The sequence below is a fragment of the Pseudomonas sp. VMV1 genome (assembly GCF_056790235.1).
In genome coordinates, this window is sequence record NZ_JBXGSE010000002.1 from 333177 (window position 1) to 446392 (window position 113216).

105 protein-coding genes, 2 tRNA genes and 1 pseudogene (2 of these 108 cut by a window edge) are annotated in these 113216 nt (G+C 63.2%); 64 read left to right on the forward strand and 44 right to left on the reverse strand.

Features of this window, described 5'->3' with window-relative positions; all coding sequences use genetic code 11:
- Both ACUCV0_RS07065 and ACUCV0_RS07070 read right to left on the reverse strand, forming a co-directional pair.
- On the reverse strand, nucleotides 1-523 hold the 5' portion of the coding sequence (locus ACUCV0_RS07065) for an ABC transporter permease (RefSeq protein ID WP_059315654.1). The gene continues 344 nt to the left of window position 1, outside the view; only the first 523 of its 867 coding nucleotides appear in the window; the start codon lies at nucleotides 521-523; the stop codon falls past the left edge of the window.
- A complete protein-coding gene (locus ACUCV0_RS07070) occupies nucleotides 520-1539 on the reverse strand; it encodes an ABC transporter ATP-binding protein (RefSeq protein WP_482212368.1) in 1020 nt (339 codons plus the stop codon). The genes ACUCV0_RS07065 and ACUCV0_RS07070 overlap by 4 nt, the downstream gene beginning before the upstream one ends.
- A gap of 239 nt (nucleotides 1540-1778) precedes the next feature.
- On the opposite strand from ACUCV0_RS07070, the gene ACUCV0_RS07075 reads away from it, so the two are divergent.
- Nucleotides 1779-2609, forward strand: coding sequence for an IclR family transcriptional regulator (locus tag ACUCV0_RS07075; protein ID WP_482212369.1), 831 nt, complete (start codon nucleotides 1779-1781; stop codon nucleotides 2607-2609).
- Nucleotides 2610-2615: 6 nt separating this feature from the next.
- Here ACUCV0_RS07075 and ACUCV0_RS07080 read toward each other — a convergent pair whose 3' ends face one another.
- A complete protein-coding gene (locus tag ACUCV0_RS07080) occupies nucleotides 2616-3083 on the reverse strand; it encodes an RNA methyltransferase (protein WP_059226744.1) in 468 nt (155 codons plus the stop codon).
- Between the two features lie 98 nt (nucleotides 3084-3181).
- On the opposite strand from ACUCV0_RS07080, the gene ACUCV0_RS07085 reads away from it, so the two are divergent.
- Nucleotides 3182-3925: a class I SAM-dependent DNA methyltransferase gene (locus tag ACUCV0_RS07085; RefSeq protein ID WP_482212370.1), complete on the forward strand. Its 744-nt coding sequence runs from the start codon at nucleotides 3182-3184 to the stop codon at nucleotides 3923-3925.
- Nucleotides 3926-4064: 139 nt separating this feature from the next.
- On the opposite strand, the gene ACUCV0_RS07090 is transcribed toward ACUCV0_RS07085, so the two are convergent.
- Nucleotides 4065-4823, reverse strand: a complete 759-nt coding sequence (locus ACUCV0_RS07090; protein ID WP_482212371.1) for an SDR family NAD(P)-dependent oxidoreductase — start codon at nucleotides 4821-4823, stop codon at nucleotides 4065-4067.
- Nucleotides 4824-4999: 176 nt separating this feature from the next.
- On the opposite strand from ACUCV0_RS07090, the gene ACUCV0_RS07095 reads away from it, so the two are divergent.
- Nucleotides 5000-5875, forward strand: a complete 876-nt coding sequence (locus tag ACUCV0_RS07095) for a LysR family transcriptional regulator (protein WP_482212372.1) — start codon at nucleotides 5000-5002, stop codon at nucleotides 5873-5875.
- Between the two features lie 343 nt (nucleotides 5876-6218).
- On the opposite strand, the gene ACUCV0_RS07100 is transcribed toward ACUCV0_RS07095, so the two are convergent.
- From ACUCV0_RS07100 to ACUCV0_RS07125, 6 genes are all read right to left on the reverse strand, one after another.
- Nucleotides 6219-6701, reverse strand: coding sequence for a GNAT family N-acetyltransferase (locus tag ACUCV0_RS07100; protein WP_482212373.1), 483 nt, complete (start codon nucleotides 6699-6701; stop codon nucleotides 6219-6221).
- Between the two features lie 48 nt (nucleotides 6702-6749).
- Nucleotides 6750-7883, reverse strand: coding sequence for a GGDEF domain-containing protein (locus ACUCV0_RS07105; RefSeq protein ID WP_482212374.1), 1134 nt, complete (start codon nucleotides 7881-7883; stop codon nucleotides 6750-6752).
- Between the two features lie 191 nt (nucleotides 7884-8074).
- Nucleotides 8075-9121 (reverse strand): hypothetical protein, encoded by a 1047-nt coding sequence (locus tag ACUCV0_RS07110; protein WP_482212375.1) that lies wholly within the window; start codon nucleotides 9119-9121, stop codon nucleotides 8075-8077.
- Nucleotides 9122-9363: 242 nt separating this feature from the next.
- On the reverse strand, nucleotides 9364-10614 hold the full coding sequence (locus ACUCV0_RS07115) for a ribonucleotide-diphosphate reductase subunit beta (protein WP_093254700.1): 1251 nt from the start codon (nucleotides 10612-10614) through the stop codon (nucleotides 9364-9366).
- A gap of 176 nt (nucleotides 10615-10790) precedes the next feature.
- Nucleotides 10791-13706 carry a ribonucleoside-diphosphate reductase subunit alpha gene (locus ACUCV0_RS07120; RefSeq protein WP_482212376.1) on the reverse strand — a complete coding sequence of 972 codons (2916 nt, stop codon included), beginning with the start codon at nucleotides 13704-13706 and terminating at the stop codon, nucleotides 10791-10793.
- A gap of 613 nt (nucleotides 13707-14319) precedes the next feature.
- On the reverse strand, nucleotides 14320-15060 hold the full coding sequence (locus tag ACUCV0_RS07125) for a 4'-phosphopantetheinyl transferase family protein (RefSeq protein WP_482212377.1): 741 nt from the start codon (nucleotides 15058-15060) through the stop codon (nucleotides 14320-14322).
- A gap of 387 nt (nucleotides 15061-15447) precedes the next feature.
- Here ACUCV0_RS07125 and ACUCV0_RS07130 point away from each other — a divergent pair, with 387 nt between their 5' ends.
- Complete coding sequence (locus ACUCV0_RS07130) at nucleotides 15448-16794, forward strand: dicarboxylate/amino acid:cation symporter (protein ID WP_271655540.1); 1347 nt, start codon at nucleotides 15448-15450, stop codon at nucleotides 16792-16794.
- Nucleotides 16795-17197: 403 nt separating this feature from the next.
- Here the strand turns inward: ACUCV0_RS07130 and ACUCV0_RS07135 are convergent, their stop codons facing one another.
- The 3 genes from ACUCV0_RS07135 to fabA form a co-directional block, all read right to left on the reverse strand.
- Nucleotides 17198-18412, reverse strand: coding sequence for a sugar MFS transporter (locus ACUCV0_RS07135; RefSeq protein WP_271655539.1), 1215 nt, complete (start codon nucleotides 18410-18412; stop codon nucleotides 17198-17200).
- A gap of 254 nt (nucleotides 18413-18666) precedes the next feature.
- On the reverse strand, nucleotides 18667-19884 hold the full coding sequence (gene fabB / locus ACUCV0_RS07140) for a beta-ketoacyl-ACP synthase I (protein ID WP_059315640.1): 1218 nt from the start codon (nucleotides 19882-19884) through the stop codon (nucleotides 18667-18669).
- 11 nt (nucleotides 19885-19895) lie between these two features.
- Nucleotides 19896-20411: a 3-hydroxyacyl-[acyl-carrier-protein] dehydratase FabA gene (fabA, locus tag ACUCV0_RS07145; protein ID WP_007160484.1), complete on the reverse strand. Its 516-nt coding sequence runs from the start codon at nucleotides 20409-20411 to the stop codon at nucleotides 19896-19898.
- 376 nt (nucleotides 20412-20787) lie between these two features.
- Between fabA and ACUCV0_RS07150 the strand changes: the two genes are divergently transcribed.
- The 6 genes from ACUCV0_RS07150 to ACUCV0_RS07175 all read left to right on the forward strand — a co-directional run bounded on the left by ACUCV0_RS07150 (nucleotide 20788) and on the right by ACUCV0_RS07175 (nucleotide 24795).
- Nucleotides 20788-21822 (forward strand): NAD(P)H-dependent glycerol-3-phosphate dehydrogenase, encoded by a 1035-nt coding sequence (locus ACUCV0_RS07150; RefSeq protein WP_059315639.1) that lies wholly within the window; start codon nucleotides 20788-20790, stop codon nucleotides 21820-21822.
- A gap of 31 nt (nucleotides 21823-21853) precedes the next feature.
- Nucleotides 21854-22153, forward strand: a complete 300-nt coding sequence (locus ACUCV0_RS07155) for a DUF4389 domain-containing protein (RefSeq protein ID WP_482212378.1) — start codon at nucleotides 21854-21856, stop codon at nucleotides 22151-22153.
- Nucleotides 22150-22605, forward strand: coding sequence for a phosphohistidine phosphatase SixA (gene sixA, locus ACUCV0_RS07160; protein WP_482212379.1), 456 nt, complete (start codon nucleotides 22150-22152; stop codon nucleotides 22603-22605). The genes ACUCV0_RS07155 and sixA overlap by 4 nt, the downstream gene beginning before the upstream one ends.
- A 20-nt stretch (nucleotides 22606-22625) precedes the next feature.
- Nucleotides 22626-23069: a hotdog fold thioesterase gene (locus ACUCV0_RS07165; protein WP_482212380.1), complete on the forward strand. Its 444-nt coding sequence runs from the start codon at nucleotides 22626-22628 to the stop codon at nucleotides 23067-23069.
- Nucleotides 23070-23097: 28 nt separating this feature from the next.
- Nucleotides 23098-23979 carry an alpha/beta fold hydrolase gene (locus ACUCV0_RS07170; protein WP_482212381.1) on the forward strand — a complete coding sequence of 294 codons (882 nt, stop codon included), beginning with the start codon at nucleotides 23098-23100 and terminating at the stop codon, nucleotides 23977-23979.
- A gap of 120 nt (nucleotides 23980-24099) precedes the next feature.
- Nucleotides 24100-24795, forward strand: coding sequence for a DUF4892 domain-containing protein (locus ACUCV0_RS07175; protein WP_482212382.1), 696 nt, complete (start codon nucleotides 24100-24102; stop codon nucleotides 24793-24795).
- Here the strand turns inward: ACUCV0_RS07175 and ACUCV0_RS07180 are convergent.
- On the reverse strand, nucleotides 24792-25982 hold the full coding sequence (locus tag ACUCV0_RS07180) for a CynX/NimT family MFS transporter (protein WP_237140527.1): 1191 nt from the start codon (nucleotides 25980-25982) through the stop codon (nucleotides 24792-24794). The genes ACUCV0_RS07175 and ACUCV0_RS07180 overlap by 4 nt on opposite strands.
- Before the next feature lie 343 nt (nucleotides 25983-26325).
- On the opposite strand from ACUCV0_RS07180, the gene selD reads away from it, so the two are divergent.
- The 5 genes and pseudogenes from selD to ACUCV0_RS07205 all read left to right on the forward strand — a co-directional run bounded on the left by selD (nucleotide 26326) and on the right by ACUCV0_RS07205 (nucleotide 30930).
- On the forward strand, nucleotides 26326-27360 hold the full coding sequence (gene selD, locus ACUCV0_RS07185) for a selenide, water dikinase SelD (protein WP_482212383.1): 1035 nt from the start codon (nucleotides 26326-26328) through the stop codon (nucleotides 27358-27360).
- A gap of 5 nt (nucleotides 27361-27365) precedes the next feature.
- A complete protein-coding gene (gene mnmH, locus ACUCV0_RS07190; protein ID WP_482212585.1) occupies nucleotides 27366-28460 on the forward strand; it encodes a tRNA 2-selenouridine(34) synthase MnmH in 1095 nt (364 codons plus the stop codon).
- 78 nt (nucleotides 28461-28538) lie between these two features.
- On the forward strand, nucleotides 28539-28829 hold the full coding sequence (locus ACUCV0_RS07195) for a hypothetical protein (protein WP_007160474.1): 291 nt from the start codon (nucleotides 28539-28541) through the stop codon (nucleotides 28827-28829).
- A gap of 1027 nt (nucleotides 28830-29856) precedes the next feature.
- A pseudogene (locus ACUCV0_RS07200) lies at nucleotides 29857-30045 on the forward strand (HAMP domain-containing protein); the annotation flags it as partial.
- A gap of 42 nt (nucleotides 30046-30087) precedes the next feature.
- Nucleotides 30088-30930 (forward strand): methyl-accepting chemotaxis protein, encoded by an 843-nt coding sequence (locus ACUCV0_RS07205; protein ID WP_482212586.1) that lies wholly within the window; start codon nucleotides 30088-30090, stop codon nucleotides 30928-30930.
- A gap of 9 nt (nucleotides 30931-30939) precedes the next feature.
- Here ACUCV0_RS07205 and ACUCV0_RS07210 read toward each other — a convergent pair whose 3' ends face one another.
- From ACUCV0_RS07210 to ACUCV0_RS07225, 4 genes are read right to left on the reverse strand one after another with little or no spacing between them, the layout of a single operon-like run.
- The gene (locus ACUCV0_RS07210) at nucleotides 30940-31677 is read right to left on the reverse strand and encodes a YciK family oxidoreductase (RefSeq protein WP_059315631.1); all 738 of its coding nucleotides are present in this window, start codon (nucleotides 31675-31677) and stop codon (nucleotides 30940-30942) included.
- An 8-nt stretch (nucleotides 31678-31685) separates the two neighbouring features.
- Nucleotides 31686-32357, reverse strand: a complete 672-nt coding sequence (gene mupP / locus ACUCV0_RS07215) for an N-acetylmuramic acid 6-phosphate phosphatase MupP (RefSeq protein ID WP_160923419.1) — start codon at nucleotides 32355-32357, stop codon at nucleotides 31686-31688.
- A 3-nt stretch (nucleotides 32358-32360) separates the two neighbouring features.
- Nucleotides 32361-33059 carry a bifunctional 2-polyprenyl-6-hydroxyphenol methylase/3-demethylubiquinol 3-O-methyltransferase UbiG gene (gene ubiG / locus ACUCV0_RS07220; RefSeq protein ID WP_059315629.1) on the reverse strand — a complete coding sequence of 233 codons (699 nt, stop codon included), beginning with the start codon at nucleotides 33057-33059 and terminating at the stop codon, nucleotides 32361-32363.
- Between the two features lie 33 nt (nucleotides 33060-33092).
- Nucleotides 33093-34418, reverse strand: a complete 1326-nt coding sequence (locus tag ACUCV0_RS07225) for a TRZ/ATZ family hydrolase (protein ID WP_482212384.1) — start codon at nucleotides 34416-34418, stop codon at nucleotides 33093-33095.
- 118 nt (nucleotides 34419-34536) lie between these two features.
- On the opposite strand from ACUCV0_RS07225, the gene mtnA reads away from it, so the two are divergent.
- From mtnA to pheA, 4 genes are all read left to right on the forward strand, one after another.
- Entirely contained in the window at nucleotides 34537-35610 is a 1074-nt protein-coding gene (gene mtnA / locus ACUCV0_RS07230; RefSeq protein ID WP_313649442.1) for an S-methyl-5-thioribose-1-phosphate isomerase, read from the forward strand.
- A 233-nt stretch (nucleotides 35611-35843) separates the two neighbouring features.
- Nucleotides 35844-38675, forward strand: coding sequence for a DNA gyrase subunit A (gyrA, locus tag ACUCV0_RS07235; RefSeq protein ID WP_059315626.1), 2832 nt, complete (start codon nucleotides 35844-35846; stop codon nucleotides 38673-38675).
- A complete protein-coding gene (gene serC, locus ACUCV0_RS07240; RefSeq protein ID WP_313649441.1) occupies nucleotides 38675-39760 on the forward strand; it encodes a 3-phosphoserine/phosphohydroxythreonine transaminase in 1086 nt (361 codons plus the stop codon). The genes gyrA and serC overlap by 1 nt, the downstream gene beginning before the upstream one ends.
- Nucleotides 39761-39762: 2 nt before the next feature.
- On the forward strand, nucleotides 39763-40857 hold the full coding sequence (gene pheA / locus ACUCV0_RS07245; protein ID WP_482212385.1) for a prephenate dehydratase: 1095 nt from the start codon (nucleotides 39763-39765) through the stop codon (nucleotides 40855-40857).
- Nucleotides 40858-40881: 24 nt separating this feature from the next.
- On the opposite strand, the gene ACUCV0_RS07250 is transcribed toward pheA, so the two are convergent.
- Nucleotides 40882-41358, reverse strand: coding sequence for a DUF4124 domain-containing protein (locus tag ACUCV0_RS07250; RefSeq protein ID WP_313649440.1), 477 nt, complete (start codon nucleotides 41356-41358; stop codon nucleotides 40882-40884).
- 288 nt (nucleotides 41359-41646) lie between these two features.
- Here ACUCV0_RS07250 and mgtE point away from each other — a divergent pair, with 288 nt between their 5' ends.
- Complete coding sequence (mgtE, locus tag ACUCV0_RS07255; protein WP_423815048.1) at nucleotides 41647-43092, forward strand: magnesium transporter; 1446 nt, start codon at nucleotides 41647-41649, stop codon at nucleotides 43090-43092.
- Nucleotides 43093-43143: 51 nt separating this feature from the next.
- Here the strand turns inward: mgtE and ACUCV0_RS07260 are convergent, their stop codons facing one another.
- Nucleotides 43144-43458: an Arc family DNA-binding protein gene (locus ACUCV0_RS07260; protein ID WP_007160462.1), complete on the reverse strand. Its 315-nt coding sequence runs from the start codon at nucleotides 43456-43458 to the stop codon at nucleotides 43144-43146.
- A 261-nt stretch (nucleotides 43459-43719) separates the two neighbouring features.
- Between ACUCV0_RS07260 and ACUCV0_RS07265 the strand changes: the two genes are divergently transcribed.
- From ACUCV0_RS07265 to ACUCV0_RS07305, 9 genes are all read left to right on the forward strand, one after another.
- Nucleotides 43720-43796 (forward strand) — tRNA-Arg (locus ACUCV0_RS07265).
- 242 nt (nucleotides 43797-44038) lie between these two features.
- Entirely contained in the window at nucleotides 44039-45061 is a 1023-nt protein-coding gene (locus ACUCV0_RS07270) for a glycosyltransferase (RefSeq protein ID WP_482212386.1), read from the forward strand.
- 47 nt (nucleotides 45062-45108) lie between these two features.
- A complete protein-coding gene (locus tag ACUCV0_RS07275; protein ID WP_434774621.1) occupies nucleotides 45109-46173 on the forward strand; it encodes an FAD-dependent oxidoreductase in 1065 nt (354 codons plus the stop codon).
- Nucleotides 46154-47785 (forward strand): hypothetical protein, encoded by a 1632-nt coding sequence (locus ACUCV0_RS07280; protein WP_482212387.1) that lies wholly within the window; start codon nucleotides 46154-46156, stop codon nucleotides 47783-47785. Before ACUCV0_RS07275 ends, ACUCV0_RS07280 begins: the two co-directional genes overlap by 20 nt.
- 5 nt (nucleotides 47786-47790) lie before the next feature.
- Nucleotides 47791-48579 (forward strand): NAD-dependent epimerase/dehydratase family protein, encoded by a 789-nt coding sequence (locus tag ACUCV0_RS07285; RefSeq protein WP_059316919.1) that lies wholly within the window; start codon nucleotides 47791-47793, stop codon nucleotides 48577-48579.
- Nucleotides 48579-49412 carry a sugar phosphate isomerase/epimerase family protein gene (locus tag ACUCV0_RS07290; protein WP_482212388.1) on the forward strand — a complete coding sequence of 278 codons (834 nt, stop codon included), beginning with the start codon at nucleotides 48579-48581 and terminating at the stop codon, nucleotides 49410-49412. Before ACUCV0_RS07285 ends, ACUCV0_RS07290 begins: the two co-directional genes overlap by 1 nt.
- A complete protein-coding gene (locus ACUCV0_RS07295) occupies nucleotides 49409-49765 on the forward strand; it encodes an SMR family transporter (RefSeq protein ID WP_007160456.1) in 357 nt (118 codons plus the stop codon). Before ACUCV0_RS07290 ends, ACUCV0_RS07295 begins: the two co-directional genes overlap by 4 nt.
- Before the next feature lie 13 nt (nucleotides 49766-49778).
- Complete coding sequence (locus ACUCV0_RS07300; RefSeq protein WP_271655521.1) at nucleotides 49779-50627, forward strand: glycosyltransferase family 2 protein; 849 nt, start codon at nucleotides 49779-49781, stop codon at nucleotides 50625-50627.
- A gap of 44 nt (nucleotides 50628-50671) precedes the next feature.
- Nucleotides 50672-52027, forward strand: a complete 1356-nt coding sequence (locus ACUCV0_RS07305; RefSeq protein WP_482212389.1) for an MFS transporter — start codon at nucleotides 50672-50674, stop codon at nucleotides 52025-52027.
- A gap of 39 nt (nucleotides 52028-52066) precedes the next feature.
- Here the strand turns inward: ACUCV0_RS07305 and ACUCV0_RS07310 are convergent, their stop codons facing one another.
- From ACUCV0_RS07310 to flgA, 4 genes are all read right to left on the reverse strand, one after another.
- Nucleotides 52067-52801, reverse strand: a complete 735-nt coding sequence (locus ACUCV0_RS07310; RefSeq protein WP_482212390.1) for a flagellar brake protein — start codon at nucleotides 52799-52801, stop codon at nucleotides 52067-52069.
- 87 nt (nucleotides 52802-52888) lie between these two features.
- Nucleotides 52889-53359 (reverse strand): flagella synthesis protein FlgN, encoded by a 471-nt coding sequence (locus ACUCV0_RS07315; RefSeq protein ID WP_482212391.1) that lies wholly within the window; start codon nucleotides 53357-53359, stop codon nucleotides 52889-52891.
- A 60-nt stretch (nucleotides 53360-53419) separates the two neighbouring features.
- Nucleotides 53420-53728, reverse strand: coding sequence for a flagellar biosynthesis anti-sigma factor FlgM (gene flgM / locus ACUCV0_RS07320; RefSeq protein ID WP_482212392.1), 309 nt, complete (start codon nucleotides 53726-53728; stop codon nucleotides 53420-53422).
- Nucleotides 53729-53888: 160 nt separating this feature from the next.
- Entirely contained in the window at nucleotides 53889-54647 is a 759-nt protein-coding gene (gene flgA, locus ACUCV0_RS07325) for a flagellar basal body P-ring formation chaperone FlgA (RefSeq protein WP_482212393.1), read from the reverse strand.
- A 68-nt stretch (nucleotides 54648-54715) separates the two neighbouring features.
- On the opposite strand from flgA, the gene ACUCV0_RS07330 reads away from it, so the two are divergent.
- Nucleotides 54716-55648, forward strand: a complete 933-nt coding sequence (locus tag ACUCV0_RS07330) for a chemotaxis protein CheV (protein WP_482212394.1) — start codon at nucleotides 54716-54718, stop codon at nucleotides 55646-55648.
- Between the two features lie 42 nt (nucleotides 55649-55690).
- A complete protein-coding gene (gene cheR / locus ACUCV0_RS07335) occupies nucleotides 55691-56518 on the forward strand; it encodes a protein-glutamate O-methyltransferase CheR (RefSeq protein WP_026083954.1) in 828 nt (275 codons plus the stop codon).
- A 405-nt stretch (nucleotides 56519-56923) separates the two neighbouring features.
- On the opposite strand, the gene ACUCV0_RS07340 is transcribed toward cheR, so the two are convergent.
- Nucleotides 56924-57271 (reverse strand): helix-turn-helix domain-containing protein, encoded by a 348-nt coding sequence (locus ACUCV0_RS07340; protein WP_007159148.1) that lies wholly within the window; start codon nucleotides 57269-57271, stop codon nucleotides 56924-56926.
- 318 nt (nucleotides 57272-57589) lie between these two features.
- Here ACUCV0_RS07340 and ACUCV0_RS07345 point away from each other — a divergent pair, with 318 nt between their 5' ends.
- Nucleotides 57590-57865, forward strand: a complete 276-nt coding sequence (locus ACUCV0_RS07345) for a hypothetical protein (protein WP_482212395.1) — start codon at nucleotides 57590-57592, stop codon at nucleotides 57863-57865.
- Between the two features lie 47 nt (nucleotides 57866-57912).
- Here the strand turns inward: ACUCV0_RS07345 and ACUCV0_RS07350 are convergent, their stop codons facing one another.
- Nucleotides 57913-59025, reverse strand: coding sequence for an STY4528 family pathogenicity island replication protein (locus ACUCV0_RS07350; protein ID WP_482212396.1), 1113 nt, complete (start codon nucleotides 59023-59025; stop codon nucleotides 57913-57915).
- A gap of 506 nt (nucleotides 59026-59531) precedes the next feature.
- On the opposite strand from ACUCV0_RS07350, the gene ACUCV0_RS07355 reads away from it, so the two are divergent.
- The 19 genes from ACUCV0_RS07355 to ACUCV0_RS07445 all read left to right on the forward strand — a co-directional run bounded on the left by ACUCV0_RS07355 (nucleotide 59532) and on the right by ACUCV0_RS07445 (nucleotide 78538).
- On the forward strand, nucleotides 59532-59801 hold the full coding sequence (locus ACUCV0_RS07355; RefSeq protein WP_482212397.1) for a hypothetical protein: 270 nt from the start codon (nucleotides 59532-59534) through the stop codon (nucleotides 59799-59801).
- A gap of 720 nt (nucleotides 59802-60521) precedes the next feature.
- The gene (flgB, locus tag ACUCV0_RS07360; RefSeq protein ID WP_273807686.1) at nucleotides 60522-60944 is read left to right on the forward strand and encodes a flagellar basal body rod protein FlgB; all 423 of its coding nucleotides are present in this window, start codon (nucleotides 60522-60524) and stop codon (nucleotides 60942-60944) included.
- A gap of 2 nt (nucleotides 60945-60946) precedes the next feature.
- The gene (flgC, locus tag ACUCV0_RS07365) at nucleotides 60947-61384 is read left to right on the forward strand and encodes a flagellar basal body rod protein FlgC (RefSeq protein WP_145008909.1); all 438 of its coding nucleotides are present in this window, start codon (nucleotides 60947-60949) and stop codon (nucleotides 61382-61384) included.
- A gap of 16 nt (nucleotides 61385-61400) precedes the next feature.
- Entirely contained in the window at nucleotides 61401-62123 is a 723-nt protein-coding gene (locus tag ACUCV0_RS07370; protein WP_482212398.1) for a flagellar hook assembly protein FlgD, read from the forward strand.
- A 28-nt stretch (nucleotides 62124-62151) separates the two neighbouring features.
- Nucleotides 62152-63462 (forward strand): flagellar hook protein FlgE, encoded by a 1311-nt coding sequence (gene flgE, locus ACUCV0_RS07375; protein ID WP_482212399.1) that lies wholly within the window; start codon nucleotides 62152-62154, stop codon nucleotides 63460-63462.
- Between the two features lie 149 nt (nucleotides 63463-63611).
- On the forward strand, nucleotides 63612-64352 hold the full coding sequence (locus ACUCV0_RS07380; RefSeq protein ID WP_459476720.1) for a flagellar basal body rod protein FlgF: 741 nt from the start codon (nucleotides 63612-63614) through the stop codon (nucleotides 64350-64352).
- Between the two features lie 46 nt (nucleotides 64353-64398).
- Complete coding sequence (gene flgG / locus ACUCV0_RS07385; RefSeq protein WP_145008913.1) at nucleotides 64399-65184, forward strand: flagellar basal-body rod protein FlgG; 786 nt, start codon at nucleotides 64399-64401, stop codon at nucleotides 65182-65184.
- Nucleotides 65185-65210: 26 nt separating this feature from the next.
- Nucleotides 65211-65906 (forward strand): flagellar basal body L-ring protein FlgH, encoded by a 696-nt coding sequence (flgH, locus tag ACUCV0_RS07390; protein WP_482212400.1) that lies wholly within the window; start codon nucleotides 65211-65213, stop codon nucleotides 65904-65906.
- An 11-nt stretch (nucleotides 65907-65917) separates the two neighbouring features.
- Nucleotides 65918-67021, forward strand: a complete 1104-nt coding sequence (locus ACUCV0_RS07395; RefSeq protein ID WP_482212401.1) for a flagellar basal body P-ring protein FlgI — start codon at nucleotides 65918-65920, stop codon at nucleotides 67019-67021.
- Nucleotides 67022-67034: 13 nt separating this feature from the next.
- Entirely contained in the window at nucleotides 67035-68300 is a 1266-nt protein-coding gene (flgJ, locus tag ACUCV0_RS07400) for a flagellar assembly peptidoglycan hydrolase FlgJ (RefSeq protein ID WP_482212402.1), read from the forward strand.
- A gap of 9 nt (nucleotides 68301-68309) precedes the next feature.
- Nucleotides 68310-70319 (forward strand): flagellar hook-associated protein FlgK, encoded by a 2010-nt coding sequence (gene flgK / locus ACUCV0_RS07405; RefSeq protein ID WP_482212403.1) that lies wholly within the window; start codon nucleotides 68310-68312, stop codon nucleotides 70317-70319.
- A 12-nt stretch (nucleotides 70320-70331) separates the two neighbouring features.
- Nucleotides 70332-71921 (forward strand): flagellar hook-associated protein 3, encoded by a 1590-nt coding sequence (locus ACUCV0_RS07410; protein WP_482212404.1) that lies wholly within the window; start codon nucleotides 70332-70334, stop codon nucleotides 71919-71921.
- Between the two features lie 17 nt (nucleotides 71922-71938).
- Complete coding sequence (locus tag ACUCV0_RS07415; RefSeq protein WP_482212405.1) at nucleotides 71939-72589, forward strand: TIGR02466 family protein; 651 nt, start codon at nucleotides 71939-71941, stop codon at nucleotides 72587-72589.
- Nucleotides 72590-72990: 401 nt separating this feature from the next.
- The gene (locus tag ACUCV0_RS07420) at nucleotides 72991-74178 is read left to right on the forward strand and encodes a flagellin N-terminal helical domain-containing protein (protein ID WP_482212406.1); all 1188 of its coding nucleotides are present in this window, start codon (nucleotides 72991-72993) and stop codon (nucleotides 74176-74178) included.
- Between the two features lie 72 nt (nucleotides 74179-74250).
- Nucleotides 74251-74610: a flagellar protein FlaG gene (locus tag ACUCV0_RS07425; protein WP_482212407.1), complete on the forward strand. Its 360-nt coding sequence runs from the start codon at nucleotides 74251-74253 to the stop codon at nucleotides 74608-74610.
- Nucleotides 74611-74673: 63 nt separating this feature from the next.
- Nucleotides 74674-76110: a flagellar filament capping protein FliD gene (gene fliD / locus ACUCV0_RS07430; protein WP_482212408.1), complete on the forward strand. Its 1437-nt coding sequence runs from the start codon at nucleotides 74674-74676 to the stop codon at nucleotides 76108-76110.
- 85 nt (nucleotides 76111-76195) lie between these two features.
- Complete coding sequence (fliS, locus tag ACUCV0_RS07435; protein WP_482212409.1) at nucleotides 76196-76582, forward strand: flagellar export chaperone FliS; 387 nt, start codon at nucleotides 76196-76198, stop codon at nucleotides 76580-76582.
- Between the two features lie 17 nt (nucleotides 76583-76599).
- Nucleotides 76600-76896 carry a flagellar protein FliT gene (locus ACUCV0_RS07440; RefSeq protein WP_145008930.1) on the forward strand — a complete coding sequence of 99 codons (297 nt, stop codon included), beginning with the start codon at nucleotides 76600-76602 and terminating at the stop codon, nucleotides 76894-76896.
- Between the two features lie 163 nt (nucleotides 76897-77059).
- The gene (locus ACUCV0_RS07445; protein WP_482212410.1) at nucleotides 77060-78538 is read left to right on the forward strand and encodes a sigma-54 dependent transcriptional regulator; all 1479 of its coding nucleotides are present in this window, start codon (nucleotides 77060-77062) and stop codon (nucleotides 78536-78538) included.
- A 994-nt stretch (nucleotides 78539-79532) separates the two neighbouring features.
- On the opposite strand, the gene ACUCV0_RS07450 is transcribed toward ACUCV0_RS07445, so the two are convergent.
- Nucleotides 79533-80285, reverse strand: a complete 753-nt coding sequence (locus ACUCV0_RS07450; protein WP_482212411.1) for a YkgJ family cysteine cluster protein — start codon at nucleotides 80283-80285, stop codon at nucleotides 79533-79535.
- Between the two features lie 417 nt (nucleotides 80286-80702).
- Here ACUCV0_RS07450 and ACUCV0_RS07455 point away from each other — a divergent pair, with 417 nt between their 5' ends.
- The 7 genes from ACUCV0_RS07455 (at nucleotide 80703) to ACUCV0_RS07485 (ending at nucleotide 91861) form a co-directional block, all read left to right on the forward strand.
- Complete coding sequence (locus ACUCV0_RS07455; RefSeq protein ID WP_482212412.1) at nucleotides 80703-81902, forward strand: sensor histidine kinase; 1200 nt, start codon at nucleotides 80703-80705, stop codon at nucleotides 81900-81902.
- Nucleotides 81899-83281: a sigma-54-dependent transcriptional regulator gene (locus ACUCV0_RS07460; RefSeq protein WP_482212413.1), complete on the forward strand. Its 1383-nt coding sequence runs from the start codon at nucleotides 81899-81901 to the stop codon at nucleotides 83279-83281. The genes ACUCV0_RS07455 and ACUCV0_RS07460 overlap by 4 nt, the downstream gene beginning before the upstream one ends.
- Nucleotides 83282-83521: 240 nt before the next feature.
- On the forward strand, nucleotides 83522-85606 hold the full coding sequence (tkt, locus tag ACUCV0_RS07465; RefSeq protein ID WP_482212414.1) for a transketolase: 2085 nt from the start codon (nucleotides 83522-83524) through the stop codon (nucleotides 85604-85606).
- Nucleotides 85603-88422, forward strand: a complete 2820-nt coding sequence (locus ACUCV0_RS07470; protein ID WP_482212415.1) for a bifunctional transaldolase/phosoglucose isomerase — start codon at nucleotides 85603-85605, stop codon at nucleotides 88420-88422. Before tkt ends, ACUCV0_RS07470 begins: the two co-directional genes overlap by 4 nt.
- Nucleotides 88423-88440: 18 nt before the next feature.
- A complete protein-coding gene (gene gnd, locus ACUCV0_RS07475; protein ID WP_482212416.1) occupies nucleotides 88441-89418 on the forward strand; it encodes a phosphogluconate dehydrogenase (NAD(+)-dependent, decarboxylating) in 978 nt (325 codons plus the stop codon).
- A gap of 83 nt (nucleotides 89419-89501) precedes the next feature.
- The gene (gene zwf / locus ACUCV0_RS07480; protein WP_482212417.1) at nucleotides 89502-91058 is read left to right on the forward strand and encodes a glucose-6-phosphate dehydrogenase; all 1557 of its coding nucleotides are present in this window, start codon (nucleotides 89502-89504) and stop codon (nucleotides 91056-91058) included.
- A complete protein-coding gene (locus ACUCV0_RS07485; RefSeq protein ID WP_482212418.1) occupies nucleotides 91040-91861 on the forward strand; it encodes an HAD family hydrolase in 822 nt (273 codons plus the stop codon). Before zwf ends, ACUCV0_RS07485 begins: the two co-directional genes overlap by 19 nt.
- A 208-nt stretch (nucleotides 91862-92069) precedes the next feature.
- Here ACUCV0_RS07485 and ACUCV0_RS07490 read toward each other — a convergent pair whose 3' ends face one another.
- Entirely contained in the window at nucleotides 92070-92972 is a 903-nt protein-coding gene (locus ACUCV0_RS07490) for a LysR family transcriptional regulator (protein WP_482212419.1), read from the reverse strand.
- 164 nt (nucleotides 92973-93136) lie between these two features.
- Between ACUCV0_RS07490 and ACUCV0_RS07495 the strand changes: the two genes are divergently transcribed.
- Entirely contained in the window at nucleotides 93137-93865 is a 729-nt protein-coding gene (locus tag ACUCV0_RS07495; RefSeq protein WP_059315589.1) for an SDR family oxidoreductase, read from the forward strand.
- On the opposite strand, the gene ACUCV0_RS07500 is transcribed toward ACUCV0_RS07495, so the two are convergent.
- The 11 genes from ACUCV0_RS07500 to ACUCV0_RS07550 all read right to left on the reverse strand — a co-directional run bounded on the left by ACUCV0_RS07500 (nucleotide 93862) and on the right by ACUCV0_RS07550 (nucleotide 104938).
- Nucleotides 93862-94782, reverse strand: a complete 921-nt coding sequence (locus ACUCV0_RS07500) for a LysR family transcriptional regulator (protein WP_271655494.1) — start codon at nucleotides 94780-94782, stop codon at nucleotides 93862-93864. The genes ACUCV0_RS07495 and ACUCV0_RS07500 overlap by 4 nt on opposite strands.
- Nucleotides 94783-94844: 62 nt before the next feature.
- Complete coding sequence (locus tag ACUCV0_RS07505; RefSeq protein ID WP_059315587.1) at nucleotides 94845-95843, reverse strand: acyltransferase family protein; 999 nt, start codon at nucleotides 95841-95843, stop codon at nucleotides 94845-94847.
- Between the two features lie 360 nt (nucleotides 95844-96203).
- Nucleotides 96204-96911 carry a GntR family transcriptional regulator gene (locus tag ACUCV0_RS07510; protein WP_059315586.1) on the reverse strand — a complete coding sequence of 236 codons (708 nt, stop codon included), beginning with the start codon at nucleotides 96909-96911 and terminating at the stop codon, nucleotides 96204-96206.
- A 59-nt stretch (nucleotides 96912-96970) separates the two neighbouring features.
- Complete coding sequence (locus tag ACUCV0_RS07515) at nucleotides 96971-97996, reverse strand: proline racemase family protein (protein WP_482212420.1); 1026 nt, start codon at nucleotides 97994-97996, stop codon at nucleotides 96971-96973.
- A 10-nt stretch (nucleotides 97997-98006) separates the two neighbouring features.
- Nucleotides 98007-99488: an aldehyde dehydrogenase family protein gene (locus ACUCV0_RS07520; RefSeq protein WP_482212421.1), complete on the reverse strand. Its 1482-nt coding sequence runs from the start codon at nucleotides 99486-99488 to the stop codon at nucleotides 98007-98009.
- A gap of 13 nt (nucleotides 99489-99501) precedes the next feature.
- Entirely contained in the window at nucleotides 99502-100761 is a 1260-nt protein-coding gene (locus tag ACUCV0_RS07525) for an NAD(P)/FAD-dependent oxidoreductase (protein ID WP_482212422.1), read from the reverse strand.
- Between the two features lie 195 nt (nucleotides 100762-100956).
- Entirely contained in the window at nucleotides 100957-101835 is an 879-nt protein-coding gene (locus ACUCV0_RS07530) for a dihydrodipicolinate synthase family protein (protein ID WP_017642041.1), read from the reverse strand.
- A gap of 25 nt (nucleotides 101836-101860) precedes the next feature.
- A complete protein-coding gene (locus ACUCV0_RS07535; RefSeq protein ID WP_271655853.1) occupies nucleotides 101861-102526 on the reverse strand; it encodes an amino acid ABC transporter permease in 666 nt (221 codons plus the stop codon).
- 7 nt (nucleotides 102527-102533) lie between these two features.
- Nucleotides 102534-103205, reverse strand: a complete 672-nt coding sequence (locus tag ACUCV0_RS07540) for an amino acid ABC transporter permease (protein ID WP_017642043.1) — start codon at nucleotides 103203-103205, stop codon at nucleotides 102534-102536.
- A gap of 10 nt (nucleotides 103206-103215) precedes the next feature.
- Nucleotides 103216-104019, reverse strand: a complete 804-nt coding sequence (locus ACUCV0_RS07545) for an amino acid ABC transporter ATP-binding protein (RefSeq protein ID WP_482212587.1) — start codon at nucleotides 104017-104019, stop codon at nucleotides 103216-103218.
- Nucleotides 104020-104092: 73 nt separating this feature from the next.
- Nucleotides 104093-104938 carry a transporter substrate-binding domain-containing protein gene (locus tag ACUCV0_RS07550; protein WP_017642045.1) on the reverse strand — a complete coding sequence of 282 codons (846 nt, stop codon included), beginning with the start codon at nucleotides 104936-104938 and terminating at the stop codon, nucleotides 104093-104095.
- 349 nt (nucleotides 104939-105287) lie between these two features.
- On the opposite strand from ACUCV0_RS07550, the gene aptA reads away from it, so the two are divergent.
- From aptA to ACUCV0_RS07570, 4 genes are all read left to right on the forward strand, one after another.
- Nucleotides 105288-106634: an omega-aminotransferase AptA gene (gene aptA / locus ACUCV0_RS07555; protein WP_482212423.1), complete on the forward strand. Its 1347-nt coding sequence runs from the start codon at nucleotides 105288-105290 to the stop codon at nucleotides 106632-106634.
- A 58-nt stretch (nucleotides 106635-106692) separates the two neighbouring features.
- On the forward strand, nucleotides 106693-108186 hold the full coding sequence (locus ACUCV0_RS07560; protein WP_482212424.1) for a CoA-acylating methylmalonate-semialdehyde dehydrogenase: 1494 nt from the start codon (nucleotides 106693-106695) through the stop codon (nucleotides 108184-108186).
- A 230-nt stretch (nucleotides 108187-108416) separates the two neighbouring features.
- The gene (locus ACUCV0_RS07565) at nucleotides 108417-109175 is read left to right on the forward strand and encodes an SDR family NAD(P)-dependent oxidoreductase (protein ID WP_482212425.1); all 759 of its coding nucleotides are present in this window, start codon (nucleotides 108417-108419) and stop codon (nucleotides 109173-109175) included.
- 157 nt (nucleotides 109176-109332) lie between these two features.
- A complete protein-coding gene (locus tag ACUCV0_RS07570; RefSeq protein WP_482212426.1) occupies nucleotides 109333-110070 on the forward strand; it encodes a hypothetical protein in 738 nt (245 codons plus the stop codon).
- Between the two features lie 3 nt (nucleotides 110071-110073).
- On the opposite strand, the gene ACUCV0_RS07575 is transcribed toward ACUCV0_RS07570, so the two are convergent.
- The 3 genes from ACUCV0_RS07575 to ACUCV0_RS07585 all read right to left on the reverse strand — a co-directional run bounded on the left by ACUCV0_RS07575 (nucleotide 110074) and on the right by ACUCV0_RS07585 (nucleotide 112121).
- A complete protein-coding gene (locus tag ACUCV0_RS07575; RefSeq protein ID WP_059315576.1) occupies nucleotides 110074-110616 on the reverse strand; it encodes an invasion associated locus B family protein in 543 nt (180 codons plus the stop codon).
- Between the two features lie 74 nt (nucleotides 110617-110690).
- Nucleotides 110691-111029 (reverse strand): zinc ribbon domain-containing protein YjdM, encoded by a 339-nt coding sequence (locus tag ACUCV0_RS07580; protein ID WP_313648959.1) that lies wholly within the window; start codon nucleotides 111027-111029, stop codon nucleotides 110691-110693.
- A gap of 78 nt (nucleotides 111030-111107) precedes the next feature.
- Nucleotides 111108-112121: a sensor histidine kinase gene (locus tag ACUCV0_RS07585; protein WP_482212427.1), complete on the reverse strand. Its 1014-nt coding sequence runs from the start codon at nucleotides 112119-112121 to the stop codon at nucleotides 111108-111110.
- Nucleotides 112122-112385: 264 nt separating this feature from the next.
- Between ACUCV0_RS07585 and ACUCV0_RS07590 the strand changes: the two genes are divergently transcribed.
- Nucleotides 112386-112748: a response regulator gene (locus tag ACUCV0_RS07590; RefSeq protein ID WP_059315573.1), complete on the forward strand. Its 363-nt coding sequence runs from the start codon at nucleotides 112386-112388 to the stop codon at nucleotides 112746-112748.
- A gap of 197 nt (nucleotides 112749-112945) precedes the next feature.
- Here the strand turns inward: ACUCV0_RS07590 and ACUCV0_RS07595 are convergent.
- Nucleotides 112946-113021, reverse strand: a tRNA-Asn gene (locus ACUCV0_RS07595).
- 82 nt (nucleotides 113022-113103) lie between these two features.
- Nucleotides 113104-113216: the 3' portion of an amino acid aminotransferase gene (locus ACUCV0_RS07600; protein ID WP_323147819.1), read on the reverse strand. 1090 nt of this gene lie beyond the right edge of the window; 113 of the gene's 1203 nt are visible here — the last part of the coding sequence; the start codon falls outside the window, past its right edge — the gene reads right to left on this strand; the stop codon is at nucleotides 113104-113106.

Below are 113216 nucleotides of genomic sequence, written 5' to 3' on the forward strand. Positions count from 1 at the left end.
AGGTCCACACCGGGATGATCATGAAGGGCAGCATCACGTGGACCAGGCCGACGATCACCGCGAAGGGCGTGTAGAGCAGCTTCAGCGGACGCCCGCCCAGGGCCACGATGGCCTGGTTGACCAGTCCGTCGGCGCCCAGTAGCAGACTCCAGCCGAAGGCGCGCACCACCACCGAGATCAAGAGCGGTGTCAGCACCAGGATCAGGAAGATCGAGCGCCAGGGCGCGCCCATGCGGCTGAGGACGATGGCCTCGGGCACTCCGATCAGCACGCAGAGCAGGGTGACCAGGGCGCTGATCCAGAAGGTGCGCAGGAAGATCTCGTAGAAATAGGGATCGCCCAGCAGATTGAGGTAGTGGGCGAGGGTGTAGCTGCCTTCCTTGACCCCGGTTTCGTAGTCGAAGACGTTGAAGGAGAGCACGAGGGTCAGCGCCAGGGGCGCCAGCAGCAGCCCGGCGAACAGCACCAGGGCCGGGGCACTGAGCAGATAGGCGCGACCGGTGCCGCGCAGCAGGGTGCTCATGCCGCCGCCTCCGCGGCTTCCAGTCGGCGCAGCAGTCTGTCGTCCCAATGCAGGCCAACGTTCTGGCCTTCATCCAGCGGCGGTTGCCCATCGTTGCTGCGCAGCACCGACACCTCGCCCAGCGTCGTCTCCAGCCGATACAGCCACTGGCTGCCGAGGAAGAAACGGGTCAGCACCCGACCTTGCAGGCGACCTTCACCGGCGGGGCGCAGCTCGATCTTTTCCGGGCGCAGTGAGATCGCCAGGGCGCCACCGGCGGCGATCTGCGGCTGGCCCTGGGCGTCCAGGGTGCCGGGCAGCAGGTTGGCCTTGCCGACGAAGTCGGAGATGAATCTGTTGCGCGGGTGTTCGTAGAGGCGATAGGGCGCATCCACCTGGGTGATACGCCCGGCCTCCATCACCACTACCCGGTCGCTGATGGACAGCGCCTCGGACTGGTCGTGGGTGACCATCAGGGTGGTGATGCCCACCTCGCGCTGGATGCGGCTGATCTCGAACTGCATCTCCTCGCGCAGATGGGCGTCCAGGTTGGACAGCGGCTCGTCGAGCAAGAGCACCGGTGGTGCTATCACCAGCGCCCGCGCCAGGGCCACCCGCTGGCGCTGACCGCCGGAGAGTTCGCGCGGATAACGCTCGGCATGCGGTCCCAGATGCACCAGCGCCAGGGCCTCTTCGACCCGCCGCGCCAGCTCCGTGCCCGCCACCTTGCGCATGCGCAGGCCGAAGGCCACGTTGTCGCGAACGGTCATATGCGGAAACAGCGCATAGCTCTGGAATACCACCCCGAGACCCCGGCTGGCCGGCTTGGCCTGGGTGATGTCCTGGCCATCAAGAAGGATGCGCCCGCTGCTGACGTCGACGAAGCCGGCGATCATCTGCAGGGTGGTGGTCTTGCCGCAGCCGGAGGGGCCGAGCAGCGAGACGAATTCGCCGCGCTCGATGGCCAGGGTCGAACCGGCCACCGCGTAGCTGTCGCCGTAGCGCTTGCTGAGGTTGTCGAGAGTCAGGAAAGCCATGGCCGCAATGCTCCTCCAGTCACGCCCACACGGATGGCGGGCAGGGTTGTGGCAGGGCGAAAGACAGCCTGGAAATGGGACGTTGGCGCTCGCTCGATTGGCGGCGTCCGGTGATTGTGAGTATCGCCCTATGGACCTGAAGGTAAGGGCGACCTAGGATGCCGGACAAGTAGGTTTTTCACTGATTGAACTCTTTTTTTAGATTTATTCATTCAGTGAAATTTTTAGGTGATAGATAGATGCCAGATTCCACTGAAAGAAATATGGGTTCTGCCGAGGTGGGTGTCGGCGCCATCAGCCGGGTGTTCGCCGTGGTGCGTGCCCTGGGCGAAGGGGACCCTGAGGGCGAAAAGGTCACTCGTCTGGCCGAGCGCGTGGGCCTGTCGCAACCCACTACTCACCGGCTGCTGCGCGGCCTGGTGGAGGAGGGCATGGTTGAACAGTGCGCCCGCAGCAAGAGATACCGCCTGAGCCTGGACTTCTTCGCCCTGGCGGCCCGCGCCGGGCAGGTCGGCAACCTGCGCGACCTGGCGCGACCGAGTCTGCTGCGACTGTCGGCGTCCCTGGGGGATTCGCTGTTCCTGCTGGCGCGCAGCGGCTTCGACGCCATGTGCCTGGACCGTAGCGAGGGGCCCTATCCGATTCGCACCTTCACTGGCGACATCGGCGGCCGTGTGCCCCTGGGCGGCGGCCAGGGCGCCCTGGCGATCCTGGCCTTCCTGCCTGAGGAAGAGCGCGAAGAGGTGATCCGCTACAACCTGCCGCGGCTGCGCGACGCTCATCATTACGATGAGGTGCTCCTGCGCGCCGAGATCGACAACGTCCGCCAGCAGGGCTATGCCGCGCGCAACACCGGAGTACTGGCCGGCATGGCAGGCCTCGCTGTACCCATCCTCGACCGCAACGGCCGGGCGGTAGCAGCCCTGAGCGTGGGCACCCTGAGCGAACGCCTCAACCCCCAGCGCCTGCCCACGGTGATCGAGCTACTCAGGCGCGAAGCCGGAGTGATCGCCGCGCGCATCAACCCCTTCGATCCGGTCTTGCGCCGGCCGACCCAGGGGTTTGGTTGAGGGGCGTTAGAACAGCGGACCGGAGCGGGTGTTATTACCCTTAGCCAGACGGTCATAGAGCACCACATTGACCGTGGCCGCCAGATTCATGCAGCCCTGGGTGGGGATGTACACCACGTCTTCGCACCAGTCGCGCAGCTCCTGGCTCAGCGAGCCATCTTCCGAGCCGAACAGATAGAGGGCGCGATCGGGATGGGTGTACTCGGGCAGCGGCCGGGCGCCGTCCACCAGCTCCACCGCCACCGGCACGCATCCCAGCGGCAGGATGCGGCGCAGGTCGTCGATGTTGATCAGCGGGATATCCTGGTGGACCTTCTTGGTGTCGGTGACGAAGTCCTTGGCCCGGTCGTAGCGGGTGCCGGTATAGAACACCGAGGCCACCCCGTAGCAACCCGCCGCCCTCATGATGGACCCGACGTTGGACGGCGACTTGGGGTTGCTCAGGCCGATGCAGGCGTATCTCTTGTTGCTCACGTCAGGAGGACTCTCGGGAAAACCGCCATTATAAGGCGTCGAAGGTTGCAGAAACCGACTAAGATGCGCGCCCTCGTCTCCAGCCCCGAGCCCCTGCGATGTCAGCCACTGCCCTCTACACCGACCTGTCGGCCTACTACGACCTGCTCTGCGCCGACATCGACTACCGGGCCCAGAGCCAGGCAGTTCTGCGCCTGCAGCGGCTGTTCGGCAACGGCGGCAGCCATCACCTGGATCTCGCCTGCGGCACCGGCCCCCATGTGCGGCATTTCCTCGATGCCGGCTTCCAGAGCAGCGGGCTGGACCTCAATCCGCCGATGCTCGCCCAGGCCGCGCTGCGTTGCCCGGAGGCGGAGTTTTCCTGCCAGGACATGTGCAGCTTCACGCTGGAGCAGCCGGTCGATCTGATCACCTGCTTTCTCTACTCCCTGCACTACAGCGGCAGCCTCGCACGGCTCCAGGCCTGCCTGGCGCAGGTCCAGGCGGCCCTGACCCCCGGCGGCCTGTTCTGCTTCAACGCCGTGGACAAGCGCCGCATCGACAATGCCTCCAGCGTCGGCCACAGCGTCGCGCGGGCCGATGGCCACTTCAGCTTCGCCTCCGCCTGGCACTACCCAGGCGAGGGCGAACACCAGCAACTCCGCCTGCGCATCGAACGCCGCCACGCCGGCGAGCAGCAGACCTGGCAGGACGAACACCCTATGGTGGCGGTGGACTTCCCCGAACTGCTGGCCCTAGTGGAGCCGCAGTTCGAGGTGCAGGTGCTGGAGCACGACTACCAGCGCATCGAACCCTGGGCCGGCGAGGCGGGCAATGCGCTGTTTGTCTGCGTCAGGCGCTAGAGTCTGTTCAAAGTCTCGCGAGCTAGAGCCAAACAAGGCGAAAATGCCTGAGGAAGCGGAGTTTACGAGTGGTAAATGAGCATTCCGAAGGCCTTTTCAACGCAGTTTGGCCGACGCGCAGCAGACTTTGTACAGAGTCTTAGTGGGCATGGGCATGCATCCCGCCATCCACCGCGATCACATCGCCGGTGAGGTAGCGCGCCAGCGGTGAGGCGAGAAAGGCCACCACCTGGCCCACGTCTTCCGGCTCGCCGAAATAGCCGATGGGAATGTGGCGGGCGATAAAGGCCTGGCGCGCCTCGGGCGTCGGGTGCAGCCGCTGCAGGATCTGCTCGGAATTGATCCGCCCCGGCGCGATGGTGTTGACCGTGATGCCCTCGGCCGCCAGCTGACTCGCCAGCCCCTTGGACCAGAACTGGATCGCCGCCTTGGCCGCCCCGGCGCCGTTCAGGTCCCGCGGTTCCATGCTGCCGCTGAAATTGACGATGCGTCCCCAGCGCCGCTCACGCATCCCGCCTAGCAGCGCCTGGGTCAGGCGGCGCGTTGCAGTGAAGTTCAGGGCCCAAGCCTCGTCCCAGGCCGCATCGTCCGCCGTCACTGAAAGCGGTCGTGTGCCGCCGGCGTTATTGACCAGGATGTCCACCCGGCCCAGCCCTTCCTCCGCTTCCCGCGCCAGACGCTGGACGTCTTCGGCGTCGGTGATATCCGCCACGATCACCAGCGGCCGGGCATGACCCGCCGCGGCAATCTCTTCGGCCAGTTCTTCCAGGGCATCCCGCCGCCGCGCGGTGATCGCCAGCTGAACGCCTTCGGCCGCCAGGATGCGGGCGATGCCAGTGCCTATGCCCATGCTGGCACCAGTAACCAAGGCAGTACGGTCGTGCAGTTGCAGATCCATGATCGATTCTCCACTTCAGGGTCGTAGCGTGGAAAACGGCGCAGCCTTTTCCACGCGTTTGGCTGAGCGCAGCGAAGCCCAACACTTCGCGACCTCACCCACACCACTAGCCTCACCCATCACCCAAATGAGATAAACGCCACCTAGGTGTAGGGATTCCTTAACAGGAGTGTTGAATGGATCTGCTCGACAGCATGCAGGTGTTCGTTGCCGTGGTGGAGCGCGGCAGCCTGGCCGCTGCGGCCCAGGCCCAGGGCATCTCGCCGACCATGGCCGGCAATCACCTGCGCGGTCTGGAAAAGCGCCTGGGTCTGCAACTGCTGGTGCGCACCACCCGGCGCCAGCGCCTGACCGCCTTCGGCGAGGGCTACTACGCCCGCTGCCGCGAGATCCTCGCCCTGGTCGCCGACACCGACCGCCAGGCCGAAACCCAGCGCCTGGCGCCCGCCGGCATCCTGCGCGTCTCGGCGCCGGTGTCCTTCGGCACCTACGGCCTTACGCCGCGACTCGGCGAATATCTGGCGCAGCATCCCCAGGTCACCCTCGATCTGGTGCTGAGCGACCGGGTCCAGGACCTGGTGGAGGAGGGCATCGACATCGCCATCCGCATCGGCGAACTGGCCGATTCCTCCCTGGTGGCGCGACCCCTGGCGCCCTATGTGATGTGGTGCTGCGCCGCGCCCGGCTATCTCGCCCAGCGCGGCACCCCCGAGCGACTGGCCGATCTGGAGGCCCACGACTGCCTCGGCATGGACCCTCGCGCTCTGAGCCAATGGCGCGCCCAGACCGGTACCCCCTTCGGCCCGTTGCCACCCGGTCGTCTGCACCTCAGCAACGGCCCCGCCCTGCGCCTGGCCGCCTTGCAGGGCCTTGGCATCATCCTCCAGCCGGCCTTCCTGCTGCAGGAAGACGTCGCCGCCGGCCGCCTGATCCGCCTCTTCCAAGGCCAGGAACTCACCCGCCCCCTGACCGCGCTCTATCCCCAGGCGAGATGGCGCTCGGTCACGGTGAGGAGCTTCGTGGAATTCCTGTTAGCGGAGTTCACCCCGTAGCGTGGAAAACGGCGCAGGCCTGTCCACGCCCGTCGGCCACTACCTATTCGTGGTTTACCTACCGCCCCCATGGAAGCGGACTGAAACAAGCGACGTAGGTTGGGCTGAGACAGCTCCATCGTCGAAGCCCAACAATCCAGGGCCAGCGTTGGGCTTCGCTACGCTCAACCCAACCTACCTCGCAAGGCATCGCGCGGACCACCGAGGCCTTGCCCACTAAATCTCCATAGAGGCAGGTCGGGATATGGGACGTAGGTCGGGTTGAGACAGCTCCATCGTCGAAGCCCAACAAGCTGGGACCAACGTTGGGCTTCGCTGCGCTCAACCCAACCTACCTCGTGAGCTATCGCGGCCAATCGATGCCTTGGCCACTATCGCCCAGCCGCTTCTCCATGAACACACTCAACGGATCATCTCGATACGTCCCAAAAGGACCACGCCGTTGATACCCCGCTGCTCCATAAAGCCCCAAGACCTCCGGCTGATAGGGCCCCGTTTCCAGTCGCGCCAACTCACACCCGCGGCCTGCCGCTTCACGCTCCAGCTCCGCCAGTAGGCGACCACCCAGCCCCTGCCCGCGACCCGTTGGGCTCACATATATCCGCTTGATCTCGCCATAGCCCTCATGCAGCACCATGGCTCCACAGCCCAACGCGTTACGGCTGTCATCCCGGGCCACCAGGAACAGTACGTTCGGCTGCATCAACAATGTGAGATCCAGGGCATGACGACTCTCGGGCGGATAGAGGCCGTCCTGATAGGCATCCAGTTCGGCGATCAGGGCGATCACCTCGGGTTGGTCGGGGGATTCGAGGGCAATGGGCATGGTGACTTCGGTCAGGCAACGGACCAAGCCTAAGCCACTAGCGCGGCCTTATCCTAGGCTCATCCGCAAGCCATCCCTACCACCGCGCTTGGCCTCGTAGAGCGCACCGTCTCCGCGTTCCAACAGATCCGCCAGGCTTTCCGGCGGCTGATCGAACAGCACGGCGCCGATGCTCAGGGTGACGGGCTCGGGCGTCCGCAGGCGCTGCGCCGCCAGCTGGTTGAAACGCTGGCGCAGGGTGTCCGCCAGGCGCACAACGTCCGCATCGGCCGCCTCGCCCAGCAGCACCACGAATTCATCGCCCCCCAGCCGCGCTGCCAGGGCTTGGCGTGGCAGGGTGGTGCGTAGCAAGTCGCTCAGGGCGATCAGCAGGCCGTCACCCGCGGCGTGGCCATGGAGGTCGTTCACCAGCTTGAAGTTGTCCAGATCGATCAGCAGCAGGGCGCCGGGTCGGGCCGGAGTCGCCTGGCCGAACAGTCGTGGCGCCTCGGCTTCCAGCGCGCGGCGATTATGCAGACCGGTCAGGGGATCGCTGCCGGCCAGGCGCTCAATATGCTGCTCGCGGCGATAGCGCACCGTGCCGGTCATCGACAGGGCGATCAGCATCACCGCCATCACCCCCTCTACCAGCGAGATCTGGATGATGACACCGCGATAGACCGCCAGGTCGATTAAGGTGCCGGGGGTGAGCGGTGGGATCATCTTGACTAGATAGAAGAGTCCATGGATCAGCAACACCACGCGCAGCTGCCGTTCTCCGGCGTTGCGCCGCCGCAGCAGCAAACTCGCCCGCACCGCCAGTATGCCGATCATAAGCGACTGCACCACCAGCAGTACCTTGGACCACCAGGGCTCATTGGGCAGCAGCAACATCCCCAGCCAGATCGCCGCGAAGGCCCACCAGCCCAAACTCAGGCGGCGCCCGGTGAAGCGTGCCACGCCGAGCAAGAAGAGGCCATGCACGAAGATCAGCAGCCCATTGGCGAACCAGATGCCCACCAGCAGCAGCCCCTGGCTACGCAACAGCGCCAGGGTGCTACCCACGCAAATCAGCGCGAAACCCGCGCTCCAGTACAGCAGCGCCGACTCGCGCACCGACCGCCACTCGATGGCCAGATAGCCCGCCGCGGCAGCCGCCAGGGCGATGGTGAGGGTCAGCATGGTGGGGGCATCAAGTGCCATGGGCGAATCGGACCTGTCTGGATACGAGAAGGGCGCTCCCTGCCTGGAACGAGCACCCGCCAAAGCGGAGCCGCACCGCAGTCTTATCGACACGGCAGGCCCGGGCTTGAGGCAGAGGATGGCGCGCCATGATGACGGGCAGACAACCGCAGTTCAAACCTGACCTCTGGCTGGCGCAGGCGGACCGTCCGTTACTGGGGTTTCACCAGCGCCCGAATCGCCGTGGCCGGCAACCGCGCTGTGCTGCCATCCGCCATGCGCAGTACGAACGCCTCGCCCAGCGACCAGACCACCTGCACGTCCTTGAGCACGCACTGGTCATCGGTAGGCAGCACCCTGGCCTGTTCCTTGGCGCAATAGGAGGTATCGAGCACGATGGCCTTGGCCTGGTAATTCCCCAAGCCCAGCGTCTTGACCATGGTCTCGGGCAGGGTGGTGAGCATCCCGCTATAGCCGGCCAGAAAGAGGGCGAAGAACAGCGAAAACATCATCGCCGCCTTCCAGCCGGCGATGAACAGCATGGAAGTCATGGTCGTGACGAAGGCAATGATGAAGGGGGCGATGGCCAGGGCGCCCCACTTGAACAGCGGCTGCCAATCGCTCACCAGTGGATAGGCCTGGGCCAACATCCAGAAGATGAACAGGCCGACGACCATCGTCGGCAGGTAAGCCTCCCAGACGAACTTCAGGAAGCTGAAGCGGCGCAAGTCGAACAGTCCCTGTATGGCCATGCCCGCCAGTAGCGTGATGGGGATGGGCGCAAGCAAGGCAACGCTGAGGAACAGCTCAGGATCGACGAAGAGAATGGCCGCATCACTGAACCCCGCCAGCAGATAGGGCACGAAGAACACCAGTGTCATCAACAGCATGATCTTGCGAAAGCGCCCCTCGCCGCGATAGGGCAGGGCGTAGGTGATGTCTTCCTTGATTGCCGCCGTATTGATGAAGCGGTAATAAACCCAGGCCCCAGGCAGGAACAGCGCGGCAACGAAGGCGCCTATGGTCAGAAAGCCCAGGCAGGCAGCCGCCAGCAACAGCGACGAGAACTGGAAGAGATCGAAGCTGGGATAGAAGTGATTTCGTGCGAAATAGGCCAGGAACATCCCGAAGCCCAAGGTCGGCGGCAGCCCCTTGGCCAGCAGCGACGCATGACGCCGCAGGAAGGTACCGGAGAACTTGAGGATGAAATCGAAGACGGCATCCGTGTCGGTGGCGGGTTGGTCGGTCCAGCGAGGCATGTGCCGTCCTTGAGTACAGTAGCGCTGTGTCGTGAGGTATCAGGCCTACGTAGGGTGAAAAACGGCGCAGCCTTTTGCGCGTAGGAGCAAAGGCTGACGCTTATAGCCGAATTAAAGCTATTGTCGAAACAGTCTATGGAAAAGCTTCGCACTGTCCGCCCTAAACAATTAAAAGCCCCGCCAAGGCAGGGCTTTTAATTGTTTTCTGAGCAGGCTCTCAACTTGATGGAGAGCTTAGGTAATCAATCCCAGCTCAACGCCCCACCGGTCTGATACTCGATCACTCGCGTCTCGAAGAAGTTCTTCTCCTTCTTGAGGTCCATGATCTCGCTCATCCAGGGGAAGGGGTTGGTGGCACCCGGGTATTCTTCCTTGAGGCCGATCTGGGTCAGACGGCGGTTGGCGATGAACTTGAGGTAGTCCTCCATCATCGCCGCGTTCATGCCCAGCACGCCGCGGGGCATGGTGTCGCGGGCGTATTCGATCTCCAGCTGGGTGCCCTGGAGGATCATCTGGGTGGCTTCGTCCTTCATCTGGGCATCCCAGAGACTCGGGTTCTCGATCTTGATCTGGTTGATCATGTCGATGCCGAAGTTCAGGTGCATGGACTCGTCACGCAGGATGTACTGGAACTGCTCGGCGGTGCCGGTCATCTTGTTGCGGCGACCCATGGAGAGGATCTGGGTGAAGCCGCAATAGAAGAAGATGCCTTCCAGTACGCAGTAGTAGGCGATCAGGTTCTTGAGGAACTGGCGATCGGTCTCCGGGGTGCCGGTCTTGAACTCGGGGTCGGAGATGGAACGGGTGTACTTCAGGCCCCAGCTTGCCTTTTTCGCGACGCTCGGGATCTCGTGGTACATGTTGAAGATCTCGCCTTCATCCATGCCCAGCGATTCGATGCAGTACTGGTAGGCGTGGGTGTGGATCGCCTCTTCGAAGGCCTGACGCAGGATGTACTGGCGGCACTCGGGGTTGGTGATCAGGCGGTAGACGGCCAGCACCAGGTTGTTGGCGACCAGGGAATCGGCGGTGGAGAAGAAGCCGAGGTTGCGCTTGACGATGCGGCGCTCGTCCTCGGTGAGGCCGTCCGCGCTCTTCCAGGTCGCGATGTCGGCGTTCATGTTCACTTCCTGGGGCATCCAGTGGTTGGCGCAACCATCCAGATACTTCTGCCAGGCCCAGTCGTACTTGAAGGGTACGAGCTGGTTGAGGTCAGCGCGGGCGTTGATCATCTGCTTGTCGCCGACGTGCACGCGAGCCGAAGAGCCTTCCAGGTCGTCCAGACCTTCCTGGATGTCCAGCTCGTTCAGCGCGGCCTTGGCGCGGGCCACGGCGTCGGAGTCATCGGCGGACAGGGCGCGGGCGTCATGGACCAGGGCGTCGCCCTCGGAATCCAGGCGCTCGGTCTGGGCTGGCGCCTGCTGGCCGGCGGCCTGTGCGGGCTTGGCGGGGGTGGTGTCGTCGTCTTTGTCGAATTCTTCCCAGTTCAGCATGGGGTGTCTCCTGGGTGGCTGTGCGGTGGGGGCGGGGCGGCGGGCCCTCACCCTAGCCCTCTCCCGGAGGGAGAGGGGATAAGAGCGGTGCGGGTGGGGATTCGGCCCTCACCCTAGCCCTCTCCCAGGGGAGAGGGGATAAAGAGCAGCCCTCTGCTAGGAGAGGGCTTGGGGTGTTACTGGCAGGCTTCGCACTCGGGATCGTCGAGGCTGCAGGCCTTGGGCACCGGAGCCGGTGCGGGGGCGGGAGCAGCTTCGGCTTTCTGGGCCGGGGCGGGGGCCGCGCTGGCCTGGACGCCGGTGATGGGATCGGCGCTCACGGCGTTCAGCTTGCCGGTGTTGATGGTGGACTTCTCGGTGCTGGTAGCGGCCAGGGCACGGAGGTAGTAGGTGGTCTTCAGACCGCGGAACCAGGCCATGCGGTAGGTCACGTCGAGCTTCTTGCCCGAGGCGCCGGCGATGTACAGGTTCAGCGACTGGGCCTGGTCGATCCACTTCTGGCGACGGCTGGCGGCCTCGACGATCCACTTGGTCTCCACTTCGAAGGCGGTGGCGTACAGGTCCTTCAGGTCCTGCGGGATGCGCTCGATCTGCTGCACGGAGCCGTCGTAGTACTTGAGGTCGTTGACCATCACCGAGTCCCACAGGCCGCGGGCCTTGAGGTCGCGTACCAGGTAGGGGTTGATGACGGTGAATTCGCCCGAGAGGTTCGACTTCACATAGAGGTTCTGGTAGGTCGGCTCGATCGACTGGGACACGCCGGTGATGTTGGCGATGGTCGCGGTCGGCGCGATGGCCATGATGTTGGAGTTGCGGATGCCTTTCTTGGCACGCTCGCGCAGCGGGGCCCAGTCCAGGGTCTCGGACAGGTCGACCTCGATGTATTTGGCGCCACGCTCTTCGATCAGGCGCTTCTCGGAGTCGATCGGCAGGATGCCCTGGGACCACAGCGAACCCTGGAAGCTGGAGTAGCTGCCACGCTCTTCGGCCAGGTCACAGGAGGCCTGGATGGCGTAGTAGCTGATCACTTCCATGGAGGTGTCGGCGAACTGCACGGCGGCATCGGAGCCGTAGGCGATGTGCTGCAGGTACAGCGCATCCTGGAAGCCCATGATGCCCATGCCGACCGGACGGTGCTTGAGGTTGGAGTTCTCCGCCTGGGGCACCGAGTAGTAGTTGATGTCGATGACATTGTCGAGCATGCGCACGGCGGTCTTGACGGTACGGGCGACCTTGGCCACGTCCAGCTTGCCGTCGACGATGTGGTTCACCAGGTTCACCGAACCCAGGTTGCACACGGCGATCTCGTCCTTGTTGGTGTTCAGGGTGATCTCGGTGCAGAGGTTGGAGCTGTGCACCACGCCCACGTGCTGCTGCGGGCTGCGCAGGTTGCACGGATCCTTGAAGGTCAGCCACGGGTGGCCGGTCTCGAACAGCATGGACAGCATCTTGCGCCAGAGGTCCTTGGCCTTGATGGTCTTGTGCAGCTTGAGCTTGCCGTACTCGGTCAGGGCTTCGTAATACTCGTAGCGCTCTTCGAAGGCCTTGCCGTAGAGGTCGTGCAGGTCCGGTACGTCGGCGGGGGAGAACAGGGTCCAGTTGCCGTCCTCGAAGACACGCTTCATGAACAGGTCGGGGATCCAGTTGGCGGTGTTCATGTCGTGGGTACGACGACGGTCATCACCGGTGTTCTTGCGCAGTTCGAGGAATTCCTCGATGTCCAGGTGCCAGGTTTCCAGGTAGGCGCAGACCGCGCCCTTGCGCTTGCCGCCCTGGTTGACCGCCACGGCGGTGTCGTTGACCACCTTGAGGAAGGGCACGACGCCCTGGCTCTTGCCGTTGGTGCCCTTGATGTAGGAGCCCAGGGCGCGCACCGGGGTCCAGTCGTTGCCCAGGCCGCCGGCGAACTTCGACAGCATGGCGTTATCGTGGATGGCGCCATAGATGCCGGACAGGTCGTCGGGCACGGTGGTCAGGTAGCAGCTGGACAGCTGCGGACGCAGGGTGCCGGCGTTGAACAGGGTCGGGGTGGACGCCATGTAGTCGAAGCTGGCCAGCAGGTTGTAGAACTCGATGGCGCGGGCTTCCTTGTCTTTCTCCATGTGCGCCAGGCCCATGGCCACGCGCATGAAGAACAGCTGCGGCAGCTCGAAGCGGGTGCCGTGGCTGTGCAGGAAGTAGCGGTCGTACAGGGTCTGCAGACCCAGGTAGGTGAACTGCTGGTCGCGCTCGTGATCGATGGCGGCGCCCAGGCGCTCCAGGTCGAAGCTGGCCAGTTTCGGGTCCAGCAGCTCCAGCTCCACGCCCTTGGCAACGTAGGCGGGCAGGGCCTTGGCGTACAGCTCGGCCATCTCGTGGTGGGTAGCGGACTCGGCGACGCCGAGGAAGCTCAGGCCTTCGGCGCGCAGGCTGTCCAGCAGCAGACGGGCGGTGACGTAGGAGTAGTTGGGCTCACGCTCGACCAGGGTACGAGAGGTCATCACCAGGGCGGTGTTGACGTCCTTCTCTGCCACGCCGTCGTACAGGTTCTTCAGCGTCTCCTTCTGGATCAGCTCGCCGTTCACCTCTTCGAGGCCTTCGCAGGCTTCGGTGATGATGGTGTTCAGGCGGCCCATGTCCAGCGGCTGGGTGGTGCCGTCGGCCTTGGTGACGCGGATGCTCGGGTGCGGCTCGGCGATGTCGCTGACAGCGCCCTGCTTGCGCTCCTGGCTGCGGGCTTCACGGTAGATCACGTAGCTGCGGGCGACCTTCTGTTCGCCGGCACGCATCAGGGCCAGTTCGACCTGATCCTGGATCTCTTCGATGTGGATGGTGCCACCGGAGGGCATGCGGCGCTTGAAGGTACTGCTGACCTGGTCGGTGAGCTGCTTGACGGTGGTGTGGATGCGCGAGGAGGCCGCAGCGTTGCCGCCTTCCACGGCGAGGAAAGCCTTGCTGATGGCCACGGTGATCTTGTCGTCGGTGTAGGGGACGACGGTACCGTTGCGCTTGATGACGCGCAGTTGACCGGGGGCGGTGGCGCCCAGGTCCTGGCTGTCATCTTGCGCCGGGCGGCCCTGCTGGGCTTGCTCGCGGGTCAGGTCGGTTTGCATGCGGAACTCCCTTGATCGGAAAGAGGGGATCGTCGGCGAGCCGGCGATCCGGAAGAGTGTTGGCCTAACGGCTGCGCGACAACTGCCGGTCGCGCCTGTACCAATGAAGATTCCAACGAAAAGCCGTACCGGCACCGATTCCCGAAGGAAGCGGCGGGCGGGGTCCAGGGACCCTGGAAATTCATAATTCGGGCACAGGATAAGCCCTCCTTGTTAGGGAAGACAGTCTTGACAGAGGGGTGTTTCGCCGTCCCAGGCCAGGCCGACGAACTGCTATATATGGTGGTGTGGGGGTGAGAAGGCCACTAGATGTCGCGTTTGTCACGTTTCTGGCTGTGGATAAGGCGTGGATAAGCTGTTCAGGGATAGGGGGTATCCTGGGGGTGGTGCCAGGCCAGTGCGCGCAGACGCTGGGGTCAGAGCCGGGTGGTCAAATAACGTACAACCTCACGGTCGACTCTTACCAAAAGCGGCAAGGGATATACCGGTTCGCTATGAGTACTTTCTTCACCAGAAGAAAACGTTCGATAGCCACTGCGACGTTCTGCCCCGGGGAAGGAGCGGACAGCCCGCCGGTGATCGGCATCGCCTCCTTATATACAGAAGGCTGCACTCAGGCGCGGGGTGCCAGCAGGGTCAGCAGGCGGCCCGCTTCGTCCAGGCGGAAACGGCCCTCCAGCTGTGTACCCGCCGTCCAGCGCGACGACAGCTCGATCAACAGCCGGATGACGAAGGTCCCCCGGCTGTCCGTGGCGAGGATCTCGGCATCCTGGAAGAAAAACATCTGCCGCACCTGTGGATGGAGTGCCTTGAACAGGCTCTCCTTGGCGGAAAACGCCAGGGTGATGGCGAATGCCTGCCGTTCTTCATCCAGCGGCTGCAGGCGCTTCTGTTCGGCCGGGGTGAGGATCTGGTCGGCCAGGCGTAGTGCCTTGGTCGGTTCGAGCAGGGTTTCGACGTCAAGGCCAACGCCCAGGTACTCCTGGGCGCTTCCCACCGCGGCCGCGGCCCAGCCATGGCCATGGGTGATGGCGCCCACGTGGCCAGCCGGCCAGACGGGGCCACGATCCTCGGCGCGATGCCCCGGAACGGCGCTGGTGCCGCTCAGGCGTCGCAGCGCCTCCCGGGCGCAGAGGCGACCGGCCAGGTATTCGGCCTGACGCTTGGCCACGGCGCGCCGGATATTGTCCGGGGGCAGGGCGCCCAGGCGCAGGGCGTCACGCTCGACGCTCACCAGAGCGGGATCGAAACGGCAATGGATCAGCTCCAGCGAGGCCAGCTCCGGGCTCAACGGCGGAAGCGGTTCGGGCGTCGTACAGCAACCTGGCAGGTGCGCGAGCGGCAAGGTGCTCATCACAGCCGGCTATCTGGGCCAGAGGTGGAAGGCAGCGAAAAATTCACGGCAGGCTCCGACAAAAAGGCGCACAAAGGATAGCCGACTACCGGCCGGTGCTGGCGGAAAACCGCCCCGGATGAGGGGGGATTTCCGCCCGTTTTCATCGGATGGCGGGGTTCCGCCGCTACGCGACAACTAGACTTTCGACTGAAAGGTGCATGAAAGCTGGCGCTTTGATTGCGAGCCGGAAAGTGGAACGGCGATTGCTTATGTCTAGCAAGATGCTGGTGTCACCGTCGTGCGGCCGCCAGATCCACAACAAAAAGCTCTCAGGATGAGAGAGCCAACATCAGTCAGGTGCCCACTCGGACAGGACGTCAGGTAGTGGTCACAAGGGAAAGAGCCATGACAGCAACCGTCGACACAACAACTACTACCGCTCCCGCGCCCAAGCGACCCGTCAAGCAGCCTCTCTACAAGAGCCTCTATTTCCAGGTGATTCTGGCAATCGTCCTGGGTATTCTGCTCGGCCACTTCTATCCTCAGACCGGCGCCGCCATGAAGCCGCTGGGTGACGGCTTCATCAAGCTGATCAAGATGGTGATCGCGCCCATCATCTTCTGCACCGTGGTGACCGGTATCGCCGGCATGCAGAACATGAAGGCCGTGGGCAAGACCGGTGGTATGGCGCTGCTGTATTTCGAGATCTTCTCCACCATCGCGCTGCTGATCGGCCTGATCGTGGTCAACGTCGTCCAGCCGGGCGCCGGCATGAACGTCGACGTCAGCACCCTGGACACCAAGGGCATCGCTGCCTACGCCGCTGCCGCCGAGAAGCAGAGCACCATCGACTTCCTGCTGAACATCATTCCGTCGACGGTCGTCAACGCCTTCGCCACTGGTGAGATTCTGCAGGTCCTGTTCTTCGCCGTGCTGTTCGGCTACGCCCTGCATCGCCTGGGCGAGACCGGTCAACTGGTGTTCAACTTCATCGACCGTATCTCCCACGTCTTCTTCAACATCATCAACGTCATCATGAAGCTGGCCCCCATCGGTGCCTTCGGTGCCATGGCGTTCACCATCGGCAAGTACGGCGTCGGCACCCTGGTGCAGCTGGGTTACCTGATGGCCTGCTTCTACATCACCTGCGTGTTGTTCGTGCTGCTAGTCCTGGGCACCGTGGCGCGTATGCATGGCTTCAGCATCCTCAAGTTCATCAAGTACATCCGCGAAGAACTGCTGATCGTGCTGGGTACCTCGTCTTCCGAGTCCGCCCTGCCGCGCATGCTGACCAAGATGCAGAAGCTGGGTGCCGAGAAGTCGGTGGTTGGCCTGGTGATCCCCACCGGCTACTCCTTCAACCTCGACGGTACTGCCATCTACCTGACCATGGCCGCCGTGTTCATCGCCCAGGCCACCAATACCCAGATGGACATCACTCACCAGATCACCCTGCTGCTGGTGCTGCTGATCTCCTCCAAGGGCGCTGCAGGCGTCACTGGTAGCGGCTTCATCGTGCTGGCCGCCACCCTGTCCGCCGTCGGTCACGTACCGGTCGCTGGCCTGGCGCTGATCCTGGGTATCGACCGCTTCATGTCCGAAGCCCGCGCCCTGACCAACCTGGTCGGCAACGGCGTGGCCTCCATCGTGGTCGCCAAGTGGTGCGGTCAGCTGGACGAGAAAACCCTGCAGACCGAACTCGCTCGCGGCCCGAACGCGGTCGAGGTCGAGGAAGCTCGCCAGACTGCCTGACCCTGGTGCGAGGGCCGCTCCCGAGCGGTCCTCCAGCGCTACCGAAACGCCCGTATCGAGAGATGCGGGCGTTTTCTTTTGTGTGCGATTCGCCCAGGGCAGGGAGCTATGCCAGAGCAAGCGCATGCGGGTTCGCACCTCTGCCACACAGCGCTACCGGGCCTTGCATCGGCTAGTAGGCGGAATCAAGCGCAGGGCGCCAGGAGCGAGCCTTCTAGCTCTTTCTCGGTGAAGGATAGGGTGGCGGGAAGAGGTGGTCGATAACACGCGACAGTGGAGCGCAGCGCGCTATTCAGCGTGGTCGCAGACCTGTCGCAGGGGAGGGTTATGGCGCGAGGGAGAGGCGGGGGTATCGGCGGGAGGGGTTGAAGCGCTGGCAGGCCGCCAGCGCTTCGCGGGTAGATCAGCGACGCAGGGTGGGGCGGTAGCCCATGACGCCGTAGAACAGGATGTAGACGTAGCAGACCAGCGGGACCACGAAGGAGGGCAGCAGGCCGATGGTATCGGCGAAGAAGCCCTGGATGGCCGGCACCAGCGCGCCACCGACGATGCCCATGCACAGCAGGCCCGAGCCCTTGGAGGTGAACTTGCCCAGGCCCTTGAGTGCCAGGGAGAAGATGGTCGGGAACATGATGGAGTTGAAGAAGCCGATGGCCAGCAGGGCCCACATGGCGACCTTGCCACCTTGCAGCACGGCTACGGCCAGCAGCACGCCGATGGCGATGGCGTTGAAGGTCAGCACCAGGTTCGGCCGTACCTTGGTCATGATCACGCCGCCGATGAAGCGACCGACCATGGCGCCACCCCAGTACAGGGACAGGTACTTGGCGGCGGTGGCGGCGTTCAGGCCGGCCACGTCCGGGCTTTCCATCAGGCTCACCAGGTAGCTGCCGATGGACACTTCCGCGCCCACGTACATGAAGATGCCGACCACGCCGAGCAGCAGGTGACGATAGGCCCAGACGCTGCTGGCGGTCAGGGCGTTCTCGTCGGTGGCGTTGTCCTGCTCGGTGTCCTTGATCTGTGGCAGACGGAAGAGGCCGATGATCACCGCCAGGGCGACCAGCATGCCGGCCAGGATCAGGTAGGGCAGCTGCACCGAGTGAGCGGCGGAGTCCTCACCGACCAGGGCCAGGATGGTCACGGCGCCCACCAGCGGGCCGACGGTGGTGCCCAGGGAGTTGAAGGCCTGGGTCAGGTTGAGGCGCGAGGCCGCGGTTTCCGGCTTGCCGAGGATGGTGACATAGGGGTTGGCCGCTACCTGCAGCACGGTGATGCCGGCTGCCAGGACGAAGAGGGCGGTGAGGAAGAAGCCGTAGGACTGGGCACCGGCTGCCGGGTAGAACAGCACGCAACCAACGCCAGCGGTGAGCAGGCCGACGATGATGCCCTTCTTGTAGCCCAGGCTTTCCACCAGGCGACCGGCAGGGAAGGAGACGATGAAATAGGCGGTGAAGAAGCAGAACTGGATCAGCGAGGCCTGCAGGTAGCTGAGGGTGAAGACCGCCTTGAGGTGGGGGATGAGGATGTCGTTCAGCGAGGTGATCAAACCCCACATGAAGAACAGCATGGTGAGGACGATCAAGGGTCCGCGGTAGCTCTGGTTTTGATTGTGCATTGGGGCTCCATGGGTACAACAGTTTCTTGTCTCTGCCCGTGATGTTCGGACAGCGCTGTCTATGGCGGCTGCGCAGACACAGCGAAGCGGCGCGAGATTAAGCTATTCGCGCTGCTGAATCCATTCTTCCTGGAGGTTCGCAGGCGAAGTGCCGGCGCCTTCGACCGCGGGGCCCATGACCGGTTCAGCCGGGCAGGGAGCGGAAATGAAAAACGGCGCCAGAGGCGCCGTTCGGATCACACAAGCGAGGGCTATCAGCCCTGCCAGCGCTTGAGGACCAGGGTGGCGTTGGTACCGCCGAAACCGAAGCTGTTGCTCATGATGAGGTCCAGCTTGGTGTTTTCCTTGGTCTCGCGCAGGATCGGCAGGTCAGCGACCTCCGGATCCAGTTCGTCGATGTTGGCCGAGCCGGCGATGAAATTACCTTCCATCATCAGCATGCAGTAGATGGCCTCGTGCACACCGGCGGCACCCAGGGAGTGACCGGACAGGCTCTTGGTAGAGCTGATAGCCGGTGCCTTGTCGCCGAACACGGCGCGCACACCCTTGATCTCGGCCACGTCGCCCACCGGAGTGGAGGTACCGTGGGTGTTCAGGTAGTCGATCTCGCCGTCGACGGTGGACAGCGCCTGTTGCATGCAGCGGATCGCGCCTTCGCCGCTCGGGGCGACCATGTCGTAGCCGTCGGAGGTCGCGCCATAGCCGACGATCTCGGCATAGATTTTGGCGCCACGGGCCAGGGCGTGTTCGAGTTCCTCGACCACTACCATGCCGCCGCCGCCTGCGATGACGAAACCGTCACGCTTGCTGTCGTAGGCACGGGACGCCTTTTCCGGGGTCTCGTTGTAGTCGCTGGAGAGCGCGCCCATGGCATCGAACAGCATGCTCTGGGTCCAGTGCTCTTCCTCGCCACCACCGGCGAAAACCACGTCCTGCTTGCCGAGCTGGATCTGCTCCATCGCCAGGCCGATGCAGTGGGCACTGGTGGCGCAAGCCGAGGCCACGGAGTAGTTCAGGCCCTTGATCTTGAAGGGGGTGGCCAGGCAGGCGGAGACCGTGCTGCTCATGGTCCGGGTCACGCGGTAGGGACCGACGCGCTTGACGCCCTTCTCGCGCAGGATGTCCAGGGCTTCCATCTGGTTGAAGGTGGAAGCGCCACCGGAACCGGCGATCAGGCCGGTGCGGGGGTTGGAAACCTGGTCTTCGGACAGGCCGGAATCCTTGATCGCCTGATCCATGGCCAGGTAGGCGTAGGCGGCGGCATCGCCGACGAAGCGCTTGACCTTGCGGTCGATCAGTTCTTCGAGGTTCAGGTCGATGGAACCGGAAACCTGACTGCGCAGACCCATTTCGGCATATTCCGGATTGTGACGGATGCCGGCACGGCCTGCGCGCAGGTTGGCGGAAACGGTGTCTTTATCATTGCCCAGGCACGAAACGATACCCAGACCGGTAATGACGACGCGACGCATGCGAAAAGCCCTTAGAAGCTATCGGTGGAAGTGAACAGGCCGACACGCAGACCTTCGGCGGAGTAGATCTCGCGCCCGTCCACGCTGACGGTGCCATCGGCGATGGCCAGAATCAGCGACCTGTTGATGGTGCGTTTGATATGGATATTGTAGGTGACCTTCTTGGCGGTCGGCAGTACCTGGCCGAAGAACTTCACTTCACCCGAGCCCAGGGCGCGACCGCGACCCGGATTACCCTGCCAGCCAAGGTAGAAACCGACCAGTTGCCACATGGCATCCAGGCCCAGGCAGCCCGGCATCACCGGATCGCCCTCGAAATGACAACCGAAGAACCAGAGGTCGGGACGGATATCAAGTTCCGCCACCAGTTCGCCCTTGCCGTATTTCCCGCCTACCTCACTGATATGCGTGATCCGATCGATCATCAGCATATTCGGTGCGGGCAATTGGGCATTGCCCGGCCCGAAGAGCTCGCCACGGCTGCAGCGCAGCAAGTCTTCGTAGGTAAAGGCGTGTTGTTTGGTCATGCAAGCTCCTGTAGCTGGCCTAGATCCAGGCTCTGGCGACTCCAATGGTCGCTCTGGGTATGGCTTCGTGTAGCAATAGACTGTCGGGGCATCGGTAAAGTCACAGGCCAGCACCCCGCTCGTTAACGGGCCATTGTGCACTTTCCGCAGTCAATTCTCCATCCTGGGAGGCCGTTCAGGGTGTCGCGGGTCTCGGGCCAGCGAAGCGAGCAAGGCTGTGAAAGAGAGGTTTACCGGTGCTAAATAGGTATTTCTCAGCCGTTTTCAACACCGTTCGGCCGAAACGAAGCAGATCGTGAAGAGGCGCTAAGGCGTTCGCGCGGCTACCGTATACTGCCGACGAGGCCGCACGACCGCGGTGAAGACGAGAGTTTCGATGACAGTCCAATCCCCCATCGCTGTTCTGGGCGGCGGCAGCTTCGGTACCGCCCTGGCCAACCTGGTCGCCGAGAACGGTCTGCCGGTACGCCTGTGGATGCGCGATCCGCACCAGGCCGAGACCATCCGCCGCGAACGCGAGAATCCGCGCTATCTGAAGGGTATCAAGGTGCATGCTGCGGTCGAGGCCACCAGCGACCTGCAGGGCGCCATCGCCGACTGCGAGCTGATCCTGGTAGCGCTGCCGTCGAGCGCGCTGCGCCAGGCGCTGGCGCCCATCGCCCAGCAACTGGAGGGGCGTTTCCTGGTCAGCACCACCAAGGGTATCGAGGCACACTCCTTCATGCTGATGAGCGAAATCCTTGCGGAGATCGTGCCGCGGGCGCGCATCGGCATCATCTCCGGCCCCAACCTGGCCCGTGAGATCGCCGAGCATCAGCTCACCGCCACCGTGGTGGCCAGCGAGGATGAAGAGGTCTGTCGTCGGGTCCAGGCGGCGTTGCACGGGCGCACCTTCCGCGTCTACGCCAGCGCCGACCGCCTTGGCGTGGAGCTGGCCGGCGCCCTGAAGAACGTCTATGCCATCATCGCCGGCATGGCCGCGGCTCTGGCGATGGGCGAGAACACCCGCAGCATGCTGATCACCCGTGCCCTGGCCGAGATGACCCGCTTTGCCGTGCAGCGTGGCGCCAATCCCATCACCTACCTGGGCCTGGCCGGGGTAGGGGATCTGATCGTGACCTGCTCCTCGGAGAAGAGCCGCAATTACCGGGTGGGGCACGCCTTGGGTCGTGGGCTCAGTCTGGAGGAAGCCGTGGCGCAGATCGGCGAGACCGCCGAGGGCGTCAACACCCTGCGTGTGCTCAAGGAAAAAGCGGACGAGCTGGGCGTCTACATGCCCCTGGTCAATGGCCTCTATGCGATCCTGTTCGAGGGCCGCAGCCTGGGGCAAGTGATCGAGGCCCTGATGGGCGGTGAGCCCAAGACCGATGTCGATGTGGCGGACGCCGCCGAGATCCCGAGCAGGCTCTGAGCCGCTACACTGTCTGAAAAGAGGAATTTCCATGTCCCAACCCGTGCATTCCCGCGAGCTGCTAGGCCTGCGCCTGATCTGGATGCTGCTGTTCCTGTTCGTCTGGCTGGGTGCGCAGTACGTGCTGGCGGTGGTGGTGCTGGTACAACTGGTGGTGCGCCTGATAAAGGGCGAGGCCAATCCCGGCCTGACCGCATTCGGGGCCGCTTTGGGCGCCTATCTGGCGCAGATCGTGCGCTTCGGCACCTTCGCCAGCGAGGTCAAGCCCTGGCCCTTCGCCGATTGGCCGGCCGCGGACCAGCCCGACGACCGCTCCGCCACCGCGCCATGAAGCTCTGGCTGCTGCGGCATGGCGAAGCCGAGGCACGCGCGTCCAGCGATGAACAGCGCGAGCTGACGGCTGCAGGCCGCGCGGCGGTCCTGCGTAGCGCGGAACAGTTGCAGGGCAGTGGGGTGCAACGCCTTCTTACCAGTCCCTATGTGCGGGCGCGGCAGACGGCCGCCCTGGTGCAACAGCAACTGGCCTGGGCGGGCGATGTGTCTGTCTGTCAGTGGGCGACGCCCGACGGCGAACCCGAGCGGGCCCTGGCGGAGCTGGAGCGACTGGGCGTGGAAGAGCTGCTGCTGGTCACGCACAATCCCTTCGTCGGTGAGCTGGCCGGCTGGCTGCTGCACGGTCACCGGCAGGCGCCGGTGCCCATGGGCACTGCCTCTCTGCTGTGTCTGGAAGCGCCGCTGCCGTTGGCCGGCGGCTTCGATCTGGTCAGTCGCTTCGACGGCTGACGCCCTTTCAAGGAAAGAACATGAGCATCTGGCAGACCCTCCCGGATCCTGCGGACCTCGGGCGTCAGCTCGAGAACACCCTCGGCGAACACCTGGACATGCGCATCGAGGCCTGGGACGACAGCAGCCTGACGGCCAGCATGGTGGTGGACAGGCGTACCCATCAGCCCATGGGACTGTTGCACGGGGGCGCCTCGGTGGCTCTGGCCGAGACGGTGGGCTCCATCGCCAGCATGCTCTGCGTGGATCGCTCGTGCTATTACTGCGTGGGTCAGGAAATCAACGCCAATCACCTGCGCGGCGTACGTGCCGGCCGGGTGACGGCAGTCGCTCGCCCCCTGCATCTGGGGCGCAGCAGCCATGTCTGGGACATCCGCCTGAACGATGATGAGGGCCGTCTGACCTGCGTGTCGCGGCTGACCGTGGCCGTGGTCCCGCTGCAGCGGGACTCCTCTTCGACATGAACGGCGTGCGGTCGGCGGAGGTGCGGCCATGACGGCCCAGGTACAGGAATTGCGCCTGGAACTCGCCCATGTGGAGCTGAGCGCGCGGGTGTTCGGTCCGGAAGATGGCTATCCGGTGCTGGCGCTGCATGGCTGGCTGGACAACGCCATGACCTTCGCCCAGCTCGCGCCTCGGCTGCACGGCCTGCGTATCGTCGCCCTGGACCTGCCGGGGCATGGCCTGTCGGCGCATCGGCCGGCCGGGGTCGGTTACGCGATACAGGACTATGTGCTGGATGTGCTCGCCGCAGCGCGGCAACTGGGCTGGACCCGCTTCGGCCTGCTCGGGCACTCCATGGGTGCCATTGTGGGCGTCATCGCCGCCGCGGCCCTGCCGGATCACATCGAACGGTTGGCGCTGATCGATGGCCTGCTGCCCTACACCACGCCAGCGGCGGAGGTGCCGGAGAAGCTGGGCAAGGCATTGCTCGCCGAGCTTGAGCTGCCCAATCGCCGCAAGCCGGTCTATGCCACGGTGGAAGAGGCCGTGGCAGCGCGCTTAAAGGGGGCTCTGACGGTCAGTCGCGAAGCCGCCGAACTCCTCGCCGAGCGCGGGCTGATGGCCGTGCCCGGTGGCTACACCTGGCGCTCCGATCCCCGGCTGCGGCTGCCCAGTCGGATCCGGTTCACCCCGGAGCAGGCCGCGGCCTGCCTGAGCGCCGTGCGCTGCCCGACGGCGCTGGTGGTGGCCGCGGGCGGTCTCGTGGCGCCTCATGCCGAGGCCATGAGGCTGGCACGGGAGCAGCCGTGCTTTCGGCTCCACGAGCTGCCAGGCGGGCACCATCTGCATCTGGATGACGCCCAGGGCGCCCAGGCCGTCGCAGATTGTTTCAATGCCTTCTTTGCCGCCAGCACCGGGCCCGGCGAATAATGCGGGATGCCTAGCCATCCGTTTTACCTTCGCGCCGCTTTCGTCCAGCGATCCCTGCTGATTGGCCTGCTACTGTCCGTTGGCGCCGCGCAGGCAGCGGTGCTACCTGAAGTCGCCCCCATGGATCACGCCCAGCTCGTTCGGGAGACGGGGCCGGCGACCACTGAACGCCTCTATCCGCTGGGGCCGGCCAGCCGCATCGGTGGCCGCCTGCGGCTGGAAGATTCGCTGCAGGTAGAGGGCGAACTCCAGACCCAGACCTTCGAGCTGGCCAGTGGGCATCCGCCGCTGGCACGACTCGACAGCGAACGCCAGCGCCTGCAGCAACAAGGCGCGACCTTGCTCTACTGGTGCGAGGGGCGTGATTGCGGCGCCAGCAGCGTCATCGCCAACAGCCTGCTGGGCGAAGCCATGCTCTATGGACCTGACGATCAGCAGGGCCTGCTGGTGCTGCAACTCGCGGAGCCTCGGACGGTACTGACGCTCTATGGCATCACCCGCGGCAATCGCCGCGGCTATCTGCACGCAGAGCGGCTGCAGGCGAGCCAGCCATTACCGGAGCTGTTGCCGACCGCCGCCACCCTGCTCAAGGAATTGCAACGCGACGGCCAGTTGCTGTTGCCTGCCCTGGGCAAGGAGCCGGCGCAGCCCTGGATCGCGCGATTCGCCGCGGCCCTGGCACTCAATGGCGATGTGGCCGTGACCCTCGGCGGCGACCAGGCCGTGGCCTGGCAGAACGCCTTGCGCGACGCGGGCATTCGCGCGCCGCGACTGCAGACCGATGATGGCCGGGCGGCGGGTCTCTATCGCCGCTAGACGTCGTTGACGTAGCGGGTGCGACCTGCGCCCAGGCCGAACAGCGTTGCCAGCACGGCGATCACGGTAAACAACACGCCCATGGGCGCCCAGCCGTGGGTAGCGTCGTGGATGATGCCCACCAGCAACGGGCCCAGGGAAGCCAGGCTGTATCCTGCGCCCTGAGCCATGCCGGACAGCCGGCCAGCGGTTTCCGCATCGCGGGAGCGCAGTACCAGCAGGGCGAGCGCCAGGCTGAAGGTGGCCCCCTGGCCAAGGCCGAGCACTACCGCCCACAGCCAGAGACTGCCCAGGGGAGCATAGAGGCAGCCCAGCAGGCCCGCGAGGGTCAGGGTCATGGCCACCACGATGGCCAGGCGCTGGTCGTTGCCACGCGTTGCCAGCCAGGGCGCGGTGAGGGCGCTGACCAGTTGGGTCATCACCGAGCCGGACAGCATCAAGCCGGCCTGCACCATGCCCAGGCCCCGGTCCATCAGCAGGGTGGGCAGCCAACCGAAGACGATGTAGGCCAGCGACGATTGCAGACCCATATAGAGGGTGATCTGCCAGGCCAGGCGATTGCGCCACAGGGAGCTGCCCTGGCTTCGATGCGCGGCTGCCAGGGGCGGCTGGCGCAGCTGCGGCAGCCAGACCAGCAGGGCCACCACGGCGACCAGTGCCCAAATGGCCAGGGCAGGTTGCCAGTGGCCGTCGAAGGCCTCCGCCAGAGGTGCAGTCGCGCCAGCGGCCAGGGCGGCGCCGATGCACAGCATCATGGTGTAGAGCCCCATCAGCTGACCGGCCTGGGCCGGGAAGTCGCGCTTGACCAGGGACGGCAGGAGCACGCCCAGGATACCTATGCAGGCGCCGGCGATCAGGCTGCCGAGAAACAGGCCGGCGGGCGGCAGGAGACTGCGCAGGACGATGCCCACGGCGAGCAGGGCGAGAATGGCGCCCAGGGTGCGCTCGCTGCCCCAGCGACGGGCCAGGCGTGGCGCCAGGGGCGCGAACAGCCCCAGGCAGAGTACCGGCAGGGTAGTGAGCAGGCCAATGGCACTGCTGGACAGGCCCGTGCTGCTTTCGATCTGCCGCAGCAGGGGCGACAGGCTGGACAGCGCTGGCCGCAAGTTGAGGGCGATGAGCATGAGACTGGCGAGCAACAAGCCGCGCTGCCAGGCGGTAGAGGGTGAAATCGCTGGAGAAGACATGAGTGCTGCTATGACTGGGGAAACCGGCAATCCTAGCGCACTCTGGCCATAACGCATGGCGCTTCTGTTCGCTACCCTCTGCCGGGAAAAAATAGTTGGGTGGACCGGCTAAAAAATCGCCAGTTTGTCCATTGCCGCACCGCCGCTCACTTGTCCGGCGTCAGCGGAAGGTTTTCCACGAGGTTATCCACAGCAACTGTGGATTACCCTCGAAAAACAGCCCTTTTGCTTTGGCGGGCGATCTGTTAAGCGAGGCCATCCCCGCCAGCGAACGGGCATTTGCTACTATTACGCCCCTTCGCGCTGCCTGTCGAACGAGCGCCACCGCTGAACCGGAGTAACGATGACCGACCCCATTCGCCTCACCCAATACAGCCACGGCGCCGGTTGTGGTTGCAAGATCGCCCCCAAGACCCTGGAAACCATCCTGGCCGGCAGTGGTGCCCAGCACTTGGATCCGCGGCTGTGGGTGGGCAATGCATCGCGCGACGACGCCGCGGTCTATGGTCTGGATGAAGAGCGCGGGGTGGTGTCCACCACCGACTTCTTCATGCCCATCGTCGATGATCCCTTCGATTTCGGCCGGATCGCGGCCACCAATGCCATCAGCGACATCTATGCCATGGGCGGCGATCCGCTGCTGGCCATCGCCATCCTCGGCTGGCCGGTCAATGTGCTGCCGCCGGAAGTGGCGCGTGAGGTCATCGCCGGGGGACGGCGAGTGTGCGACGAGGCCGGCATTCCCCTGGCTGGTGGCCATTCCATCGACGCGCCTGAGCCGATCTTCGGCCTGGCGGTGACCGGGATCGTGGAAAAGCGTCACCTCAAGCGCAATGACACCGCGACCCTGGGCAGCCGCCTCTATCTGACCAAGCCGCTGGGCATCGGCATCCTCACCACGGCCGAGAAGCGCGCCCTGCTGCGGCCCGAGGATCGCCATCTGGCGCGGGATACCATGTGCCAGCTCAACCGTCCCGGCAGCCGCTTCGGGCGCCTGGCCGGGGTGACGGCGATGACCGACGTCACAGGTTTCGGCCTGCTTGGCCATCTGGTGGAGATGGCCGATGGCAGCGGCCTGACCGCCGAACTCGATTTCGCCGCCATTCCCCGTCTCGACGGGGTGGACTTCTACCTCCAGCAGGGCTGCGTGCCCGGTGGAACCGAGCGTAACTTCGACAGCTACGGCAGCCGCATCGCCCCGCTGGACGAGGCGCGTCGCCAGCTGCTGTGCGATCCCCAGACCAGTGGCGGGTTGCTGGTGGCCGTGGCCTCCGAAGGGGAGGCGGAATTTCTCGCCGTGGCCATGGAGCTGGGCCTGGTGCTGCAACCCATAGGCCGGCTGGTGGATCGACGCGCCCATGCGGTCGAGGTGGCCTGATGAGCCTGCGTGAGGATGCCCGCGATCTGCGGGCGCTGTTCCTGAGCGATGTCCCCCTGATCGATGTCCGCGCCCCCGTGGAATTTGCCAAGGGCGCCTTTCCCCAGGCGATCAACCTGCCGCTGATGAATGATTTGGAACGCCAGCGCGTCGGTACCCGCTACAAGCAGCAGGGCCAGCAGGCGGCGCTGCAGCTGGGGCATCAGCTGGTGTCCGGTGCAGTGAAGGAGGAACGCATCCAGGCCTGGGCCGATTTCGCCCAGGCGCATCCGGAAGGCTACCTCTATTGCTTCCGCGGCGGCCTGCGCTCGCAGATCAGTCAGGAATGGCTGCGCAGCGAAGGCGGTATCGCCTATCCCCGCGTGGTGGGTGGCTACAAGGCCATGCGGACCTTGCTCATCGAGACGCTGCAGCAGGCCCTGGCCGAATGCGGCTTCGTGGTGGTCGGTGGCATGACCGGCACGGGCAAGACGGAAGTGGTGGCTCAGCTCGACAATGCCGTCGATCTCGAAGGCCATGCCAACCACCGGGGGTCGAGCTTTGGCAAGCGCGCCACGCCACAGCCGGGCCAGATCGATTTCGAGAATCGCCTGGCCATCGACCTGCTGCGGCGACGCCACGCCGGGCAGGCGCACTTCGTGCTGGAAGACGAGTCGCGCCTGGTCGGTCGCTGTTCGCTGCCGCTGGAGTTGCACCAGGGCATGCAGCAGTTTCCGCTGGTCTGGCTGGAAGACAGCCGAGAAAACCGTATCGAACGCATCTTGCGCGACTATGTCATCGATCTGGCGGCGGAATTCATTGGCCTGCACGGGCCGGAGCAAGGCTTCGCACTGTTCGCCGAGCAGCTGCGCAAGAGTCTCTCTGGCATCGCCAAGCGCCTGGGCGGCGAACGCTTCCAGCGCCTGTCGGCTATCCTTGAGGCCGCTCTGGCCGAACAGGAGCGTTCGGGCGACGTTGCCGCGCACCGGGGCTGGATCGAGGGGCTGCTGGCGGAATACTACGACCCCATGTACGCCTATCAGCGCGAGAGCAAGGCGTCCCGGGTGATCTTCAGCGGCGACCAGGCCGCGGTGGTGAAGTTTTTACGCGCTCGGCGCTGAACAGCGCCGGCCGCTGGCGGTCTACGCTGCGGTTATCCGGCCGTATCGGCTGGTTGCAGGTCGCAAGGAGAAAGAGAGATGAAAGCGAAATTGGTTCCCGTCCTGGCCGCCACCCTGGCCGCCGTGGTGCTCGCAGGGTGCTCGGGCAAGGTAGTCAATCGCGACAGCTGCGCGGCCCAGACCCGTTCTGCCTGGCAGGAACTCGACCTGGCCAAGGCCGAAGGCTTTTCCGGCACGGTGAGTTATTCCAAGGCGCTGGCCCTGCTGTCCACCGCCAAGACCCAGCAGCAGGTCGAGGCCTACACCGGTTGTGTGAAGAACGCCGAAAAGGCGCGCTTCTATATTCGCGAGTCCCGCGCCGGTCGTTGAGCGATCACATGGCCAGGTATGCGTCCTGATCCAAAGCGACGTACACGTAGCCAGGCACGACGAATAGCGGCGTTTTGCCTTTCACCCCCTCAAGAATCGGCTTTTGCGGACGACAGCGTCGGTAGCTGTCATCTTGTTGGGGTATCGTATGAAAGGGATTGCGCGCTACCGCCTGGCCAATTGGCGAACCGCCACCAAGCTTGCCGTGGGTTTCGGCCTGGTACTGCTGCTGACCCTGGTAGTGGCCCTCCAGGGCGGCCTCGCGCTCAAGGATGTGGAGCATCGCTTCGGCTCGCTACGCGACATGGCCGCGATCAATCGGCAGGTCATGCAGGTTCGCGCCCTGGAGCAGGGCTTTCGCCTGACTGGCGAGGCGGCCCAGGCCGAACACCTGCGGCAGGCCTTGCCGGCCGTGCTCGACAGGCTGGGCCAGCTCGCTACTGAGCTGGGCACTACCCACGCGGCGGACCTCGATGCTGCCCGCGAGGCCACCAAGGCCTATGGCACTGCCTTCGGCGACTTCGAGCGCCTCAACACCTCGCGCCGTCTGGCCATGGAAGGCGCTGCCTTTCTGGTGGAGGGCGCCGCCAACAGCCTGGATATTCTTCAATCCGGCCTGCTGGATGACGGCGCCTACGCACTGAAGGAATCCGAGGGCAAGCAGGGCGCGGAACTCCTGAACCTGTCGCAGCAAGTGGGCGAACTCTATCGCCTGATGCTCAAGAGCCTCGACGAAGCCCAGGCGCGGGCGAGCAAGACCACGGTGGACGATCAGCCCCTGCCCTCGGCCAGCGCCGCGCTTGACCTGCTGGCCAAGGTGGAGCCACAGCTGAGCGATCCGGCCTATTCCTCGGTCATCCAGGACGTCTCCACCAATATCAAGGAATTCATCCGTCGCCTGGGTGACTATGCCGCCGCCCTGGCCCAGGAGCAGACCGCAGGCGCACGGATGACCAGCCTGGCCGAGACCGCCGTGCAGCGGGTCGATGCCCTCTATGGGCAACAGGAAGCCGAACTGCAGGCGATGATGACCAAGCGCCTGCTGACCATTGGCGGCGTCGCCCTGCTGGCGCTGGTGGTGGGCGCCCTGGCCGCGTTGATCATCACCCTGGCCATCGTCCGGCCGCTGCGCAAGGTGATCGCCGCCGCCGAACGCATTGCCCAGGGTCAGCTGGATGTCGAATTGATCGTGGATCGGGGTGACGAGATCGGCCAGTTGCAACGCTCCAGCGCGAGCATGGTGGCGGCGTTGCGCGGCATGGTGCTGCAGTTGCAGAACGGTATTGGCCGTCTGGGGCAGTCCGCTGCGGCCCTGGCCGAGCAGGCCCGCGACGCTCAGCAGGGGGTGACGCGCCAGCGGGAGGAAACCGACCAGGTGGCGGCCGCCATGGCCGAACTGGCGGCGACGGCCCAGGGGGTCGCCGCGGATGCCGAAGCCGCCGCTGGCGCTGGCAACCAGGCCGAGCGCCAGGTCAACGATGGCCAGGCAGTGATAGGTCGCAGCCTGGCTGGCATCGAGACCCTCGGGGTGGACGTCCAGGCCGCGGCTGAACGACTGCACAACGTCTCCCGTGACAGCCAGGCGATCAGCAGTGTGCTCGACGTGATCAAGGCAGTGGCCGAGCAGACCAACCTCCTGGCGCTCAACGCCGCCATCGAAGCGGCCCGGGCGGGTGACCAGGGGCGCGGTTTCGCCGTGGTGGCCGACGAGGTCCGGGCGCTGGCGCGCCGTACCCAGCAGTCGAGCATCGAGATCGAGCAGCTCATCGTGGTGTTGCAGAAGGGCAGTGGCGAAGCCGTCGAGCGGATGCAGCAGAGCGAGACCTTGCTGGCCGGGACCCTGGGCAGTGCGGGTGAGACCCGGCGCGCCTTTGCCGGTATCGCCACGGCGGTGGCCAGCATCCAGCAGAAGAATCAGCAGATCGCCGCGGCCGCGGTGCAGCAGAGCGGGGTGGCCGAAGAGGTGGCGGTCAACGTGACGCGCATTCGCGACGGCGCCGATCAGTCCAGCCAGGCGATGGCGGCGACGGCCTCGGCCAGCCGGGAGCTGGCCGACCTGGGCGACGAACTCTCACGGCTGGTGCAGCGCTTCCACGTCTGACCGAATCCGCTATTGGGCGTTGAGCGCCTGGCCGGTGGTGCCCTGGCTGGCCGGGCCGAGCAGATAGAGGTAGACCGGCAGGATGGCTTCCGGCGCGGGCACCCGGGCAGGGTCCTCGTCCGGATAGGCCGCCGCGCGCATGGCGGTACGGGTGCCGCCGGGATTGACGCTGTTGACCCGGATACCAGCATCCGCGAGCTCCTCGGCCCAGACCTGCATCAGGCCTTCGGTGGCGAACTTGGACACCGAATAGGCTCCCCAGCCGGCACGCCCCTTGCGACCGACACTGCTGGACGTGAAGATCACCGAGGCCTGGTCCGCAGCCTTGAGCAGCGGTAGCAGTGCCTGGGTCAGGGCGAAGCCGGCCTGGACGTTGACCTGCAGCACCTGGGCCAGGGCTGGCGCAGGCGTCTCTTCCAGCAAGACTCGCGGGCCCAGCAGTCCGGCGTTGTGGACCAGGCCATCCAGGCGCCCATGGCGCTGCTGCAGTCGTGCTGCCAACGCGGCATAGGCGGCCGCATCGGCTTGTTCGAGATCCAGCACCAGCGTCTCGGCCGCCTGGCCACCACTGGCCTGGATCTCGTCACGTACCTGATCCAGCGCTGCCGTATCGCGGCCTTGGAGAATCACCCGGGCGCCCAGGGCGGCACAGCCGCGGGCCAGGGCGGCGCCTATGCCGCGATTGGCGCCGGTGATCAGGATGACGCGGTCTTTCAATAGCTCGGCGGGAGCCTGGTAGTCGAACATCTGAACCTCTAGCAGCCGCACAGCGCGCGGTCGAGCAGGGCGCGCAGTTCCAGCGGGTGGTCGATGATGGCGTCGGCGCCCCAGTGCTCGGGGTGGTCGTCCGGGTGGATGTAACCGTAGCGAGCCGCCACTGTCTTGCTGCCGGCCGCACGACCGGACTCGATGTCGCGCAGATCGTCACCGATGAACAGTGCGGTTTGGGGGTCGATGTCCAGTTGCCGGCAGGCCAGCAGGACCATCTCCGGGTCCGGCTTGCTGCGCGCGACGTGATCGGGGCAGATCAGGCAGGCCGAACGGTCGGCCAGGCCCAGGCGCTGCATGATGGGTTCGGCGAAGCGCACCGGCTTGTTGGTCACCACGCCCCAGCGCAGTCGGGCAGCGTCCAGGTCGCGCAGGATCTCGTCCATGCCCTCGAACAGCCGGGTGTGGTCCGCACAATGCTCCTGGTAGCGTTCGAGAAACTCCAGGCGCAGGGGCTCGAGCTCGGCGCCCAGGGGGTCGACCTCGAAGCCGGCCAGGATCATGGCCTTGGCGCCACCGGAGATGACGCCACGCAGGCGGGGCTCGTCAGCGGGCGCAAGGCCTCTGTCCTGGCGCATGGCCTGGAGGATGGCGATGAAGTCCGGCGCCGTGTCCAGCAGGGTACCGTCCATGTCGAAGAGGACCGCTTGCAGACGCATGGCCTAGTCCTCGCGCTGGGTGCGCACCATATAGTTCACCGTCACGTCGCCTTCCAGTTTGTATCTCTTGGTCAGCGGGTTGTAGGTGAGGCCGATGACGTCGCGCAGGTTGAGGCCGGCGGCGCGCGCCCAGGCACCCAGTTCCGAGGGGCGGATGAACTTGCGGAAATCGTGGGTACCGCGTGGCAGCAGGCGCAGCACGTACTCGGCGCCGACGATGGCGAAGAGATAGGCCTTGGGATTGCGGTTTATGGTGGAGAAGAACACCTGGCCGCCCGGCTTCACCAGGTCGTGGCAGGCCTTGATCACCGAGGAGGGATCCGGCACGTGTTCGAGCATTTCCAGGCAGGTCACGATGTCATAGGTGCCCGCATGCTTGCGCGCGTGGTCCTCGGTGGTCTCCTGGATGTATTCCACCGGCACGCCGGACTCCAGCTGGTGCAGGCGCGCCACCGCCAGGGGCGCCTCGGCCATGTCGATGCCGGTCACCTGGGCGCCGCGCTGGGCCATGGCCTCGCTGAGAATGCCGCCACCGCAACCCACGTCCAGCACTTTCTTCCCGGCCAGACCGGCGTGCTGATCGATCCAGTTGACGCGCAGCGGATTGATGTCGTGCAGCGGCTTGAATTCGCTTTCGCGATCCCACCAGCGGTAGGCGAGGGCCTCGAACTTGGCGATCTCGGCGTTATCGACATTGGACATGGTGTTCTCCAGAGGCAAGGGAGGCGGGGCGCATCAGGCGCCCTGCTGGATACGGGTGGCCCACTGCTGCGCATTGGCTATGAGTTCGGCCTCGTCCAGGCGCACGAGTTCGCTCTGGCGCAGCAGCGGCACGCCGCCGACCCAGACGTCGCTGACGCGGTCCCGGCCGGTGGCATAGATGAGTTGGGAAACGGGGTCGTAGAGCGGCTGCTGGGCAAGGCCGCTGAGGTCGACGGCGGTCAGGTCGGCGGCCTTGCCGACTTCCAGCGAACCCAGGCAGCGATCGAGACCCAGGGCGCGGGCGCCGTTCAGGGTGGCCATGCGCAGGGCGCGATGGGCGTCCAGGGCCGTGGCCGAGCCGGCGACAGCCTTGGCCAGCAGGGCCGCGGTGCGGGTCTCGCCAAGCAGGTCGAGATCGTTGTTGCTGGCCGCGCCGTCGGTGCCGATGGCGACGTTGACGCCGGCCTGCCACAGGCGCTCCACCGGGCAGAAGCCGCTGGCCAGCTTGAGGTTGGACTCGGGGCTGTGGATGACGTGGCTGTTGGTTTCAACCAGGTTTTCCAGATCCTCGTCGTCCACCTGGGTCATGTGCACGGCCTGGAAACGCGGACCGAGCAAGCCTAGGCGCCGCAGCCGGCTGAGCGGCCGCTCGCCGGTCTGCTCCAGCGCCTGCTCCACCTCGAAGGCGGTCTCGTGCACGTGCATCTGGATCGGCGCCTGCAGCTGCTCGGCCAGCACCAGGATCTCTTCGAGCTTGGAGTCGGCCACGGTATAGGGCGCATGGGGACCGAAGGCCACGCTGATGCGCTCGTGCAGCTTCATGTCGTCGAACAGCTCCAGGCCACGACGGATCATGTCGTCCGCCGTGCGGGCGCCGGGAATCGGGAAGTCGAGGATCGGCAGGCAGACCTGGGCGCGTACCCCGGTGCGATGGATCGCCTCGCAGGCCACCTGGGGATAGAAGTACATGTCCGAGAAGCAGGTGATGCCGCCCCGGATCTGCTCGGCGATGGCCAGGGTGGTGCCGTCGCGGACGAAGTCCTCGTCGACCCAGCGGCCTTCGGCGGGCCAGATGTGATCCTGCAGCCAGGTCTGCAGCGGCAGGTCGTCGGCCATGCCGCGAAACAGCGTCATGGCGGCGTGGCCGTGGGCATTGATCAGGCCAGGGATCAGTACCTTGCCCGGCAGCTCCAGGGTCTCCTCCGCCGGCTGGCGCAGGGCCTCGGCGCGCGGGGCGAGCAGGGCGATGCAGCCGTTGCGCACGCCAAGGGCGTAATCGCGCAGGACCACCCCGGCCGGCTCCACCGGCACGATCCAGCTGGGGAGCAACAAGAGGTCCAGGGGCGCGGGGGTCGGCATCTGCGGCGGTTCCAAGAGGGGCGAGCCGGCAGTATAGCGGTCCTTGCGGGGCTACCGCTAAATCCGCGCGCGGATGCCGGTATACTGGCGGGCTACAGATTCAGGTCGAGGAGAGATCATGCGAGAGCGTCTGCTGGCGGCGGAAAAGATCAAGGCGATCGAATGGCGGGACGGTGCCCTGCACCTGCTCGACCAGCGCCTGTTGCCGCTGCGCGAACACTGGGTCGCCTGTCACAGCGCCGCCGAGGTGGCCCAGGCCATCCGTGACATGCTGGTGCGCGGCGCGCCGGCCATCGGTATCAGTGCCGCCTATGGGGTGGTGCTGGGCGCCCGCCAACGCGCCGCGGCGGGTGAGGACTGGCAAGAGACCCTCACGGCCGATTTCGAGCTGCTGGCGGCGTCGCGGCCCACCGCGGTCAATCTGTTCTGGGCGCTCAACCGGATGCGCGAGCGCCTGACCCGTACGGCCGGCGAGGGGGCCCTGGCGGCGCTGGAAGCCGAGGCGGTGGCCATCCACCTGAGCGATCGCGAAGCCAACCTGACCATGGCCCAACTGGGTGTCGAGCTGATTCGCAAGCATGACGCCAGCAAGCAGACCTTCCTGACCCACTGCAATACTGGTGCCCTGGCCACCGGCGGCTTCGGCACCGCCCTGGGCGTGCTGCGCGCGGCGCACCTGGACGGCCTGGTGGAGTGCGTGCATGCCGACGAAACCCGACCCTGGCTGCAGGGCTCGCGACTGACCGCCTGGGAGTTGGCCGGGGAGGGGATCCCGGTCAGCCTCAATGTCGATGCTGCCGCTGCGCACCTGATGAAGACGCGCAACGTCGCCTGGGTGATCGTCGGCGCTGATCGCATCACCGCCAACGGCGACGTGGCCAACAAGATCGGCACCTACAACCTGGCGGTGATCGCCATGCACCATGGGGTGCGCTTCATGGTGGTGGCGCCCAGCTCCACCATCGACATGAATCTGGCCTCGGGCGACGACATCCCTATCGAGGAGCGCGCCGGTCACGAGCTGCTGGAAGCCGGTGGCCAACGGATCGCCGCCGAGGTCGACGCCTTCAATCCGGTGTTCGACGTGACCCCGGCCGACCTCATCGATGCCATCGTCACCGAGCGGGGCGTGGTGGAGCGGCCGGACGCCAAGAAGATGGCCGAGCTGATGAATCGGCGGCGCCTGCATTGAGGCGATCGTGAGGGGCGGATACATCCCTGAATGTGTTAGAATTTCGCTCTTTGCACAGGCTTTGTTCGAAAGCCCTCGGCAGGCGGTGATGCAGTGCTGAAAACCGGTCGGAGCGCCTTTTGCGCCGCCGGTGACAGACGCCGCCAGACGGGCTTTCGCCTCTCCTATATCAGGCTCGGCCGACGTGCGGACGAGCCTTAGCGATTTTCAGATCAGAAGGAACCAGGCTTCTCATGGGTGAACTGGCCAAAGAAATCCTCCCGGTCAATATCGAAGACGAACTGCGGCAGTCGTATCTCGACTACGCGATGAGCGTCATCGTCGGCCGGGCCCTGCCGGATGTGCGCGACGGTCTCAAGCCGGTGCACCGGCGCGTGCTCTACGCCATGAGCGAACTGGGCAACGACTGGAACAAGCCGTACAAGAAATCCGCCCGTGTGGTGGGTGACGTCATCGGTAAATACCACCCCCACGGCGACACGGCCGTCTACGACACCATCGTGCGGATGGCGCAGCCGTTCTCGCTGCGCTACATGCTGGTGGACGGTCAGGGCAACTTTGGTTCGGTGGACGGCGACAACGCCGCGGCCATGCGCTACACCGAAGTGCGGATGTCCAAGCTGGCCCACGAGCTCTTGGCCGACCTGGACAAGGAAACCGTCGACTGGGTGCCCAACTACGACGGCACCGAGCAGATCCCCGCGGTGATGCCCACGCGCATCCCCAACCTGCTGGTCAACGGTTCCAGCGGTATCGCGGTCGGCATGGCCACCAACATCCCGCCGCACAACCTGGGCGAGGTGATCGATGGCTGCCTGGCGCTGATCGAGAACAGTGAGCTGACCGTCGATGACCTGATGCAGTACATCCCCGGTCCGGACTTCCCGACTGCGGGCATCATCAATGGTCGTGCCGGCATCATCGAGGCCTACCGTACCGGTCGGGGCCGCATCTATGTGCGGGCCCGCGCCGAAGTCGAGGACATCGACAAGAGCGCCAATCGCCAGCAGATCGTCATCACCGAGCTGCCCTACCAGCTCAACAAGGCGCGGCTGATCGAGAAGATCGCCGAGCTGGTGAAGGACAAGAAGATCGAAGGCATCACCGAGCTGCGCGACGAGTCCGACAAGGACGGCATGCGCGTGGTCATCGAGTTGCGTCGCGGTGAAACCCCCGAGGTGGTGCTCAACAACCTCTATGCCCAGACCCAGCTGCAGACGGTGTTCGGCATCAACGTGGTGGCCCTGCTCGACGGCCAGCCACGCACCCTGAATCTCAAGGAACTGCTGGAAGCCTTCATTCGCCACCGTCGCGAAGTGGTGACCCGGCGGACCGTCTACGAACTGCGCAAGGCGCGTGAGCGTGGCCATATTCTTGAAGGCCAGGCGGTTGCCCTGTCCAACATCGATCCGGTCATCGAGCTGATCAAGAGCTCGCCGACCCCGGCGGAAGCCAAGGAGCGTTTGATCGCCACGCCCTGGGAATCCAGTGCGGTACGCGAGATGGTCGAGCGCGCCGGTGCCGATTCCTGCCGCCCGGACGAGCTGCCCGAGCAGTACGGTCTGCACGAGGGCAAGTATCACCTCTCGCCCGAACAGGCCCAGGCGATCCTCGACCTGCGTCTGCACCGCCTGACCGGCCTGGAGCACGAAAAGCTCATCGCCGAGTACCAGGAGATCCTGCTGCAGATCGGCGAGCTGATCCGCATCCTGACCAATCCCGAGCGGCTGATGGAAGTCATCCGCGAAGAGCTGGAAAAGGTCAAGGCGGAGTTCGGCGACAAGCGTCGCACCGAAATCGTCGCCTCCCATGTGGACCTGACCATCGCCGACCTCATCACCGAGGAAGACCGCGTCGTCACCATTTCCCATGGCGGCTACGCCAAGTCCCAGCCGCTGCACGCCTATCAGGCCCAGCGCCGTGGTGGTCGTGGCCGCTCGGCCTCGGCGGTCAAGGATGAGGACTACATCGAACACCTGCTGGTCGCCAACAGCCATACCACCCTGCTGCTGTTCTCCAGCCTGGGCAAGGTCTACTGGAAGCGTACCTACGAGATTCCGGAAGCCTCCCGCGCCGCCCGGGGTCGTCCGCTGGTCAACCTCCTGCCGCTGGCCGAAGGTGAGCGCATCACCGCCATGCTGCCGGTCGATCTGGAAGCCGTGCGCCAGCAGGCGCCCGCCGGTGACGAGGACCTGGGCGAGCAGGACGACAACCTCGACATCGAAGACGCCGTGCTGGTGGAGGACGACGTCGAGAGCGAAGGCGAAGAGGGCGAGGTCATCGATGCCGGCGAAGACGAAGCCACCGGTGCCTACATCTTCATGGCCACCCGCAACGGTACCGTGAAGAAGACCCCGCTGGTGCAGTTCAGCCGTCCGCGCAGCAATGGCCTGATCGCGCTGAAGCTGGAGGAGGGCGACAGCCTGATCGCCGCCGCCATCACCGATGGTGCCCGCGAAGTCATGCTGTTCTCCGACGGTGGCAAGGTCATCCGCTTCAAGGAGCGCCATGTGCGCACCATGGGCCGTACCGCCCGCGGTGTACGTGGCATGCGCCTGGCCGAGAGCCAGCGCCTGATCTCCATGCTGATCCCCGAGCCGGGCGCCGAGATCCTCACCGCCAGCCTCAACGGCTTCGGCAAGCGTACCGCCATGGCCGAGTACCCACAGCGCGGTCGGGGTGGCCAGGGCGTGATCGCCATGGTCATCAACGAGCGTAACGGTCCCCTGATCGGTGCCATCCAGGTGCTGGACGGCGAGGAGATCATGCTGATCTCCGACCAGGGCACCCTGGTACGGACCCCGGTGGAGGGCATCTCCCGGACCGGCCGGAACACCCAAGGCGTTACCCTGATCAAGCTCGGCAAAGGCGAGAAGCTGGTAGGCCTGGAGCGGGTGCAGGAGCCTTCGGTGGACGACGAGCTGCTGGATCACGAAGCCGAACTGGACGACGAGCTGCTCGACAAGGAGCTGCCGGTCGACAGTCACGAGCCGGATCAGGACGATGTACTGCCCGGTGCCAGCGACGTGCCGAGCGATGACCTTCCCAACGAGGATGACGAGTGATGAGCAAGCGTGCCTACAACTTCTGCGCCGGCCCGGCGGCCCTGCCTGAAGCTGTGTTGCGCCAGGCCCAGGCCGATCTGCTGGATTGGCAGGGCCGTGGCCTGTCGGTCATGGAGATGAGTCACCGCGGTGAGGACTTCACCGCCATCTCGAGCCAGGCCGAGGCCGACCTGCGCGAGTTGCTGGGCGTGCCCAGCAACTACAAGGTGCTGTTCCTGCAGGGCGGTGCCAGTCTGCAATTCGCCCAGCTGGCGATGAACCTGATGCCCGAAGGCGGCACCGCCGACTACATCGACACCGGCATCTGGTCGCGCAAGGCCATCGAGCAGGCGCAGCACTACGGCACCGTCAACGTCGCCGCCAGTGCCAAGGGCTACGACTACTTCGCCATTCCCGGGCAGAACGAATGGCAGCTGTCCAAGGACGCGGCCTACGTCCACTACACGCCCAACGAGACCATCGGCGGCCTGGAGTTCGACTGGATTCCGGAGGTCGGCGACGTGCCCCTGGTGGCGGATGCCTCTTCCGATATCCTCTCGCGCCCGCTGGATGTCTCGCGCTTCGGCCTGATCTACGCCGGTGCCCAGAAGAACATCGGGCCCAGCGGCCTGGTGGTCGTCATCGTTCGCGAAGACCTGCTCGGTCGCGCCCGCGCCGCCTGCCCGACGCTGCTCGACTACAAGGTCGAGGCCGACAACGGCTCCATGTACAACACCCCGGCCACCTTCTCCTGGTACCTGTCCGGGCTGGTGTTCAAGTGGCTCAAGGAGCAGGGCGGCCTGCCCGCCATGGAGCGCCTGAATCGCGAGAAGAAGGACCTGTTGTACGGCTTCATCGACAACAGCGATTTCTACAGCAACCCCATCGCCAAGAACGACCGCTCCTGGATGAACGTGCCCTTCCGCCTGGCTGACGAGCGTCTGGACAAGGCCTTCCTCACGGGCGCCGAAGAGCGCGGCCTGCTGTATCTGCAGGGGCACCGCTCGGTGGGTGGCATGCGCGCCTCCATCTACAATGCCGTCACCCTGGAAGCCGTCCAGGCGCTGGTGACCTATCTGGCCGAATTCGAGAAGGAGCACGGCTGATCATGTCGGAACACGAGCTCAAGGCCCTGCGCCTGCGCATCGACAGTCTGGACGAACGCATCCAGGAGCTGATCAGCGAACGCGCCCGCTGCGCCCAGGACGTGGCGCGGGTCAAGATGAAGACGCTGGCGGAGGGCGAGAAGCCCGTGTTCTATCGGCCCGAGCGCGAGGCCCAGGTCCTCAAGCGGGTGATGGAGCGTAACGGCGGTCCGGTCCGTGACGAGGACATGGCGCGGTTGTTTCGCGAGATCATGTCCTGCTGCCTGGCCCTGGAAGAGCCGCTGCACGTGGCCTACCTTGGCCCGGAGGGCACCTTCTCCCAGGCCGCGGCGCTCAAGCACTTCGGCAAGGCCGTGGTGACACGGCCCATGGCGGCCATCGACGAAGTCTTCCGCGAGGTCGCCGCCGGTGCCTCCAACTTCGGCGTGGTGCCGGTGGAGAACTCCACCGAGGGCGCGGTCAACCACACCCTGGACAGTTTTCTCGAGCACAACCTGTCCATCTGCGGCGAGGTGGAGCTGCGCATCCACCACCACCTGCTGATCAGCGAGAACACCAAGCCCGACAGCATCACCCGCATCTATTCCCACGCCCAATCCCTGGCCCAGTGCCGCAAGTGGCTGGACTCCTACTACCCGAGCGTCGAGCGGGTGGCGGTGGCCAGCAATGCCGAGGCGGCGCGGCGGGTGAAGGGGGAGTGGAACAGCGCGGCCATCGCCGGTGACATGGCGGCCTCGCTCTATGGCCTGACCCCCGTGCAGCAGAAGATCGAGGACCGCCCGGACAACTCCACGCGCTTCCTCATCATCGGCAACCAGGACGTGCCGCCCAGTGGCGACGACAAGACCTCCATCATCGTCTCCATGCAGAACAAGCCCGGTGCCCTGCACGAGTTGCTGCTGCCGTTCCATGCCAACAACATCGATCTCAGCCGGATCGAGACGCGGCCGTCGCGCAGTGGCAAGTGGACCTACGTCTTCTTCATCGACTTCCTCGGTCACCAGGCCGATCCGCTGATCCGCGACGTCCTGGAGCGGCTGTCCACGGGCGCCGTGGCACTCAAGGTCCTCGGCTCCTACCCCCGCGCCGTGCTCTGACGCGGCCCTGGCCAACTGCGTGCGTCAGCGTCGACGCACGCAGCCGTGCTGGTCAAAGGTCACCAGGCGCGAGCGTTCCTTGCCTCGGCGCGCCTCGTAGTGATAGCGGGTCAGGGTATCCAGTTGGGAAATCCGCTGCGGCTGCCCCAGGGCGTTCTCCACGTCCGCCCGGCTCATGCCGACCTTCACCTGCCCCCGGATGATCGCCTGGCGCTTTTCGCTGCTAGTGAGCAAGTCGCCGCAACCATCCGTTTTGGCCGCCACCACGGTCGGCACACGCACGACAGCTTTGGGTTGGGAGGCTTTCGGCTTCGCCATCAGCCTGGGTTTGGCGCCGCCCGGAAGAGCATTGTCGGCGCGCTGCAGGCTGCCATCGCTGCCCGAGGGGCACCCGCTGGCGGAAAAGGTGAGGTGGCCAGTGGCATCTTCGCAGCGATATACCGTGGCCGATTGCGCGGTGGTGCAGCCCAGTAGCAGACCGAGCGCGAGCAGCTTCTTCATGAGACGTCCTCCTTGACGTAGGCACTCAAGCTTAGCGAAGTAAGGGTCGGTGGACGAGAGCCGAAAGGGTGGCCCTGATGCCCTGCCAAAGCCCTTGCAAATAGCTGTTTTGAAAACCTTTTGCGTTCGCACCTGCAACCGGTCCGGTGTATCATCCCCGCCGTCAGCCCCGCCGGGGCAGTGGTCATCCCCCTTATGGACTTACCCAGTCAACACTCAATCGCCTTTTTCGTCCCGTTGTTGAGATAGGGTTCGTCGGTGCGCTCCGCCGGCGGGCCGGAGTGCGCTATGACCGTAGTGAACGAAGCAGAAATCAGAAAGCCCCACGAGACGCTGCAAGAGCGGCTCGCCCAGGTCGTCGAGTTGCTGGAGCGCTACGACCTTGCCGTCGAGGCCCGTGAAGGTCAGGACCGCGGCCCCGTATCCCCCGCCGATATCCCCCAGGAAGGCCTCGAAGAGCTGCGTGCCCGGCTGGACGAGCTGCACCCGGCCGACGTGGCCTTCATCCTGGAAGCCCTGCCGCAAGAAGACCGTCTGACCGTCTGGGGTCTGGTCAAGACCGAGCGCGACGGTGAAATCCTGCTCGAGGTCTCGGATGCTGTCCGGGAGACACTGATCGCCGACATGGATGATCAGGAAATTCTCGCGGTCGCCGGTCAGCTCGATGCCGACGAGCTCGCCGATCTCGCACCGGATCTGCCGCGCGACGTCGTTCACGAGCTCATGGACGCCCTCGACGCCCAGCAGCGCGAGCGGGTGCGTTCCGCCCTGTCCTATGAAGAGGACCAGGTCGGCGCGCTGATGGACTTCGAGATGGTGACCATCCGCGATGATGTTGCTCTGGAAGTGGTGTTGCGCTACCTGCGCCGCCTCAAAGAGCTTCCCGACCATACCGACAAGCTGTTCGTCGTCGATAACGACAGCATCCTCAAGGGCGTGTTGCCGATCAAGCGGCTGCTGGTCAACGATCCGGAAAAGCTCGTGGTCGAGGTCATGGCCAAGGAGGCGGTGGCCTTCCATCCGGACGGCGATGCCTATGACGCCGCCCAGGCGTTCGAGCGTTACAACCTGGTTTCCGCGCCCGTGGTGGACAAGAGCGGCAGGCTGATCGGGCGTCTCACCATCGATGAAATGGTCGACCTGATTCGTGAGGAAAGCGAAAGCGAAGTCCTCAACATGGCTGGTCTGCGTGAAGACGAAGACGTCTTCGCCTCGGTGTGGAAATCGGTAGGCAACCGCTGGACCTGGCTGGCCACCAACCTCATCACTGCCTTCATCGCCTCGCGTGTCATCGGCCTGTTCGAGGACTCGATCGAAAAGTTGGTGGCACTGGCCGCGCTCATGCCCATCGTGGCAGGCATCGGTGGCAACTCCGGCAATCAGGCCATCACGATGATCGTGAGGGCCATGGCCCTGGGACAGATCAGCGTCACCAGTACTACCCGGTTGTTGCGCAAGGAAATGGGCGTCGCCCTGTGCAACGGCGTCATCTGGGGTGGGGTGATAGGGCTGGTAGCCTTCTATCTCTACAGCAGCTGGTCGCTGGGCCTGGTAATGATGGGCGCCATGACCCTTAATCTACTGCTGGCTGCTTTCATGGGCGTGCTCATTCCCATGACCTTGCAGCGTTTCGGTCGCGACCCTGCGATGGGGTCGAGCGTACTGATCACCGCCGTGACCGACAGTGGCGGCTTCTTCATCTTCTTGGGGCTTGCCACCCTGTTCCTGATGTAGGGCAGGGCGGGCTGCAGCAGGCTGCTCGGACGCAGGGCAGCCTGGACGCCGTCAGGAAGCGGCGTCGATGTCGTGGGCGATCAGCGAGATCAAGGCGTTTTGCTGTCGGCCTGACAGTTGACGAAAACGCTGCAGCAATTCCCGCTCGCTGGCGGTGATCTCCGGGCTATCCAGGCGTAAACCAGGTTCGTCGCCAAGGGCGCCCTCTTGCTGCAGGCTCTGCTCTAGGCGCGCGATGATTTCGGAGTTCATGCTGCGATGATGGTTGCGGGCCACATCTGCAATGCGCTCTCGCATGCCCTCGGGCAGACGCACGACGAATTTATCAGCGGTACGGCTTGAGTAGGATCTAATGGCCTGGGTCATTGAGGTACTTCATCTGGAGTCAAATATCAGTGAAGGCATAAGCCCTCGTCTCGTTCCGCTAGCACTCACGGCACCTTGGACTCTGTAACGACCTGTCCCTAGGTATCAATTTTTATTGACGTCAATTTACCGACGTACCACCTAAATTGCAAAGCCGCTGAAGAACTTCCTGTGCCCGCCGGTCCCAACCCATCGTTCTGGCCGATGCGAACCGAAACATGACAAACCTTCTGCTGCTCGTTACCATGAGCGCCCTTTCCTGTCCCAGTAGCTCAATTGGATAGAGCATCCCCCTCCTAAGGGGAAGGTTGGTGGTTCGACCCCACTCTGGGACACCAGATTCCTTTCTAGTCCTTTCCTCGCTGTCCGACTCTCCAAGTGCCTTTGCCGAACCGTTACAGCAGTTTCGGAGGATAGGGCAAAAACAGCGACCTTGTTCGACTTCCAGGCTCTCCAGATAGCGATTTGTGGCTGTGATCACAGCCTAGCGCAGCGGAACAAAACCCGCTGAATTTATCTGTACTCTCCGATGGCTAACCGTCTGCATTGCAAGAATCTGGAACGCCTCTGGAGGTTCGTCATGGCCTTTTATCCCGTCCTACTTTCAGTCGTGTTCGTCGTTCGTAACCAGGCGACCGAGTTGCAGGACACCTTGGAGCGCGCTGCCACTGTCATCGGTCCTTTGGTGAGTGACTACGAACTTATCATCGTCGACAACGCCTCCTCTGATGACAGCGTAGCTCGATTAAAGCAACTGACCAGTGTCAGTGGACTGCCCAACCTCCAGGTATATGCCCTGACCAAGGAAGTGGACTCCGACACTGCTGCCTGGGTAGGCCTGGAAAACGCCTTGGGAGACTTCGCGGTCGTCATAGATCCGGAGACCGACGACATCGCCTTCCTGCCCGATATGTTGCAGCAGGCCGCAGGTGGGGTCGATGTGGTATTTGCCAACAACCAGCAGAAAGTTCGGCAAACATTCTCCTACAGTCTCTGCTCCCGAGGCTTCAACAGTCTTTACAAGCAATTCAATGGAGTCGACCTGGCCAAGGACGCTCCCCAATACCGGATGCTCAGCAAGAAGGTCATCAACTATATCCTGCGGCATCCGGCGCCGGCGCTGACCTATCGCCATCTGCCAGCCACGGCAGGCTTCTCGCGTATCAATCTCGAATACAGCATGCCGCCGCGCAGCACCAAGCCCAAGCGACTGTCCGGTAGTTTCGATCGCGGGGCACGGTTGCTGGTGTCCTCCACCCGCAAACCCATGCGCATGGTCAGTTTCCTGTCCATCATGGGCGCACTGTCCAATCTGCTCTATTCCCTCTATGTGATAGCGATCGGTTTGTTCAAGGATGATGTAGCGCCTGGTTGGGTGACGATTTCATTACAGCAATCCGGCATGTTCTTTCTCATATCGCTGGTACTGCTGGTGCTCGGCGAATATGTCCTGCAGTTGACCCATCGAGTCAATGAAGGCCCGCTCTATCACGTCGCTCAAGAATTCACGAGTGCAGTGATGACCCGGCGTGACAAGCTCAATGTCGAAGTGGTGCAGGGCGGCAATGCCGCAAGACCGGCAACTCAATCCGGCATGGCCTGACGATCATGAGAGATGCGATCGTCATTGGCGGTGGTTTTTATGGGGCCATGACCGCCCTGTATCTGATGCGCACGCGAGGCTTTGCGAAAGTCACTCTGATCGAGCGAGAGGAGGGGCTGTTGAAACGTGCCTCTTACAACAATCAGGCGCGTGTTCATAACGGTTACCACTATCCCCGTAGTTTCGTCACGGCCTTTCGCAGTCGGGTCAATCTGCCGCGCTTCCTGCGCGACTACCCTGATGTGGTGGTGCGAGATTTCACCAAGTTGTATGCCATCGCCCGCAACAACTCCAAGGTCACGGCAAAGCAGTTCGAGCGCTTTTGTCAGGGCATCGAAGCCTCCCTCGAGCCGGCGCCCAAGGAGTTGACCCGGCTGTTCGACGACAGGTTGATCGAGTCGGTGTATCTCACCGAGGAATACGCCTTCAATTCCGCGGTATTGGCGGACGAAGTGAGTCGTGAACTCGATGCCGCTGGGGTCGAGTTGCGCTTCAAGAGCCGTGTTACGGCGATCCGTGCCGACACGGGTGGCCTAGGCGTCGAGGTGGTGAACGACGCTGGCGGGCAGGAAGACCTGCACTGCCGCTATCTCTTCAACTGCACCTACAGTGGCCTCAATCAATACGGCGGCGATTTCCCGGGTACCACTACACGCCTGCGCCACGAGATCACCGAGATGGCCCTGGTGGAAATGCCGCCCGAGCTGCGCGATCTCGGCGTGACGGTCATGGACGGTCCGTTCTTTTCCATGATGCCCTTTCCCGCTCGCGGACTGCATACCCTGTCTCACGTGCGCTATACGCCGCACCTAAACTGGGAAGACGCCAACGGCACCGATCCCTATGCACTGCTCGACGACTATGACCGTGCCTCGCGCGCGGACTGGATGGTGCGCGATGTAGCCCGCTACATGTCGGCCGCGGCGCGGGTGGAATACCGGGACTCGCTGTTCGAGGTAAAGACCATCCTGATGAAGAACGAAGGGGACGACGGTCGTCCCATCCTGTTCGAGCAACATTCCCAATTGCCCGGTTGCTATTCGATGCTGGGTGGCAAGATCGACAACATTTTCGATGCCCTGGAGCGCCTCGATGCTGAACCCTTCCACTGAAGCGTCACCCAGGGGGGTGTCCGGCGTCGCCGGCTTCATCAGCGTTCTGATCTTTTCCGTCATCAACTTCTTTCTGTTCGGCAAGGGCGTCATTCTCGATCCCTTCCACCAGGGGGAGTATTTCGCCACCCTGCCGACCCTCTTGCACAGCCAGCCGGGCGCCCACGCCTTCACCATCCACGGTGGCCTGGACTTCATCCCGGTATGGCTGGCGCAAAGCTGGTTCGGTGCCCAACACACCTTCCTGGTGACCCAGATCCTCTATGGGCTGTGCAATACCGGAGCGGCGCTTCTGCTGTGGGGAACGGCGGTGCTGCTGTGCCCGCTACCCAGGGGCCGTGCCCGGCTGATCCTGCTGGTCGCCGTCGGCGCCCTGGCGACCCAGGTCGTGGGCTATCGCGATCTCTTCCTGCTGCTGTCGCTGTTCCTGTTCTGCCTGCACCGCAAGGTGACGAGCACACCGCAGCGCCTGATCTGCGAGGTGCTGTTGGGGCTGGCGGCAGGCTTCAATGTGTTCTGGTCCTATGACCGTGGCATCGCCGGCGTCCTGGCGATCGGCTTGGCGGTAGTACTCGCCTTGTTGCTGCAACGGCGGCATCTGCTATCGATCTTGACTTTCGTGGCTACCGTTGGCTGGCTTGGCTTTGGTACCGATTTCTTCGCGCTGACCGACTACGTCAAGAACCTGACCTTCCTGCTGGAAACCTCGTCCCAATGGGGCTACGGCCTTACTGCAAGGCCCCTTGCCCTGAGTCTGCTGCTGGCGGTGCCTACGGCCCTGGCAGGCTTTGCGTTGATCCGCTGCCTACCCTGGCCGTGGCGCTGGAGCGAGGACCTGCCACTGATCGGGGCCCTGGCCGTGCTGCTCGCCATCTTTTTCAAGATCGGGGTCAACCGGGCGGACTTCCAGCACATCCAGATGGGTTTCTGGGTGCCCTTGCTGAGCCTGCTATATGCCGCCCGGCGTCACCGCCTGGCCCGCAACGGCGGCTGGGATCTCTCAGCGTATCCCCGGGCAGCAGCGGTCGCTGTTGCCGCCGCCGTATTGCTCGGCCTGGTCGGGCTCAATCCCTCGCCATTCTTCGCGGTGCTGCTGGCGGGTGCGCTGCTGGCGTTCAGCCGTCGGCTGCTGCTGCCGGCGCTGGCAGCGCTGCTGGTGCTGCTGGCCGGGTTCAACCTCTACAAGTCGCCGGTCGAGCGGGTGTGGGCCCAGGGACTCGCCTGGGTGCCGGAACTGGCTGCCTTGCCGGATGACGCCGCGCTGGCGACGCCCGGGGTGCAGTGGGCCTCGCGCCGTCTGCTGGAAAGTGGTGCCCGCTGCGTCTTCGACCTGGCCAACAACGGGGTCATCAATGGCGTCACCGACCTGCCGGCCTGCACCAAGTACATCTATCCCGTCTATGCCACGCCGCCCTACGAAGCGGACCTGATCAGCGACCTGCAACACGCCGATCCGCCAGCCGTGGTGTATTCCACGACCTTCTGGTCGTTCAACCTGAACAACCTTTCCATGCACGACAAGTTTCCACGGCTCAAGGCCTACCTGGACGAGCGCTATCCCGTCGAGGAGTGCCAGCCGGATTATTGCCTGAGATTCAAGACCAAGGGGTGAGCAACATGAAGACCGATGCATTGATAGGGTACAGCGGCTTCGTGGGGTCGACACTGCTCAAGCAGAAGGCCTTCGGTGCGCTGTTTCGCTCGACCAACATCGAGCAGATTGGCGATCAGCCCTATGGGCAAGTGATCTGTGCCGGTGCCCCGGCGCAGAAGTGGATCGCCAATCGCGATCCAGAGGCGGATCGGCAGAAGATCGAGGGGCTGATCGGTCATCTGTCACGGATCCAGTGCGATTCCTTCGTGCTGATCAGCACCGTGGATGTCTTCAAGCAGCCGCTCGGGGTGGATGAAACCACCGTGGTGGACGAGGAAGGACTCCACGCCTATGGCGCCAATCGCTATCGGCTGGAGCAATTCGTCCGCGAGCATTTTCCCAAGGCGCTGATCGTCCGCCTGCCCGGCCTGGTCGGCCCGGGGCTGCGCAAGAACGTGATCTACGACCTGCTCAACGACAACAACCTGCACGCGGTGGAAAGTCGCGGGGTCTTCCAGTTCTATCCGATGGTCAATCTCGGTTATGACATCCAGACCGCCCAGGCAGCCGGCCTGGAGCTGGTGCACCTGACCGCCGAGCCCATCAGCGTGGCGGACATCGCCAGCCAGGGCTTCGGCCGCGACTTCGGCAATACGCTGGAGGGCACGCCTGCGCGCTACGATTTCCGCAGTGTGCACGCCGAGGTCTTCGGCGGCCGGGATGGCTATCAGTACAGCGCGCGCGACACCTTGCTCGCGGTACGGGCCTATGCGCAGTCGGAACCTCCGGTCATCAAGGCGGAGGGCCAGTGATGCGCATCGCCATTTCCAATATCGCCTGGGATCCTGCCGACGACGCCATGGTCGCCGAGATCCTGCAGCAGCACCGGGTGGACGCCATCGATATCGCCCCCGGCAAGTATTTCGCCGATCCCAAGACGGCGACCGCCCAGGACATCCAGCGGGTACGCCAGGAATGGCAGGCCCGGGGTATCGAGATCACCGGCATGCAGGCGCTGTTGTTCGGCACCACGGGACTCAACGTCTTTGGTAGCGACGACGTCCAGCGTGCGCTGCTGGCCCAGCTGGAGGGTGTCTGCCGGGTCGCCGAAGGCCTGGGGGCGACGCGTCTGGTGTTCGGCTCGCCGCGCAACCGGGATCGCACCGGACTGAGCGACGAGGAGGCTCTGGCACAGGCGCGTGACTTCTTCCGACGTCTGGGCGATGTGGCTGCGGCCCGTAGCGTCCAGATCTGCCTGGAGCCGAATCCGCCGCGCTATGGCGCCAATTTCATGATCGACAGCGATTCCACGGCCGCCGTGGTGCGGGCGGTGGACCACCCGGCGATCCTCATGCAACTCGATACCGGTGCCCTGACCATCAACGAGGAAGATGCCGCGCGCGTGCTCGAAGAGCATGCCGAGCTGATCGGCCACGTCCACGCGAGCGAGCCGGATCTGGTGACCCTGGGGGAGGGCTGCACCAACCACGAAGGTATCGCCTTCGCCCTGACCCGGCGTCTGCCGGAGCAGGTGGTCAGCATCGAGATGCTGCCGGCGAAGCAGGGCTCCAACCTGGCGGCGCTGGAGCGTGGCGTCCAGACTGCGATCCGGGCCTATCGTGATCTGCCGGAGGTCGCGGCATGAAGTGGCTGATCCTGATCCTGGGCATCGCCTCCAATGCTTCGGCGAGCGTGCTGGTAAAGCTCGCCATGCTGCCGCCGCGGCGTTTTCCCAGCCTGAGCGATCCCATGGGTGCCCTGGCCAACTGGCCGTTCTGGCTTGGCCTTTTCATGTATGGGCTGGCTTTCCTGCTTTACGCCGCCGCGCTGGCCAAGCTGCCGCTGAACGTGGCGCACCCGGTACTCACCGCCGGGGCCATCGCCAGCGTCGCCCTGCTGTCGGTGGTGATCTTTCGCGAAGCCTTTCCCTGGACCACGGCGGCAGGCATCGTCCTGATCATCGCCGGTGTCGCCCTCATCACGGCCCGTGTCGGTTGAATCTGGAGGACCTATGACTACTGCAATTCCCGCCACCGAGCGTGCCCTCTGGCAGGTACCCAGCTATTCGACGACCTTCTGGAATGGTCGCAGCCGTCCGCATTGCGTGGTGATTCCGGTCATCAACGAAGGCGAGCGGATCCTCAATCTTCTGCGGCGCATGGCGGCGGTGAAGATCGCCGACATCGCCGATGTCATCATCGTCGACGGTGGCAGCACCGATGGCTCGCTGGAGCCGCAACGGTTGCAGGAACTGGGCGTCCGCGGGCTGCTGGTCAAGACCGCGCCAGGCAAGCTCAGCGCCCAGCTGCGCTGCGCCTATGCCTTCGTGCTCGATGAGGGTTATACCGGCATCGTGACCATCGACGGCAACGACAAGGATGATCCCGATGCCATCCCGCGCTTCATCGAGGCCATCGAGCAGGGCTACGACTTCGTCCAGGCCTCGCGCTTTCTGGCCGGTGGCGTGGCCGAGAACACGCCCAAGTCCCGCGACTTCGCCATCCGCTTCATCCACGCGCCCATGCTGAGCCTGGCGTCCGGCTTTCACTGGACCGATACCACCCAGGGTTTCCGCGCCTACAGCCGGGCCATGCTGCTGGATCCGCGTGTCGCGCCGTTCCGCGATGAGTTCAGCACCTACGAGTTGTTGGCCTATCTTTCCTATCGGGTACCCAAATTGGGTTATCGCTGCGTGGAACTCCCTACCGTGCGGCGCTATCCGAAGGGCGAGGTACCCACCAAGATCAGCAGCGTCAGAGGTAATCTGTCGGTGCTGCAGGTACTGATGAAGGCCTGTGCAGGCCACTACAACCCACGCCTGGGCGCGGATGCCCAGCTGGCAGCGCAACGACGAAGCTGATCCCGTCGCGCTTGCCTGATGTGCAAGAGACGATGGAGTAGGCAATGGTGCGTGTGCTGTCGGCGTTTCGCGGGCTCTATTTCGCGACGCTGTTGATGTTGATCGGGACCGGTCTGCTGAGTACCTATCTGGGGCTGCGACTGGCCGCCGATCAGGTGCAGGGACTCTGGGTCGGCGCCCTGACCGCCGCCTATTACGCGGGGCTGGTGATAGGCGGTAAGCTCGGGCACCGGCTGATCGCCAAGGTCGGCCATATCCGCTCCTATGTGACCTGCGCAGGTGTCGTCAGCGCCGCGGTGCTGGGCATAGGGCTGTTGCCCTGGCTGCCCGTGTGGCTGGCGCTGAGGGTGCTGATCGGCATGGGCATGATGTGCCAGTACATGGTGCTGGAGAGCTGGCTCAATGAGCAGGCCGGGCCCGGCGAGCGGGGCAAGGTTTTTTCCGGCTACATGACAGCTTCCTATCTCGGCCTGGCGCTGGGGCAGGTGGTACTGGTTGTCTCGCCCGATCTCGGCGTCGACAAGCTGATGCTGGTCGCCATCTGCTATGCGCTCTGTCTGGTGCCGGTGGCGGTCACCGGCAAGATCCACCCGGCGCCGCTCAAGCCGGCGCCACTGGAGCCGACCTTCTTCATCCAGCGAATTCCGCAGTCCCTAACCACCACCCTGGTGGCCGGATTGGTGATCGGATCCTTCTATGGCCTGGCCCCGCTCTATGCCAGCGCCCAGGGACTGCCTACCGAACGCATCGGTCTGTTCATGGCGTGCTGCATCTTCGCCGGTCTGATCGCTCAGTGGCCGATCGGTTGGCTGTCGGATCGTCATGATCGCAGTTGGCTGATTCGAGGTATCGCTATCGCCCTGACCATCGCGGCCTTGCCATTGGCCGTACTGCCTAAGGTGCCGCCGATAGTGCTGCTACCTCTGGGCCTTATCGTCAGTCTGCTGCAATTCGTGCTCTATCCCCTGGCGGTAGCGCTTTCCAACGATCACATCGAAGGTGAGCGGCGGGTTTCCCTGAGCGCCATGCTGCTGGTGACCTTCGGCGTCGGTGCCTGTATCGGGCCACTGTTGGTGGGCGGCCTGATGAATCTGGTCGGACCCAACATGCTCTATGCCTTCGTCGTCCTCTGCGGCGGGATTTTGATCTGGCGGATCCGCCCGAATGCAGTTACCGGTAAGCATCTGGTCGAGGAGGCGCCGCTGAGCCACGTGCCCATGCCCGAGGGATCGACCAGCTCGCCGCTGGTCGCCGCGCTGGATCCACGGGTCGATAGCCAGGTGGTGCATGACCAGATGCACACTGAGCCGGTCGTAGAGGAGGAGCCTGCCGAGGAGGGGGCGCCTTTGCAGGAAGAGATCGAGTTCCCGGAGAACCCGCCTGAATCCAAGGCGACCTGAGAGGTGGGGGGCGTCCAGCAGTCCTGGACGCCCGGCTGGTCATTCGAACCGGCGGTTCTCTCGCTGCAGCTGGTAGACGAGGCGTTCGATCTGGCGTTGAGCGGCGCCGCCCAGATTGTGGAAGCTGACGCCGACCTCGCTGTGTTCCATGCGCTCCGTGCAGGCCACATGGCGAATATTTATCGGGGTGTTGATGGCTCCGATTGGCAGTTCGGCGGTAAAGCTCTGTACCAGTTGCCCCGGTTGCAGCAGGTGGGTGACGTTGCCAGGAAAGCGCAGCTTGCAGCCGGTAGCTGACAGGTCGATCAACTGGCCACGTAGCTGTACTTGGCTGTTTATCTGACTCAGTTCTGCCGTGGCCGGCTGGGTCAGGAGCAGCTTGACCCGATAGGCATTGCGCCGCTGGTGGTAGGTCAGTTCGCTGGGCAGCTCGACCCAGTAGCAGCGGTTGCCGTCGAGCTCGCTGAATTGCACGGGGCGATCGATCTGCCAGGTCACCCGAATGCCTTCATGAAAGCTGTCCACGCGAAAGGGCCTACCCTGCTCGAGCAGTCGCTCCGCCTCGCGCGGAATGAATTCGTCCAGGGCGATCAGGCCCTTGGTCTCGTCGATCTCGACGACGAAACTCTGGAATTGCTGATCCTGTCGGCTGAACGTGATCCGCAGCGGAATATGCTGCTGTTGGGCCGGCCGCAGGCAGGCCAGTATCTCGCCCTTGGAGCGATAGACCTGGGGTGGCTGAGCGGCATTGTCGCTAGCGGAAGAGCCTTGCACCTGGAAACTCCTGTTAACAGCGGTCAGCAAGGATACTGGCTTAACGCCATCTGTACAGTGAAAACGCTGGCATGAGAATGCCCGTGATCAAGCCGAACTCAAGGGACGCTGATAGCCGCTGCGGGTTTGGCTGCCGCGACTGTTGTAGAGCATGGGCGCCGAGCTGCTGCCTTGCAGGAGGTTGAGCACCCGCGACGTGCCTATCTGGTTGGCCTGGATGATCTGGCCATTACGGACGTTGCGCTGCTTACAGGCCTCGATCAACTCGCTCAGGCGCGCGGAAGCCGCCAGTAGCGCCTGACCTTCGTCCTGGCCTGCGGCGTACTGCTGCAAGCCGGCGAGGTCATTGCTCAAGCCGGCCAAGCGAAGCAGAGCAGAGCGATGCTGGGCATGCTGATCGAGCTGCTTGAGCAGGATCTGCTTGGTGTCCAGCAGCGACTCCAGCCGTTCGAGGTGACGCTCGCTCAGGGCCTGGAATTCCTGGTCGATCAAAGCCAGCAGTTGCTCGCTCAGTTCGATGTCGTGGCGAGTGATGTCGAGCAAGGTAGCATTGGGCATGGTGCGGTTTCCGTTCGAACCTTAGTTGCGATCGTCAGGAAGGCCATGCCGAACCGGGCGTCAGGACTCGAACGCCATCAGCTTGTCGGCCACCTTCTGGCTGTCGACCTTGTAGGAGCCATCGGCGATGGCCTGTTTCAGGCGGCTGACCTTGTCGCTGTCGACCACCGGCAGATCCTTGAGCCCCGCCGTCAGGGAGCTCAGTTGCTTGGCTTCGGCGCTCAAGCTGACCGACTCGCCGGAGGCGGTGCTCTTGGTAGCCTTGACGTCGCTGGTTTGAGCCGTGGACACATCCTTGGTGGACGAGGCCTTGGTATTGCCTATGCCCGCAGTAGAGGACGAATTCAGGCGATTGATATCTAGAGCCATGAGTGGAGATCCTCGTGTCGTCTCGTTCGCATACCCGGCTTATCGGCGTATCCCGCCGAAACTTTAGCCGTAGACCTGTGCTCCGGTTCACAGCCTTCGACAGGATGGCGCGCAGAGGTTCAGGATGCTGACGCTTAAGGTACTCCTTTTGACTCTTCCGCTAAAGCGCTACCTCTACCTGTCCCTGATCGACCACCCGACCGCGAATCACCCGGTTGGAGCTCAGATTCCGTACCCGAATCTCCTCGTCCTTGGCGCCATTGGACAGGGCTTCACCCTGCATGCGAATACTGAAGGAGGCGCTGCGGGCATTGATGACCACCTGTTCGCCCTTGCGAATGAGTTCGGCCTGCTCGATAAAGGAGGGCGCGAGCACCTGCTCGCTGACTACCTGACGTTTCAGCTGGGTCCCGATTACCTGTTCCAGGCTGGTGAGGTAGCCCTGTGTCAGCGTCCCGACATCCCGTTCGACCAGGGCTACGTTGCTCGTGTCCAGCACCGTGCCGCGTAGAAGGGGCTGCAAGGTGACGACCACGGGGCGATAGAGCTTGACCTGGGCTGGCACGAACACCGTCCAGGAGCTGCTGCCCTCACACCGTACCTTGACGTTGATCCGGCCCACCGGCGCAGGAGTGCCTTGTTGCGACAGCGTCAGAGGTTTGTCGCAGGCGGCGAGGCGCAGGCGGGGATCAAGGGAGTTGATCTGGGTTTCATGGCGGGCGTCGGAATGGGTGTCCAGTAAATATTCCTGCACGCGCTCCTCAAGAAAACTTTCGACAGCGCCGATAAGTTCGTCAGATGAGGTGTAGTCGCCTTCTGCATAGGCCTTTCCGCCCAGGCATGCCAGGATCAACATGAGATTCGCAGCCCAGCGGCAAGAGGTTTTCATAGGTCGGAAACACGTCGCTTCGATATCCATGAGTCACATCTAAGCAAGCCCTGTGCCGAGTTTTCCAACCGGTCCGAGGCAACGAGAGGAGTCGCCAAATGGCTGGTGTATTGGACGCAGTCAACCAACGTACCCAACTGGTGGGCCAGAACCGTCTGGAGCTGCTGCTGTTCCGCCTGGACGGCTCGCAGCTCTACGGTATCAACGTCTTCAAGGTGAAGGAGGTGCTACAGTGCCCCAAGCTCACCGTGATGCCGAAATCGAGCCCGGTGGTGCGCGGTGTGGCCAGCATCCGTGGCGGCACCTTCCCCATCATCGACCTGGCCATGGCCACCGGTCGCCGTGGCCTGGAAGACATCAACAACTGCTTCGTGATCATCACCGAATACAACACCAAGGTGCAGGGCTTCCTGGTTCGTTCGGTGGAGCGCATCGTCAACATGAACTGGGAAGGCATCAATCCGCCGCCCAAGGGTACCGGTCGTGATCACTACCTGACCGCCGTCACCCGGGTAGATAACCAGCTCGTCGAGATCATCGACGTGGAAAAGATCCTTTCCGAGGTGGCACCGTCCGTCGAGACCGTATCGGCCGGCGTGATCAGCGACGTGGTACAGGCCAAGGCCGTCACCAAGCGGGTATTGATCGTCGACGACTCCTCGGTGGCGCGCAAGCAGGTGAGCCGCTGCCTGGAAACCGTCGGGGTAGAGGTAATCTCGCTCAATGACGGTCGTCAGGCGTTGAATTACCTGCTGGGTATGGTCGACGAAGGCAAGCGTCCGGAAGAGGAGCTGCTGATGATCATTTCCGACATCGAGATGCCGGAAATGGATGGCTACACCCTCACGGCGGAAATCCGTCATGATCCGCGAATGCAGAAAGTGCATATACTGCTGCATACCTCCTTGTCCGGCGTCTTTAACCAGGCGATGGTCAAGAAGGTCGGCGCGGACGACTTCCTGGCCAAGTTCCGTCCCGATGATCTTGCCTCCCGGGTAGCCGAGCGCATCAATGCGGTCGACAGTCACTAGGTGAAGGCGTCTCTATCCCGGTATCCAGAAGGCGGAGCGGCAGTGTCAGCAGTCAACGCGGATTTTGTGCTTTTTCGTGATTTCCTCGAGAAATCCAGCGGGATCCTGCTCGGTGACAACAAGCAGTACCTTGTCTCCAGTCGGCTCAACAAGCTGATGGAGACCGAGGGGATCAAAACGTTGTCGGAGTTGGTGCAGCGCATCCAGATGCAGCCCCGTGGCGGTTTGCGGGAAAAGGTCATCGATGCGATGACGACCAATGAAACCCTCTGGTTTCGCGACACCTATCCCTTCGAGGTACTCAAGAACCGCCTCTTGCCGGAACTGACGAAGAATACCTTCGGCCAGCGCCTGCGGGTCTGGTCGGCGGCCTGCTCCTCGGGGCAGGAGCCCTATTCGCTGTCCATGACCATGGACGAATTCGAGCGCAGCGCGGCAGGGCAGGGGCGTGGCGGTATGCAGATTGTGGCGACTGATCTCTCGGGCGCCATTCTTACTGCGGCGAAGTCCGGTGAATACGATTCGCTGGCGATTGGTCGCGGTCTGTCCCAGGAACGCTTGCAGCGCTACTTCGACGTGTTGCAGCCAAATCGTTGGGCGGTCAAGCCGGCGATTCGCAGTCGGATCGAATTTCGCGCCCTGAATCTATTGGACAGCTACGCCAGCCTCGGCAAGTTCGACATGGTGTTCTGCCGCAACGTGCTGATCTACTTCTCCGCTGACGTGAAGAAGGACATCCTCACCCGCATCCATGCCACCCTCAAGCCGGGCGGCTATCTGTTCCTGGGTGCGTCCGAAGCCCTCAACGGCTTGCCGGATCTCTATCAGATGGTGCAGTGCAATCCAGGCATCATTTACAAGGCCAAATAAGCGGTTGATGGGCGGCGGCAAAAGCTGAAGTGCAGCATGGGCAAAGTAACGCCATGCCATAGATCTATGGCATGGCGCGCTAGCTTTGATCTGGTGGCTTTGTTACTCCAAGATCCCCTAGCCACCTAGTCTCAAACGTAGCTTCAAAATCTTCAGACGGGCTGGACATTGGTTGCCGATGTCACGAAGGCTGAGGTACTAACGCAATTCAAACAGCAGGGATTGGTTGCGCTAGAAGTATTTAGCTGCGACGAGCAGGTTTGAACGTCTCGCTTGAGCACTGTATTACTGGCATACAGGCACAGACGTCGGGCTTGTTCTGGGGGGGGCGGCACGCTCCTAGGCAGAACTGCGGAACGCGCGTATTAGGCGGTGGTATCAAAATCAGGGAACTCTGTCGCTCACTCAACCGCGTCCCAGTCTCTGAATCAGACTTTCAAGCAACTCCATGACCAGTTGGCGATCCTCGGCGCTGAGGGTAGCCAGGCGCGTTTCGAGATGTCGGGCCTGATCCTGAGGCCGGGCACTTGCCTCGGTCAGCAGGTCCGCTGCTTCACAGCCAAATACCTCCGCCAGGGACAATAAGCGCTCAATGTTAGGCATGACCAAACCGCGCTCAATGCGCGATACCGCCTCGTTGCCTATCCCTAATCGTTCGGCGATCTGCTCTTGGGTGAACCCGCAGCGAATGCGCTGCCTAGCAATGGCTCGTCCCACCAGACCTGCCAATGCCGCCGTATCGTACTCAGCCATGACGCCCTCCCTTCAACCTCAATGGTCGGGCGACACCCTGTTGACATGAAGGGCATTTCAGGTTGAATATCAACCCTATAGGTTGTCTTGCTAAAGCTCGCCTAGCTGCTCATGGGCAGCTAGTGAGAGGGCCGGAATCCTCTTGGTCACCAGACATGGCTAGCTCGGCACCTTGGGCAATAGCACTTGTAAGGCTGCTGCTAACGCTGAGATACCTCCAAGCCATCGAGTGCAGGCTGAAGTGCTGAGCGACCTGCCCGGACAGGATCGATTAATCGACCCCCAGACGGACGTTAGGAAAATTGAGGTATACGCATCATGACGCACACCAAGAACACGCGGATTTATCCGCTCCCGCAGAAAAGTATCGACGCCAGCCACTTCGCAAGCGACTTGTCGGACCTTTCAGATGACATCGAGCTGCGCTTTTCCATACTGAAGGACCTACTCGATCAGCTTGACGCCAGCACCCTGGAAACAGATTCGCTTCGCGCCACGATTATCAAGATGACTGCGCAAGATCTGTTGGATGAGATGGTCATCATCCATCGCCGCAGCAAAAGCATTACGAACGCCTCCGCACTGGGCCTATGAGCAGTCCAAGCCCGCAGCGTGGCTCAATCATTCTTAAGTCACCACGACTAGCTTTCTTCGCTGAGCTGCTCGGACTGAGCTTTGATGTCGTCGAGCACGCGCGACACCCTGACAGGCATGTTGAGCATCTTGCGAAGCGTCGCAATATGGTTTTCAGCAACCTCGGGCGTTGAGCGCTTTGCGGGGGCTACTCGATGTGCCGGGCGTGGACGATGGTCCATGCCGGGGTCTCTGTTCGCCACGGTCTGCATTGCCGGCCTATCCCGCAGTGCATAGGGCCGGAAACCTCCCGACTGCACGCGTCTGATCAAGCCAAAGGCATAGGCCACTACGTTGCGTACCCCGCCGCTACGGTGTCTGGCCTCAAGCTCTGCCAACACCTGCTGACGCTGCTGCAGGGACAATTCATCAAGCGCCTTCAGCAGCTCCTGCAACTGCTCCTCATCAATTCCCGCGAGGCAGGATGGAAGCGGAGCGCTGCCCTTCGTGTTTTCCAGCTCTGAGGGATACGTACGTACTTTATACGTCTTACTACTGTACGTACTGTATTGGCCAGTTGGTTTGCCGTGGACCTCGTTGGTCTGTGGCAGACCGGTTTGGCCTAAGCCGAACTCCGCAGGTACCGCCCCGGAGATAGAGCTCCCCAACTCGCTTGGGATAGAAGCTCCATTAGGCACTGCCTCTTCACTGCGCTCACCCTGCGTGAACGCCTGATTGAGATGCTGTGCAATCCGCTGGATCGGATGTCCAGTTTCGTGCAGGCACGCTTGTAATAGACGGGCAAGCGTCTGGTCGGCAGTGCATGCCTGATCAAACGCTAAGGCATGCTCATGCACCCTGTAGCGCTCGCTCATCACCTTGCCCGTCATGGGGTCACGCTGTACACCGATCAGCGTAATCCAACCCGTCAGGCGCAGCACTTTCAGAACACGTCGCGCCGTCTCATAGCCCGCCCGTTGCCCTAACGGCGTGGTGGTGAGATAGCGTCGTAGCTGGCTCAGGCTCGTAAGCGAACTAACCCCATCCGGGCCGCTCAGCATGCGCAAGACCTGCCAGCCGTTGCGCTCCAGCGGGGTCAGCCGCGGATCTACCAGCAGCGCGGTTGGCGTCGTAAACCAGTTACTCGATGCGTAGCGCTCGTGTGCGGAATAGCTTGCCATTTCCTCTCCCCTACCAAGGCCTTTCGGCTGCCAGGCGAGTCTCTTTGGCACCAACTGGTCTGTCCCGGATAAATCCGATTTGCCCCGTTACCGTATTTCTGTTGCATACCAAACGGTCTGCTGTAGACCAACCTAGATGAGTCATAGGTAGCTAGCGTCGCCCCGGGTTGCTAGGGCGCGTTCCAAAACGGTAAATTTGCATTGTCGTGGTCAATCCCACGACCGGGTGTGACAACCCGATTCGTTCGAGGCGCGGTAGCGCTGTAGCTAGACTACATCTGTGGTTTTCTATGGCGGGCCGTGTGGGGCAGGCTTTTGCCTGGCCGGTTCCCTCGGACGCCGGTTTGTCACCCCCTCACGGTCCGCCTCCCATCACCGAGTGACAACGGCGGGTGGCGGCTCCTTAATCGTCTGAGGAGCAGTTAAAATGCCTGTATCTCCTTTTAAGCCCGAGCTCCGCCTCGGCGCTACCTGCATGCCATGTACTCCTGCAACGGAGGTGTGCCATGGCTGAGAAGAAGCCCTCTGTCCTTCCGTTCCCGAGCAAGCCAATCGCGCTTAACCAAATGGATCTTTCCACTCGATCCATCGAAGCCGATGCAAATCTTCGTGCGTCAATGCTAGGTGATCTACTGGCTCAGTTGGCAGAGTGTGGTTCTGGCCACCCTGAAGAGCTCCGACTAAAGATTGCCTGTAATGTTGCTCAAGAGTTGCTGGACGAAATGGTCACGCTCTACCGTCGGGCGCTATCTGATGTACGCCACAATAGCCCCTAGCAGATACGTAATGTTCGACCGCTCGCGGTCTTCGGTCTAAGTTCTTCTTTGCAATGGTGGACAGTAGTCCGCCATTGCATTGATAGAAACTGCCCGCGGTCAAAGAGTTCTTTTGTTATTCTCCAAGTTCTCGTGGCGGCGCGGAGCACTCATAGTCGATGAGTATTCTTTTTGAGGTCATAGAACGGGCGCTCTATTAAATGATTTTCCAAGGATTTACTTAGACTGCTCACGCTCTGTTTACGGCCGTTTTCGAGTGCAGTTGGCGGAAACATTAAATTTTATTTTAGCTACCCGCTTATCATGAAAGGACGTCTCTTAGAGACTGTCGTGTTGCTCGTGTGCTCTATTAGATACCTAGGAGCGCCTAGAGCACACTAAGTGTCTTCAATGAGTATTATAAAAAGACATACTCGAAAATCACGGTCTAAATATCGATCGTTACGAGAATTCTTGCGCTTGTGTTAGGCAATTAGACATTTGGCAGCTGTCTAGGGGAATCCGAGGTAACCCTACGGCGTTCAGACCTGAACTATTCGCGTTTTTTGCGCCAAAATTTTGCCGCGCCCGATCCCAAGGCCGGCAAAGGCGGCGGAAAAACCTTGCCGCTTGCCGTTGTTCTAACTGCCGCGTTGCGCTAAACCCTTGATTTATATGGATGCTGGAGACTGGCACGGGCCTTGCTAGATCGCTTGCAAGCTACGTCAAAGGTCTCTCGACATGAGCATCAATTTCGACAAAGCACTCGGGTTGCATGAGCAGGCGCTGAATTTCCGTTCGCAGCGCGCCGAGGTGTTGGGCAACAACCTGGCCAATGCCGATACCCCCGGCTACAAGGCGCGGGACCTGGACTTCAGTGCGGTGCTGGCCGAACAGGCGGCCAAGGGTACTGCCGGGTCCGCCAGGCACTATCAGCTCGAGACCACCAACAGCCGGCACATCGCCGCCGAAGGCTTCGACATGGGCATGGGCGACGCGGCGCTGAAATACCGCATTCCCAGCCAGCCATCGGTCGACCAGAACACCGTGGATGCCCAGGTCGAGCAGGCCAACTACGCCGAGAACTCCATGAACTTCCAGGCCAGCTTCACGCTGCTCAATAGCAAGTTCAAGGGGCTGATGTCGGCCATCAAGGGAGAATAACCATGTCCTTGAGTTCGTTGTTCAACATCGCTGGTAGCGCGATGAGCGCCCAGAACGTCCGGCTCAACACCGTGGCCAGCAACATGGCCAACGCCGAGTCGGTCGCTTCCAGCGTCGACCAGACCTACAAGGCCCGCCATCCGGTGTTCGCTGCCCAGCTCAGCGAGGCCCAGGGCGGTTCCTCGCTGTTCGATGACCAGGGCCAGGCCGGGGTCGGGGTGGAGGTGAAGGGCATCGTCGAGGACCAGAGCGAGGTGCAGAAGCGCTATGAACCCCATCATCCCATGGCGGACAAGGACGGCTACGTCTATTACCCGAACGTGAACGTGGTGGAGGAAATGGCCGACATGATCTCCGCCAGTCGGGCCTTCCAGACCAACGCGGAAATGATGAATACCGCCAAACAGATGATGCAGAAGGTACTGACCCTGGGTCAGTGATCGCTAGGGAGTCGCCATGACCACCACTTCTTCCACCACCAGTAGCAGCTCGCTGCTGTCGTCGGTGCTGTCCAACAGCAAGGTATCGAGCAGCTCGGCGACGTCCAGCGGCGCGACGACCTCGGGCAGCACCACCAGCAGTCTCGGGAAGAACGACTTCCTGAAGCTGCTGGTCACCCAGCTCAACAACCAGAATCCGCTGAATCCGCAGGACAACACCGAGTTCGTCGCGCAGCTGGCCCAGTTCAGCAGCGTCGAGTCCTTGCAGAACCTCAATACCTCGGTGGATTCCATCGTCAGCAACTACAACTCTTCCCAGGCGCTGCAGGCCTCTTCGCTGGTCGGTCGCTCGGTGATCGCCGCCGGCAGCACGGCGGTGGTCGATACCACCTCCGGCATGACCGGCAGCGTGGTGCTGCCGTCGTCCGGCAGTGATCTCTCGGTGGGCGTCTACAACAGCGCCGGCTCCCTGGTCGACACCATTCCCCTGAACGCCAGTAGCGCTGGTAGCCACTCCTTCAGCTGGGATGGCAAGGACAGCTCCGGCCAGACGCTGGCGTCCGGCACCTACACCTTCAAAGCCACGGCCGCGATCGGTGGCACCTCCACGGCGCTGACGACCTACCTGCCGAATACCGTGAGCAGCGTGACCCTGGGGACCAGCGGCAGCGACATGACCCTCAATCTCGCCGACGGCACCAACGTCGCCTTGGCGAACGTCAAGACCATAGGCCAGTGAGCCGGCCCCGCCGGACAGGAGTACAACCATGAGCTTCAACGTCGGCCTCAGTGGCCTCAATGCCGCCGCCACCGATCTCAGCGTGACCGGCAACAACATCGCCAACGTGGGCACCACGGGCTTCAAGTCCTCGCGCGCCGAATTCGCCGATGTCTATTCCAGCTCCATGTACCTGGGGTCGAGTTCCAACCAGCCCGGCGCCGGCGTGCGGACCGCGGCCGTGGCCCAGCAATTCACCCAGGGCAACGTGACCAGCACCGGCAACGCCCTGGACATGGCGATCAATGGCGGCGGCTTCTTCGTCATGAACAACAACGGCTCCAACCTCTATTCGCGAGACGGCACCTTCAAGACCGACGCCAATGGCTTCGTGGTCAACAACTCCGGCTACAACCTGCGCGGCTACGCGGCGGACAGCGATGGCAACGTGATCAGCGGCATCGCCACCAACCTGAAGATCGACACCACCAACCAGGCGCCCAAGGCCACGACCAAGGACACCGAGGTGTTGAGTCTCAACTCGTCGGCGACCGTTCCCACCACGGCCACCTTCGACCCCAGCGATGCCACCAGCTTCAACAACTCGACGTCCACCAGCATCTACGACTCCCAGGGCAACGCCCATACCTTGACGTACTACTTCGCCAAGACCGGCACCAACACCTGGAACATGTACAGCCTGGTCGACGGGCGCAACCCGGCCGACCCGACGTCCACCACGCCCCTGAGCAACACCCTGACGTTCGACAGCACCGGCAAGCTCAGCGCCACGGGCGGTACCGGCCTCACCGTCACCAGCACCGGCAAGTTCGCGCTGAACAACTGGGTGCCGGCCACCGTGACCAACGCCTCCACCACGCCCAAGACCTATGGGGCCAACGGCGCGTCCGCCTCCACCACCGGTATCGCCATCGACCTGAGCAGCACCACGCAGACCGCGACCGCCTTCGCGGTGACCAGCAAATCCCAGGATGGCTACACCACCGGCCAACTGTCGGGCCTGTCCATCGATACCGAAGGCAAGCTCTACGCGAGCTTCACCAACAGCCAGTCCAAGGTGATCGGCCAGGTGATCCTGGCCAGTTTCGCCAACAACCAGGGCCTGACCCCGCTGGGCAGCAACACCTTCGCCCAGTCGTCCACCTCCGGCCAGGCGGTGGTGGGGACGCCGGCCTCGGGCACGCTGGGAACCCTGACCTCGGGCTCGCTGGAGGCTTCCAACGTCGATCTCAGTACCCAGCTGGTCAATCTGATCGTGGCCCAGCGTAACTACCAGGCCAACGCCAAGACCATCGAGACGGAAAACACGCTGTCGCAGACCATCATCCAGATCCGCTAACGGTTCTTTGACGGTCGCTGTGAAAAAGCCCTCCTTGCGAGGGCTTTTTCTTTTTAAATCAATGAAATGCTGGAAATGGCACGTGCCTTGCTGAAGAGGTCTGGACAGTTTCAGACCTGTAGCGATATTGATCGCCCTGCGAGGACCCTATGGACCGATTGCTATATCTCGCCATGACCGGCGCCAGCCAGAACACCATGGCCATCCAGGCGCATTCCAACAACCTCGCCAACATCTCCACCAGTGGCTTTCGTCGGGATTTCGAGCAGGCGCGTTCCATGCAGACCTTCGGCGAGAGCTACCCCTCGCGGGTCTATTCCATGAGCGAGCGTCCGGGGACCGACTTCACTCCAGGCACTCTGCAGGAAACCGGTCGGGATCTCGACGTCGCTATCCAGGGCAATGGCTGGATCGCGGTGCAGGGCGCGGATGGCAAGGAGGCCTACGTCCGTACCGGCAGCCTCAAGGTGGACGCTCTGGGCATGCTGCGTACCGGCAACGATTTGCCGGTGCTCGGCAATGGTGGGCCGATCGCCGTACCGCCCAATCAGCAGATCGAGATCGGCCAGGATGGCTCCATCACCGTTCGCGGCGCCGGGGAAAACACCAATGCCCTGGCGGTCATCGATCGCATCAAACTGGTCAATCCGGATCCGAAGAATCTCGAGAAGGGCCTGGACGGGACCATCCGCACCAAGGACGGCAAGCCTGCGGCAGCGGACGCTGGCGTCCAGGTGGTGTCCGGTTTCACTGAGTCGAGCAACGTCAGTGCGGTGGAGGAGATGACCTCGATCCTCTCGCTTTCGAAGCAATTCGAACTGCAGATCAAGATGATGAAATCCGCTGAGGACAACGACGCGTCCATGGCAAAGGTTTTGCAATTCAGCTGATTGAACGCTGTTGACGCCTGATTCCTGGCGCCGAAGGAGAAAAACGATGATTTCCGCCCTCTATGTCGCCAAGACTGGTCTGGCCGCTCAGGACACCAACCTGACGACCATCTCCAACAACCTGGCCAACGTCTCGACGACCGGCTTCAAGCGCGACCGCGCCGAATTCCAGGACCTGCTCTATCAGATCCGTCGCCAGCCCGGTGCGCAGTCCACCCAGGACAGCGAGCTGCCCTCGGGCCTGCAACTGGGTACCGGTGTGCGTATCGTCGGCACCCAGAAAACCTTTACCCAGGGCACCCTGCAAACGACCGAGCAGCCGCTGGACATGGCCATCAACGGCCATGGTTTCTTCCAGGTCCAGATGCCCGATGGCACCGTCAACTACACCCGCGACGGTACCTTCCACCTCAATGCCGACGGCCAGATCGTCACGGCCAATGGCTTTCCGGTGGAGCCCGCCATCACCGTGCCGGCCGATACCCAGACCTTCACCGTCGGCCAGGACGGCACCGTCTCCGTGACCCAGGCCGGCTCCTCGACCGTTACCACCATCGGCACCATCCAGACCGCCCAGTTCGTCAACCCGGGCGGCCTGCAGGCCATGGGCAACAACCTGTTCGCCGAGACCACCAGCAGCGGCGCGCCCCAGGTCGGTACGCCGGGCAACAACGGCCTGGGCACCATCCAGCAGAACACCCTAGAAACCTCCAACGTGAGCACCGTGGAAGAGATGGTGAACATGATCACCACCCAGCGCGCCTACGAGATGAATTCCAAGGTCATCTCCACCGCCGACCAGATGCTCGGCTTCGTCACTCAGAACCTGTAATAGCCACCCCTGCGAGGTAGCGCTCCATGAATCGTCTCTTTGCCGTCGCTCCGCTGTTCGGAGCGCTCGTTCTCGCAGGATGCGTAGCCCCGGCCGCCAAGCCGGACGATCCCTACTATTCCCCCGTATTGCCGCGCACCCCGGTGCCCGCGGCGCAGAACAACGGTGCCATCTTCCAGTCGGGCTTCGAGCAGAATCTCTACACCGATCGCAAGGCCTTCCGCATCGGTGACATCATCACCATCACCCTGCAGGAGAAGACCCAGGCCAGCAAGAACGCCAGCTCCGATATCGCCAAGAACAGCAAGTCGACCCTCGGCCTGACTTCCCTGTTCGGCGCCAAGCCGTCGATCCCCAATCCGCTGGCCGACGGCGACCTCAGCCTGGACGCCGGTTTCTCCGGCAACCGCTCCAACACCGGCAAGTCCACCGCCGCCCAGGGCAACAGCCTGACCGGCTCCCTGACCGTGACCATCGCCGAGGTACTGCCCAACGGCATCCTGGTGGTCCGTGGCGAGAAGTGGCTGACCCTCAATACCGGCAACGAGCTGATGCGCATCCAGGGCATGGTCCGCGCCGACGACATCGCCACCGACAACACCGTGCTCTCCACCCGCGTGGCCGATGCGCGGATCACCTATTCGGGCACCGGCGCCTTTGCCGATGCCAGTCAGCCGGGCTGGCTGAGCCAGTTCTTTGGCAGCGCCCTGATGCCGTTCTGAGGATGAATGCCATGTTCAAGACCCTCATCGCCGCTGCCGCCCTGGCCCTGGTCGTGCCCCTGGCCCAGGCGGATCGGCTGAAGGACATCGCCAGCATCCAGGGCGTGCGTACCAACCAGCTGATCGGCTACGGCTTGGTGGTGGGTCTGCCAGGCACCGGCGACCAGACCACCCAAACGCCCTTCACCATTCAAACCTTTAACAACATGCTGGCGCAATTCGGCATCAAGGTGCCTCCGGGTACCTCCTCGGCGCAGCTGAAGAACGTCGCCGCGGTGTCCATCCATGCCGATCTGCCGGCCTTCGCCAAGCCCGGCCAGACCATCGACATCACCGTGTCCTCTATTGGCAACTCCAAGAGCCTGAGAGGCGGCAGCCTGCTGCTGTCACCGCTCAAGGGGATCGATGGCCAGATCTATGCCATCGCCCAGGGCAACCTGGTGGTCGGGGGTTTTGACGCCGAAGGCCGCGATGGCTCGAAGATTACCGTCAACGTTCCGTCGTCCGGCCGCATTCCCAATGGCGCCACCGTCGAGCGGCCGGTGCCGAGCGGCTTCGACCAGGGCAACAGCATCACGCTAGACCTCAATCGCAGCGACTTCACCACGGCCAAGCGCATCGTCGACAAGATCAACGAGACACTTGGCGCGGGTGTTGCATCCGCTGTTGATGCCGGATCGATTCGCGTCACGGCGCCGGTGGATCCCAGCCAGCGCGTCGACTACATCTCGATCCTGGAGAACATGGAAGTGGATCCGGGGCAGGCGGTGGCCAAGGTCATCGTCAACTCCCGCACCGGGACCATTGTCATCGGCCAGAACGTCAAGGTCTCGCCGGCGGCGGTGACCCAGGGCAGCCTGACCGTGACCATCAGCGAGGACCCCCAGGTGAGCCAACCCAACCCCTTGTCGGGTGGGCAGACGGTGGTGACTCCCCAGTCGACCGTCAAGGCCAAGCAGGAGGCCAAGCCGATGTTCAAGTTCGGTCCGGGTACCACGTTGGACGAGATCGTGAGAGCGGTGAATCAGGTGGGCGCTGCGCCCAGTGACTTGGTGGCCATTCTCGAAGCGTTGAAACAGGCCGGCGCGCTGCAGGCCGACCTGATTGTAATCTGATGGAGTAATGGCGATGACTGCACGCCTGGGCGGGACTTTCGATTCGGTGGACTCTGGTGCCTATACCGACCTGAACCGCTTGAACAACCTCAAGAACGGGGCTGATCGCGACAGCGAAAGCAACGTTCGTAAGGTCGCCCAGGAGTTCGAGTCGGTATTCCTCAATCAGATGCTCAAGTCGATGCGTTCGGCCAATGAGGTGGTCGCTCAGAACAGCCCGTTCAACAGCCAGACCACCAAACAGTTCCAGGATATGTACGACCAGCAGCTTTCGGTCAACCTCGCCAAGAACGGCGGTGGCATCGGTCTGGCGGACATGATGACCCGGAGCATGCTCAAGGATGCCGGCAAGACTCCTTCGACCGAGGTCGCGACCAACAAGAGCGCCGTTCCGGCGACCGCCAGCACCGCTAACGCAGGTGCCAGCGTGGCGATGGACATGCGTCGTGCCCTCTGGGATGGCAAGGCCTCTCAGGCAGTGGCGGTTGCCGGCTCGAACGGCGGTGCCAGTGCCAGCGAGCGCAAGGACGTGTCGGCGCTACTGAATTCCCGGCGTTTGGCCATGCCCAGCAAGGCCAGTGCGGCCCAGAGCCAGGAAGCCCTGCTGGCAGCGGCGGCCAATACCGCCAATGGCAACAGCGCGACAGCCGCCAATGCCACCAACTGGAAGGCCGTGCAGCAGTTGGGCACCCCGGCTACGGCCAGCGTGAGCGGCAGCGCCCGGCTGAATGGTGGCAGCGTCGCACCGCTAGGGCAGACCGCGGGCAAGTCGGTGTTCCGGACGCGTCAGGAGTTCGTCGACACCATGCTGCCCATGGCGCAGGAGGCAGCAAAGAAGATTGGCGTGGATGCCCATTACCTGGTGGCTCAAGCCGCGCTTGAAACCGGCTGGGGTAAGTCCATCATCCGCGAGCGCGACGGCAGCACCAGCAACAACCTGTTCGGCATCAAGGCCCATTCGAGCTGGAGCGGTGACGTCGCTACCACCCTGACCACCGAATACCGCAATGGCAAGGCAAGTAAGGAAGCCGCGGATTTTCGCTCCTACGACTCCTTCAAGCAGAGTTTCGACGACTACGTGAGTTTCCTGCAAAGCAACGATCGCTACGGCAAGGCGCTGGCCAAGGGCGGCGATTCCAGCCAGTTCATGCATGAGCTGCAACGGGCCGGCTATGCAAGCGATCCGCAGTACGCCCGTAAAGTCACCCAGATCGCCCGCCAGATGAAGAGCACCTACGAAAACATCGCTGCGGTCGATACCTCGGTAAAGCGTACCTAAGGACAATCCATGGCCAGTCTCATTTCCATCGGTCTCTCGGGTATCCAGGCCAGCCAGTCGGCGCTCAGCACGACCGGCAACAACATCACCAATGTCGATACCGCCGGCTATTCCCGTCAGGCGACGGAGCAGCACGCGGCAGCTGCGCAAAACGTTGGCGTCGCCTACATCGGTAACGGCACGACCCTGGCGGACGTGCGGCGCTCCTATAGCCAGTATCTGACGACCCAGTTGCAGACCAGCACCGCACTGGACAACGAAGCCCAGACCTTTTCCACCGCCGCCAGCTCGGTGGATTCACTGTTGGCCGATAGCACCACTGGGGTCAGCACCGCCTTGAGCAAGTTCTTTTCGGCTCTGCAGACGGCCTCGGCCACGCCCACCGACAGCGCCTCGCGTTCCCTGGTGCTGACCAGCAGCTCTACGCTAAGCCAGAGATTCAATTCGCTCTCCAGCCAGCTCTCCGACCAGAGCAACTACATCAATACCCAACTGAGCGCGTCGGCGACGCAGGTAAATACCCTGGCGAACAAGATCGCTCAGTACAACCAGGCCATCACCGTGGCCTCTGCTGGCGGCACTACTCCCAACTCGCTGCTGGATGCACGAGACCAGGCCATCAACGACATGTCCAAGCTGGTTGGGGTAAGCGTGGTCAATCAGGATGGCAACTACAACGTCTACATCGGCTCCGGCCAACCACTGGTGGTAGGGGGCTCGGTGAGTTCGCTCAGCGCCCAGGCCAGTACCCTGGATCCCTCGCAATACGCTCTGACACTGACGATGCCCAGTGGAATCGCCGTGGATGTCACTCAATCGATATCCGGCGGCTCCATGACCGGCCTGGTGCGTTATCGCGACGAGGTGGTGAATCCCTCGCTGAACAGCCTGGGTCGGCTGGCCCTGGTCGCCTCGGATTCGATCAACAAGCAGCAGGCCCAGGGGCTGGACCTGAAGGGCAATTTCGGCAGCAAGGTATTCAATGACATCAACAGCGCCACAGCCATCGCCTCGCGCAGCATCGGGCGCACCACCAACAGTGATGTCAACGCCAACCTCAACGTCACCATCGCCGACAGCAGCGACCTGACCGTCAGCGACTACCGCGTGGTCTTCACCAGTGCCACCCAGTACAGCGTGACCCGCCTGTCCGATGGCCAGGACCTGGGGAGCCACAGCCTCACCGCCTCGCCGGCGGACGAGATCGACGGCCTGCAGCTGGGGCTGCGGACGGGCAGCGTGACGGCGGGTGACACCTTCACCGTGCAGCCCACGCGCCTGGCTGCCAGCCAGGCGGCGGTCACCATGACCGATGCCCAGGACCTGGCCTTCGCCTCGCCGCTGAAGGCGGCGAGCAGTGCCGCCAACATCGGCACCGGTACCGTGAGCGCGCCGACCCTGGTCACCCAGCGCAGCATCTACGACAGCGCCTCGGCCAGCAGCCTGGCGACCAGCATCCAGAATGCCATGCCGGTGAAACTCCAGTTCGGGGCCGCCGCCAGCGATGGCAGCCAGGCCTACACGATCTACGACGCGAGCGGCAACAGCCTCGGCACCGGCTCCATCGTCGCGGGCCAGAGCAACACGGTGAACGTCAACATCGCCGCCAACGGCTCCACGGTACCGAGTGCCTTCACCTTCCAGCTGACGCTGGCGGGCAAGCCCTCCAGCGGGGATACCTTCAGCGTTTCCTTCGGCGCCGCCGGCAGTACCGACAACACCAACGCCCTGAGCTTGCTGAACCTGCAGACGTCGGCCACCGTGGGCAACGCGAGCATGAACAGCACCTACAGCAGCCTGGTGGAAACGGTTGGCGCCAAGACCAACCAGGCCAGCCTGGATGCCAGTGCGACGTCGGCTATCCTCAAGCAGGCGCAGGCGAGCCAATCCTCGCTGTCGGGCGTCAACCTGGACGAGGAGGCGGCCAACCTGATCAAGTACCAGCAGTACTACAGTGCCTCGGCGAAGATCATCGAAATCTCGCAGACCGTCTTCAATACATTGATTCAAGCCTTCTAAGGGATGCTGGCCATGCGTATCTCCACACCCCAGATGTTCTCGTCCAGTACCCAGGGCTACTCCGATGGCTATTCCAACCTGACCAAGACCATGGAGCAGATCTCCAGCGGCGTGCGCATCCAGACGCCTGCGGACGATCCAGTGGGGTCAGCGCGCTTGCTGCAACTGGATCAGCAGAAGACGCTGCTGACCCAGTACAGCGGCAACATGACCACCGCCAACAATGCCCTGACTAACGAGGAGTCGGTGCTGACCACCATCACCAACGTGCTGCAGAACGCGCGGGCGCTGGCCGTGCAGGCCGGCAATGGCTCCTATACCGATGCCAACCGGAGCGCCATCAGTGACCAGCTGGGCGATATCCAGGATCAGCTGTTCTCGCTGATGAACAGCAAGGATGCCAACGGCAACTACCTCTTCGCCGGCAGCAATGGCACGGTGCAGCCTTTCGTCAAAAATCCCGATGGCAGCTACAGCTACAAGGGGGACCAGAGCTCGCTGTCGGTACAGGTCTCCGACACCCTCAACCTGGCCATCAGCGACAATGGCTGGAGCACCTTCCAAAGCGCTCAGAACGCCGATCTCACTACCTCGAGCCTGACCAATAACCCCAACGCCGACGGGGCCCAGCGTGTCTTCCTGTCCCAGGGCACCGTGACCGACGACAACAGCTTCAACAGCAGCTTCCGCAGCGGTGCGCCCTACAAGCTGCAGGTGCTCAGCAGCACTCAGTTCAAGATCTTCGACGCCAACAACAACGACGTGACCAGTGAGGTCAGCGGCAATGGCTCCTACCAGACCACCACGGGTGACGCGGTAACCGTCAATTTCCGCGGCGCGCAGCTGGCACTGGACGTCTCCCTGAAGTCCAGCGACGACAGTACCGCCATCAATTCGCTGGTATCCGGCTACGGCTTCAGCTTCGGGGTCAAGCCGGAAACCTTCGACATCACCCGGACCGCGTCGAATACCTCGACCGCCCAGCTCAGCGGTGGCGCTGTCACCAATGCCACCACCTACAGCACCACCTTTCCCAATAACGGCGTCCTATTGAAATTCAGCTCGGCGACCGACTATTCGGTCTATGCGCTGCCGACGACATCCAGCAGCACGCCGCTGTCCTCGGGTACTCTGGGCGGCACCTATCCGGCCAGCATCACCATCAACGGCGCCCAGTTCAGCATCAATTCGGCGGCGGCCAGTGGTGACCAGTTCACCGTCGCCGGCAGCAGCAATCAGACGCAGAACATCCTCGACACCATCAAGAACCTGCGGACTGCCCTGGATACCCCGACGACCAACAATCCCCAGGCGGAGCTGGATATCCGCAATGCCGTGGCCTCGGCCATCACCAACCTCGACAACGGCATGAACCAGGTCTACAAGGTCACTTCCTCCCTGGGGGCTCGCCAGCAGACCATCGATACCCTGACCACCGAGAGCCAGAGCCTGTCGCTGTCCAACGCCACGACCCAGTCGTCCATTCGTGACACCGACATGTCCGAGGCCACGTCGAAGCTCACCTTGCAGCAGACCATGTTGCAGGCCGCCCAGGCCGCCTTCGCCAAGGTTTCCCAGCTAAGCTTGTTCGACAAGATCTGAAGGGAACGCCTGCCGTCATGAGCCAGCCATTCGACACTGCCAGCATCGAGATCAAGAAACTCTTCGTCACGCCGCTGGCACAACTCGTCCATCCCGACGCCGAGCGGCTCAATGCCGAACTCAGCGCGGTGATCCTGTCACGCCGCGAACAGGACGCCGGGACCCGCCACAGCAACGAGGGCGGCTGGCAATCGAGCCATGACTTCGACAGCTGGGCAGGTACCCCAGGAGCGGAGCTCGCCGCCTTCGCCCGGGCCTTCGCGACCCAGCTCACCGCCGTCCATTCCGCGGAGCACGGCCTTATCGAGCCGGCCTTCGAGTGGCGCTACAACGCCTGGGCCAACGTCAACGAAACCGGGCAGGGCAATGCCCTGCATGGTCACCCCGGGGCCTTCTGGTCAGGCGTCTATTGGGTGGACGATGGCGGCGCCCAGGATGCCGATTGCGCCGGCGAGCTGGAATTCGTCGATCCCCGTGGCCTGATGCCCTCGGTCTACAATCCCGAGCTGCGCATGCGCATCGAAGGCTGCCTGACCGCCGGCTACTCGACAACCGTCACACCATCCAGCGGCACCTTCGTGATGTTCCCGTCTTGGCTGATGCACGCGGTACGTCGGTTCAAGGGGCAAAGACCGCGGATTTCGGTGGCGTTTAACTTCGGCGTGTGAGCGCAGGCAGCTTTACGGTGTGCCATCCGAGATATCGTGTTGCCGTTAGCCGTTGCCAGGCAATCCATGAGTGGGTGGGCTGGCGAATGGCTCTCGACCTATCGCGGAATCTGTTTTTATAAGCGCCGCGCCGTCCTAGGTGAGGCAGGATCTTGCCTTGTTAGGCGGCTATGGAAGGTCTAGCTATCCCTCGTCACTCAAGTTTTCTAGTGCCCCGCCGAAATATTTGATGCTTGGCGGATGCCTTTGTTGTGGCTATCAGGAAGTCAAGAAAATCTTGAAAAAACCCTAAAGCTATCGAGCAAGGCGCCGATAACCCTAATGTAAGTTCTCCAGGTCATCATGGGCGGTCCCCAGGCCAGGAGTCGAAAGCAGTAACCTGACTAACGAGGTTCTCCATCATGTCCATGACCGTCAACACCAACGTTGCTTCCCTGACTGTTCAGAAAAATCTGAACTCGGCATCGAACAACCTGACCACCGCGATGACTCGCCTGTCCACCGGGCTGAAGATCAACAGTGCCAAAGACGATGCAGCCGGCCTGCAGATTTCCAACCGACTGACCAGTCAAGTCAAGGGCCTCGATCAGGCAGTATCCAACGCTAAAGATGCCAACTCCATCGCTCAGACTGCCGAGGGCGCTCTGCAAGAGTCGACCAACATTCTGCAGCGGATGCGTGTTCTGGCGGTACAGTCGTCCAATGGTAGCAACAGCAGTGAAGATCAGGGTTCGCTGAACGATGAGTTCAAGTCGCTGACTGCTGAATTGACCCGTATTTCTACCACTACCACCTTCGGTGGTGGTAGCAGTGGCATCAATCTTCTAAATGGTGACGCCGGAAATAACGGTACCCTGACCTTCCAAGTAGGTGCCAATGCCAATCAGTCGATCAGCTTCACTCTAGGTGATATGAGTGCTAAAGCGTTGAAAGGCACGTCTTCGCTTGCTCAGGCGACAGGCTCGGCTATTACCAGTAGTACTGTGACTGCTGATGGTACGTTGACTATCAATGGTAGTACCTTGAATATTAAGAAGGGTGCTAGTGCCAATGATATCGCTAGCGCGATCAACACCAATGTTTCTGGTGTGACCGCCTACGTTGATGACAGTGATAAGCTTGTTTTGAGTTCCGCAAATACAATTGATACTAAGACGGGGGCCGCCGCGACTGGAGATCTCGCGTCGACTCTTGGCCTGGCAGCCGGTAATGATGCTACTGGAACTGCTCCTGCTACAGCGACCGGGCAGTATCTTGCCGTGACCTCTTCCAGTACTAGCGTCCAAGACTTGAAGATTTCGGATTCTACTTCTGCCCAGGCATCGATTCAGGTGATTGACGCGGCTCTCAAACAAATCGACGCCCAGCGCTCTACCCTTGGTGCCGTACAGAATCGACTGGACTCTACCATCTCCAACCTACAGAACATCTCCGAGAACGCGACGTCAGCTCGCAGCACCATCCAGGATGCGGACTTTGCGGCAGAAACTGCCGAGATGACCAAGCAGCAGACCCTGCAGTCGGCAGCGACCTCGGTATTGGCCCAGGCCAACCAGCAGCCCGCCTCCGTACTGAAACTGCTCCAGTAATACCTGTGATGACGAGGGGAGGGCGCTTAGGCGCCCTTTCCGCGTTCGGCCTCGATCAGGGAGAGACTTCCAATGAGCCTTGACTTCATACCTGTCAGGATTTCGCCTTCTTCTACCGGCACCACCGGTGTTAGATCCGACAACGCTTCGCTTGCGGGTGCGACCACTCAGGCATCTCCAGCGCCTGAACCTGTCAGCCAACCACCTAGCCGTAAGACTTTAGACGATGCCGTTTCTAGGCTCCGCTCCGATGTGCAGAGCCTGCATCGTAATCTGGAGTTTTCTGTGGATGAAGAATCCGGCATACCTATCGTCAAGGTCATCGCCACGGATAGCGGTGAGGTGATTCGACAGATTCCCTCGGAAGTTGCGGTCAAGCTGGCCGAGAGCTTCAAGGAGTCCAGTCGTTTGCTGTTGAGTGAAAAGGCCTAGGTGGCCTGAATTTTGCCTGTGTGCTCTGAGCTAAGCAAAGCGCCAAATTCTTGAGGATCGGTCATGACTACCATCTCTTCTTCCTCCACCACGTCCAGTTCTTCGACGTCGGGCACCATAAAGTCATCGACGGGTTTGGGAACGGGATTGGATATCACGTCGATCGTCGATTCTTTGGTGACGGCTCAGACCGCCGGTAAGCAGGCGCAGATCAGTTCGCTTAGCAAATCTGAAAATGCCAGGCTCACGGCAGTGAATACGCTGATGACGTCGCTGGGTGATTTTCAGATCGCTATTGGTAAGCTGAATACGGGCACCTCCTTTGCCGGTCTCACCTCCACGTCCACTGACAGCACCATCGCCTCGGCCAAGGTCGATAAATCGGCTGCCGCAGGTACCTATTCGGTCAATGTTACCCAGCTCGCGACGGCTACTAAGGTAGCAACGGATCCGGTGACTGCTGGTACAACCTTCAGCGCTGGCACCCTGACCTTGGGCAAAGGCTCCAACAGCTATTCGATCAACGTCGGTGAAGGCGCCAGCCTGGCGAGCATCCGCGATAGCATCAACAAGCAGAGCAGTAGCACGGGCGTGTCGGCGAACGTTATCAGTGATTCCAACGGTTCGCGGTTGGTACTGAGCTCGACTACGACTGGGGCCAATACCGATATAACTCTTTCCGGCACTTCTGGATTGACCGGGCTCAATATCGATTCTGCTGCTACGACAACTGACCGAAAAGGTTCAGTGCTTACCAGCGGTCAGGATGCCGAATACACTCTCGATGGCCTGAGCATGAAGAGTGCCAGCAATACCATTGAGTCGGCGGTAACTGGTGTGAGCTTTACGCTGGCCAAAGAGGGCAAGACGACCATTACGGTTGGTGCCAACACCGATACGCTCAAGACCAATATTCAGAGCTTTGTGGATGCTTACAATGCCCTGGTAACCTCGGTCAGCAATCTCACCAAGGTCTCTACCACTACGGCGGAAGATGGCACTAGCTCAACCACTTCAGGTGCTTTGACCAGTGATTCCATGACCCGCACGCTCATGAATACCCTGCAGAAAACACTGTTCGGGGCTGGGTCTGCCAGCGGCAGCTTGAGCAACCTGTCGCAGTTGGGAATTTCCGTCAGTACTACCGGCTCAATGACGCTTGATACGACCAAGTTGACCTCTAGCTTGGCCGCCAATGCTGGTAGCGTGCAAGACTTTTTTACCGCCAAATCCACTGGGATGCTCAACAAGCTAGATGCTGCAGTGAACATCTACACCAAGAGCTCGACTGGGCTGCTTTCTCAGCAGAAATCAACGATTCAGAGCACCATCGCGACTCTTACCACTCAGCAGGCCACGCTGGATGACCGTAAAGCCAAGCTCACCGATATCCTTACGGCTAAGTACAACGCTATGGATAGCCTTGTAGCAACGCTCAACAGCACTAGCAGCAGCGTCCTGACGACCTTGAATGCCCTGAACAAGTCCTCAAGTGATTAAGAAATTGGCTAAAGATCAGCGGCGAGGCGCCGATAGCTTGACTATCTAAGACAGTCCAACCTGTTGATTCAAAGGTAGCTAGCATATGTACGCACGAACCGCAGCGCTGCGCCAATACCAAAACGTCGGGGTTCAGTCTGAGGTCTTCGAGGCTTCGCCTCATCGACTGATCCAGATGTTGTTCGAGGGTGGTCTTAGCCGTATCGCTCAGGCGAAGGGCGCAATGCAAAATCAGAAATATCAGCTCAAAGGGCAACTGATTGCCAAGGCCACCGAAATCCTTTTCGGCCTACGGGAAGCTCTAAACCATGAGGGTGGTGGCGAGCTAGCACAGCGGCTCGAAGCGCTGTACGTTTACATGTCCAAGCGGCTCGCCGAAGCCAACAGGACCAACGACGAGCGCATCCTTGACGAGGTCGCTGGGCTATTGCGCAACATTAAAGAGGGCTGGGACGGCATCGCGCCGGTCTAGTCCAGAGGACGAGAGCCATGGCTACCATCGTTGTTCGTATCAATCAGCTGCGCGGTCAGCTGGAGCAGGCCCTCGTTGAGCAGGACTGGGAGGCCATCGGCCGTCTTGATCTGGATTGCCGCCTGGCGGTCGACGCCGCCATGCAGGAAGCGCCGGGTGGTGAGACCGAACTGACGTTCGCCTTGCAGAATCTGCTCAAGACCTACAAGACCCTGATCGCCGCCACCACGGCCGAGCGCTCTGCCATCGCGGTTGAGCTGACCCAGGCGCAACGTGCCGACAAGGCCGCCAAGGTCTACCAACTGTTCGGTTGATCGTCGTCCGTCCGACGGTCGTTCAAAGTTTCGACAATCCACCGCCATAAAATTGACCCCGCGTCGCAATTTGTCTTAACTTGCGCAAGATGCCGACCAGTTGGCACTTGGATGCAGGCGACACCTGCGCGTAGCGAACCGACTAGCCGGATGGGGCAGGGACATGTGGCGTGAAACCAAGATCCTTCTGATCGACGATGAAGCCGAGCGGTGCAAGGCCGTCTCCATCATTCTCGATTTTCTCGGCGAGGATCATCTCGCCTGTAGCAGTTCCACCTGGCAAGCCTCCCTCGAAACCCTCGACAGCAGTCGGCAAGTGAGCTGCGTGCTGGTCGGGCGCGTCGATAGCCGTGGCAGCACCGTCGAGTTGCTCAAGCAGGTCGTGGCCTGGGACGAGATGGTGCCCCTGTTGTTGCTGGGCGAAATGGCCCAGCCGGAGTGGCCGGACGACGTACGTCGTCGCGTGCTGGTCTCTCTCGAATACCCGCTGGCCTATAACAAGTTGCTGGATTCCCTGCATCGAGCCCAGGTCTATCGAGAAATGTACGACCAGGCTCGAGATCGGGGTCGCCAGCGCGAACCCGAGCTGTTCCGCAGTCTGGTCGGCACCAGCAGGGCCATCCAGGGTGTGCGCAAGATGATGCAGCAGGTGGCCGATACCGAGGCCACCGTGCTCATCCTCGGCGAGTCCGGGACCGGCAAGGAAGTGGTGGCGCGTAACCTGCACTTCCACTCCAAGCGGCGCGAGGCGCCCTTCGTACCGGTCAATTGCGGTGCCATCCCGGCCGAGCTGCTGGAGAGCGAGCTGTTCGGTCACGAAAAGGGCGCCTTCACCGGTGCCATCACCAGTCGCGCCGGGCGTTTCGAGCTGGCCAACACCGGTACCCTGTTCCTCGACGAGATCGGCGACATGCCGCTGCCCATGCAGGTCAAGCTCCTGCGGGTGCTGCAGGAGCGTACCTACGAGCGGGTGGGCAGCAACAAGACCCAGAGCGTGGACGTGCGCATCATCGCGGCGACCCACAAGAATCTGGAGCAGATGATCGCCGCGGGCACCTTCCGCGAAGACCTCTACTACCGCCTCAATGTCTTCCCCATCGACATGGCGCCCCTGCGCGAGCGGGGTGAAGACATTCCGCTGTTGATTAACGAACTGATCGCGCGGATGGAACACGAGAAGCGCGGCTCCATCCGTTTCAACTCGGCGGCTATCATGTCGCTGTGTCGGCACGAATGGCCGGGCAACGTGCGGGAGCTGGCCAACCTGGTGGAGCGCATGGCGATCATGCATCCCTATGGCGTCATCGGCGTGGCCGAGTTGCCGCTCAAGTTCCGCTACGTGGAAGACGAAGCCGATCCCATAGTGGAGTCCCTGCGCGAGGAGTTGCAGGAGCGCGAAGCCATGGCCGGGATCGGAACGGTCGAGGTGTCGTCCTCGGCGTTGCTGCCCAGCGAAGGCCTGGATCTCAAGGACTACCTGGCCAACCTGGAAAAGAGCTTTATCCAGCAGGCGCTGGACGATGCCGGTGGCGTGGTGGCACGTGCTGCCGAGCGACTGCGCATCCGCCGGACCACCCTGGTCGAGAAGATGCGCAAGTACGGCATGGGCCGTCGCGACGACGAGTTCGACGAAGAGATCTAGGGTTCGTCTGAACAGTCGTATTTGCCAGCCTGAGTCTGTGTGATTTCAGCGGCTGCAAGCGCTAACACCAGCGAGTATTATGGCCTTTTGAATGAGTGCTGGGCGTTAATCGAGGAGATCGCTCCTCATCTAAAGGATGGGTTGCCCACGCCGTGACGATCAGCAAATGCTTAATGGCATCCTCTGGATCCACGCTTGGGCGCCAAATGGCGTGGCCTACGCGAGTGCTATGGTCCTGAAAATGGTCTTCCAGGGCTGCCAGTAATTGCGATGGCGGTACCTTCGAGCCCCCTGGCGCCTTTGCATCTGAAGCTGCGCCAGGATTGTTATGCGGGCCTGGCACCTGGCTGGTCGATTCCAGCACTATCCGTGCTGTGCGAGCCGTCTCGGTAGGCAGAACAAGCCTACCCGGATGAACTGCTAGATTCTGCGCTGGGCCTTAGCCTTGACGGACTAGCTACCAAGCGCCATCTGCATCTGGGATGCCCAGAGGTGTTCGCTGACCTCAAGGTTTTGCTTGTGCAGCAGGCTGACTCGCAGCGCTTCAGTCCCCTGCTCGAAAAGGTGTGGTGGCGAGGTACCAAAGATAGGCTGCGAATGCTGCCGACGTATCTTGACCAGGGCGTGACATGACAGCGAAGCGCTCCGGTATCATTGCGAATGCTTGGGTATTAGACCTGTCGTTGCCCCGCGCAAGAGGCGTCGTAAGCGTCGTTTCGATCAATTCATGTACCACCAGCGCAATACGGTCGGATGCTCTTGGCAGCTAGCCAAGGGAAAAAAGCTACCTCTCCTCTCGGTTCGATAAGACGGCCAGTAGCTGCAAGGCAAAGATCACTCTGTCCTGTATGGACCGCTGCTGGCATATCGACTTTTCAAAAAAGCCTAGGCTCTTTGAGTCAAGCATCAACCTGACGAGGCACCGTTGCCCAATTTGACAGGAGCCAGTTGAGAATCACGGTCCTACCTACTCCGATGTCGGCGGAGCCTGGTCTCATGCCGCGCTCAAAGCGATGAATCCATAGTCCGTTTGCGTCAAGGCCGAAGCGATCAGCGCGCCGGTTGCCTCGAGCTGCTCCGCTAATTCGCGGTGCGATACGTGAAGCGCCCAGTCCGTGGCCGCATCCATCGGTGGATTGGTCATCACCTGCTCGATTGCTGCCAAAAAATCTGTACCGGAAGGTCGGTAGGCGGTGAAGCCATCGCCTTTAAGTGCCGATGTGCGAATGCCTAAGGCTGTGCAAATCGCCGCCTTCCGACCTATTTCATCACGATCCGCCTGTCGTGACCGCTCGATAAGCGCAATCAGCTCCATGTCCTGTAAGCATCCACCATGAATTAACGTCGGCCCCTGTTCCCAGGCGTGCGGCGGGCAATCTTTCATGTGGGGTCTCAAGGGAAGATGCGGATTGATCTCCATGGGATAGATACGGCAGACCAAGGGGCGCTCGTCATAAATCGAGCAGCGGTTGTCGGCATCCAATCGCATGCAACGCCCGGGGTTATAAGCGGCGAAGGTAATAGCGACATAGGCGCGCGTCTCTCCGCACCACACCGGCAAAGAGCGCTGTTCGGCATGCTCGCGCTGCACCTGCGAGATGCCTTGACCGTTCTCGAGAAACGCTTCGACCAGGACTATCAACTCACCCTGCTGCTGAACCCAGCGGATCGCCTCGTTCAACGTCAGCGGTATATGGTGCGAGGTACAGCATTTGCCGCATCCTACGCAAGAAAAACGAGTGGACATCAACGTAGCCTCTGGTGGGCAGAAAATTAACGATAGGCAGGAAACTGTCGCCATCGGTCTGGAGTGCGATCCATAGCAAGTCTTGCGCCAGCTGTGTTCGGCATGGAACGGCTAAGCGGCTTGTTGACCAACAGCTACGGCTTTTCAGCCAATCCTAGGCTGGTAGAGGCTGAGCGTAGCGAAGCCCAACTTCTCCGGCGCAGACCTCCTGTATCGGACTTAAACGATAAAAGCCTCCCTGGCCAACCTGCGCTTGGTAGCTCCCTGCCGGACCAGTCCTATCTACCTCTGCTTGGGTTGTGCTCCATAAGTGGAAAAGGCCATGCCGTTTTCTACGCTACGGCGCTTTGGCGCCAGGGCGGCATGGGTCTTGCTCAAACCTGGACAATGTCAATTGTCCGTCGCGAGCCCCAGCCGATGCCTGCGCAAGCCCTTTCTTCCGCTGTTCCTGCCGACGCTGCCGTGGAGGCTTCCGCCTCCGCGCAGGCCCGTGAAGCCCTGGGGCAGATGTCGCGCCAGCTGAGCGAATCCTTCCAGTTGCTCGAAGCCCGGATGAATTCGCTGCAGGGCGAGCTGGAGTGGGTGTCTGCCCAGCGTCTGCAGGAGCTGGCGGAAAAGGAGCGCCTGGCCAGCCGGCTACAGAATCTGCTCGACGTCCTGCCCGCCGGCATCGTGGTGTTGGACGGCGCCGGGCGCGTGCGCGACGCCAACCCCGTGGCCCAGGCCCTGCTCGGCGAGCCCCTGGCAGGCGAGCTGTGGCGTACGGTGATCGCCCGGGCCTTTGCCCCGCGCCATGACGATGGCCACGAGGTATCTCTGCGCGATGGCCGTCGGGTCTCTATCGCCACCCGCTCGCTCGACGGCGAGCCGGGACAACTGGTGCTGCTCAACGACCTCACCGAAACCCGTCACCTGCAGGGCGAACTGGCGCGGCATGAGCGGCTGTCGGCGTTGGGACGGACCATGGCCTCGCTGGCGCATCAGATCCGTACCCCGCTGACCGCGGCGCTGCTCTATGCCAGCCATCTGGAGGAGGGCGGTCTGGCGCTGGTGCAGCAACAGCGCTTCGCCAGCCGGCTCAAGGAGCGGCTGCACGAACTGGAAAACCAGGTCCGCGACATGCTGGTGTTCGCTCGCGGCGAATTGCCCCTGGCGGATCGACTAACCCCCAGCGCGCTGTTCACTGCCTTGCGCGAGGCGGCGACTCCTCATCTCGGCGCTTGCCCCGTGCGTTGGCAACTCGATGCCCAGGGCGGGCTGCTCGCCTGCAACCGCGACATGCTGGTGGGCGCCGCCCTGAACCTCATCCACAACGCCCAGCAGGCCATGGCGGGCAGCGCTGGCTCGGCGCGACTCAAGGTGCATCTCCATCGCCGTGACGGCGAATTGCGCCTGGCGATCAGCGACAGCGGTCCGGGCATTCCGCTGGCGGTCCAGCAGCGCGTGGGCGAACCCTTTCTCAGCACTAAGACCACCGGCACCGGGCTCGGCCTGCCGGTCGCCCTGGCGATGGCCAAGGCCCATGGCGGTCGGCTGACCGTGCGCTCGCGGGTGGGGCGTGGCACGGTGGTCACCTTCATCCTGCCCCTGCTGGCGCGCGAGGAGACCTCGGCATGACCCTGCCCATCCTGTTGGTGGAAGACGACCGCGCCCTGCGCGAAGCCCTGGCCGATACCCTGGAACTCGGCGGCTATCGCTACCGCGCCGTGGACAGTGGCGAGGCGGCGCTACTGGCGCTGGCCGAGGAGTCCTTCGGGCTGGTGATCAGCGACGTCAACATGCCAGGCATTGACGGCCATCAGTTGCTGGCCAGCATCCGGCTGCGCGATCCGACGCTGCCGGTGCTGCTGATGACCGCCTTCGGCAGCATCGAACGTGCCGTCGAGGCCATGCGCGGCGGTGCGGCGGATTATCTGGTCAAGCCCTTCGAACCACGGCTGCTGCTGGAGACCCTGGCGCGCTGCTGTCCTCAGGGCCGGCGGGCACCCAGTGATCGGCAGCCGGTGGCGGTCGACCCCCAGAGCCGGCAACTGCTGGAGCTGGCCCGTCGGGTGGCCCAGAGCGATGCCACGGTGTTGATCACTGGTGAATCCGGCACCGGCAAGGAGGTGCTGGCGCGCTTCATCCATGATCACTCGGCGCGCGCGGAAGGGCCCTTCGTGGCGGTCAATTGCGCGGCCATTCCCGATCATCTGCTCGAAGCCATTCTCTTCGGCCATGAAAAGGGCGCTTTCACCGGTGCCATCGCTGCCCAACCTGGCAAGTTCGAGCTGGCGCAGGGCGGTACCCTGTTGCTGGACGAGATCTCCGAGATGCCCCTGGGCCTGCAGGCCAAGCTGCTGCGGGTGCTGCAGGAGCGTGAGGTGGAGCGGGTCGGGGCACGCAAGCCGTTGGCGCTGGATATCCGTGTGGTGGCCACCAGCAATCGCAAGCTCGCGGAGGAAGCCACCGCCGGGCGTTTTCGCGAAGACCTCTTCTATCGGCTGTCAGTGTTTCCGCTGGCCTGGCTGCCGCTGCGCGACCGGCCGGCCGACATCGTGCCGCTGACCGAGCGTCTATTGGTGGTGCAAGCCGCGCGGATGAATCGCTCGGTGCCGACGCTGAGCACCGCCGCGCGTCAGGTACTGGCCGAGCATAGTTGGCCGGGCAATGTGCGCGAGCTGGATAATGCCGTGCAGCGTGCGCTTATCCTGCAACCGGGTGAGCAGGTGCAGGCCGAGGATTTCGGGCTGCACTGGTTGTCGACCGGCGTAACCCTGGCGTCTGCCACCACGCCCCCGGCGGAGGCCACCACCAATGAGGCCGTGCGGCCGCTGGACGCCGATCTGCGCGACAGGGAATTCCAGGTGATCCTCGATACCCTGAAGGCTGAACGTGGCCGCCGCAAGGAGACCGCTGAGCGCCTGGGCATCAGCGCCCGCACCCTGAGGTACAAGCTTGCGCAGATGCGCGATGCCGGGTTGGACGTTGAGCTCTCCCAGCTCGCAGGCTGCTGAGCGGAGAAGTCGATAGCCGGCTATCGACCTGCGCGGAACCAACCGTCCAGAGCGCTGTTCTAGAGAAAGGATCGCGACTGCGGCGTGGGGTCGCATAGGATGCTTGCCCCCGCCCTCCCGGACCTCGTCCGGACGCTTTGCTTTTTCTCTTAGGCGCTGCCTTTGCTGAAAACGGTTTCACGGACCGCATAGACCGTTTTCGCCGCGGGTGGCGTGCCTGCCAGCACGAGGACGCTTGCCATGGGTTCCACCGCACCTTCCAGCCCCAACGCCGACCAACTGACCATCGACACCATCCGTACCCTGTCCATGGACGCGGTACAGAAGGCCAACTCCGGCCACCCCGGTACCCCGATGGCCCTGGCTCCGGTCGGCCATACGCTGTGGAGCCGCTTCCTCCGCTATCACCCCGAGCACCCGGACTGGCCCAACCGTGACCGCTTCGTGCTGTCGGTTGGCCATGCCTCCATGCTGCTCTATTCGCTGCTGCACCTGGCGGGCGTGAAGGAAATCGATGAGCACGGCACCGCTACCGGCAAGGAAGCGGTCAGCCTTGATGACATCAAGCAATTCCGCCAGCTGGACTCCAAGACGCCAGGTCACCCCGAATACCGCATGACCACCGGGATCGAGACCACTACCGGTCCCCTGGGTCAGGGCTGCGGCAACAGCGTTGGCATGGCGCTGGCACAGAAGTGGCTGGCCGCGCGGTTCAACCAGCCAGGCGTGACCCTGTTCGACTATGACGTCTATGTGCTCTGTGGCGACGGCGACATGATGGAAGGCGTCACCGGCGAGGCGGCGTCCATGGCCGGCCACCTGGGCCTGGACAACCTTTGCTGGATCTACGACAATAACACCATCAGCATCGAAGGCCACACTGAGCTGGCCTTCAGCGAAGACGTGGCTGAGCGTTTCCGTGGTTATGGCTGGCATACGCTGCACGTCAAGGACGCCAACGACGCCGAGGCCCTGGCCGCCGCCCTGCATCGCTTCAAGGGCAATACTGGCAAGCCGACCCTGATCGTGGTCGACAGCCTCATCGGCTACGGCGCGCCGAACAAGCAGAACACTGCGGCTGCCCATGGCGAGCCCCTGGGCGCGGACGAGATCAAGCTGGCGAAGAAGGCCTATGGCTGGCCGGAGGACGCCGACTTCCTGGTACCCGACGACGCCCGTCACCACCTGCGCGACGCCCTGCTGGAGCGTGCCAGCGGTCTCTACGAAGACTGGAACCGTGCCTTCGATCGCCTGCGCCAGGACGATCCGACCCGCGCCGATGAACTCCAGCGCATGCGCGCCGGTGAAATGCCGGAAGGCTGGGACGCCAAGCTGCCCAGCTTCGAGCCCGATGCCAAGGGCGTGGCCTCCCGCGAGTCCGGTGGCAAGGCGCTCAATGCCTTTGCCCAGAACATTCCCTGGCTGGTTGGCGGGGCAGCGGACTTGGCGCCGTCCACCAAGACCAATCTCAAGTTCGATGGCGCGGGCAGCTTCTCCGCCCGTGAGCCGTCCGGGCGCAACATGCACTTCGGTATCCGCGAGCATGCCATGGGCTCCATCGCCAATGGCATGGCGCTCTGCTACCTGCGCAGCTTCACCGCTACCTTCCTGGTGTTCAGCGACTACATGAAGCCGCCGATCCGCCTGGCTTCCATCATGGAGCTGCCGGTGGTGTTCGTCTTCACCCACGATTCCATCGGCGTCGGCGAAGATGGCCCGACCCACCAGCCGATCGAGCACTTGGCGCAACTCCGTGCCACCCCGGGTTTGTTGACCATGCGTCCCGGGGATGCCAATGAAGCGGTGCAGGCCTGGAAGATCGCCCTGCAGCAGACTAATAGACCCTCGTGCATGGTGCTGTCGCGCCAGCCACTGCCGACCCTGGACCGCAGCAAATACGCCAGCGCCGAAGGCGTGGCCCAGGGCGCCTATGTGGTAGCCGATGCCGAGGGCGGCACGCCCCAGGTAATCCTCATGGCCACTGGCAGCGAGCTGGGTCTGGCGATGCAGGCCTACGAGCAGCTCAAGGGCGAGGGCGTGAAGGCACGGGTCGTGTCCATGCCTTGCTGGGAGCTGTTCGAGGAACAGGACGAGGCCTACAAGCAATCGGTGCTGCCCGACGAGGTCCTGGGCCGTGTTGCCATCGAGCAGGCCGGTCCCCTGGGCTGGGAGCGCTACATCGGTCGCAAGGGTGCCTCGGTCACCATGAGCACCTTCGGTGCCTCTGCGCCCATCGGCAAGCTGCAGGCGAAATATGGCTACACCGTAGAAAACGTGGTCAAGCTGGCCAAGGAGCAGGCGCAACGTAAAGGGAGCGCCGCATGAGCAATCCACTCAAACAGCTGACGGAGCAGGGCCAGGCGGTCTGGCTCGATTTCGTCAGCCGTGAATTTCTTGGCAAGGGTGAGCTACAGAAGCTGATCGAGCGTGACGGCCTTACCGGCGTCACCTCCAACCCCTCGATCTTCGAGAAAGCCATGGGGCACGGCAGTGACTACGATGCCAGCCTCAAGGCCTTTCTGGAACAGGCGGATGCCGAGCCGGTGGACGTCTACGAGCATCTGGCCATCGAAGACATCCAGCAGGCGGCGGACATCCTGCGGCCGGTCTATGACCGCCTCGAAGGGCGTGATGGCTATGTGAGCCTGGAAGTCTCGCCCTATCTGGCGCTGGATACCCGTGCCACCCTGGAGGAGGCCCGGCGCCTCTGGCAGGCGGTGGATCGGCCCAACCTGATGGTCAAGGTACCTGGTACGCCCGAGGGGGCGGTGGCCATCCGCAAATTGATCGAGGAGGGTATCAACGTCAATGTGACCCTGCTGTTCGATCGCAATGCCTACATGGCGGTAGCGGAAGCCTATATCGCGGGTCTGGAAGCGCGGTTGCACCAGGGCAAGGACATCAGTCGTCTCGCCAGCGTCGCCAGTTTCTTCATCAGTCGGGTCGATGGTGTGCTGGACAAGCTGATCGACGAGCGCAAGGGCGGTGACGGCGAGCTGGCCGAGTTGCGTGGCAAGATCGCTATCGCCAATGCCAAGCTGGCCTATCAGGACTACCTGCGCCTGATCCAGTCGCCACGCTGGAAGGTGCTGGAAGCCAAGGGTGCTCATCCGCAACGCCTGTTGTGGGCTTCCACCGGATCCAAGGATCCGGCCTATCCCGATACCCTCTATGTGGATCAGCTAATCGGTCCGGATACCGTCAACACCATGCCACCCAAGACCATGGATGCCTTCCGTGATCATGGCACGGCAGCGCCCATGCTGAGCACCGACATCGAAGCGGCACAACGGGTGGTGGATGCGACTGCCCGTTTCGAGCTGGATCTCGATGGCGTGGCCAAGCGGTTGGTCAAGGACGGCGCCCGGCAATTCGAGGACGCCGCCGATGCCCTGTTGGGCGCGGTAGGGCAGAAGCGCCTCGATTTTCTCGGCGAGCGCCTGAATGCCGCGGACTATCGTCTGCCGCACGATCTGCATGAAGCCGTCGAGGCCCGCCTCGACGAGGCGCGGCGTGAAGGCTGGTCGCGCCGGCTGTGGCAGGGCGATGCCTCGCTCTGGACCGGTCGCGACGAGGACCAGTGGGTGGGTTGGCTAGCCGCTGCCCAGGGTCGCCAGGCCGATCCGGTCGCGCTCAGCGCCCTGGCCGACGCCGTACGCGAGGAAGGCCTGAATACCGTGGTACTGCTGGGCATGGGCGGTTCGAGTCTGGGCCCGGAAGTGCTGGCCAATACCCTGGGTACCGCCACCGGTGGACTCGACCTCAAGGTGCTCGATTCCACCGATCCGGCGCAGATCGCTGCCCTGGAAGAGCAACTGGATTTGCACAAGACGCTGTTCCTGGTATCCAGCAAGTCCGGCTCGACCCTGGAGCCGGAAATCCTGCGCGCCTATTTTCACCAGGCTGTCGAGCGGACGCTGGGCTCGGACGAGGTGCAACGCCGCTTCGTCGCCATTACCGACCCTGGCTCCAAACTCGAGGCCAGCGCCACGGCGGAGGGCTATCGCGCCATCTTCCAGGGCGACCCCCATATCGGCGGGCGCTATTCGGTACTGTCGGTGTTCGGCATGGTGCCCCTGGCGCTGCTCGGCCATTCGGTGGCCGACTTCTTCCAGGTGACCCAGCCCATGGTTCTGGCCTGCAGCCCCAGTGCGCCTCCTGCCATCAACCCTGGTATCCGCCTCGGCGTGGTACTGGGCGAGGCAGTACGCGCCGGCCGAGACAAGGTCACTCTGATCGCCTCGCCGGGAGTGGCCAGTCTGGGCGCCTGGCTGGAACAACTGCTCGCCGAAAGCACCGGCAAGCAGGGCAAGGGCATTATCCCGGTAGATCTGGAGCCCCTTGGCGCACCGGATGTCTATGGCACGGATCGGGTATTCGTCAGTCTGGTGCTGGACGGTGAGGAGGATGCCGAGCGCGATAGCCGCCTGCAGGCGCTGGCTGCGGCAGGGCATCCGGTGGTGGATATCCGGCTCGCTCGCCCTGAGCTGATCGGGCAGGAATTCTTCCGTTGGGAAGTAGCCACCGAGGTGGCCGGTGCGGTCATCGGCATCAACCCGTTCGATCAGCCCGACGTGGAGGCCAGCAAGATCAAGACCCGCGCCCTCACCGATGGCTATGAGCGCGACGGTCGCCTGGCCGGTGACGAGCCGCTGCTGGAGGAAGGTGCGTTGGCCCTGTTCGGCGACGCCGATCTGCAAGGGCAGGACACCGCCCGGGCGGCCATCAAGGCGCACCTGGCACGCCTGCAGCCCGGCGACTACCTGGCCGTGCTGGCCTATCTCGAGCGCAATGCCGTGCACGAGGAGGCCTTGGGGGCCATGCGTGATAGCATTCGCGACAGCAAGCGCGTAGCGACCGTCGGCGGCTTCGGCCCCCGCTTTTTGCACTCCACGGGGCAGGCCTACAAGGGCGGTCCCAACTCGGGTGTGTTCATCCAGATTACCGCCGATGCCCAGAACGACCTGGAAATTCCAGGGCGGGGTCTGAGCTTTGGCGTCGTCGAGGCCGCCCAGGCCAAGGGCGACCTCGAGGTACTGGCCGAACGGGGACGGCGCTACCTGCGCGTGCATATCAAGGGCGGCGACATCGACGCCGGTCTGCAACAAATAGTCGAACTGGTCGAGGCGGCGGTCGCCTGACCTCAAGGAGTCATCAGCATGCAATTGGGAATCATCGGACTGGGCCGCATGGGCGGCAACATCGCACGGCGCTTGATGAAGCATGGACATGAAGTCGCGGTCTACGACCGCAGTGCCGATACCGTGGCCGACCTCGGCAAGGAAGGCGCCATCGCCACCGACGGTCTCGATGGCGTCATCGCTGCCCTGGCGCAGCCCCGTGCCATCTGGGTCATGCTGCCTGCCGGCGAGCCGACCGAGCAGACCATCGCCGAGCTGGCCGACCGCCTGGCTCCCGGTGACGTGATCATCGATGGTGGCAACACCTATTACAAGGACGACATCCGTCGCGCCAAGATGCTGGCCGAGAAGGGTATCGACTATGTCGACGTCGGTACCTCCGGTGGTGTCTGGGGTCTGGAGCGTGGCTACTGCATGATGATCGGCGGCAAGTCCGAGGCCGTCGAGCGCCTGGAGCCCATCTTCGAAGCCCTGGCCCCTGGCTATGGCAGCATCGAGCGCACCCGTGGTCGCAACGCGCCGGACGAACGTGCCGAGCGTGGCTTCATCTTCACCGGTCCGGCTGGTTCGGGTCACTTCGTCAAGATGGTGCATAACGGCATCGAATACGGCCTGATGCAGGCCTACGCCGAGGGCTTCGACATTCTCAAGATGAAGAACAGCGACAAGCTGCCGGAAGACGAGCGCTTCGACCTGGACTTGGCCGACATCGCCGAGGTCTGGCGTCGTGGCAGCGTGGTGTCCTCCTGGCTGCTGGACCTGACCGCCCAGGCCCTGGCCGGCGACGTCGAACTGGAGAAGTTCTCCGGCTCGGTGGCCGACAGCGGCGAAGGTCGCTGGACCATCGAGGCCGCCATCGAAGAAGCGGTACCGGTCAACGTCCTGTCCGCTGCCCTCTATGCGCGCTTCCGTTCCCGCCAGCAGGCTACCTACGCCGACAAGCTCTTGTCGGCCATGCGCTTCGGCTTCGGCGGCCACGTCGAAATCCCGCAGTAAAACCCTGGCCGTTCCCCTGTGGAGCGGCCACGGGCCGCGTCCCGGGGGACGGCACCAGCCGCCCTCGTGGATAAGGCCCTGTCATGACCGATTCTCCTGCCGTCTCCCCCAGCACCGCTTCCCAGGAACGGCGCTCCTGCACCAAAGCCCCCACTGCACCGCCAGCCACGCTGTTCCTCTTTGGCGCCAATGGTGACCTGGTCAAGCGCTTGCTGATTCCCTCGCTATACAACCTCCTGCGCGACGGGTTGCTCGACGACCGTACCCAGATCATCGGCGTCGACCACAATCCCAATACCGACGAGGGCTTCGCTGACCGCCTGGAAGCCTTTATCCGTGATCAGGCCGAAGCGAAGGGCAAGTCCCGTGACGAGGCGCTGGATCCTGACCTCTGGGGCCGGCTGCGCAGGCGCATCCGCTATCTGCAGGGCGACTTCCTCGAGGACTCCACCTATGCAGCGGTGGGCGAGCGCATTGCCCAGGCCGATACTGACAATGCCGTCTTCTACCTGGCCACTGCCGCGCGCTTCTTTGGCGATGTGGCCGAGCGCCTGGGCAAGGCGGGACTGTTGAAGGAGAGCGGGGACGCCTATCGCCGGCTGGTGGTGGAGAAGCCCTTCGGCGCCGACCTGGCCAGTGCCCAGGCGCTGAACCAGCGCCTGCTGGCAAACATGGAAGAGGAGCAGATCTATCGGATCGACCACTACCTGGGCAAGGAGACGGTACAGAACATCCTGGTCAGCCGCTTTTCCAACGCGCTGTTCGAGTCGTTCTGGAACAACCACTACATCGATCACGTGCAGATCACCGCGGCGGAAACCGTGGGCGTGGAGTCGCGTGGTGACTTCTACGAGAAGACCGGCACCCTGAGGGACATGGTGCCCAATCACCTGTTCCAGCTGCTGGCCATGGTCGCCATGGAGCCGCCGGCGTCCTTCAACGCCACCTCGGTGCGCGATGAAAAGGCCAAGGTGGTCGGCGCCATCCGCCCCCAGACCACCGAAGAGGCCCTGGCCAATTCGGTACGTGGCCAGTACGCCGCCGGGACGATGAACGACAAGCCGGTGCGGGGCTATCGCGAAGAAGAGCGCGTCGACCCGGACAGCCAGACCGAGACCTATGTGGCGCTCAAGTTGTTCGTCGACAACTGGCGCTGGGCAGGGGTACCGTTCTACCTGCGCACCGGCAAGCGCCTGACCGCGCGCGACACCGAGATCGCCATCTGCTTCAAGCACGCGCCCTATGCGCAGTTCCGCGATACCAAGATCGACCGGATGCGGCCCAATTACCTGATCATCCAGATCCAGCCCGACGAAGGCATGTGGTTCGATTTCCACGCCAAGCGTCCGGGCCCTCTGGTGGAGCTGGAAAACATCCGCATGGGCTTTGCCTATACCGATTTCTTCGAGATGCAGCCGTCCACCGGCTACGAAACCCTGATCTACGACTCGCTGATCGGTGACCAGACGCTGTTCCAGCGCGCCGACAACATCGAGAACGGCTGGCGCGCCGTGCAACCTTTCCTCGACGCCTGGAGGCAGGGCGGCGAAGTAGAGAGCTATGCCGCAGGCAGTGCCGGCCCCGCCGGTGCCGATGAACTCCTGACGAAGGATGGCCGCTCATGGCATCCGCTGACCTGATCCCCATTGATCTGCTGGTGTCGGATATCGACGGCACCCTGGTGCGTGACGACAAGAGCCTGAGCGAGGCGGTGATGGCTGCCGTCAAGCGGCTGCAGGCGGCTGGCAAGGCCATTACCCTGGTCAGCAGTCGTCCGCCGCGAGCACTGCTGCCGCTGGTACGGCAGTTGGGAATCCACCAGGCGGTGGCCGGCTTCAACGGTGGCAATCTGGTGGAGGCGGACGGCACCCTGATCCGTGCCCATCGCCTGGCCGAAGCCGTGACCCGCCAGGTACTGGAGCGGCTGGACCGTGAAACCTTCGAGGTCTGGCTGTTCGCCGATGACCTCTGGCTGACGCGTGACGGGCAGGGCGCCTACGTCCCGCGTGAGACCCGGGCGCTGGGATATGGGCCGACCGTGGTGGACTCCTTCGAACCCTACTTGGATCGGGTCGACAAGATCGTCGCCGCTGGTAGCGACCATGCGGGCCTCGAAGCCCTGGAGGGTGAGCTAGGCGAGCGGCTGGGGGAGGGCGCCACGGTGCTGCGTTCCCAGCTCTACTACCTGGACATCACCCACCCCAAGGCCAACAAGGGCGACGCCCTCATCGAGCTGGCGCAGGCCGCGGGCGTACCCGTGGCGCGGACAGCGGCCATCGGTGATGGCAGCAACGATGTGCCCATGTTCCGCCAGGCGGGCCTGGCCATCGCCATGGGCCAGGCCGGTGCGGCGGTCCGCGAAGCCGCTGACCAGGTCACCGCCAGCAACCAGGAAGACGGCCTGGCCCAGGCCATCGATCGGTGGATCCTGGGGCCCTTATGACTGGCGGGTGATGTTGGGCTTCGCTGCACTCAACCCAACCTACGCGTCCTGTAGGTTGGGTTGAGGCGGCTCCAGCGCCAAAGCCCAACAGGGCCTGCCTTCGTGCCAGGTGGAAAAGGCTGCGCCGTTTTCCACCCTGCGCGGTGTCAGGCGGTCGCCCCTTCTCCCTCCGCGAGAGGGCCTGGGTGAGGGCAGCCCACATTCCGGCCTACCCCTCGTTCTTCTCCCGATACCCCCGCACATGCTCCACCAGCGCCCGCAACTTGGGCGCCAGGTTGTGGCGACTCGGGTAGTAGAGATAGAAGCCGGCGAAGGGCGGTAGGTAATCCTCCAGCACCCGCTCCAGTTCGCCACGGTCCAGATAGGGCCGGAAGGTGTCCTCCATGCCGAAGGTGATGCCGCCACCGGCCAAAGCCGTGCGCACCATCAGCAGCATGTCATTGGTGGTGATCCGGGGCGAAACGGCCACGTCGAAGGCTCTACCGTTCTCGCTGAACTCCCAGCGCCAGGGCGCCACCTCCGGCGCCGGGCGCCAGCCGATGCAGCGGTGGTCCGACAGCTCACGCGGATGCCCAGGGCGGCCATGGCGGGCGAAATAGGCCGGTGTCGCCACCGCTACCTCACGCTGCGCGCCGGTTACCGGGATGGCGATCATGTCCTGTTCGATCACCTCGCCCAGGCGCACGCCGGCATCGAAGCCATGGGCGACGATATCGAATTCCTCGTCGGTGACCGTGATATCCAGCGTCACCTCGGGATAGGCTACGATGAAGTCGGCCAGCAGGGGACCGTCGAGAAAGCGTTCGGCGATGGACGTGACCGCAACCCGCAGCAACCCGCGCGGTGGCCCCGCGTGGCTGGCGTCTTCCAGGGCGCCGAGCAGACCCGCCAGAGGCCCCGCGATCTGGCGCTGCAGGCGTTCGCCGGCTTCGGTCAGGCGCACGCTGCGAGTGGTGCGTTGCACCAGGGAGCTGCCCAGTTCGTCTTCCAGACGGCGGATGGCCTGGCTTACTGCTGAGCGACTGACGCCCAGGCGGTCTGCCGCCACGCGAAAGTTGTCCGCCGTTGCCACGGCGATAAAAACCTTAAGGAGATTCAGGTCCGTTTCCATTGGTAAGTCCGGCTAACCAAGGCAGTCAGGGGGCGGCGGCTTATCACGACAATGCGCGGTCGCTAAGGTGTTGGCAAGCCTGGACGCCCCGCGTCCGTAACCCGGGATCGAGCGGGGCGTGGCTATACCAGTGAAACCCTGAAGTCATCCAAGAGGACTCATTCATGGCTATCGACAAGGTCGTACTCATCACCGGCGCTTCCAGTGGCATAGGGGCGGGCATCGCTCGCGAACTGGGCGCTGCCGGCTGCAAGCTGCTGCTCGGCGCCCGCCGTATCGACAGGCTGGAGGCGCTGGCGGCCGAGCTCAACGCGGCTGGCGGGGAGGTCGCCTGCCGCCGGCTGGACGTCACCGATGGCGCCGACATGGTTGCCTTCGTGCAGGCGGCCCGGGAGCGCTGGGGGCGGGTGGACGTCATCGTCAACAATGCCGGGATCATGCCGCTGTCGCCCATGGCGTCCCTCAAGACGGAGGAATGGATGCAGATGGTCGACGTCAACATCAAGGGCGTGCTCAACGGCATCGCCGCGGTGCTGCCGGAATTCACCACCCGCGGGGCCGGCCACGTGATCAACCTGGGCTCCATCGGTGCCCTGTCGGTGGTGCCCACGGCAGCGGTCTACTGTGCTACCAAGCATGCGGTACGGGCGATCTCCGAAGGACTGCGGCAGGAACGTGAGGATCTGCGGGTCACCTGCATCCATCCGGGCGTGGTGGAAAGCGAGCTGGCGTCCACCATCACCGATCCCGCGGCACGGGCGATGATGGAGGACTATCGTGCCATCGCGCTGCAACCCGCGGCCATTGGCCGAGCGGTGCGTTATGCCATCGAGCAGCCGGACGACGTCGACGTCAACGAGATCGTCGTCCGTCCGACCCGCAGCGCCAACTAGACGGTTTCCGCCAGGGCTTCGAGAAAGCGCTCCAACACCAGGTTGGGCCGCCGTCCCTTGCGGGTGACGGCGGCCAGGGTGGTGTCGAAGTGGAAGCGGTCGGGGTCGAGGGCGCGCAATTGACCCTGAGTCACCCAGGGCTGGGCGACGTGATCGGGCAGATAGCCGATATAGCAACCGGTGAGGATGAGAAAGGCCACGCCTTCGCGATCCGAGGCGCGCGCCGTGCAATTCAGGGCGGCATGGCGCTCATGCCCTTCCTGATTGAGTAGATGATTGGGGCCAACCGCGTCCTGGGTCGCCAGGATGCCCTCGTCCAGCGCCGCGTCGGCCATCTCGAACAGCGGATGGCTGCGGCTGCAGTAGAGCAGGGCGCGCTCTTCGTAGAGCGGCAGGTACTCCAGGCCGGCCAGGGCATTGATCAGCGGCAGCACGCCCAGGTGGAGATGGCCATCGAGCACGCCGGTCTCGATCTCGCTGGGCAGGGTCATGCCGATGTTGACCACCACGTCGGGCGCAGCGCGCTTGAGGGCGGCCAGGGCATGGGTGATGCGCATGCGCGGCTGGGTGACCAGGTTGTTGATGATGCCGAGGTTCAGTTCGCCACGCAGGTGCTGGTGCAGCTGGTTGACCTCGCTGCGAAAGCCTTCCAGGGCGGCGAACAGCGACTGGCTGGCCTTGAGCACCTCGCGGCCTTCGTCGGTCAGCGAGAAACCGGCGCGACCGCGCTGACAAAGGCGCATGCCCAGGCGCTTTTCCAGATCGTTCATGTGCAGGCTGATGGCCGAGCGGGTGATTCCCAATCGGCCTTCGGCGGCAGTGAAGCTGCCGCATTCCACCACCGTCTTGAACAGCCGCAACAGGCGGATCTCGAAATCGCCGACCTGGGCGAGCAGGGCCTTGCGCGTCGTCTTCATGACTGCCACCGCAAATGCGGGACAGCATAAGGCGCCTCGGTGACGGGCGCCAGCGACCGGCCTCAGGCGCCGATCAGGGCGCGACTGCGCTCCCGGGTCAGGTACTTGACCACCCAGACCGCCGCGATACAGCAAAGCAGGGTGATCAGCGTCAGGCACAGGCGCGTGCCCAGGTACTGGGCGAAGTTCTGCTCACCCAGCAGCCGTCCGAGCATGCGATAGGCACCCGCGAGATAGCCATGCAGGAAGTAGATGGCGAAGCTGTAGGCACCAAGCAGGGCCATGCCCTTGGCCATCCGGCTCTCGGTCCGACCCGGGACCCGGATCTGCTGGCTGAAAACGGCGAAGAGCAGGAAGCACAGCGCCAGTTTCTGCAGGCCATAGAAGGCGCTGTTCAACACCGCGGCGCCGCTCAACAGTAGCAGGGCCGCCAGTAGCCAGTAGCGCGCCTGGGGCCGCTGCAGGCGCTCGCGTTGTTCGCAGGCCAGCATGCCGCACAGATAGATCGGCAGGAAGTGCAGTGCCGCCAGCAGCGGATCGGCGTCATTGGCCGGGCGTTCGGAAATGAGGAAATAGACCAGGCCAACCATGGTCGCCGCGGGCAAGAGGCCGCGGTTGACGATCCATTCAAGCGCGGGCGCGAGCAGGAAAATCAGCGTCAGGGCCGGAATGAACCACAGTGGCCCCAGATGGGCGCCGGTAGCTAGCAGCAGGGCGGTCTGGGCGAAGGGCGGCCAGTCGTGGAAGGCATTCATGTCGATCCACTCGTGGTCCTGCTTGAGTCCGGAAACGTAGAGCAGCACGGCGGGGATGGAGATCAGCAGATAGGGCAGGATGACGTTCTGCAGCTTCTTGCCCAGATAGACCTGATAGCTGTACTTGCCCAGGTTGTAGCGAAAGAAGAAGCCGGAGAGGGCGACGAAGATGCAGGTGGTTTCCAGCGACAGCAGGTTCAGGGCGATCTGCTGATGTTCGGTGGTCTGGTAGCTGCCCACGGTCATGTGGTGAAAAACGATGAGAACGGCCGCCAGGCCGCGGATCCAGTTGAGCTGAATCAGCATTGGAGGGTTTCCTTGAGGAATAGGCAAACCACGCGCTCAGCCTCGGAGAGGGGCACGGGTCTGAGAAGCGGACAGATTGGGCACGCGGTAGAGACGGCGGACAGGCTACCGCGCCCGGCAAAACTACAGGCCGGGAAGAGAGGTGAGGCGAGCAAGCCTCGGCGCCACGGGACTACAGCGGCGGGCGGCCAGCTTAAAGTATTTCAAATAAATTATTGATCGCTAATCAGAATTTCTTTTTGCAGAATATTTCCAAGGATGAAATCTGCATGCTAGAACCGCTCTAGGATGGGGCTTGGCATAAGCTCATTCTGAGCCGCCTGACCTGCCTGGCAAGGTTCGGACCCCAGCGCATCCTTGCTAGCCGACTGCCATGTTGCGCAGGAGATTCTGCTCGAGGAAGCTGACGAAGCGTTGGCGAAACAACATGGTGTGCTCGTGGGCTGCCGCTTCGGCCTCGTCGCCATCCTGGCGTTCGATGGCGGCGACGATGCGGTCATGGTCGCGACCGAGCCGGGTGGAACCTGCGCTGTTCATGATGTAGTCGAAGTGCAGGTGCAGCAGCCGCTGCCCCTCGCCCAGCAGGCGGTCGTAGCTGGCGGTGAGGTAGGCGTTCTTGCCGGCACGGGCGATCTCCAGGTGGAAGGCCTTGTTCAGTTCGGACATGGCCTGGAAGTCACCGCTGGCTACCGCGTCCAGATAACGCACGTCGGCCTGCTTGATCGCTTCCAGCTCGCCCGGCGTACGGCGAATGGCGGCCAGACGCGTGACGGCGCGCTGCAGCAGGTCCAGCGCGGACACGTAATTGGGAAATTCCTCGATCTCGAAAGGCGTCACCAGCAGGGTGCGGTTAGGCAGAATGGTGACCAGTCCTTCGCTCGCCAGCCGTGCCAGGGCGTCACGTACCGGTGAGCGTGACAGCCCGAACTGGGTCGCCAGCGAGGTCTCGTCCAGTGGCATGCCCGGCTTTAGCTGCAGGGTGAGGATCTGCCGGCGCAGTTCCTCATAGATATAGCGGCCACCGTGACGGCGGGCGGCAACGGCAGGATCGGCGTCTTTGGGGGCCATCGAGAAGGTCTTCACGCTCAAAGGTGGGGGAGGGCCAGTCTAGCATCGCACCTGCTGCGCTAACCGAAGCCCGCGCCCCAGGTGTCACTGAGCATGAAGCCGGCGGCAAGAGGATCATCGGGATCTATACCCAGCTGTTGCAGACCATACAGCCAGGCGCGCCCCGTGACCCGCGGCAGGACCGCGGGCCGGCCGGCCACCTCGGTCAGTCCGCGCAGACCAAGGGTGAATTCGCCCCCAATGGTCGAGCGTGAGGTGAGCTGATCGCCTACCTTGACCAGTCCGCGCGCCGCGAGGGTGGCCAGATTCGCGGAGCTGCCGGTGCCGCAGGGCGAGCGATCCACCCGCCCGGGTGGCAGGGTGGTGCAGGTCTGGTAGGTGCGAGCGTCCAGCCGGTGGCGGAACATCACGTAGGCGATCTCGTTGACGCTGGGCAGCAGCGGATGCTGGAGGCGGACCTGCCGCCCGATCTCGCTTTTGAGCGCCACGCCCAGTTCGGCCAGGGCTCGGGCATGCTCCGGTGCGATGCTCAGCCCGACTTGATCGACATCGATCAGCGCGTAATAGACGCCGCCAAAGGCGATGTCCACTGTCAGGGTGCCATGTTGAGCGGTAGGCACCTGCAGATCCAGGGCTTCGACGAAGGCCGGTACCATGTCCAGGGAGACATTCAGGCAGCGGCCATCGCGACACTCGGCCTGGGCCACCACCAGCCCGGCCGGGGTATCCAGCGTGACCGTGGTCAGTGGCTCCTGCATTGGCAGGATGCCCAGTTCCAGCAGCGCGGTGACCACGCAGATGCAATTGCTGCCCGACATGGGATGAGCCTTGTCCGCCTGCAGCACGATGAACCCTGCCTGGGCCTCCGGGCGGGTCGGCGGCAGCAGCAGATTGACCGACATCTGCAGGCAGCCGCGCGGTTCCAGGGTCACCAGGCGCCTCAGGCTGTCGTCCACCTCGTTGAGGTAATTCATCTTGTCGAGCATGGTCCGGCCGGGCACGTCCAACACGCCTCCGGTGATGACCTTGCCGATCTCGCCTTCGCAGTGGACGTCGGCCAGCTGTAACGTTTTCTTCCAGCGCATGGTAGCTGTCCTACTTGATGTACCAGCCCCAGGGCTGGTCGCTGTCGTAGCGGGTGATCTGCTTGGTTTCCAGGTAGTTCTGCAAGCCCCATTCCCCCAGTTCGCGGCCGATGCCGCTCTGTTTGTAGCCGCCCCAGGGGGCCTCGGTAAAGGTTGGCTGCGAGCAGTTGATCCAGACGATACCGGCGCGCAGGGCCCGGGCTACCCGCTCGCAGCGGGCCAGGTCGCGCGACATCACGGCAGCGGCCAGACCGAAGCGGGAGTCGTTGGCGCTGTGTACCGCCTCGGCTTCATCGTCGAAGGGCCGCACGCAGACCACCGGACCGAAGATCTCCTCGCGCCAGATCCAGCTGTCCTCGGCGACGTCGGCGAAGACCGTGGGTTGCACGTAGTACCCGGTGGTCAGGTGCGCCGGGCGCTCGCCGCCGGTGACCAGGCGAGCGCCTTCTTCGCGGCCGCGGGCGATGGCGGCGAGTACCTTCTCGTGCTGACCGCGACTCACCAGCGGACCGAGCAGCACGCCCGCCTCCAGACCCTGCCCCATGGTGATGCGCTGGGCCTCTTGCGCCAGGCGTTCCAGCAGCGGCTCATAGAGGTCGCGCTGCACCAGCACACGCGAGGTGGCCGAGCAGACTTCGCCCTGATTCCAGAAGATGCCGAACAGGATCCATTCGACGGCGGCGTCGAGCTCGGCGTCGGCGAAGATGACGAAGGGCGACTTGCCACCCAGCTCCAGGCTGATGTTTTTGATGTCGCGCGCGGCAGCCTGCATGATCCGGCTGCCGGTGGGCACGCTGCCGGTGAAGGCCAGCTTGTCGACGGCCGGATGCTCGGCCAACGGGGCGCCCGCGTCCGCGCCCAGGCCGGTGACCACGTTGAGGGCCCCGGGCGGCAATCCGGCCTGGTCGCAGATGCCGGCCAGTTCCAGGGCGGTCAGCGGAGTCAGCTCCGACGGCTTGAGCACCAGGGTGCAGCCGGCGGCCAGGGCTGGAGCGACCTTCCAGGCCGCCATCAGCAGTGGGAAATTCCAGGGGATGATGGCGCCGGCCACCCCGATGGGCTCTTGCCGGGCGACGGCGCTGAAGCGCGCATCGCTCAAGGCGATGGTTCGCTCGCGGTCCCGGTCCAGGCGTTCGGCCTGGTCGGCGTAGAAATCGAAGCAGCCGGCGGCGTCACCGATGTCCCACAGGGCTTCGGGGAGTGGCTTGCCATTGTCGCGCACCTCCAGCTCGGCGAGTGACTGCTGGCGCTCGCGGATCATCGCGGCGATGCGGCGCAGCACGGTCGCCCGTTCGGCGCCGCTCTGCCGCGGCCAGGGGCCTTCGTCGAAGGCGCGACGGGCCGCGTGGACAGCCAGGTCGATATCCTCGGCGGTCGCCGCGGCGACCTGGGCAAGGGGAGTCTCAAGGGCCGGATCGAGGGTCTCGAAGGTGCCGCCGCGCAATGGGCGAACCCAGTGGCCATCGATGTACAGGTGGTCGTAGCGAACCATCAGCGAAGTCCTGTCAGAAGCGCGAAGCGCGGAAAGGGTGGAGATCGAGGGTGCTCGTGCGTCCCCCGGCGAGATCGGCGATCAGCCGTCCCGTGGTAGCGCCCAGGGTCAGGCCGAGCTGGCCGTGACCGAAGGCGAGCAATACATTGGTCAGGCGCTGGCTGCGGTCGATGATCGGCTTGGTATCGGGCAGGAAGGGCCGATAGCCCACGCCATATTCGAAATCCGTGGTCCGCAGCTGCGGCAGCACGCGCCGGGCCTTTTCCAGAATGATGTCGGCCCGGGCGAAGTTGGGTTTGGCGCCCTCGCCGGCGAATTCGATGGTGCCGCCGATCTGCAGGCCGCGGGTCATGGGCGCGAAGCAGAAGCCGCCATCGGCATAGATGGTGGAGTGGCGGATCTCGACTTCGGGCTCTGGCAGCACCACCTGGTAGCCGGCGATTCCTGCCAGGGGTATCGAAAGTCCGAGCTGGCCAAAGAAGGCCCGCGAGCCATTGCCCGCGGCGATGACCACCCGCTCGGCCGGCAGGCGGCGCCCGTCGGCCAGCGTCACCCCGGTGGCCTGTCCCTGGTATTCGTCGATCCGCGTCACCCGCTCGCGAATCCGGCGGCCGCCCGCCTGTTCGAAGCTGTCGGTAAGGGCGGCGATGAAGCCTTCGGTATCGCTGACCGCTCGCCAATCGGGAAACAGCAGGCCGTGTTTGAACCGACCGGCGAAGGCTGGCTCCAGATCGGCGATGGCGGCGGCATCCAGTTCTTCCACCTGGAAACCCAGGCGCTCGCGTAACTCGAAGTGGTGACGCTCCTGGGCCAGTCCCTGGGGCGTGTCGAACACTTCGAGGATGGGCCGCTCGCCGAGCAGGCTTCGGTCGGGACAGGCCTCCAGCAGTACCCCGTAGTCGCGGTAGACGTCGCGGGTCAGGGTCGCCAGTTCCGCGGCGATTTCCTGGATGCGCGTTGGGCGGGCGCAGGCCAGGAATCTCAGGAACCACGGCAGGATGCCAGGCAAGGCGCTGGGCCGTAGCGCCAGCGGACCCCGCTGGTCCAGCAACCAGCCGGGCAGCTTCTTCAGGATGCCCGGCTTGGACAGGGGCACCACCTCGCTGACGGCCATCTGGCCACAGCTCCACTTGGCCGTGCTGTCGCCTGGTGCGGCAGGGTCGACCAGCGTCACCGCCAGCCCATCCCGTTGCAGCCAGAGGGCGCAGCACACCCCGACGATACCGCCCCCGACCACTATCGCGGTCCGGGGAACGCCTGACTCCTGGTTCATAGTGCTCTCTCGCTGGATGACGACCTGTCATGCGGACCGGATGGCGACCCATCCCGCCGGGCGGGTAAAGGCGCCTCCACGGTACCCACGTGGTATGGCTCTGGCCTTTCCGGCGCCTGGCCTGTGAAGCCGCCGAAGCTGGGGTTCATGGAAATCCTCCACCCACCCCCCTTGGCGCCGGGGTGGGCTATCCCATCAGCGTTGCGAGGCTTCGAAGACGGCGCGGAAGTCGGCCTTCTCGGCGTCGCTCAGCGGCAACAGCGGCAGGCGCGCGTTACCCGAGTTGAACCCGGCCAGCTCGCATCCGTACTTCACCTTCTGGATGAACTTGCCCTGCTCCATGCTCGCCATCACCGGGAACAGCGAACGCATGACCGCCTGAGCCCCCTGGATGTCGCCGGCGGTGAAGGCCTTGTGGAAGGCGACGATCTGATCCGGGAAACAGTTGGCCGGCCCGCAGATCCAACTGGTGGCGCCCCACAGGAAGAAGTCCAGTGCCTGGTCATCCGAGCCGCAGGACAACTGGTAGGCGCCCTTGAAGGTCTCGCCGATCTCGATGGCGCGCAACAGATTGCCCGAGCTTTCCTTGATGCCGATGACGCGCGGGTGATCGCGAAAGGCTTCCAGCACCGACGTGCCGACTTCGACGTTGGTGCGGATGGGGTAGTTGTAGAGGATGACGTTGATGTCGGCGAAGGTATCCAGCACGACCTGATAATGGTTGATCAGCTCTTCCTGGGTCGGCAGGGCATAGAAGGGTGGGGCCAGCAGGATGTTGCTGAAGCCGCATTCGATGGCCTGGCGAATCTGCTCGATCACCTCCCGGGTGCTGGCACCGTTGCAGTTGGCGATCAGGGTGCCCTTGCCTTCGGCTACCTCCTTGACCGTCTGCAGGACCAGGCGGCGTTCGGCGTTGTCGAGGGCGTAGTACTCGCCGGTGGAGCCCAGGGCCACGAAGCCGGACACCCCAGCCTTGAGCTGGTAGTCGACGATGGAGGCGAGCGTCGCGCAATCGACCTTGCCGGCCTTGTCGAACGGGGTGACGAGAGCGGGAAGGATGCCGTGCATGTTCATGGAGTTACCTCTTGGGGATGGGGGTTCAGTAGGCGAAGCGTCTCAGCAGTCGGGCCTCGACGAGACCGACCAGACGGGTCAGGGGAAAGGCGATGCAGAAGTAGATGACGGCGACCGCCGAGAGGAACTCGACCGGTCGCGCCGTGCTGTTGGAAAGGTTCTGGCCGACGAACATTAGGTCCGCCACCCCGACCGAGGAGATCAGGGCGCTTTCCTTGAACAGGCTGATGACGTTCGAGAGCAGCGGCGGTATGGCGCGCAGCAGCGCCTGGGGAAAGATTACATAGAGCACCTTCACCCCGGGCGTCAGGCCGAGGGCCACGCAGGCATCGTGCTGTTCGCCGGCGATGGACTTGAGGGCGCCACGAAAGGTCTCGCTGGTGATGGCTGCCATGAACAGGGTCAGGGAGATCACTACCGACACATAGGGCGAGATCGACAGGCCGAACACCACGGGAAAGCAGAAGAACACCCAGAAGAGCTGGATCAGTAATGGCGTGCCGCGAAAGAACTCCACATAGAGCCGGACCGGCGCCCGCAGCAGGCGACTGGGTGCCAGCTGGACCAGGCTCAGCCCGAAGCCCAGCAGGCTGCCCACCAGGGCGCAGCCGAGGGTGATGGTCAAGGTCAGCCCCAGGCCCTTGAGCAGCACCTGCCAGTAGCCGAGGACGACGGAGAAGTCGAGGTGCATATCCATCTCAGCGCTCCAGGGCCGCGTCTTGGCGGCGTTCGACGAACCGCACCAGCTGGGCGATCGGCAGGGACAGGGCGAAGTAGATCAGGGCGATCAGCGAGTAGGTTTCCAGCGGGCGATAGGCTTCGGTGGCGATGGACTTGCCGATGTACATCAGGTCGGCCACGGCCACGATGGCGACCAGGGCGCTCTGCTGGAGGATGCCTATGCCATTGGTCATCAGTACCGGCAGGGCGCTGCGCAGCGCCTGCGGCAGCACTACATAGAGGGTACGGTTCAGTGGTCCCAGGCCGAGAGCGACGCTGGCATCCAGATGCTCACGCGGCACGGCCTGTACGCCGGCGCGGTAGGCCTCGGCATTGAAGGCGGTGAGGTTCAGGCCCAGCGCCAGCACGCCCATGGTGATGGGGTCGACGAAGACGTTGAACAGCATGGGCACGCAATAGAAGAACCAGACGATCTGCAGCAGGACCGGGGTGCAGCGGAAGAACTCGATGAACAGCTGGGCGGGCAGCCTTACCAGGCGCCAGCGGTTCAGGGTCAGCAGGCACAGCAGGAAACCCAGCACCAGGCCCATGAGATTGGCGGCCAGGGCGAGTTGCAGGGTCACCTTGAGGCCCTGCCAGAGCGGGCCCAGGGTGCCGTTGAGGAAATGGAAGTCGAATTGGTAGTTCATGGCGCCGTCCTCAATCCAGGTGCAGGACCTTTTCCAGGAATTCCCGGGTACGGGGCTCGCGTGGACGGCGGAACAGTTCCTCGGGCGGGCCTTCCTCGACCGGCCGGCCGTTGGCGCAGAACACCACGCGGGTCGCGATGTGCTTGGCGAAGTGCATGTCGTGGGTGACGATGATCATCGCCATGCGCTGCTCGGCCAGCTGCAGCATCACGTTCTGCACCTCGATCACCATTTCCGGGTCGAGGGCGGAGGTGACCTCGTCGAAGAGCATCAGCGCCGGTTCGAGCATCAACGCGCGGGCGATGGCGACCCGCTGCTTCTGGCCACCCGAGAGCTGGCTGGGGTAGGCGTGCAGCTTGCTTTCCAGGCCCAGGCGGGCGAGGTACAGCCGGGCCTTTTCGGTGGCTTCCGCGCGGGACAGCCCGCGCACCTTCATGGGCGCCAGGACCAGATTGCCCAGCACCGACAGGTGGGGAAACAGGGTGTAGTGCTGGAAGACCATGCCGATCTGCCGGTGCAGTTCTCGATCCAGCACCTGACTGCGTCCGTTGCGACCTTCTATATAGGGCTGGCCCTGGAAGTGGATGCGGCCGTCCTGGATGCTTTCCAGCCCCATCATCACGCGCAGCAGCGAACTCTTGCCGCTGCCACTCGGGCCGATGATCACCAGACGGTCGTCGGCACGCATGTCCAGGCAGAAGTCGTCCATGACCTTGAGATCCGGGCCATAGCTCTTGCACACGTGCTGGAACTGGACGAAGCCATCGGGACCCGGGCGGGCCTCCGGCGTGGCGGTGGCAAGGGGCGTCGGCATGATGGAAACGGCTTTCATAGGGGCGAACTCCGGTAAGGACTCGTCAGGACGAGTCCTTTGTCTCAGCGGCGGGTTACGGGGCTTTCTGGGCGTTGACCTGCTCGGAGGCCTTGTCCACGAGGGCGGCGATCTCACCCGTCTCGCGACGCTGGGTGAGATAGATGTTCAACACCTGCATGTCGGCCCAGGAGATGTCGCGGCGCACGCCGAAGGCCACGCCCTGCTTGGCCAGCGCCGGCTTGGGCATCACTTCTTTGGCCCAGGTGGGGTTGGCGATGGCGAAGAGGTGATTGGTGTCGCTGGCGTCGACCAGCACGTCGGCGCGGCGCGACATCACCGCCAGACGTGTCTCGTCCATACCGGGCAGACGCATCACGGTCCCTTGCTTGATGACGGCGGAGATCGCCTTGTCCGCGGCCGTACCGGACATCACTGCGAAGGTCACGCCGGGTTTGTCGTAGTCCGCCAAGGTCTCGCCGGCCTGGGCCAGCTTGGGGTTGTCCTTGTTCAGCAACAGCGAGATCTGATAGTCGGTGGCGGCCGTGCTGAAGGCCACGGCCAGGGCCCGCTCGGGGGTCTGGTTGAGTGCCATGGCCAGATCCCACTTGCCGCCCTGCAGGCCGGCGACCAGGTTGTCCCAGTTGGTGTCGACGAACTCCACCTTGACCTTGAGCACCCGCTCGCCGAAGTCGCGGCACAGATCGACGAAGTAGCCGCTGTATTTCGCCGAGGCGGCATCGCGCATCACATAGGGCGCGGCGACTGCGGCCCCGCATTTCAAGACGCCGGCTTTCTGGACCTGCTGCCACACACCGGCCTGCTCGGCCTGAGCGGCCGGCTGCCAGAGCAGGGCGCCGGCGATTGCCAGACTACCCAGGACTGCACGAAGGGATTGCGAACGCGATAGACGCCGAGCCATAGCTGCTACTCCATTTGGACGATTGTTATAGGCAGGAGGCAAAAAAGCTTTTTTGTGTGTGTTTTTGTATTCAGCGCTGCATGCAGATTAGGAGTGGCGAAATCGGGCTGTCAACGACCTTCGTCATCGAAGAAGCGGACTGCCAAAGCGGGCCTCGGCTGCAAAGATGAGGTAAGGCGTTGTTTTCTCGATATAAAACGATGGTGAGAGGCGGAGGAAAAAAATTTTGCAGACGCCCGATACCTAAATTGCGTGAGTTTTTATAAATTCAAGCGCAAGAAAAAAGCCATTTAACTCACGCAAGGTGCGGCGCATTCTGCAGGCTCATCGTCCCGCCCGAGGCCCTGTCATGAACCAGCCGCTGACCGTTTCCCCGCCCGTCTCCGCCCAGCTCAATCTGCGCGCCCACTGGATGCCCTTCACCGCCAATCGCGCCTTCCAGAAGGATCCACGCATCGTGGTGGCCGCCGAGGGCAGTTGGCTGACGGACGATCAGGGGCGGCGCATCTATGACAGCCTGTCCGGTCTCTGGACCTGCGGCGCCGGGCATTCGCGCAAGGAAATCCAGGAGGCCGTGGCGCGTCAGCTGGGCACCCTCGACTACTCGCCAGGCTTCCAGTACGGCCATCCGCTGTCCTTCCAGCTGGCCGAGAAGATGGCCGAGCTGACCCCGGCGGGTCTGGACCACGTCTTCTTCACCGGCTCGGGTTCCGAGAGCGCCGATACCTCGGTCAAGCTTGCGCGGGCCTACTGGCGCATCAAGGGTCAGCCGGCCAAGACCAAGCTGATCGGTCGTGCCCGTGGCTACCATGGCGTCAACATCGCCGGTACCAGCCTGGGCGGCATCGGCGGCAACCGGAAGATGTACGGCTCCTTCATGGACGTCGACCACCTGCCCCATACCCTGCAACCCGGCATGGCCTTCACCAGGGGCATGGCCGAGACCGGTGGCGTCGAGTTGGCCAATGAACTGCTCAAGCTGATCGAACTGCACGATGCCTCGAACATTGCTGCCGTCATCGTCGAGCCCATGTCAGGTTCGGCCGGGGTGATCGTGCCGCCGGTGGGCTATCTGCAACGCCTGCGCGAGATCTGTACCCAGCACGACATCCTGCTGATCTTCGACGAGGTCATCACTGCCTTTGGCCGCATGGGACGTCACACCGGCGCCGAATACTTCGGCGTGACGCCAGACCTGATGAACGTCGCCAAGCAGGTCACCAATGGCGCCGTACCCCTGGGGGCGGTAATCGCCAGCAGCGCCATCTATGACACCTTCATGAATCAGGCCACGCCGGAGCACATGGTGGAGTTTCCCCACGGCTACACCTATTCGGCCCACCCGGTGGCTTGCGCGGCAGGCCTGGCGGCGCTGGAGCTCATGGAGCGGGAGAACCTCGTACAACAGGCCGCCGAGCTGGCGCCGATGTTCGAAGCCTCGCTGCATGGCCTCAAGGGTGCCAAGCACGTGGTGGATATCCGCAACTGCGGCCTGGCCGGTGCCCTGCAGCTCGCGCCGCGCGATGGCGATGCGGTGATCCGCCCCTATGAGGCCGGTATCGCCCTGTGGAAGGCCGGCTTCTATGTCCGCTTCGGGGGCGACACCTTGCAATTCGGGCCTACCTTCAATGCCAAGCCCGAGGACCTGGACCGCGTCTTCGCCGCCGTCGGCGACGTCCTCAACCGCCTCGACTGATTTCCCTTTTCTGGCGCTCCCCTGGGGAGCGCCAACCTCTCGTACAAGGAGTCCCTTCATGAGTCTCAAGCATCTCATCGGCGGCCAACTGGTCGACGGTGGCAGCCGCCGCGCGCCGGTCTATAACCCTTCCACCGGCGCGGTGATCCGCGAAGTGCCCCTGGCCGATGCCGCCACCCTGCAACAGGCCATCGATGCCGCTCAGGCTGCCTTTCCGGCCTGGCGCAACACCCCGCCGGCCAAGCGCGCCCAGGTGCTGTTCCGCTTCAAGCAACTGTTGGAGAGTAACGAAGAGCGCCTGGTCCAGTTGATCAGCGAGGAGCATGGCAAGACCCTGGAAGACGCCGCCGGTGAATTGCGTCGCGGCATCGAGAACGTCGAATACGCCACTGCCGCCCCCGAGCTGCTCAAGGGCGAGTACAACCGCAATGCTGGTCCCAGCATCGACACCTGGTCCGACTTCCAGCCCCTGGGCGTGGTGGCCGGCATCACCCCCTTCAACTTCCCGGCCATGGTGCCCCTGTGGATGTATCCGCTGGCCATCGCCTGCGGCAATACCTTCATCCTCAAGCCCAGCGAGCGCGACCCTAGTTCCACCCTGGCCATCGCCCAGCTGTTCGAAGAAGCTGGTCTGCCCAAGGGCGTGCTCAACGTGGTGCATGGCGACAAGGAAGCCGTCGACGGCTTGATCGACGCCCCCGAGGTCAGGGCACTGAGCTTCGTTGGCTCCACCCCCATCGCCGAGTACATCTATGCCCGCGGCACGGCCAAGGGCAAGCGCGTCCAGGCCCTGGGCGGCGCCAAGAACCACGCGGTGGTCATGCCCGATGCCGACCTGGGCAACACCGTCAATGCCCTGATGGGTGCCGCCTACGGCTCTTGCGGCGAGCGCTGCATGGCCATCTCGGTGGCGGTCTGCGTCGGTGATCAGGTCGCCGATGCGCTGATCGCCCGCCTGGTACCGGAGATCGAGAAACTCAAGGTCGGTCCGGGCACCCAATGTGGCCTGGACATGGGCCCGCTGGTGACCGGCGCGCACCTGGACAAGGTCACCGGCTACGTCGCCGATGGCGTGGCCACGGGTGCCAAGCTGGTGGTGGACGGCCGCAGCCTCAAGGTCGCCGATCACGAGGACGGCTTCTTCCTCGGCGGCTGCCTGTTCGATCAGGTCACCCCGGAGATGCGCATCTACAAGGAGGAGATCTTCGGGCCGGTACTCTGCGTGGTACGGGTCAAGAGCCTGGAAGAGGGCATCGCCCTGATCAACGCCCACGAATACGGTAACGGCACCTGCATCTTCACCCGCGATGGCGAAGCGGCCCGGCTGTTCGCCGACCAGATCGAAGTAGGCATGGTCGGCATCAACGTGCCCCTGCCGGTGCCGGTGGCCTACCACAGCTTCGGTGGCTGGAAGAGATCGCTGTTTGGCGACCTTCACGCCTATGGCCCCGACGGCGTGCGCTTCTACACCCGTCGCAAGACCATCACCCAGCGCTGGCCGCAACGTGAGACCCATGAGGCCTCGCAGTTCGCCTTCCCCAGCAACGGCTGACTCAGGCGGGTGGTGGCAAAGCTGGCGTCACAGGCGCCAGCTTTGCTGCGTCAGCACTCTCCAACGTCCTGCTGGCAGTTGAATTGAGGCGAATTGAAGCTTCTCTCGCGCATGGACTTCCTCGACGGCTATGGCTCCAGTCAAGGCTGGACACTCCCTGTCTTGGCTGGTGGAGCGGCGTGCCACCCAGTGCATGCTTTCTGTTCAGACGCTTATTGCCAGAGAAAAAGATGAACAAACCCTTGCTTGGTCAGACGGTATTGGTCACTGGCGCATCTGGCGATATTGGAGGGGCCATCGTTCGGCAGATAGCTGGCCAAGGGGCCGAGGTCATCATCCATTACAGTAGAGATAGAGGACGTGCCGAGCATCTGCTCGCCAGTATCGGTGGCGCTGGGCATCTCGTTTGTGGCGACCTAGGAACCAAGGGTGGGCCTCTTGAATTGTGGCACCAAGCTATGGCGATTACGGGTCGTATAGATGCCTTGGTGAATAATGCAGGTGTGCGCAACGAGGTTTCGGTGGAGGCTGCCCCTGCGGAATGGCAGGGGACTTGGCGGAAAGAGTTTCAGATCAATTTCTTTGCCGCAGCGGACCTATGCAAGGAGGCCATAATCCATTTCAGGTCGAACGGAGGTGGCCGCATCGTCAATATGGCAAGCCGGGCCGGGCAGCGGGGCTATTCCGCTGATGCCATGCAGTATGGGGCGTCGAAAGCGGCACTCATCAATCTGACCAAATCTATTGCTACCTCATTCGGCGCTGACGGGATCACTGCTGTGGCTATAGCGCCTGGCTGGGTGGGTACCGAAATGGCAGAAAGCTTCATGGCTATTCATGGTCAGCAAGCTGTGACGCGGGATATCCCGATAGGCCGGGCTGTTGCACTGGAAGAACTTGCCGAGTTGGTAGCCTTTGTTCTACGGCCTTCGCAGCGCTCATTAAACGGCGCCACTCTTGATATCAATGGTGGGAGCTACATCCGATAACGATGCCTGCATCTTCACCCGTGCAGTGAGGCGACACCGCTATTCGTTTTCCGTAGCAACGACTGAAGGTTGGAAAAACCCATTCCTTGGCCTGCCGCACAGCAGGCCAGCCAAGGAAGGCTTTACCCTTCGGCTGCCCTCCATTGCCGAAGCTTCCATGCCTGCCTCTACCTTCACAGCCGTCGCTCGTCTCGGGTGTGTGATTGGCCTCCTGCTCGCGAGTCTGACTGGCTGCAGCCGCCAGGCCGCCCATGATATCGCCCAGCAATTCGGCAAGACCCGCCCCAGCGAATTCCTGCAGACCAGCTCCGATCGCATGGCTACCCTTGCCATGCAGGCCAACCTGCAGAGCCTGTACCTGCTGATGAACAAGCTCTATCTGCGCAATCCGGCCGAGTGGAAGAAGACCGGCCTGCCCGATGCCGCCAGCGCCGAGCGGGAGATCCGCACGGCCATCGAGCAGCGCCGCAGCCTGCCGGCCCTGGGCGGGCGACGCGATGTGGCGGCCCTGAGCTACGTGCTGGACGACGACTATCACGGCGACCGTGTCGGCGCCTTCATCTACGCCATTGGCAGCATGATCATCGCGGCCCATGGCAATCGCACCGAGTTCTACATCACCGATGTGGTGAATGCGCGCTTCGTCAACAACGCCGCCCGCAACATCGAGAAGGCCACCTGGCTGCTGGGCCAGCGCAAGAATGCCGACGGCGAACCCCTGCTGTTCGCCAACGAGATCTCGGAGGAGGGCAGCAACCTCAGCTTCGCCACCGAGTTCGGCAAGATCGTCGCCCGGCTGGACCTGCTCGCCCAGTTGCTGGACGAGCGCTACCGGCGCATCGGCGTCAACTACGCCCAGAGTCTGCTGTTCATCAATTTCCTGCCGGTGCAGTAGCGGTTACAGCGGCTTCGTCAGTTCCTTGGCCCGGTCGTAGGCCTTGGAGAACCCCTTGAGCGACAGGCTTTCGCTGGCGGTCTCGCCATTGGCGACCGGCGTGGTCACGGTCAGGCGACCGCCGCGCTGCAGCTGCTTGAAGACATCGCCGACGAACTCCACCGGCACCACGCAGCCCTGGGGAATGCAGGTATGGAAGGGGCGATTCTCCAGGCTGCGCTTGTCGATCTGCAGCGAGATCGGCTTGGTCACGGCCACGCCGAACGGCAGCACCAGGATGCCGTCCACGCCTTCGCGATTGGGGCGTAGTTCGGTGACCAGCATGCGCTGGCCCTTGGCGCTGTCCTTCTGCTGGGTCAGGGCGCAGAGCTGCGCGGAGCGCTCCGCGTTGCGGGCGATGCGGCAGATCACCTGCCAGTCGCCATACTTCTCCGTGACCGACGGCTGCGGTTCCTGGGCGTTGTTGGGCGCCGACTGGGCGAAGGCCTGGCCGGCGAGCAGCAGAGGCGCAAGGAACAGGGCCGGGCGGAGGAAGCGATAAGACATGGAGAGTCCTTGGCAGGGAAAAAGAGCCTCAAGGGTAGGCCATCGCTCCGCCAGCGAACACCCCGGTACGACGATCAGACCTTTTTGACGAACTCGGATTTGAGCTTCATCGCACCGATGCCATCGATCTTGCAGTCGATGTCGTGATCGCCATCGACCAGGCGGATGTTCTTGACCTTGGTGCCGACCTTGACCACCAGGGACGAGCCCTTGACCTTGAGGTCCTTGATCACGCTGACGGTGTCGCCGTCCTGCAGAGGGTTGCCGACGGCATCGCGGATCACCTTGGTTTCATCGCCGGCGCCGGCTTCACCGGGCGTCCATTCATGGGCGCATTCCGGGCAGATCAGTTGATCACCGTCGGCATAGGTGTATTCGGATGCGCAGAGGGGGCAGGGCGGTAGAGCGGTCATGGCGGGGGCACCTGGCTGGAAAAGCCGCGCATTGTATAGGGTTTTTGCCCTGTCAGGTGTCTGGGTACGCCTCCGACTCTAGGCTACGAGCTGCACCTCGACGACGGTGCCATTGTCATTTCGATAGCGCGCCTCGCCACCGAGCTGCTCGGCCAGGCTGTTGATGATCTTGAAGCCCAGGCGCTGGCTGGTGCGCGGATTGAACTGCTGTGGCATGCCCCGACCGTTGTCGGCGATACGCAGCAGCAGGCGCTGATCTTCTTCACGTTGCAGGCTGATGCTGATCAGGCCGCGCTGGCTGTCCTCGAAGGCATGCTTGAGGGAATTGGTGACCACTTCCGCCACCAGCATCGACAGGGTGGTCAGGCGCGAGAGATCGAAATTCAGCGGCTCGGCGTTGATGGCGCAGGACACATTGGACTGTCCTGCCGCGGCCAGCAGATCGCTGGTGAGCAGCTGCAGGTGGTGAGCCACTGGCTGGTCGGCATCGGCGGGGTCGTGCAGGCGCCGATGAATGCGCGAGATGCTTTCCAGTCGCGAGCGCGCCTCTTCCAAGGCCAGGGAGGCCTGGCTGTCACCGGGCAGCTTGAGCTGCTGCAGCATGAGCAGCGAGGCGATGAACTGGATGTTGTTGGCCACCCGGTGCTGCAATTCCTGGAACATCGTCGTCTGGACGTTGTAGAGGTCGTGGATCACCTGCTGCTCGGCGCGCAGTCGGGCGCTTGCCCTGTGCATGTAGTGGATCAGGGCGATGTCCACTCCGACGATGACGACGTAGAAGGCCAGGGCCAGAAAGCCCTGGGCACCGACATCGAAGGTCCAGCCCGGAGGAATGAAGAAGTACCAGGCCGCGAGACCGGAAAGCATTGCACAGAGGACGCCGGCACGCGTGCCGCAGAAGAAGGCGGTCAGGATCACCGCCGGAAAGAAGGTCAGGTAAGGAAAGCCCTGCATTAGGATATCGGCCAGGGCGAAACGTGCGCCCAAGGCCAGGGCGAAGGCCAGTAGAGCGAGGCCGTAAGCCTGCGCCGGACGAGCTCGGATCGTACTGCTGAGATCGCTGATCCAATGACGACGAGACGACGGATCCAAGGCTCTAACCTGTGGTGTAGATAACGGCGGCGCAAGCTTAACGCAAAGCCGTCTCGCTTAGGGGGGGCGGGCGCATCAAAGGCGCCTTTGCCCGGTCCGACGGCGGCATCCTGTACAAGACTTGGACCGCTTCAGCCGTTTCGTCGACTCGCGGACCAGGCGGGTACCTTTCTTGTACAACAGTACCCTTGGTCGTATAGCTGAGGACGCTAGCGAATTGCTATGGTCAAACCATTGCAAATCTTTCAATCACAGGATCCGCTCATGAATCGCCAGCGTGTGCTAGTCGCCGAGGATGAGCCTGTTCTGCGAGAGCTATTGCAGGAGCTTTTCGAAGGCTGGGGTTATCAGGTGGATGCCTTCGGCAGTGCCGACGCGGCCTGTGCCTTCCTGCAGGAAGCGCAGCCCACGCTGGATCTGCTCTTTACCGATGTGCGGATGCCAGGCCTGCTGAGCGGTGTCGATCTGGCACTTCAGGCACGTGACCGCCAGGCGGGCCTGCCCATCGTCATCACTTCGGGCTATTGCGACGAAAATCCGGCTTCTGCGGCTCGTGCCACCTTTCTGCCCAAGCCCTGGGATCTGGAGATGCTGCACCGTAGTTGTCCCCAGCCCGTTACGCAGTAGCTCGCTGTCTGGGCGACTGCGGTCGCGTTGATCCTGAGCCACATGGCGAATCGCTGTGGCCCCAAGGTCTTTGCGAAACAGCGAGGGATAGTCGCGGATCTTCCCTGGCAGCCGAGGTGGTACTGCGTCTACACGATGAAAATCGCACCCAAACAAAAAGCCCGTAGCGGTTACCCGCTACGGGCTTTTTCAAATTTTGGCTCCGCGACCTGGACTCGAACCAGGGACCCAATGATTAACAGTCATTTGCTCTACCGACTGAGCTATCGCGGAACAACGGGGCGTATCTTACTGATAGATAACGGGAAGTCAAGCCTCGGCGGCACCAGAAAAACGGGCCGCCGAAAGCCCTTCGTCAGCCCTTCAATACCGCGGCGATGGCCTGGATGGTGGGCTGCAGATTGCGCTCGTTCAACGCGGCCACGCAGATGCGTCCGGTACTGACCGCATAGATGCCGAATTCGCTCT

Coding starts and splice junctions, on each gene's coding strand:
- ACUCV0_RS07150 (WP_059315639.1), top strand. CDS start 20,788: ATGACAGTCCAATCCCCCATCGCTGTTCTGGGCGGCGGCAGCTTCGGT.
- sixA (WP_482212379.1), top strand. CDS start 22,150: ATGAAGCTCTGGCTGCTGCGGCATGGCGAAGCCGAGGCACGCGCGTCC.
- ACUCV0_RS07570 (WP_482212426.1), top strand. CDS start 109,333: ATGCCTGCCTCTACCTTCACAGCCGTCGCTCGTCTCGGGTGTGTGATT.
- mtnA (WP_313649442.1), top strand. CDS start 34,537: ATGCGAGAGCGTCTGCTGGCGGCGGAAAAGATCAAGGCGATCGAATGG.
- fliD (WP_482212408.1), top strand. CDS start 74,674: ATGACTACCATCTCTTCTTCCTCCACCACGTCCAGTTCTTCGACGTCG.
- ACUCV0_RS07300 (WP_271655521.1), top strand. CDS start 49,779: ATGACTACTGCAATTCCCGCCACCGAGCGTGCCCTCTGGCAGGTACCC.
- ACUCV0_RS07425 (WP_482212407.1), top strand. CDS start 74,251: ATGAGCCTTGACTTCATACCTGTCAGGATTTCGCCTTCTTCTACCGGC.
- ACUCV0_RS07205 (WP_482212586.1), top strand. CDS start 30,088: ATGGTGCTGCAGTTGCAGAACGGTATTGGCCGTCTGGGGCAGTCCGCT.
- fliS (WP_482212409.1), top strand. CDS start 76,196: ATGTACGCACGAACCGCAGCGCTGCGCCAATACCAAAACGTCGGGGTT.
- ACUCV0_RS07130 (WP_271655540.1), top strand. CDS start 15,448: ATGACAGCAACCGTCGACACAACAACTACTACCGCTCCCGCGCCCAAG.
- ACUCV0_RS07560 (WP_482212424.1), top strand. CDS start 106,693: ATGAGTCTCAAGCATCTCATCGGCGGCCAACTGGTCGACGGTGGCAGC.
- ACUCV0_RS07340 (WP_007159148.1), bottom strand. CDS start 57,271: ATGGCTGAGTACGATACGGCGGCATTGGCAGGTCTGGTGGGACGAGCC.
- mupP (WP_160923419.1), bottom strand. CDS start 32,357: ATGCGTCTGCAAGCGGTCCTCTTCGACATGGACGGTACCCTGCTGGAC.
- fabB (WP_059315640.1), bottom strand. CDS start 19,884: ATGCGTCGCGTCGTCATTACCGGTCTGGGTATCGTTTCGTGCCTGGGC.
- ACUCV0_RS07510 (WP_059315586.1), bottom strand. CDS start 96,911: ATGGCCCCCAAAGACGCCGATCCTGCCGTTGCCGCCCGCCGTCACGGT.
- ACUCV0_RS07225 (WP_482212384.1), bottom strand. CDS start 34,418: ATGCCGACCCCCGCGCCCCTGGACCTCTTGTTGCTCCCCAGCTGGATC.
- ACUCV0_RS07085 (WP_482212370.1), top strand. CDS start 3,182: ATGTCAGCCACTGCCCTCTACACCGACCTGTCGGCCTACTACGACCTG.
- ACUCV0_RS07210 (WP_059315631.1), bottom strand. CDS start 31,677: ATGTTCGACTACCAGGCTCCCGCCGAGCTATTGAAAGACCGCGTCATC.
- ACUCV0_RS07580 (WP_313648959.1), bottom strand. CDS start 111,029: ATGACCGCTCTACCGCCCTGCCCCCTCTGCGCATCCGAATACACCTAT.
- ACUCV0_RS07155 (WP_482212378.1), top strand. CDS start 21,854: ATGTCCCAACCCGTGCATTCCCGCGAGCTGCTAGGCCTGCGCCTGATC.
- ACUCV0_RS07505 (WP_059315587.1), bottom strand. CDS start 95,843: ATGCTGATTCAGCTCAACTGGATCCGCGGCCTGGCGGCCGTTCTCATC.
- ACUCV0_RS07565 (WP_482212425.1), top strand. CDS start 108,417: ATGAACAAACCCTTGCTTGGTCAGACGGTATTGGTCACTGGCGCATCT.
- ACUCV0_RS07110 (WP_482212375.1), bottom strand. CDS start 9,121: ATGCCTCGCTGGACCGACCAACCCGCCACCGACACGGATGCCGTCTTC.
- ACUCV0_RS07070 (WP_482212368.1), bottom strand. CDS start 1,539: ATGGCTTTCCTGACTCTCGACAACCTCAGCAAGCGCTACGGCGACAGC.
- flgJ (WP_482212402.1), top strand. CDS start 67,035: ATGACTGCACGCCTGGGCGGGACTTTCGATTCGGTGGACTCTGGTGCC.
- ACUCV0_RS07450 (WP_482212411.1), bottom strand. CDS start 80,285: ATGTCCACTCGTTTTTCTTGCGTAGGATGCGGCAAATGCTGTACCTCG.
- ACUCV0_RS07540 (WP_017642043.1), bottom strand. CDS start 103,205: ATGAACTACCAATTCGACTTCCATTTCCTCAACGGCACCCTGGGCCCG.
- ACUCV0_RS07090 (WP_482212371.1), bottom strand. CDS start 4,823: ATGGATCTGCAACTGCACGACCGTACTGCCTTGGTTACTGGTGCCAGC.
- ACUCV0_RS07575 (WP_059315576.1), bottom strand. CDS start 110,616: ATGTCTTATCGCTTCCTCCGCCCGGCCCTGTTCCTTGCGCCTCTGCTG.
- ACUCV0_RS07590 (WP_059315573.1), top strand. CDS start 112,386: ATGAATCGCCAGCGTGTGCTAGTCGCCGAGGATGAGCCTGTTCTGCGA.
- ACUCV0_RS07165 (WP_482212380.1), top strand. CDS start 22,626: ATGAGCATCTGGCAGACCCTCCCGGATCCTGCGGACCTCGGGCGTCAG.
- ACUCV0_RS07285 (WP_059316919.1), top strand. CDS start 47,791: ATGAAGACCGATGCATTGATAGGGTACAGCGGCTTCGTGGGGTCGACA.
- flgC (WP_145008909.1), top strand. CDS start 60,947: ATGTCCTTGAGTTCGTTGTTCAACATCGCTGGTAGCGCGATGAGCGCC.
- flgM (WP_482212392.1), bottom strand. CDS start 53,728: ATGGCTCTAGATATCAATCGCCTGAATTCGTCCTCTACTGCGGGCATA.
- ACUCV0_RS07195 (WP_007160474.1), top strand. CDS start 28,539: ATGAAAGCGAAATTGGTTCCCGTCCTGGCCGCCACCCTGGCCGCCGTG.
- ACUCV0_RS07290 (WP_482212388.1), top strand. CDS start 48,579: ATGCGCATCGCCATTTCCAATATCGCCTGGGATCCTGCCGACGACGCC.
- ACUCV0_RS07180 (WP_237140527.1), bottom strand. CDS start 25,982: ATGTCTTCTCCAGCGATTTCACCCTCTACCGCCTGGCAGCGCGGCTTG.
- ACUCV0_RS07270 (WP_482212386.1), top strand. CDS start 44,039: ATGGCCTTTTATCCCGTCCTACTTTCAGTCGTGTTCGTCGTTCGTAAC.
- ACUCV0_RS07075 (WP_482212369.1), top strand. CDS start 1,779: ATGCCAGATTCCACTGAAAGAAATATGGGTTCTGCCGAGGTGGGTGTC.
- ACUCV0_RS07095 (WP_482212372.1), top strand. CDS start 5,000: ATGGATCTGCTCGACAGCATGCAGGTGTTCGTTGCCGTGGTGGAGCGC.
- ACUCV0_RS07530 (WP_017642041.1), bottom strand. CDS start 101,835: ATGAACATGCACGGCATCCTTCCCGCTCTCGTCACCCCGTTCGACAAG.
- ACUCV0_RS07490 (WP_482212419.1), bottom strand. CDS start 92,972: ATGGAAACGGACCTGAATCTCCTTAAGGTTTTTATCGCCGTGGCAACG.
- gyrA (WP_059315626.1), top strand. CDS start 35,844: ATGGGTGAACTGGCCAAAGAAATCCTCCCGGTCAATATCGAAGACGAA.
- mgtE (WP_423815048.1), top strand. CDS start 41,647: ATGACCGTAGTGAACGAAGCAGAAATCAGAAAGCCCCACGAGACGCTG.
- ACUCV0_RS07495 (WP_059315589.1), top strand. CDS start 93,137: ATGGCTATCGACAAGGTCGTACTCATCACCGGCGCTTCCAGTGGCATA.
- flgK (WP_482212403.1), top strand. CDS start 68,310: ATGGCCAGTCTCATTTCCATCGGTCTCTCGGGTATCCAGGCCAGCCAG.
- ACUCV0_RS07460 (WP_482212413.1), top strand. CDS start 81,899: ATGACCCTGCCCATCCTGTTGGTGGAAGACGACCGCGCCCTGCGCGAA.
- ACUCV0_RS07515 (WP_482212420.1), bottom strand. CDS start 97,996: ATGCGCTGGAAGAAAACGTTACAGCTGGCCGACGTCCACTGCGAAGGC.
- pheA (WP_482212385.1), top strand. CDS start 39,763: ATGTCGGAACACGAGCTCAAGGCCCTGCGCCTGCGCATCGACAGTCTG.
- ACUCV0_RS07440 (WP_145008930.1), top strand. CDS start 76,600: ATGGCTACCATCGTTGTTCGTATCAATCAGCTGCGCGGTCAGCTGGAG.
- ACUCV0_RS07500 (WP_271655494.1), bottom strand. CDS start 94,782: ATGAAGACGACGCGCAAGGCCCTGCTCGCCCAGGTCGGCGATTTCGAG.
- ACUCV0_RS07170 (WP_482212381.1), top strand. CDS start 23,098: ATGACGGCCCAGGTACAGGAATTGCGCCTGGAACTCGCCCATGTGGAG.
- ACUCV0_RS07275 (WP_434774621.1), top strand. CDS start 45,109: ATGACCGCCCTGTATCTGATGCGCACGCGAGGCTTTGCGAAAGTCACT.
- ACUCV0_RS07105 (WP_482212374.1), bottom strand. CDS start 7,883: ATGGCACTTGATGCCCCCACCATGCTGACCCTCACCATCGCCCTGGCG.
- ACUCV0_RS07445 (WP_482212410.1), top strand. CDS start 77,060: ATGTGGCGTGAAACCAAGATCCTTCTGATCGACGATGAAGCCGAGCGG.
- ubiG (WP_059315629.1), bottom strand. CDS start 33,059: ATGTCCAATGTCGATAACGCCGAGATCGCCAAGTTCGAGGCCCTCGCC.
- ACUCV0_RS07485 (WP_482212418.1), top strand. CDS start 91,040: ATGGCATCCGCTGACCTGATCCCCATTGATCTGCTGGTGTCGGATATC.
- ACUCV0_RS07280 (WP_482212387.1), top strand. CDS start 46,154: ATGCTGAACCCTTCCACTGAAGCGTCACCCAGGGGGGTGTCCGGCGTC.
- ACUCV0_RS07470 (WP_482212415.1), top strand. CDS start 85,603: ATGAGCAATCCACTCAAACAGCTGACGGAGCAGGGCCAGGCGGTCTGG.
- ACUCV0_RS07315 (WP_482212391.1), bottom strand. CDS start 53,359: ATGCCCAATGCTACCTTGCTCGACATCACTCGCCACGACATCGAACTG.
- ACUCV0_RS07370 (WP_482212398.1), top strand. CDS start 61,401: ATGACCACCACTTCTTCCACCACCAGTAGCAGCTCGCTGCTGTCGTCG.
- ACUCV0_RS07415 (WP_482212405.1), top strand. CDS start 71,939: ATGAGCCAGCCATTCGACACTGCCAGCATCGAGATCAAGAAACTCTTC.
- flgB (WP_273807686.1), top strand. CDS start 60,522: ATGAGCATCAATTTCGACAAAGCACTCGGGTTGCATGAGCAGGCGCTG.
- zwf (WP_482212417.1), top strand. CDS start 89,502: ATGACCGATTCTCCTGCCGTCTCCCCCAGCACCGCTTCCCAGGAACGG.
- serC (WP_313649441.1), top strand. CDS start 38,675: ATGAGCAAGCGTGCCTACAACTTCTGCGCCGGCCCGGCGGCCCTGCCT.
- ACUCV0_RS07520 (WP_482212421.1), bottom strand. CDS start 99,488: ATGGTTCGCTACGACCACCTGTACATCGATGGCCACTGGGTTCGCCCA.
- ACUCV0_RS07330 (WP_482212394.1), top strand. CDS start 54,716: ATGGCTGGTGTATTGGACGCAGTCAACCAACGTACCCAACTGGTGGGC.
- ACUCV0_RS07100 (WP_482212373.1), bottom strand. CDS start 6,701: ATGCCCATTGCCCTCGAATCCCCCGACCAACCCGAGGTGATCGCCCTG.
- ACUCV0_RS07305 (WP_482212389.1), top strand. CDS start 50,672: ATGGTGCGTGTGCTGTCGGCGTTTCGCGGGCTCTATTTCGCGACGCTG.
- ACUCV0_RS07345 (WP_482212395.1), top strand. CDS start 57,590: ATGACGCACACCAAGAACACGCGGATTTATCCGCTCCCGCAGAAAAGT.
- ACUCV0_RS07295 (WP_007160456.1), top strand. CDS start 49,409: ATGAAGTGGCTGATCCTGATCCTGGGCATCGCCTCCAATGCTTCGGCG.
- flgG (WP_145008913.1), top strand. CDS start 64,399: ATGATTTCCGCCCTCTATGTCGCCAAGACTGGTCTGGCCGCTCAGGAC.
- ACUCV0_RS07260 (WP_007160462.1), bottom strand. CDS start 43,458: ATGACCCAGGCCATTAGATCCTACTCAAGCCGTACCGCTGATAAATTC.
- tkt (WP_482212414.1), top strand. CDS start 83,522: ATGGGTTCCACCGCACCTTCCAGCCCCAACGCCGACCAACTGACCATC.
- ACUCV0_RS07420 (WP_482212406.1), top strand. CDS start 72,991: ATGTCCATGACCGTCAACACCAACGTTGCTTCCCTGACTGTTCAGAAA.
- ACUCV0_RS07380 (WP_459476720.1), top strand. CDS start 63,612: ATGGACCGATTGCTATATCTCGCCATGACCGGCGCCAGCCAGAACACC.
- gnd (WP_482212416.1), top strand. CDS start 88,441: ATGCAATTGGGAATCATCGGACTGGGCCGCATGGGCGGCAACATCGCA.
- flgH (WP_482212400.1), top strand. CDS start 65,211: ATGAATCGTCTCTTTGCCGTCGCTCCGCTGTTCGGAGCGCTCGTTCTC.
- ACUCV0_RS07550 (WP_017642045.1), bottom strand. CDS start 104,938: ATGGCTCGGCGTCTATCGCGTTCGCAATCCCTTCGTGCAGTCCTGGGT.
- ACUCV0_RS07395 (WP_482212401.1), top strand. CDS start 65,918: ATGTTCAAGACCCTCATCGCCGCTGCCGCCCTGGCCCTGGTCGTGCCC.
- ACUCV0_RS07525 (WP_482212422.1), bottom strand. CDS start 100,761: ATGAACCAGGAGTCAGGCGTTCCCCGGACCGCGATAGTGGTCGGGGGC.
- ACUCV0_RS07115 (WP_093254700.1), bottom strand. CDS start 10,614: ATGCTGAACTGGGAAGAATTCGACAAAGACGACGACACCACCCCCGCC.
- ACUCV0_RS07410 (WP_482212404.1), top strand. CDS start 70,332: ATGCGTATCTCCACACCCCAGATGTTCTCGTCCAGTACCCAGGGCTAC.
- ACUCV0_RS07535 (WP_271655853.1), bottom strand. CDS start 102,526: ATGCACCTCGACTTCTCCGTCGTCCTCGGCTACTGGCAGGTGCTGCTC.
- ACUCV0_RS07175 (WP_482212382.1), top strand. CDS start 24,100: ATGGATCACGCCCAGCTCGTTCGGGAGACGGGGCCGGCGACCACTGAA.
- ACUCV0_RS07135 (WP_271655539.1), bottom strand. CDS start 18,412: ATGCACAATCAAAACCAGAGCTACCGCGGACCCTTGATCGTCCTCACC.
- ACUCV0_RS07250 (WP_313649440.1), bottom strand. CDS start 41,358: ATGAAGAAGCTGCTCGCGCTCGGTCTGCTACTGGGCTGCACCACCGCG.
- ACUCV0_RS07545 (WP_482212587.1), bottom strand. CDS start 104,019: ATGCCGACGCCCCTTGCCACCGCCACGCCGGAGGCCCGCCCGGGTCCC.
- aptA (WP_482212423.1), top strand. CDS start 105,288: ATGAACCAGCCGCTGACCGTTTCCCCGCCCGTCTCCGCCCAGCTCAAT.
- ACUCV0_RS07455 (WP_482212412.1), top strand. CDS start 80,703: ATGCCTGCGCAAGCCCTTTCTTCCGCTGTTCCTGCCGACGCTGCCGTG.
- ACUCV0_RS07125 (WP_482212377.1), bottom strand. CDS start 15,060: ATGAGCACCTTGCCGCTCGCGCACCTGCCAGGTTGCTGTACGACGCCC.
- flgA (WP_482212393.1), bottom strand. CDS start 54,647: ATGGATATCGAAGCGACGTGTTTCCGACCTATGAAAACCTCTTGCCGC.
- ACUCV0_RS07355 (WP_482212397.1), top strand. CDS start 59,532: ATGGCTGAGAAGAAGCCCTCTGTCCTTCCGTTCCCGAGCAAGCCAATC.
- ACUCV0_RS07350 (WP_482212396.1), bottom strand. CDS start 59,025: ATGGCAAGCTATTCCGCACACGAGCGCTACGCATCGAGTAACTGGTTT.
- ACUCV0_RS07120 (WP_482212376.1), bottom strand. CDS start 13,706: ATGCAAACCGACCTGACCCGCGAGCAAGCCCAGCAGGGCCGCCCGGCG.
- fabA (WP_007160484.1), bottom strand. CDS start 20,411: ATGACCAAACAACACGCCTTTACCTACGAAGACTTGCTGCGCTGCAGC.
- flgE (WP_482212399.1), top strand. CDS start 62,152: ATGAGCTTCAACGTCGGCCTCAGTGGCCTCAATGCCGCCGCCACCGAT.
- selD (WP_482212383.1), top strand. CDS start 26,326: ATGACCGACCCCATTCGCCTCACCCAATACAGCCACGGCGCCGGTTGT.